Consider the following 112,144-nt stretch of genomic DNA (forward strand, 5'->3'; position numbering starts at 1 on the left):
GCACGGGATCAACATGCCCGGCACTTCATGGAGGTGTTCGGACAGGTGGCCGGCCGAGGCGTACATCTTCTCGTTGGTGGCTTCCAGCTGGGCGGGGTCGGGCACATCCAGCCGGGGGAGCACGCCCAGGTAGTCCCCTGCCACCTCGCCGGCTCGGCGGTACAGGTCGGCCAAGGCGGCAATGAGGTCAGGGTCGGTGACCACCATGAACCGCCAGTTCTGCCGGTTCGAGCCGGTGGGGGCCTGCACGGCGATCTCCAGGCACTCGGTGATCAACTCCGGCGCCACCGGCCGGGAAGTATCCAGCCTCCGACGCACCGCTCGGGTAGTGGTGAGCACCTCATCAGCGCTCAAGTTCAGATGGGCCATGCCCCTGTTCTAGTGGGTCACAAGGTTGGACCACTCACAATGCCGGGCATCTCCGGGTCGTACAGCCACGACTCGACGAGTGAGACGGCGCTAGTGCCGGCAAGGTCGTCGACAATTTCGAGGAAGAGGTCGGTGTTGGTGTTGCCTCCGGCAGATTGGTCGTAATGGGTGCGCAGGGTGTGGAAGAAGATGTCGTCACCTACGTGATTGCGCAGGGAATGGAGCGCTAGCGCCCCACGGCGGTACACGGTGTCGGGGTCAAAAAGCTCGTGGACTTCGATGTCGCCAGGTGGCGAGGTTCCGGCCAGGGTGAGATCGCGGTATTCCCTGGCCATGATGGACTCGATGTCCTGGCCGTAGAAATCGGCCACAAACAGAAGACCCAGGTAGTGGGCGAAGCCTTCGTGTGTCCAGATCTGGCTCCAGTCGTCGACTGTTGCCGAGTTGCCTATCCACTGATGAGCCACCTCGTGGGCGATGACGTAGGGGTCGATGGCGTATAGGCCGTGGATCGACAGCGTCTGGTTCTCCAAGGCGAAGTGCAGAGCAAACGGCATGACGATGGTGCCGTAGACGTCGAACGGATATGGCCCCAGGATTTCCTCGAAGAAACCGATGGCCTCGGGGGCAGCCGCCAGATTCTCGAGGACTGAAGGGTCGGAGTTGCGGGGGACATAGTCGCGGATCAGCAGGCCGTTGGCCATCTGCTGCTCGTGGCGTTCGAAGTCGCCGATGTACACCGCAGCCAGATACGTGGCCATGGGGTCGTCCATCTGCCATGTGGTCGTGGTCTGGCCGTCGACCGAGCTCTCATCGATGAGAAGCCCGGTGGCCGCGGCCTCCACGCCGTCGGGAACGGTTATTCGAAACGTGAAGGTGGCTTTATCGGTTGGATGGTTGTTGCTGGGGTACCACGTCATCGCACCAGAGGGCTGGCTGACGGTGAAAAGGACCTCGTTCATCGAATGCCATCCCATTGGGAAGAAGGGAACACCGACTTCGTCGAAGGGCTGGGGCATTCCCGAATAGGAGACAGCCACCGTGAACTGTGCTTCTGCTGATAGCGGATCGACTGGCTGGATCGTCATCTCCTGGCCATCGCGGGAGAACTCTGCTTCCACACCGTCAACCGAAACGGCGTTCACCTCCAGCCCGAGAAAGTCGAGGTTGAACTCCTCTAGGTCTTCAGTGGCGACCGCAGTGAGGGTGGTCACCGCGTCGATGGTGTTGGTGGAGGGCTCCACGTCGAGATCGATGTCGTAGTGAAGGACGTCGTAGCCCCCGTTTCCCAGCAAGGGATAGAAGCTGTCGCCCACTCCGGCGGATGGATCAAGCGGGACGGGCGCAGCCGTCGGTACAGGGGAGGTTGTGGGAGTAGGTACAGGGGTTGCCGGTGCTGATGGAGGTGTGGGATTAGGCGTAGGTACGGGGATGTCATCGGGGAAGGGGTTCGGGATTGGTGTGGGAGAAATTGCGGGCGTAGGGGTAGTAGAGGGGATGGGTGAGGCTGCGGGTGTCGAGCTGGAGAGTGGCGCGGGGCTGTCGCTGCATCCAGCCGCAATTGCGGCCAATATTGCCAAGCAGACGAGCAGCTTTCTGGCGATCACTCAGTCAGCCTACGAGTATCATTCTCTAATGGCGTTGGAGCTCGACCGCTATCCGGGCGTCACCTACGACGCCACTCCCCCTGAAGTCGGCGATCTCGAGGAACTGCGCCTGCTGCGCAAGTGGGAGGCGGCCATCGGCTACCGCATTTTTGCCGCTATGGATTGGGGCCAGATCGGCGACGGGCATGTCACCGCCCGCGACCCAATCCTCACCGACCACTTCTGGGTGCTGGGCTACGGCATCAGATTCGGTGATGCCACTGTCGACAACCTCACCCTGGTGGGCCCCGAGGGCCAAGGGGTGGCCGGGCCGCTGGATCAGGGTGTGAATTTCGCGGCTTACTACATCCACTGGCCTGTTCTCGACGCCCGTCCCGACCTTGCTTCTGCCGCCCACACCCACACCCCCTACGGCACGCCGTGGTCGGCCAACGTCGAGCCGTTTCGGGCCATCAGCCAGGAGTCATGCGGCTTCGTGTTCGACCAGTCGCTCTACGATGGCGACAACCTCGAGGTGAACGACGTCGCCGGGGGCAAGGCGATTGCCCAGGCCATGGGCAGCAGCCGGGTGTGCATCCTTCGCAACCATGGACTGCTCACCGGCGGGCGCTCGCCCGGAGAGGCCGTGGGGTGGTTTGTGGCCGCTGAGCGGGTGGCCGAAGTGCATGTGAAGGCCCCCGATGCCAAGCCCATCAGCGACGAGGCGGCCAAGGAGGTGGAGGCGTCGCTGTTCTCGCCGGACAACGGCTGGCGCATGTTCCAATGGCTGGCCCGAGACCTGGTGCCCGACCCTTCTGTCGTGTTGGGCTGAGCATCAACCGGCTTCCCGGTCGGGGTCGGAGCGGTCTGCGAAGGCGTTCTCCAGAGCCAACATGGCGGCCTGCTGTCCGGCGCCGAGCCGGTCGGCTTCGGCGGCGAACACCTCGGCGGCATCGGCCAGTTGGCGTTCCACTACCGAGAACGCCACCGGAGGTTCGCTGACCACGAACGTGCCCGCCCGGCCCCGGCCTTCCACGATGCCCTCCCATTCCAGCTCCCGGTAGGCCCGGGCCACGGTACCCGGCGCCAGCCCCAACTCTGCGGCCAGCGACCGGATGGGCGACAGCCGCTCGCGGGGCTTGAGCTGGCCGGATGAGACCATCAGGCGGAGCTGGGCCCGCAGCTGCTCGTAGGGCGGGATACGAGCGTTCTCGTCAATCCAAATCCGCACAGCTAGATTGTACCAATGTACTAACTCATAAAACACAAAATTGCCTCAAAAGACCCAATATCTTGTGGTTGTTGCCAGTTTTGTATTGACCTGATAGCGTCCCTCTCGGCGACCAGAAAGGACGGGATCAATGAAGCTCATCACTGCGGTGGTAAAGCCCCATCAGGTTGAAGACATCAAAGAGGCGTTGGCCGAGGTTGGCGTCCAAGGCATGACCGTGAGCGAGGCCCAAGGGTTCGGTCGCCAAGGCGGCCACACCGAGACCTACCGGGGCACCGAGTACAAGGTCTCGTTCACACCTAAGTCCCGCATAGAGGTCGTGGTGGACGATTCCTCTTTGGCCGCAGCCACCGAGGCCATCGCTGGTGCCGCCCGCACCGGGAAGATTGGTGACGGCAAGATTTGGACTTCCTCGGTGGAGGGGTTGACCCGCATCCGCACTGGCGAGCAGGGCGCTGACGCACTCTAGAAATCCCATTCACTCTGAAGATTGACCGGCGTCGTATTGATAGCGTCCCGGCCCGGTGTACCTCGACTACACAGATGAGCAGCACGCGCTGCGCGATGACCTGAGGAGCTACTTCGCCGCCCTCATGACCGATGAGGTCTGCGAAGCGCTCATGGGGGCCCATGAGACCAGCCCGGTCCGACGGGAGATCTTCCGCCAACTGGGGCGCGACGGCATGCTGGGCATCGGCTGGCCCAAGGCCTATGGCGGCCAAGGACGATCAGCCATCGACCAGTTCATCTTCTTCGACGAAGCTCAGCGGTCGGGCTGCCCCATGCCGTTTGTCACCCTCAACACTGTGGGGCCCACGCTCATGGCCCACGGCTCCGAAGAGCACAAAGCGGCCTACCTGCCAGGCATTCTGACCGGCGATGTCCTATTCGCCATCGGCTACAGCGAGGCGGGCGCGGGCACCGACCTGGCCTCGCTCACTACACGGGCCGTTCGAGATGGTGACGAGTGGGTAATCAATGGCCAGAAGATGTGGACCTCCGGCGCCAACGAGGCCGATTACATTTGGCTGGCCTGTCGGACCAATCCCGAGGCCGCAAACCACAAGGGCATCTCCATCATCATCGTGCCCACTGACAGCCCCGGCTTCTCCCATACCCCCATTGTGACGGTCGGCAACGCCACCACCACCGCTACCTACTACGACGAGGTGCGAGTTCCCGCCGCCAATCTGGTGGGGGCAGAAAACGAGGGGTGGAAACTCATCACCAGCCAGCTCAACCACGAGAGGGTGGGGCTGGCAGCAGTGGGGGCCTTGTCGTTCCAGCTTTACGAGGAAGTGGTGGCTTGGGCAGCCGAAACCCCGGCCGCCGACGGAGAGGTGTCGGCGGTGCTGGACCAGGGTTGGGTGCAGATGGATTTGGCCCGGTGCCACGCCAAGTTGGAGGCCATGAAGCTGCTGAACTGGCAGATGGCCGCGGCAGTGGCTGCCGACTCGCTGGCGCCGGCGCGGGCGTCGGCGGTGAAGGTGTATGGCACTGAGGCGGTGAGCGACATCTACCACTTGCTGCTCGGGGTGTTGGGCGCGGGCGCCCATCTCCGGGAGGGCAGCCCGGGGGCGCTGTTGGCCGGTCGGGTGGAGGCCGCGGCCCGCACCGCTCAGATCAACACTTTCGGGGGCGGGGTCAACGAGGTCCAGCGGGAGATCGTGGCCTGGACCGGGCTGAATATGACCAGGGGCGGTCGGCGATGAACTTCGATTTCAGCGAGTCGCAGGAGGCGGTGGCCAAACTGGCCGAACAAGTCTTCTCCGGCTCGGCAGGGGCCGACCGAGTGGCTGAGGTGGAGCGCACTTCTGAGCGGTTCGACCGGGAACTGTGGGCCGTACTGGCCGCCTCCGATTTGCTGGGGGTGGCCATTGGAGAAGAGCACGGCGGGCTGGGACTCGGCATGATCGAAACCGCTCTGGTGTTGCGGGAACAGGGCCGTCGAGTGGCGCTGACGCCCCTTTGGCCCACATTGGTGCTGGGGGCCATGCCCATTGCCGAGTTCGGCGACCAGATGCTGCGGGACCGCTGGTTGGGGGCGGTGGTGGCGGGCCAGGCGGTGCTTACTGGGGCGTTCTCGGAGTGGGGGGCCGATGACGCGCTATCTCCCTCGGTAACCGCGGCTCGCCTTCCCAATGGAAGCTGGGAACTGAACGGGTCAAAGCCCGCGGTGCCCGCCGCGGGAGTGGCAGACGCCGCGTTGGTGCCTGCCCGCATCGCTGGCGATGGCGACGACCTGGCCGTGTTTGTGGTGGACCTTGACGCCGATGGGGTGAAAGTGGATCTGAGCGAGACCACCAGTCGGGAATTCCATGGCGAAATGGCCTTGAGGTCGGTGGTCGTCGGCGAAGACGCGAGGCTCCACGGCGCCGACGGCCGGTCGATCGTGGAGTGGATTCTGATTCGGGCCCAGGTGGCGGTGGCCGCGGTGGCGCTGGGGTGCTGCGAGGAGGCCACAGCTATGGCCGCGGCCTACACGTCGCAGCGTGAGCAATTCGGCCGCCCCCTGTCCACCAACCAAGGGGTGGCCATGCGGGCGGCAGACTGCTACATCGACACCGACTGCATGAGGGCAACCCTGCTCCAGGCCGCTTGGCTCATCGACGAAGGGCGCTCTGCGGCCGAGGTTGCCGATGCCGCCGCGGTGGCCAAATGGTGGTCGGCCGATGCCGGCCAGCGGGTGGTGCACGCCACTCAGCATCTGCACGGGGGGATGGGGGCCGACGTCGACTACCCCGTGCACCGCTACTTCTTGTGGGTCAAACAGCTCGAAAACATCTTTGGCGGCGGCAGTCGCCAACTGGCCGCAATCGGCCGAACTCTGGCCAAGGACCGGTAGCTACCAGCCCTTCCAGTTGGGGTCGCGCCGCTCTTTGAAAGCGTCTACTCCCTCCATGGCGTCCTCGCCGGCCATCAGCAGGTCTTGGGCCCAGGACTCCATCTCGAACATGGTCTGGCGGCTGGTCTCGAAGCTGCGGTTCACCAGCAGCTTGCTCATCGTGAGGCTCTTGGTGGGCTGGGCCGCCAGGCGCTCGGCCCAGGCTTGGGCCGTGGGCATCAGCTGGTCGGGAGGCACGACCCGATTCACCAGCCCCATGGCGTGGGCATCGGCTGCGCTTACGTCGTCGCCGAAGAACATCAGTTCCTTGGCCTTCTGGGGGCCGATCAGACGGGGCAGCAAGTACACGCCGCCGGCGTCGGGCACCAGGCCCCGGCGCACGAACACCTCGATGAACCGCACTCCTTCGGCGGCGATCACCAGATCGCAGGCCACCGCCATGTGCACGCCCATGCCCGCGGCGGTGCCGTTGACCGCGGCGATCACCGGCTTCTCGCAGTCCAAGATGGCTGCGACCAGCTTCTGAGCCCCGGTCTTGATGCCCCGAGCGCCATCCAGGATGGCTCGGGCGGGGGCCCCTTCAGGCCGCACCGGGTCGGGCCGGGACATGCGCAAATCGGCGCCGGTGCAGAATCCCTTGCCTACCGCGGTGAAGATCACCGCTCGAACGGCAAGGTCTTCGCTGGCCCGGGCGAACTCGTCGGCCAAGAAGTTCCGCTGGTCGGGGGTAATGGCGTTGTGGGCGTCAGGCCGGTTCAAGGTGAGGGTGAGCACGCCGCCGTCTTGAGCCACCAGGATGTCGCCGCCGAGGACCTCGGCGACGGTGCCTTCTGTACTCTCGCTGCTCATGTTGCTGGTACCTCGTCTAGCGTGGCCACTTGTGTCGGGGAACTCCGCCAACCTCTGGTTGAAAACTAGGTGACCGCAGCGGCCGCCCCCCAACCAGTCACCGGACATCCGGCTATCGGGTTGACAGTGCTGGTCATCGCGGCCTCCCTGACCGGCATCGGCCTGTCAATCATGACGGTGGGCTACCCGGCGCTCGGGGAGGCATTCCCCGGCGTCTCCGACCCAACCCTGTCGTGGGTCACCAACATCTTCACCATCGTCGGAGCGGCCACCTTGGTACCTGCCGGTGTGCTGGCCGACAAGCTGGGGCGGCGGCGGATGCTGCTCATCGGCACGCTGCTTTTCTTGGCCGGCTCGGTGGTGGGCGGGCTGGCTCCCTCGGTGGGTGTGCTGATCGGCGCCCGGGCGGTGCTGGCACTGGGCGCCTCCGCCGTGAACACGGCCGCAGTGGCCCTGCTGCTGGCCACAATGCCCGCCAACCGGCTGCCGCTGGCCATCGGAATCTGGGCGGTGGCCGGTGGGACGTCGTCAGCCATCGGCCCGCCGGTGGGCGGATTGGCTATCGAGTGGCTGGGGTGGGAGTGGATGTTCTGGCTGAACGTCCCGTTCTGCCTCTTCGTCCTAGTCGTGGTTCCGTTGGTGTATAGGGAGTCCCGCAGCGCCGACATTCGGGCGCTGCCCGATCCCCTTGGTGGGCTGATGGTGGCCGCGGCCACCGCGCTGGTCACCTTGGGCATCGTGCAGAGCGATCCGTGGGGCTGGGCTGACTGGAAGGTAGGGGGCAGCATTGTGGGGGGTTTGGCCGTTTTCGGGCTGTTCGTTCAGCGGACATGGAATCACCCGAACCCGTTGGTGGAGCTGCGGCTTTTCCGCTTTCCCAATGTTCGCCGGAGCAACCTGTCCATGCTGATATTCGCGTCGTCGTGGTTCGCCATGTTCTTCGGATTCACCGTGATCATCATCCGGTCTTGGGGGTGGACTCCCATCGAGGGCGGGTTCGCAGTGGCACCGCTGGCACTGTTTGCCGGAGTGGTCGGCGTGCTCATCGGTCGGATCGCCCACCGCACCGGCCATCGCATGTTCATCCTCCCCGGCACCGCCATCTACGTCGGAGGCACCATCATGCTGTGGGTGGTGTTGGGCGATGAACCCAACGCCGCGGTGTTCGTGACCGGTATGACCATTATCGGGGTGGCAACAGGCATGGTCTTCCCGTCATTGATGGCCGCATCGGTCACCGATGTGCCTGCCGACCAGCATTCTTTGGCCACCGGCATCAACTTCACCGCCCAGCGGGTGGCGACCACCATCGGCGTGGCCCTCGGGCTTACCTTTGCCACCACTGCCGCCTCGGCATCGGAGGCCATCGACCTGCTCATGGCCATGGTGGTCGTCACCGCCGCCCTGTCTCTGCCCTTCTCCCTCCGGATCGACACCCGCCCTCCACAAGCGCAAGGCTGAGGGCATGTTCATCGCCATTGCCGACATGATCACCCTCGAGGACAAGAGCAACTTCCGGGAGTTCCATGTGGTGGTTGACGGCGACGTGGCCGCCGCGGTGGCGGCCTTCGGAGGACGGGCCTCAGCGTCTGAGCGCGAAAACCACCTGTGGATCGACATCGCCTTCGTGCAAGAGCTGGCCGGCGACACAGCCGACGCTGAATGGCAAGCCCAATTCGACGCAATGCTGGCCTACGCCAACTCCAAAGGCTGGATCGACGAGCCCGCCAACCGAGTAGAAGCCCACATCCAGCCTCTGGGCTAGGCAGCGGCCTCCCTCGTTGAGAGGGGCCGTCTGTTGACCCTCAGTCCTTCAAGTTGGCGAATAGCTCGGCGACGAGGGGCTGGGGGGCGCCGTGGAGGGAGAGGTGGATGCGGTCGGCCAGGGCGCCGAAGCGGTTGCGGATCTCAGCGGCAGCCTCGGCGGGGGTGCCCTGGATGCTGAGGGTGTGGACCATCTCGTCGTCCCACACGTCGCCGATGTCGCCCCAGCGGCCCTGTTTGGTGAGGCGGTTTAGCTCGTCTTGGAGCTCGCCCCAGCCATGGGCGTCGAGCACCACTCGGTAGGCCGGAGTGGAGCCGTAGAACCCCAGGTTGGAACGGCAGAGCTGCTCCACCCGCCAAGCCTCCGACTCATCGGCGTCGTCGCCGTACAGCCCTACGATCACCCCCACTCCGAAGGTGAAATCATCTCGGCGGCGCCCGGCGGCGGACAGGCCCGCTTCCACCGCGGGGAGCGTTTTGGTCCGCAGGAAGCGCTCGGAGCAGAACGGGTGGATCAGGATGCCGTCGGCGGTCTCGGCCACCATCTTGGTCATCTTCGGCCCTAGCGCGCCGGCCCAAATGGGCGGCGTCCCCCACTCCAGCGGTTCGGGCTCGAAGATCGGGGTGGAGAGCGTGAAGGTGTAGTAGTCGCCCCGGAAGTCGAGGGGATCGCCGTCCTGCCACCGGGCGAAGATGGCCTTGGTGGCTGCCATCAGCTCCCGCATCTGGGCCACCGGGCGGTCCCACACCGCGCTGTAGCGCTTGGTTATGTGGGGCTTGATCTGCGACCCCAGGCCCAGGGCGAACTTGCCATCCGACAGCCGGTGCAGGTCGAACGACTGGTAGGCCAGGTGCATCGGGCTGCGGGGCAAGGCGATGGCCACGTTGGTGTATAGGTCGAGTCCGGTGTCTTGGGCCGCGGACAGCAGGGGGAAGAACACGTCGCGCTGGCCCTCGAAGGTGAACACCCCGTCGACCCCCATGTCCTGGTAGGCCCGGGCCTGGTCCCGAACCCCGGCCAGATCAGCCGATAGCGGCATGTCGATTTTCATGGGGTCACCCTGATTGGGCTGCTCGCAATGTCAATTTTCACAGTCAGGAGCCTTTCAAGCGGGGGAACATCGGGAATGGAACCTGCTCGGCGTCCTCCTGTTCGGGTAGGCCGCCGGCAAAGACGGGCCACACCGTCTCGGCGGTGTGGGGGTGGGGAATCGACCAGTCGAACTCGTCGTCGATGCCCAGCATGTTGGTGAACGGCCACATCAAGCCCCGGAAGTACACGTAGGTGCCGTTGCGGACCTTCTCCTCAAAGGTCCAGGTGTTCATCAGCCGGTAGGCGTCGCCCTGGGCTTTCTTGATTGCGGCCAGGATCTCGGGCATCTCCTCACGGTCCACCGGCACCAGCTCTCCGTTGGGGCGGGGTTCGAACACCGACATGGACTCCAGCCAGGCCAGGTTGTCGGCTGGCACTGAGAACGTGGTGGACAGATCGTTCACCCGGTTGTGGATGCCGGGCCGGAAAACCAAGCCCACCACCAGGTTCTGATAGGGCACGTCGGCGGCCACATGGCTCCAGGGGATCCAGCTCTGGGCCAGCGACGAGAACTCCCGCACGATCATGTGCCGGCCGTTGGGCAGCGGGTAGGGGCCGGTGTCCCCGGTGCCCAGCCGGGTGTCGAGGTACAACAAGAAGAGGTATTGCTGGAGTCCGGCCACGAATCGGCGGGCGGTGCGGTTATCGCCGTCGCACTCCACCGGCCAGGCCGCCTCATACAGGGTGTCGATGATCTCGGGGTCGCAGGTCCGCAGCGTGTCGGCCGCATCCCAGCACGAGCGGAAGCCGTCGCCCCGCCACGGCTCTACCCAGCGAATCCAGTAGTCCATGAGGAAGCGCACCCGATCCTCCACGTCGTCCACCTGGGTGGTGAGCCCCATGGCCGAAAGCTCCTCAAGCGCTCTCCAGCCGCCGAACGGGATGCAGACGAGGGCGAAGGGGTGTGCATTGGTGGTCTGCGTGCCCGGCCCCCGCATCTTGGCCCCCAACTCGGACGCCTCCATCACCTCGTCGCAGCGGGCCAAGATGTCGGGCCAGCGCAGCCAGGCCTCCATGCCCGAGTAGCCGGTGTACTCCCTCACCGGGATCAACCCCGAGGTGAGACCGGTGCGCTTCTTGGAGTTCTCCGACACCAGGATGTCCCAGAACTCCACCAGTCGGTTCAGCTCCTCCATGTCCAGCGGAATGGTCTGCGGCATGGCTGATGAGACTAGCCATCGGTTTGGTGGCTAGGTGTGTCGTAGAACGCAGGCGCGGCCTACGATCCTGAAATGCTTGCGGCGATAATGCGAGAAGTGGGCGGGGTCAACCTGGACGTGTGCGACGACGTCGAGATGTTGGATCTGGGCCCTGATGATGTAGCCATCAAGATCACTCATACCGGGGTGTGCCACTCGGATGTGTCGGCCATGAACGGGACCATTCCCCAGGCGCCTCCCGCGGTTCTCGGCCACGAGGGTGCGGGGATCATCGAGGAGGTGGGTTCCAATGTGGACGACCTGGCTCCTGGCGACCATGTGATCGTGGTGTGGTCCCCGCCGTGCGGGACCTGCGTCTATTGCACCGGCCGCAACCAGCCCAACTTGTGCTCCAACATCACCTTCGGCTCCATGGCCCGGATGAAGTTCACCCAGGGCGGCCAGGAGATCGGCGGTATGGCTGGAGCGGGCACGTTTGCCGAGAAGATGCTCATGCCCCGCCAGGGCGTGGTGAAGATCGATGATGACATCCCATTGGACGTGGCCTCCCTCATCGGCTGCGGGGTCATGACCGGGGCAGGCGCGGCCATGAACACCGCCAAGGTCAGCCCGGGTTCGTCGGTTGTGGTGATCGGCGCCGGAGGCGTGGGCGTGGCCGCCATCCAGGGCGCGAGGATCGCCGGGGCCGCTGAGATCGTGGCCGTGGACAAGAACCCGGCCAAACTGGACGAGGCCATCTCCTTCGGGGCCACCCACGCGGTGCTGCCCGAAGACCTGGAGGGGGCCAGGAACGAGATCACCGGCGGCGACGGATTCGACTATGCCCTGGAGTGCGTCGGCGTTCCCGCCTTGATGCGCACCGCCTACGACATGACACGGCGGGGCGGTACCTGCTGCATCGTGGGCGTGGGCCGCATGGAGGAGATGGTGTCGTTCAGCGCCTTCGAGTTGTTCTACAACGAGAAGACCCTGGTGGGGTCGTATTACGGCGGCACCGACGTGCGCACTGACTTCCACCGGCTGCTGCGGTTGTGGAAGAACGGCCGGCTGGACTTGGAGAGCATGATCTCTCGGCGCATCACCATTGACGAGATCAACCCGGCGTTGGAAGCGGTGCGCAACGGCGAGGTCGTGCGCCAGGTCATCGAGTTTTGACGAGCGATGCCTGCTGAGAAGAAAGTCATCGAGTTTTGATGGGCGAGGTCGTTGGCCGGGGCAGCCCGGTGTTCTCGGGCATCTCCGGCCAGGGCTGGCTGATGCGTTTCGACACCCCTGATGACGTCATCGCGGTGCTCGACGCCGGCGACGACGTCGCCTCCGAGACGGTGGCGCTGGTGAAAGACGCCGGGGCCACGTTCTTGGCTCCCATAGAGGCCGACCTGGCTGGAATCCTGTGCCGGTCGGGCGACATCGAGAGCCACCTGGCCATCATCAGCCGGGACTTCCAGATCCCCTGCCTGATGGGGGTGGTTTTCCACGGGGAAGAGCCGGCCAACGGAACCACGGTGGTCATCGACACCGACGCTGGCACTATCTCTGTGGACGGCCAGAGATAGTCAAATGCCGGAGCGATTGCGGGCCGACTTGGTGCTGGAGTACCCGTTTACCCGCACAACTGGGCCGGTGATCGGCGGCTTTCTCACTGGTCTGCGTGAGGGAATGATCCTGGGCATCCGCAGATCAGACGGCACGGTGCTGTGTCCCCCCACCGAATACGACCCTGAGTCCTCTGAGCCGCTGACCGAATTCGCGGAGGTTGGTCCCGGTGGCGAGGTGGTGAGCTGGACCTGGGTGGATCCGCCCCGATCCCAGTCCCCGTGGGATCACCCCCACGGCTTGGGCTTGATCCAATTGGACGGGGCCGACACTCCCATGGTCCACGGGCTGCTGGTGGATGGCCCCGACGAGTTGTCAGTCGGGATGCGGGTGACGGCCAGATGGCGGCCTGAGAGAGAAGGCCATATCGCCGACCTCGAGGGCTTTGTGCCCGAGGGAGCAGACCGATGAGCGCCGACCCGAGCACTCCCCCGGCTGCGCTGTCGGGCGAGGTTCGCCTGCCCGAGAGGCTGGCCGACGTGGAGCTGGTGCGGTCGGTGCGAACCCCCATTCGCCTGGAATACGACTTCATACCCGGCTCGGCGTCATCGGGCTATCTGAACGCCTTTGCCGACCGCAAAGTCCTCGGCCAGCGATCCCCGGTGGACGGCGCGGTGTTCGTGCCCCCGCGGGGGGTGGATCCCCGTCACGGTGCGGCCACCCCGGAGTATGTGGAGCTTCCTGACACCGGCCATGTGGGGGGCTTCTGCGTGACTCGGCTGCCCATTCCCGGCCGAGATGACCTGGAGATCCCCTATGTAAGCGCCTGGATCCATCTCGACGGCGCCGACATCGGCTTTTTGGGTTTGGTGGCCGGGATCGATACCTCAGAGGCGCGGATGGGGATGCGGGTGCGGGCGGTGTGGAAGCCCGACGACCAACTGGGCCGCACCGCGGAGAACATCTTGTACTGGGAGCCCACCGGCGAGCCCGACATCCCGGTGACCGCCGCCGGCACCAACGCCTGGCACGCCAAGCAGGCCGAGGAAGACCAGGGCTGATGCGCGACGTAGCCGTGGTATCGGTGGCCCAGCACCAGCAGAAGGCCCTCACCGATACCACCGAGGTGGAGTTGATGGTGCCGCTGATCAACGAGGCCCGCGGCGGTGTGGGCCTCACCCAGGACGACATCGGCTTCACGTGCTCGGGCAGCAGCGACTTTCTGGCCGGACAGGCGTTCTCGTTCGTCCACACCCTGGACGCGGTGGGCGCGGTGCCGCCCATCAGCGAGAGCCATGTGGAAATGGACGGGGCCTGGGCCCTGTACGAGGCGTGGGTGAAGCTCCAGATCGGCGGAGTGGACACCGCGCTGGTGTACAGCTACGGCAAGTCGTCGCCCGGATCGCTGCGCGACGTGCTGTCCACCCAGCTCGACCCCTATTACCTGGGGCCGCTGTGGCCCGATGCCTTTGCCCTGGCTGCTCTCCAGGCTCGGATCATGCTGGAGTCGGGCGCGGTAAGCGAGCAGCGCCTGGCCGAGATCGCCGTGCGCAGCCTCAACGGAGCGGCCGACAACCCCCTGGCGGTGCGGTCCTCCGCCGAGGCCACCATCGACGGCGTTCTAGCCGAAGAGTTCATCGCCAACCCGCTGCGGCCCAGCGACTGCGCCGCCTCCGCCGACGGAGGCGTGGCCGTGGTGCTGGCCGCTGGCGACCGGGCCCGGGAACTTTGCGAACGCCCGGCGTGGATCACCGGATTCGACCACCGTATCGACCCCCACCAGCCTGGAGTGCGCGACCTGACCCGGGCGCCCAGCGCGCAGAAGGCCGCGGCCCAAGCTGGAGCGGGTTCCGACCACCTGGACGCCGCCGAGCTGGCCGCTCCATTCACAACCCAAGAGCACATATTGGAGCTAGAGCTGGGGCTGGGAGCCGACACTGCCGTCAACGCCAGCGGCGGGGCATTGGCCGGCCACACCATGATGGCCGCCGGCCTGATGCGCATCGCCGATGCCGCGGCCCAGATCCACGACGGGAGGGCCGACCGGGTGCTGGGTCACGCCGCCTCGGGCCTTTACCTCCAGCAGAACCTGGTGTGCGTGATGGAGGGGGAGTGATGGCCGAACGCACCGCAGTACTGGGGGTCGGCCAGACCAAGTACCAGACCACCCGAGGCGACGTGTCGCTGCCCGGACTGGTGCGAGAGGCCGCCTACCGGGCCCTGGAGGACGCCGAGCTGGGCTGGGACGACATCGACGCGGTGGTGGTGGGCAAGGCCCCCGATTTCTTCGAGGGGGTCATGCAGCCCGAGCTATTCCTGGCCGAGGCGCTGGGGGCAGTGGGCAAGCCGCTGTTGCGGGTCCACACCGCAGGCTCGGTGGGAGGCTCTACCGCCGTGGTGGCCGCCTCGCTGGTGCAAGCGGGCATCCACCGCCGGGTGCTAACGCTGGGGTTTGAGAAGCAGTCGGAGTCCAATGCCACCTGGGCGCTGTCTTTGCCCCAGCCGTTCTCGGTGTCGATCAACGCCGGGGCCGGCGGCTACTTCTCGCCCATCATCCGCCAGTACATGGCCCGCACCAACGCCCCTGAGCTGATCGGCTGCATGGTGGCGTTCAAAGACCGCCAGCATGCGTTGCGCAACCCCTATGCCCACCTGCAACAGAAGGATCTGACCTTCGACCAGGTTGTGGAGTCGCCCATGCTGTGGGAACCGATCCGGTTTTCTGAGACTTGCCCGTCGTCGGACGGGGCCTGTGCTCTGGTGCTGGGCGACGAGGCTGCCGGTGATGCCTCGACCAAACCGGTGGCTTGGATCCATGGCACGGCCCTGCGCAGCGAGGCCAACAACTTCCCCGGGCGCGACGAGGTCAACCCCCAGGCCAGCCGGGACTGCGCCGACGACGTGTTCGCCCAGGCGGGCATAACCGACCGCCGGGCTGATATCGACGCGGTGGAGATCTACGTGCCGTTCTCGTGGTACGAGCCCATGTGGCTGGAGAGCCTGGGTTTCTGCGAGATCGGCGACGGCTGGAAGCTGGTGGAGGAAGGCGCCACCCACCTCGACGGCGGCGATCTGCCGGTGAACTGCTCGGGAGGGGTGCTGTCGTCCAACCCCATCGGGGCGTCGGGCATGATCCGCTTCGCCGAGGCCGCCCTCCAGGTCCGGGGCATGGCCGGCGACCACCAGGTGGACGGCGCCCGCAAAGCCTTCGGCCACGCCTACGGCGGCGGCGCCCAGTATTACGCCATGTGGATCGTGGGCGCCGACAAGCCCACTTCCTGAGCGGGCAAGCTATTGGGGTGAGGCGCTTTACACGGGGTGGCGGATCTTCCGGCGAGCCGGCGGGTCCTGTCGCTCTACGGCGGCCTGGCGTGCTTCGCGTGCGCCAGGTCCGCCTCCGGCGCCACCCCCCGGCCCGCCTGGTTTCGCGGCTTTGGCCGCGTCAGGTCACTTCCTGGCCAGTTTGGGCGGCAGTGGTCTTATCGTTCTTTGTCTTGTTGGGGGCGTGTGGCAGCGACGACGAGGGCGACCTGGTGGCGTTCTGCGAGCTGGCTGAAGACAGGGTGGGGATGCAACCGGCCGAAGGCGAGGAAGACTTGGCCCAGCTAGACGCCCTTGAGGCAGCCGCCCCGCCCGACATCCGAGCCGCAGCCACCACCGTGGCCAACGCCTCCCGGGAGATCGACGAGATCGAAGACCTCCAAGAGCTGTTCCGCCGAGCCTTCGCCCTAGAAGAAGCCGTCACCCAAGCCCGCCAACAAATCCGCACCTACACCCAACACCACTGCTTGTAGGGTGCCTCAGTCGGCGGGTGGCGGGTTGGTTTGGGTTAGCAGGCCAGGGCGGTTCGCAGGGCGGTGCAGGCTTGGGCGAGGCGGTCTGGTCCGAGGGTGCAGATGCGTTCGAATTCTCCCCACCAGACTTCGCCGCGGCCGGGGGCGCTCACCAGGGTTCTTCTTCAATAGCCTGGCGTAGCGAAGCGAGTGCGGCTTGCGCTTCTGCCTCAGTCGGCGGGTGGCGGGTGTACCCGTCGACGATTTCCTGGTCGATCCGGCGCTGCTGCTCCGCGTGGGCGACCGCCTCGATGCCGGCCCGGATAGCTGCGGCCCGAGATTTATAGGCGCCGCCCGAAACGAGGGCGTCGAGATCAGCGAGCAGGGCCTCGGACAGTCGTACTGGTATCTGCCTAGTCTGCATCCCAAAAGTTATATCTATTTTGAGATGCATCAGTTCGAGCATCCCCCCTTTGGCCGGTCACCTCGATTAGGAGGTAATCATGTCACTGATGGAAAAGGAGAGGCCGCCGGGCAGGGCTAGGCGGCGGAGACATCTCCTTGTACCACTTGCCGAGAGGGGAGAGCGGCTGGGAAGCGCTGAGCGCCACTGTGGTCGACGCTTTCGAGGGGCTGTCAAACAGCCCCGGCCACTACGCCAACATGGTCAACCCCGACATCACGAGCATTGGCGTGGGCATCGCCATCTACGACCGCAAGGTCTACATAACCCAGAACTTCGCCGCCTACCGGTGAGCAGGCCTCTGCACCAGGGCTAGCAGGAACCTTGACAGACCGGCGGGCCCCGAGGTGTTCAGCGGCTTGATGGCGACAGGGCGGGGTTGGTTGGGTAGGGTCGGGGTGTCTTTTTGGGAGATGGGAGGAACCAATGGGATACCGGGTGGTCGTGGACTACGACCTGTGCGAGAGCAACGCCATTTGCATGCAGGTCGCTCCTGATGTTTTCGAGGTGCGCGACGACGACTTTTTGTACCTGTTGAACGAGACCCCGGGGGATGAGGCCCGCGAGCGAGTGAACGAATCGGTTCAGCGCTGCCCCAAGCAGGCCATCTCCGTCGCCGAGGAGTAATCCCCCGCTGCGCTCTCTAGCCATCGTCGGAGCCTCGCTGGCCGGAACCCGGGCCGCGGAGTCGCTACGGCGAGACGGATTCGACGGGGCCATCACCATCGTCGGCGATGAGCCCCACCAGCCCTACGACCGGCCTCCCCTGTCCAAACAGCTCCTCGCCGGAGAGTGGGAGCTCGACCGCATCGCGCTGTCTGACGATGAATCGCTCCAGGAGCTGGGCGCTGACTGGAGACTGGGTCGCCGGGCCGTGAGCCTCGATGTCGCCCGCCGGACTGTGACGCTGGACGACGGCTCAGCAGTCGCCGCCGACGGCATCCTCATCGCCACTGGGGCCCGTTGCCGAGAGCTGCCCACCAACGGCCTCGACGGCATCTACACCCTGCGGGGCCTCGACGATTGCCTGGCCATCCGCGCCGAGCTGGAGGCTACTCCCCAGCGAGTAGTGGTTGTCGGGGCCGGTTTCATCGGCGCCGAGGTGGCGGCCACCGCCCGGCAGCGGGGCCTGGAGGTAACCGTGATCGAGGCCCTGCCCGTGCCGCTGGGCCGGATCTTGGGCACCGAAGTGGGCACGGTCTGCGCCGAGGTCCACCGGGATCACGGAGTGGACTTGCGCTTGGGGGTGGGGGTCGACGGCTTCGACGGCCATGGCCGGGTGGAGCGGGTGAACCTCAGCGATGGCACATCGGTCGAAGCCGACGTGGTGGTGGTGGGTATCGGTGTGATTCCCAACACCGAGTGGTTGGAGGGTTCTGGGCTGACGCTCGACAACGGGGTGGTGTGCGATGAGACCAGCCTGGCTGCCCCGGGCATTGCCGCGGCCGGCGACGTGGCCCGCTGGCCCAACCGCATGTTCGGCGAGACCATGCGGGTAGAGCACTGGGACAACGCCATCGACCAAGGCCAGCACGCCGCCCGCCGACTATTGGCCTCCGACAACGAGGCCCAGCCCTACACCCCGGTGCCGTGGTTCTGGAGCGACCAGTACGACCGCAAGATCCAGTTGGCCGGGCGGGCCCGGCCCGACGACGAAGTGCGCATCATCACCGGTTCGACCGAAGAGCGGCGCTTTGCCGCTCTCTACGGCCGAGCCGGCCGCCTAGTGGGCGTGCTCGGATTCAACCGTCCCCGCCACGTAATGAAGTACCGCAACCTCATCGAGCAAGGCACGAGTTTCGATGAGGCAATCAAGATCGCCGAGCAGGAATAGCCATTCGCGGCCACGAGTTTCGAAGACGCGCTGGCGGTGGCAGAGCAAAGCGAATAAGAGTGGAGGCATGGGTACTCCCGGCGAGTTCCCCATCAGCGAGCTTGTAGCCCGCACCGGAGTCCCGGCTGCCTCCATCCACCACTACCGGCGGCTGGGTCTATTGCCCGCGCCCCGCCAGGCCGCCGCCAACCGCTTCCTCTACAGCCAGCGCCACGCCGACGCAGTCGAGCAGATCAGGGAACTGAGAGAGCGCCACCGCTTGCCGTTGCGCCATATCGCCCAGATCATGAACGCGGAGAACCCCGATCACGCTGAAGTGGCCAACTTGGCTGACAGCGGCGAGCAGCTTCGGGAAGTGGCCATCCAGGAGTTCGCCCTCAGGGGCTACACAGAGGTGAGCGTGGCCGACATCTGCACTCAAGCCGGTGTGGCCAAGGGGACCTTCTACCGCTACTACCGTTCCAAGCAGGACCTGTTCTTCCGAGCGGTGGAAGTTGTGGTGGACAACACCGCGGAAGAATTCGCCGCTTCGATCCACGGCGAGACCGGGTTGAGCCGCCAAGAGCTCACCCGCCGTCTGGCAGAATCGCTCCTGCCTGGCCTGCCCATCATGCTGGAGGTGGCCAAGCGATCGGTGCAAGGCCAGGTGGAGCATGCCGCCGCCGCCCAGCGGGTGTTCTGGCGGCTGGCCGAGCGACTTGGCGAGGCGCTGTCCGACGATCCCCGGGGGCACCGGCTCGCGGGCGCCCTCATTATGGACGCCATCGCCCACATTTTCGCCGAGGGCCTCATGGGTCGATTCGCTGATCGTCCCACCTTTGACGACTCCGGGGCTGTCAATGCCTTGACAGCCCCGGATTGAGCGCGTACAAAAAGGTGACCTGATGGTCACTCTTTTGTTTGCAATTGGGTAACAATTGTCAGAACATTGTCAAAAATGGCCCGGCTAGCTCGTTGACCAGCGGGTTAGCCCAGAAAGCAGCGGGGGCGTTGTGCAGACAGAAGTCGAGTTCGATCTGAACTCGATCATGACCCAGATGGGAAGCGAAAACTTCCCGGTTGTGCTGCGAGCTGTCCCGGCGCGCCCTCGGGCCCATCTGCTGGCCGTCTACGGATTCGCCCGATTGGTGGACGACATCGGAGACGAATACGACGGCGACCGTTTGGCCGCGCTGGACTGGGTAGAAGAGGAGCTCCATCGAGCCCGCAGCGGCGGTGCCACCCACCCGGTGATGGCCCGGCTCACCCCTCTCCTCACCAAATTGGACATCGACGACGAGCCGTTCCTAGCGCTCATCGAAGCCAACCGGCTGGATCAGCGCAAGCACCGCTACCAGACCCAGGCCGAATTGGCCGAGTACTGCACGTTGTCGGCCAACCCCGTGGGGCGACTGGTGCTGGCGGTTTTCGAATCGGCAACTTCCGAGCGCATCGCCCTCAGCGATGCGGTGTGCACCGGCCTGCAATTGATAGAGCACCTTCAAGACATCCGGGAGGACTACGTCGAAAAGGGCCGCATCTACTTCCCTGCCGACGAAATGGCCCGTTTCGCCGTGGACGAGGACGATCTTGTCGCGGCCCGGGCGCCGGAGCATCTCCGCCGTTTGGTGGCCCACCAGTGCGACACCGCCCGCGGGCTGCTCAGCCGAGGCGACCCGCTGGTGGCCTCCCTCAGCGGGTGGGCCAAGGTGACGGTGGCTGGTTATGCCGCAGGTGGATTTGCCACTTTGGATGCCATAGCCGGGGCCGACTACGAGGTGCTGAGAAAGCTGCGGACCCCTACAAAGGTCCGCACCGCGGCTCATGCGATTCGACTGGTTGCCCCCCGCAAAGTGGCTGATGCCCAACCGGTTCGCGCCGCGCGCAACGCCGTGGCCCGCTGGATGCGAAAGTGAAAACAGCCGACGCCTATCGGCGATGCGAGGAGATCACTCGGACCGAGGCCCGCAACTTCTCCTACGGCATCCGGCTGTTGCCCAAGCCGAAGCGCCTGGCCATGTCTGCCCTTTATGCCATGGCCCGGCGCATCGACGACGTGGGCGACGGTCCGCTCCCCCAATACGAAAAGCTGGCTCGGCTGGCCGAGCTGCGGGCCGACATTGACACGCTGGCCGACGGCGGCCTCAGTGACCCTGAAGATCCGGTGCTGGTGGGACTCGCCCACGCCACCGACCGGTTTCCCATCCCGGTGGCCGCCTTGAATGAGATCGTCGACGGGTGCGAACAGGACGCCGTGGGGAAGGTGTACACCTCCATCGAGGAGACAGAGCACTATTGCCGGCTGGTGGCCGGATCAGTGGGCCGCCTATCGCTGGGGGTGTTCGGCACTACCGGTGATCCCGATGAGGCCAGCGAGTTGGCCGATGTGCTGGGTGTAGGCCTCCAGCTCACCAACATCCTGCGCGACATCGTGGAAGACCGGGGCATGGGCCGGGTCTATCTGCCATCGGCTGACATTGATGAGTTCGGCTGCGCTCCGGATCTGACCGGGCCGACCGAAGCGGTGGGTGCACTGGTGTCGTTCGAGGCCGAGCGGGCTGAGCGGCGGTTCGCCGAGGGTCTGAAGCTGCTCAAGATGCTGGACCATCGCAGCCGGGCCTGTACCGGAGCGATGGCTGGGATCTACCACCGGCTGCTGGCCCGTATCGCGGCGGCTCCCACGGCCGTGTTGGAGGGTCGTATGTCCCTGCCCACCAGGGAAAAAGCCTGGGTGGCTGTCCGCAGCTTGGCCGGAGCATCCGTATGAGTTCTGCCGTTTCCCGCCGCCCGGGCGATCCGGACGCGGCGCCGCAGATTTCGGTGGTCGGAGGAGGATTGGCCGGCTTGGCCGCGGCAATTGCCTCGGCCGACGGCGGAGCCCGGGTGACGCTGTATGAGCGGGCTCCTCGGTTGGGCGGGGCCACCTGGTCGTTTCAGCGCAACGGCCGATGGTTCGACAATGGCCAGCACGTGTTCATGCGGTGCTGCACCGAGTACCGGTCGTTCTTGGATCGCTTGGGAGTCGCCGACCAAGTGACCGAGCAATCCCGGCTGTCGGTTCCCGTGACCCGCCCTGGTCGCCGTTTGGCGCGCATCTCTCGTTCCGGCGCTCCGGCCCCCCTGCATTTGGCCCGGTCGCTCCTGCGCTATGGCCCGCTGTCGGTTGCCGACCGACTCCGGGCGGTTCGCACCGCGCTGGCCCTGCGCCGCCTTGATCCCGACAATCCGGAAACCGATGAGATGAGTTTTGGGGGATGGCTGCGATTTCGAGGGGAGTCCGATCGAACCATTGCTGGTCTGTGGGACCTGATCTGCTTGCCCACCGTGAATCTGAGGGCCGACGATGCCTCGCTGAGCCTGGCGGTCAAGGTCTTTCGCACCGGGCTCTTGGACGATGCCGATTCCGCCGACTTGGGCTGGACTCGCGTGCCGTTATCGGCCCTCCACGGCGATGCCGCCGCCCAGGTGATCACCGCCCAAGGGGGGAGCATCCAGCTCCAAGCCCAGGTGGAAGCCGTGGGCCACGGCCCTTCGGTGACGGCGGACGGGCAACGGATCGACGCTGAAGCGGTGATCCTCGCTGTCCCCCACGACACGTTGGACAGCTTGCTGCCTCCCGAAACCGTCGCTGGGCAAGCCGACCTGGCCGACCTCGGGATCTCTCCCATCGTCAACGTGCATTTTGTGTTCGACCGCCAGATCATGGACGTGCCGTTCACCGCGGCCCTTGACTCCCCGGTGCAGTTCGTGTTCGACCGCACCGAGGCCGCCAACTGGGCCGAGGATGAGCAGGGGGAGGCCACTGGTGCCCATAGCCGCGGCGAGCAAGTCGTGGCCGTATCGCAGTCGGCGGCCTTCGATGAGATCGGCGACCGGCCCGCCGAGATGATCGAGCGCTATCAGTTGGCGCTCGCCGATCTCTTCCCGCTCTCGGCCGAGGCCGAGGTGTTGGATGCAGTGGTGACCCGAGAACATCGGGCTACCTTCGCCGGTCGTCCCGGTACCCGTCGGCTTCGTCCCGGCACGACCACGGCCATCGACGGTCTGTTTTTGGCTGGAGCGTGGACCGATACCGGCTGGCCGGCCACCATGGAAGGTGCGGTCCGCTCCGGCAACCAAGCGGCCCTCATGGCGCTCAATTACTGCCGTGGCACTGACGCGTCGACGCCGGTCTGGCAAGACCAACGAGAAAGGACGATTGCATGAGCGGTGGATCACCGACCCCGGCCATTCTTGATCGGGCCAAGAATCTGGTCGACCCCGCCATCGCCGCGGCTTTGGGCGGTTTGTGCGACGAGCTGAGGGTGCCCGCCGAATACCACTTTCAAGGGCGGGGCAAGGGAACCCGCCCGGCCCTGGCTATTTTGTCGGCCGAGGCTGTCGGGGCACCCTCGGATACCGGGGTTCCCGGAGCAGTGGCCATCGAGCTGATCCACGACTTTTCGCTGATCCACGATGACATCATCGACAACGATGCCGAGCGCCGGCACCGGGCCACGGTATGGGCCAAGTTCGGCATCGGCGTTGGTGTTGTTGTGGGAGATGCCCTCCACGCATTGGCCTTCGAGGTGTTGATGTCCGACCCCACCCCTCCTCGGGTCAAAGCAACCAAGCACTTGGCTAACGCGGTCTCGGGCATGATCACGGGCCAGAGCATGGACATGGCCTTTGAGGAGAGGTCCAACATCACCCTGGAGCAGTGCCTGGCCATGGAACAGGGCAAGACTGGGGCGCTTTTGTCATACGCCTCGTCAGTGGGGGCAATCTTGGCTGGGGCCGACGACGAAGTGGTCGAGGGATTGGCCGCCTACGGTTCCCACATGGGGATTGCCTTTCAGGCGGTGGACGACCTGCTGGGGATATGGGGCGACCCTGAGCGCACCGGGAAGCCCGCAGGGGCTGACCTGCGGGAGCGCAAGAAGTCGCTGCCGGTGGTTATCGCCCTCAACAGCGGCACGTCGGTAGCCGGTGAGTTGGCTGATCTCTATGGCCGTCCTCATTTGGAAGCCGAAGACATAGAGGCGGCCCGAGCCTTAGTGGATGTGGGGGGCGGACGGGAGGGCGCCCAGGCGCTGGCCCGGACCCACCTCGACTTGGCGATGTCGGCTCTCGACTCCGTTACCCAAAACGAGTCGGTAGTTGCCGAGGTGGTGGAGGAGATGTGCTCTCTGGCCCAGTTCATCGTAGGGAGGGATTTTTGATGGGAGCCGAGCAGTCTCTGACCAGGGCCCGCGACCGGCTCCTGAGTCTCCAAGACTCCGATGGGTGGTGGAAGGACGAACTGGAGACCAACGTGTCCATAGAGGCCGAGGATTTGTTCCTCCGTGAGTTCTTGGACATCTCCGACCCGGAGATCACCCGGCAGACCGCGAACTGGATCCGCCACAGCCAGCGGGCCGACGGCACCTGGTCCACCTACTTCCAAGGCCCGGCTGATCTGTCGGTCACTGTGGAGGCCTACTGGGCGCTCCGCTACGCCGGTGATCCGGTCGACGCCGACCACATGGCGAAAGCGGCCGCGTACATTCGCTGCGAGGGTGGCCTGGAGCGCAGCCGGGTGTTCACCCGAATCTGGATGGCGCTGTTCGGCCTGTGGCGGTGGGAGGATCTGCCCGCGCTGCCGCCTGAGGTGGTCCTTTTGCCCAAGAAGGTTCCGCTGAACATCTACGACTTCGCCTGCTGGGCCCGCCAGACCGTGGTGGCGTTGACCGTGGTGGGGGCTCACCGTCCGGTGCGGTCGATGGGGATCAGCTTGGACGAGATCCGCACCGGGGCCACTCCCCCGGAAAGAGAGCTCGCCCCGATCGGGTCTGTGGCCCGGCGGTTCCAGCGCCTCGATCAGGTGCTACATCATTACGAGAACCGTCCGCATCGGCGGTTGCGGGAGTGGGCACTCAGTCGAGCCGAGCAGTGGATCATCGCTCGACAAGAGTCCGATGGCTGCTGGGGAGGCATACAGCCTCCGTGGGTTTACTCGCTGTTGGCCCTGTACCTGCGGGGCTACTCCCTGAAGCATCCGATCTTGGCCCAAGGACTCGAAGGGTTCGACGCCTGGACCATTGTCGAAGACGACATGCGCCGACTGGAGTGCTGCCAGTCGCCGGTGTGGGATACCTGCCTGGCACTGGTGGCGCTGGCCGATGCCGGTGTTGCACCTGACGACCCCCAGATGGAAGCCGGGGCCCTTTGGCTGCTGGAACAGGAGGTCCATGTGGTGGGCGACTGGGCTGAACGGCGTCCCCATTTGGCCCCCGGCGGGTGGGCGTTTGAGTTCGAGAACAGCTTCTACCCTGATCTGGATGACACCGCCGAGGTAGCCCTGGCCTTGCGCCGCATCCACCATCCCGACGCTAAGCCGGTGCAAAAGGCGCTGGAGCGAGCGGTGGTGTGGACCCAGGGAATGCAGTGCTCCGACGGGGGCTGGGCGGCCTTCGACGCCGACAATTGCTCCCCGCTGGTGGCCGAGCTGCCCTTCTGCGACTTCGGAGAGGTCATCGACCCGCCGTCGTCGGATGTGACCGCTCACGTGGTGGAGATGCTGTGCGAGTTGGACGCCGACGGGCTGGGCCTGCCGGTGGACCGTCAGGCAGTGGACCGCGGGGTTGAGTGGCTGAGCGCCGAACAGGAGGCCGACGGATCCTGGTACGGGCGATGGGGGGCCAACCACATCTATGGCACTGGCGCGGCCGTTCCGGCACTCATCAGCGCAGGGGTGCCGACTGACGACGACCGGGTGGCGCGGGCCTGCCGGTGGCTGGAGTCGGTGCAGAACCACGATGGCGGCTGGGGTGAGGACATGCGCTCGTATGTCGACCACAACTGGCGGGGTCGCGGGGAATCCACCCCGTCGCAGACCGCGTGGGCGCTTTTGGCGTTGATCGCGGCAGGTCGAGCTGACGGGGAGCCAGCTCGGGCCGGGGTGGCTTGGCTGGTGGACAACCAGCGCCCTGACGGCGACTGGGACGAGCCCTGGTACACCGGGACCGGCTTCTCCGGGGACTTCTATATCCGGTACCACCTGTACCGCCTGGTTTTCCCCGTGATGGCCTTGGGCCGCTGGGTGCGGGCAACGAGCGGTGGAGAGTGACCCTGATGGTGCTTTGTCCACTGGCCATGGAGGCCCGAGCCGCACGAAGGGGCCTCCGCCGGGATGGCGGTGGGGCGACCGTGGTGTGCACGGGCATGGGCCCCAAGCCGAGCCGCCGAGTCGAGCAGCATAGCGGGCCGGTGGCGGTGGTCGGCATGGGCGGGGCGGTGGTTGAGGGCATCGCGCCCGGCGATGTGGTGGTTGCCACCGAGGTGTCGGCCGCCGATGTCGTCGCGATCGGACTGCCCGAGGCCGAAGCAGTGGCCAGGTGCCTGGAAGAAGCCGGGTTCACCGTGCACACCGGTCCCGTCGCCAGTGTGTCCAAGCTAGCCGTCGGCCCACGCCGACAGGAGCTGGCCGAGCAGGGCGCGGTGGCGGTCGATATGGAGTCGGCCTGGCTTTTGGAGCATCATCGCGGTCCAGCGGCGGTGGTTCGGGTAGTTACCGACACCCCCAGCCGGGAACTGCGGTCTCTGACTGCCCCGGTAAGGATCAACCGAGCGCTGCGCACCATTCGACGATTGACGCCAGTGCTGACCAAGGAGGTTTGCTGACATGCCCATCCCGATGAGACAAGCGGCCAAGGTTGGCGCCTATGTGTTCAAGAACAAGCTGCGCCGCCGGGAGAAGTTCCCACTCATCGTGGAGTTGGAGCCGCTGTTCGCCTGCAACCTGGAGTGTCCCGGCTGCGGCAAGATCCAGTATCCCACCGAGGTGCTGCGCAAGCGGGTCAGCGTGGACGAGGCAGTGGCAGCCATGGAGGAGTGCGGCGCCCCGATGGTGTCCATCGCCGGGGGCGAGCCGCTGCTGCACCCCCACATCGACGAGATGGTTGACGAGCTAATCAAGCGCAAGAAGTTCGTGTACCTGTGTACCAACGCGGTGCTGCTACGGCGCAAGATCGACAAGTTCAAGCCGTCGCCCTACTTCTCGTTCGTGGTCCACGTGGACGGGCTGAAGGAGCGCCACGACCTGGCCGTGGCCCGCGAAGGGGTGTTCGACGAGGTCGTGGAGGCAGTCAACGAGGCCAAGGCCAAGGGATTCCGGGTCACCACCAACAGCACGTTCTTCAGCACCGACAGCCCCGAAGACGTGCGCAGCGTGCTCGACTTCTTGAACGACGACCTCGAAGTCGACTCCATGATGATCTCGCCGGGGTACGCCTATGAGAAGGCCCCCGACCAAGAGCACTTCTTGCCGGTGGAGCAGACCAAGCGCTTGTTCCGGGACGCCTTCTCCGAGGGCAAGCGCAAGAAGTGGCGGCTGAACCACACGCCGCTGTTCTTGGACTTCCTCGAGGGCAAGGTGGAGTACGAGTGCACCGCCTGGGGGATCCCCAGCTACTCGGTGTTCGGCTGGCAGCGGCCCTGCTATCTGATGTCCGACGGCTACACCGAGACCTACCAGGAGCTGATCGAGACCACCGACTGGGACAGCTACGGCCGTGGCAGAGATCCCCGCTGCGACAACTGCATGGCCCACTGCGGATACGAGCCCACTGCGGTCTTCGCCACCATCAAGTCGGTGAAGGAGTCGGTCAGGGCCGCGGTCGGGACCAACTAGCCTAGGCCTTGTTGGACTCGACTTCGCAGATGGACGTTTATCTGTTGGCGTTCAAGATGCTGGGCGACGATCAGGGGGCCTTGGGCAACAGGGTGGCCACCTAGGAAGTCTTGGACTTCGGCGGCTAACTCGGGGGTGGAAAGTGCGCTGATGCCGCCGAGCATTCGGGGGATGATGGCTGAGGGGAGGCGTTGGTTGATGCCGTCCCAGTGCTCGGCGATGAACGCCCAGGCTTGGGGGCCGAGGCCGCGGTTTTCCAGACAGCCCCGCAGCACGAAACCGGCGTCCTGGCTGCGTACCGTGCCGTCGAGGGTGGCGGCCAGGGTGCGGTCCATGAGCCTGGGGGCGTCGAAGCTGGTGAGCGCCATCAGATAGCGCAGCTCAAGCTGCGGGGTGGGGGCGCTCTTGTAGCGTCGGCGGATCTCCTCGTAGTCGGCCTCGTCTCCGGTGGCGGCGACCACGGCGATGGCGGCCGCAGCCAGGGCGGGGTCGATGCCCTCGTCGGCCATAAGCGCCCGGCATCGGGCGATGGCCTCGGCGTCGTTGCCCTCCACGGCCCGGGTGCGGGCTAGCACGCCCCGCAATTCGCCGATGCGGTCGTTCTCACCGGTGGCGGGCTCCCAGCCCACCCCGCCCCACGCCGGGCCGACCATGGCCCTCACTCGAGCCTGGAGTCCAGCCCGCCCGTCGTTTGGAGCCATGTGGTCGAGAGTGCCCAGCGTGCCGGCCAGCCGGCGCCATACGGCCAAGTCGTCCTCGGTGGCGGCAATGCGCTCGGCGAACTCCATGTAATCGGCCACGCCCATCCGGTTGGCCACCGTCAGTGCCCATTGGTCGTCCACCAGCACGTATCGCTGGAGCGGGTCCAGCTCGGGGCCGCCCTCTAGCAGCCGGTCGAGCAGGTCGCCTTGGTAGGCCACCCGGTAGAAGCCATCAGCCGTTGGATTTACCATGACCCAAGAAGGCTTGTCGGCGTTCAGTGCGACCGGATTATCCAGCACCAGCCGTTCGCGGTGTTCTCCGTTGTCGGTGCCCACCGCGGCCACCACCGGCACTTGCCAGCGGGTATCGTCGGGCTGGCCGTCGTAGCGGAATCTGCTTTGGCTGAGCGTGATGATGCCGCTGTCGTCGGCTGAGGCGGTCACCACTGGGTGGCCGCCCTGGAAGATCCATGAGTCCATCACGTCTCGGGCTGGCTCGCCGGTGGACTCGGAAAGGGCATCCCACAAGTCGTGGGTCTCGGTGTTGGCGTAGGAGTGGCGCTGGAGATAGTGGCGGACCCCGTCGCGGAACTCGTCGGCCCCTAGGTACTGCTCCAGCATCCGCACCGCGGCGGCGCCCTTCTCGTAGGTGAGCAGATCGTACATGCCCTCGGCATCAGCGGGGGAGACCACCGGGTACTCGATAGTCCGGGTGGCGGCGAGGGCGTCCACGTCGAAGGCCGCCGCCCTCGACAGTCCGAATGCCAGCCACCGCTTCCAGTCGGGGCGGTAGGCGTCCACCGCCAGCATCTCGCAGAACGTGGCAAATGCCTCCTTCAGCCAGATGCCGTTCCACCATTTCATGGTCACCAGGTTCCCGAACCACATGTGGGCCAGCTCGTGGGCGATCACGTCCACCGCGGTCTGCCGTTCCTGCTGGGTGGAGCTGTCGGGGTCTATGAGCAGCAGGATCTCTCGGAAGGTGACGCAGCCCATGTTCTCCATGGCCCCGAAGGCGAAGTCGGGGATGGCCACCAAGTCGAGCTTGTCGCCGGGGTAGTCGATGGCGAAGTAGTCCTCGAAGAAGTCGAGGCAAAACGCTCCGGCGTCCAGGGCGAACTCGGTGAGGTGGCCCTTGCCCACGGGGTGCAGGACCCGCAGCGGCGTGCCGTTCACGTCCACCGGTTCGGTGGCTTCCAGCGGGCCGACAATGAATGCCAACAGATAGGTGGACATCTCCATGGTGGGGGCGAACTTCACCGCCCGGCGCCCGTCGTCTGTGGGCTCAGAATCGACCTCCGCCCCTGAAGACACCGCCATCAGGTCGTCGGGCACCACCAGGGTCACCTCGAAAGTCGCCTTGAGATCGGGCTCGTCCCAGCACGGAAACGCCCGCCGGGCATTGGTGGATTCGAACTGCGTGGTGGCGATCACCCGCTCATCGCCGTCGTCGTCGGTGAACGTGGATCGATAGAACCCCCTTAGCTGGTCATTCAGCGTCCCGGTGAACGTCAGGCTCAGCCGGGCCGGCCCGGGCGAAACCGGCTCACCCAGCCGCAGCACCGCCCGCTCATGCTCTTCGTCGTAATCGATGCCGGCCAGCGCCACTTCGTTGAGGTCCCCGCCGGCAATCTCCAACTCAGCCGCATTGAGCACAATCTCGCCCACCGGCTCCAGCACCTCAAGATCCACCGACACCGCCCCCGCAAACGAAAACTCCTCCAGATCCGGCTCCAACCGCAACTCATACCGCCGCGGCACCACCGTCCGAGGCAGCCGGTAAGGGTTGGATGCGTCCTCGGCCATCGGCTGAGACTAGATGACGTGGTTTCGCAATTCTGCGCGGAAATCAACGCGGCAGACAATCACTCCTGTTTCCGCTGTCGAGCGTTATTCCCCTAGGGAGGCTGAATACTCGAAGTCGATGTCGTTTGTTTCCTTTGCGATAGCTAGTTGCTAGCATAATGCAACATGAGAACTCTGTACTTGCGTAATGTGCCTGATGAAGTTGTGCATCGCCTTGAAACTCTGGCGGGTCGTGAGGGGTTGTCGGTGTCGGCGATGGCGGTGCGGGAGTTGGCCGGTTCTACTCGGCGGGCTGCCAACCCGCTGCTGCTTGGCGACTTGCCCAGTCTGGGTATCTCGACTGCTGAGATTTTGGAGGCGCTCGACGAGGGCCGCGCCGACCGGTGATCGTGGTCGATGCGTCGGCCGCCGTGTCGGCGCTGCTGAGCGATGGCGATGGTCGGCGGATGGTGAGCGAGAGCCGCTTGGCCGCACCGCACTTAGTGGATGCTGAGGTGGTTCAGACCCTCCGCAAACTGCTGATTCGCGGGTCATTGACCACCCGAGAAGCAGAGCGAGCGGTGCAGCGGTGGAGTCGGCTGGGGGTGGAGCGCTTCCCGCTGGTAGGGCTGGTGGCCAGGATGTGGGCCCTTCGGGACAATGTGTCGGCCTATGACGCGGCCTATGTTGCTCTTGCCGAGGCACTGGACTGCACCCTGCTGACTGCCGATGCCCGACTAGCCGCCGCCCCCGGCACCAGCTGTCCAATCACTGTTGTGCCGAGCTGACGTAGGACCGAAAGGTGCTGAAGCCGTCTCAGTCGGGGGTTGCGTCGCTGCGGTGGATGGCGCGGGTGTCTAAGCCTAGGTAGCTGGTGATGACGGCGGGGTTGGCTCGGACTTCGGCGGGTGTTCCTTGGGCGATGATGGTGCCGGCTTCTAGGCAGTAGACGCGGTCGCTGATCGACATGATGAGCGGCATGTCATGCTCGACGATGAGCATGGCGGCGTTGAGATGGCGGCGGATTTCCACGACGAGGGGTCCGAAAGCCTCGGCCTCTCGCTGCGCCACTCCGGCAGTGGGCTCATCGAGGCACAGCATCTGGGCGTTGAGGGCTAAGAGTCCGGCGAGTTCGACGATTCGGCGGGTGCCGGTGGAAAGGTCGGCGATTTGGCGGTCGGCGTAGCGGCCCAAACCGAGAAAGTCGATCAGGTCGTCGGCTCGGGCCTGTGAGGAGCGGTTGCCCTGCTTGGTGCGGGCCGCGGTCAAGAGTCGTCTTGGATTGGTGGACAGCGCAGAGGAGGCGGCCACCAGGACGGTTTCTCGGACGGTGAGCTCGGGAAACAGGGTTGCGGCTTGGAATGTCCGGCCCAGTCTTTTTCGGGACCGTTCGGCGGGCTTGAGGCGGTGAATCGGCCAGCCGTAGAGCTCGACGCGGCCCCTGGACGGGACGAAACCCCCGATGGCGTTAATCAGAGTCGACTTGCCGGCGCCGTTGGTGCCGATGAGCCCCACAACCTCACTGGGGGCCACTTCGATGTGGGCGTTGTCGACCGCCAATCGGCCGCCGAAGCGCACGGAAATCCCGGTTGCCCGCAGCGCCGGTTCAGAGGTGTCGGGCAGCGCGGCCGGAACCGCTAGCGCGGTGGGCACGGAGTGGATTTGCTTGGTCGGGGGTGGTGGTCGGCGGACTTCCAGCCAGGCCACGATCCGGTCGCGGGCGGAATAGGCGATTTGAGCGAGTCCGCCGGGGAAATACAGAAGAAGGATCAGCAGGCCGACGCCTGAAGTGAACAGGGGGATCAAGCGGTTGGTGGGAGCGAAGGCGGGAAGTCCGATCACCCATAGCGCGCCGAGCACCGGTCCGATGGCGGCGCCGATGCCGCCGATGATGGCCATGGAGATGAGCCGCAAGGATTCCCCGGTTCCGAAGAAGCGGCCGGTAAGGGGGACCTCGTGTATCACTCCGGCCAAGAGGCCGCCGCCAAGGCCGGCAACCGCGCCGGCTAAGACGAAAGCTCCCAGCTTGGTCCGCGCCGGGCGAACCCCGTAGGCGGCCGCGGCATCGGCATTGTCCCGCAGGGCCCGGATGGCCCGGCCAAAGCGGCTGCGGTGAATGCGGGCTACCGCTACCAGCACCACCACCAAGACCCCGAACAGCAGCCAGTAGTAGGTGCGCTGGCTGTCGAGGTCGAGCCCGAAAACCTGGCCCCGGCGAAAGGAGACTGAGTTGGTGTTTCCATCGCTGAAGATGGGCCGGCGGAAGAGATACTCCTCGGTGGCCAGGGCGAGAACAAACGTGGCCACGGCGAGCAGAAGGCCGCGCACCCGCAGTGCGCCCACGCCCACCAGCCCGGCAAACCCGGCAGCAATAACCGCTCCTAGGGCAACCGCGGCCGCGAAGGGGATGCCACCGGCCTCGAAATCGATCAGCCGGTTGTCGCCCCAGCCGATGTCCATTTGGATGCCCCGCTGGAACGAAGCCGCGGCCACAGCGCCGATTCCGGCAAAGGCCATCTGGCCCAGCGATAGCTGTCCTGCCCATCCGGTGATGATGGCCACCGACACCGCGCAGATCCCGAAGGCGAGGATGGTGGCATAGGTGATCTGCCGTGACGGGGTGGTAACGACCATGGGCAACAGCACTGCGGCCACGCCAGCCAGACCTAGGGCGATCTTGCCCAAATGTCGGACCCACCAGATTGACATCAGGTGCTGGGGAATGGGGCGGACCTTGGGAGCGAACGAGTACCGCCCTGGAGCGTCGTCGTCCCGGCGGCCCTGGACTGCAACCGCCACCAGCACCCCGATGAGCAGGACGAACTCAAAGAGCCCGCCCTCAACCGGATAGTTGAACTTGACCAGCGAGAACGTCACGCCGACCACCACTCCTCCGGCCAGGGCGAGCGGGAACGATCGCATGCGTGCGATCACTGCGGCGGCCAGTGAGTTGGCCATGGTGGTGAGCCCCACCGTCTCCAGCCCGCTCACGCTGCGGTCCGCGGAGAGCAGGATCACCGCGATGGTGGACACCACCCCGGCGATCACCCAGATGGTGAGCGATACCGGTTTCGGGTTGATGCCCGAGACTCGCGACAAATCGGGGTTGGCCGCGGTGGCCTGCACCGTTCGGCCGTAGGGGGTGCGGTCCAGCAGCACGCCGAGCGCAATCGCCACCAGGGGGGCGACGATCAGCGCGCTGAGCTGTGGACCGGTGACGAAGAGCCCGGCCACATCGGTCAAGGTTGTGTCGACGATGACGGGATAGCGGGTGCCGATGCCGCCGCCGACGTCGGGGTAGGCCAGCAGGATGCCCTGAGCAAGCTGGGCGATCCCAATGGTGGCCACCAACAAGATCACCCTCGGCGCGGTGAACAGCCGGCGCACCACCCCGACCTCCACCACGGCGGCGAAGAGTGCCCCCACCGCGACAGCAGCGAGTGCCGCTAGCCAGAAGGGAACGTTCCAGCGCAGTGCCAGCAGTGCCAACAGACCGGCACCGGGCAGGCCCATGTTTCCGGCCGCGAAATTGATGACCCGGGACGAGCGGAATATCAGGACGATGCCCATAGCCAGCATCCCGTACACCAGTCCGTTCACCGCCCCGTCGAAAATGAGCTGGCGGTTGGCTTCGAGGAAACCCAGCGCCATCAGCCCCCCTCGTCTCCCAAGAAAACGGCTCTGACCAGGTCGTCGCGCTCAGCCAGTTCAGAGGCCGGGCCTTCGAACCTCACCTGGCCCTTCTCGATGAACACGGCCCGGTCGGCCAATTCCAGGGCGATGTTGAGCGACTGTTCTACGATGACGATGGTCTGCCCGGTCGATTGGAGCCGCTCGATGTGGCCCATGAGCTCGGCCACCGCAGTAGGAGCGAGGCCGAGGGACAGTTCGTCGATCAGGAGGACTTCGGGCTGGCACAACAGTGTCCGGGCCAAGGCGAGCATCTGTTGTTGGCCGCCCGACAGGGCGTCGGCCCGGTCGTCGAGGCGGGAGCGGAGTTCGGGAAACAACTTAAGGGCGTGCTCGATTCGACGCTGCCGTTCGGCCTTGTCGTCTCGGAGCTGATAGGTCCCCATCTCCAGGTTGTGGAGCACGCTGAGCGGCGCCCATACGCCGCTTCCCCCCAAGAGGGTCTGGATTCCCATCTCGGTTCGCTGTTCGGGGGTGGAGAAGGTGATGGTGCGGCCATTCAGGCGCACCACTCCCCGTTCCGGAGTGCCGAGGCCAGCGATGATCCGCAGAATGGTCGACTTGCCGGCGCCGTTGGTGCCCAGCAGGGCCAGGGTCTCGCCCTTGCGGACTTCGAAGCCGACATCGAAGAGCACTTGGACGTTGCCATAGCTGAAGTCGACGTCAGCCAATTGCAGGGCAGGGATGTGTTCGGGGTCTTCTCGTTGGCGGTCGTGTTCGGCCTGCTCTTCGAGTATCTCCGCCACATTGCGCGACAAGTCGCGCCGAATGTGGCGGGCGCCGTTCAACATGAAGGCGCCGCCGACGATGGTGGAGGGCAGGCCGAGCACCAGGATGGTGGTCTTCGGGCCGCTGGCATCGATCACCATGGCCGACAGCAGGCCGCCGCCGGCCGCGCCGATGAAGAAGATGTACAGCGTGGAAAGCGCCGAGCCGATGCCCCGAAGCCGGTAGGGCACCACGGCTTGCATGAGAGGCCCGACCATGGCGAACGCCGCGAACATCATCAGCGAGCCGGGAACGTCCAACACGGCGAAGAGCCACGGGTTGGGCATGTTGAACTGGACGGGCAGCAACAGCGCCGAGGGCAAGACGAGCGCACCGATCAACCCCATCGCCCGGGTGGGGTTCTCGCGGTAGAGGCGATCGAAACGCCGCCCGACCAGCGGCATGATGGCGATGACCCCGACTCCCGACGCCGTGGTTAGGGTGCCTCGGCCCAACGGGCCCAGTCCGTACTCGTCCTCGAGAAACAAGGAGGTGAGCACTGGTCGGCTGAAGAGTCCGAAGCCCAGCGCGGCGAAGCCGAGTAGCACGGTGCGCAGGGTGGCGACCTTGTTCAGCCGGGCGAACGCGGCCTCAAGCGAGATGGGGGCAGAGTCGCCATCGCCACCCGTCTTGCCCAATACGTCGGTCTTCTCCCACTGGCCTCGCACCGGCTCAGGGAGCCTGAACGCCAACACGGCCACCACGGCCACCGGTATCCACAGGGTGTAGTAGGTCCACCGCCAGCTGACGAGGGTTGCGATGCCGCCGACAAGCACCGGGCTGATGATGCTCACCGTGCGCCCGGACATGATGGAGAGCGACGCGATGCGGCCTCGTACGCCGATCGGGTACTGGTCGGCTATCAGAGAGTTGTGGACGGGGAGGGTGTTGGACTTGGAGATTCCGGTTCCGAGCCGGGCGAAGAAGAACACCGCCACATGGCGGGCGAGGCCGGAAAGCAGCGAGAAGAGGCCGAACGCGAGGCTGGCCACTCCGATGATCGGTCCCCGGCGGAATCGGTCGGCGAGCCAGCCCATGGGCAATGCGCCGAGGAACACGAACGACACCGAGGCGGCGCCCAAGAAAACGATGACCCCGTCGCCTACGCCGAAGCTGTCGCGGATTTCGGGAGCGAGAACCGACAGCGCCGCCGATTCGAGCTCATCGAGGCTGTTGAGGATCAACAGGACGAGGAAGGTGGCTATTCCGCCTTTGGCCAGCCCTTCCCGCAGCGACATTTGCTCGCCGCCCACACCGGGAAGGACGTGGTCGGGAAATATCACCTCATCGTCGGCGCCGGTCTGATCTGTCTGGCTGTCAAGCACCCGGCGAGACAGGGCGCCGGCGTCGTCGCTGGCGGCGTCGGTCATCTACCCCCCCTCCCGGTGGTTTGCTTATCGGTGCTCGAACAGATCTTGGGACTCCTGTCGGTGCATGAAGCGCGGGTCGGACAACGCGGCGGCATAGCGTTCGGCCAAGCCATCCCAAGAGCCGATTCTGGTATCGCCGTAGAACGGGAACATGCCGTCTCGCCAGTCGGTGGCGATCACTGTGAGGGCTTTGATCTCGGGCCGACGCCGAACCAGTTCGAACATGGCCTCGTACCAGGCCCATTGGTCTTCGAAGTCGCCGATCTCGAGCAGCCCGTCGCGAAACGACTCGGGACGGTCGGGATCGACCAGATTCCAATCGAAGAAGAAGGGACACGACTCGGGAATCATCACCGGCTTCCTCTCTTCCCGGCACCGGTCGAGATAGGCGGATGTCTCGGAGCGCTCGAAGCCAATCGGGGCGAACACGTCCATGGCAGCCCAGTCGACGTACTCGTTTCCAGGCCACCAGTCGAACGGGTCTCGGAACTGGAACGATCCCGCCGCTGAGCACCACGTGGCGGCCACGTTGTGAGCTTCCTCGCGGCGGAACAGCTCGACGATGTGGGGGAACAGGTCCTTGTAAGCCTCGGTGTCGTGAGGGTCGAAGCTGAGGTTGAACTCATAGCCGATCCGCAGCCACACGGGCATGTCCAGATCCCGCAGACACCGAGCCATTCGGCGAAGCGATTCGTCGCATGTTCCTTTGGCCACCACATGTTCGACCGGGCGGACATGGAGGCCGACGATCAACCCAAATCCTGGGCGTTTCCCCATGAGGTTGCCGATCCCCTGGCAGAAGGCGTCGAGAATTCCGTCGCTGGTGTCATGGACGTGGGCATAGGTGCTCACCACCCCCGGTTTCGGTTCGATGGTCGCCTCGTATTCGGCGAGCTCGCTGTCTTCGACGAGGTGGGGTCGATCCTCGACGCCGAGCTGGCCCCAGCAGTGCAGTACCCGACCGGCAGGAGGCTCGAACGGAGCGCCGAAGTCAACTGGCTCGCTAGAGCGATCCGGGGTCTGGACGGTGATCTGCATCCTGCCCGAGTCTTGTCGCATGGCCACAACCTAATGTGGAACCGTAAAGGGCTAGATCTTTGCGGAGGGATTCAGCCATGCGCTTACGACTCATAGGAATTATCACCGTTCTGCTCGTCTTGGCATCGGCGTGCGGGGGCGGAGATTCAGAGCCTGCCTCGGACGGCGGTGCTCAGGAACCTGAGACCCAGCCGGAAGAAGCTGCGCCTGAGACCGCGCCCCCACCAACAGAAGCTCCTGAGCCCGCAGACGAGCCGGAAGAGGCTGACGCGGAGGCCACGGCGCCGGAACCGGAGACACCTGAGCCCGCAGACGAGCAGGCTGAGGCGCCGGAGACCGAGGAAGAGCCAGCCGAGCCTGAGCCGATTGTGCTGACCGACTCGTTCCGGGGCGTGACCTCTGAGGCGATCAAGATCGGCATCGTGATCATCGATCTCTCCGTCATCGGCCGCAGCAACGGCGACGTGGAAGCCAAGTGGCAGGCCGTCATCGACGAGGTCAACGCCAACGGTGGGGTTCTCGGTCGCCGACTTGAGCCGGTCATGGTGGGGTATTCGCCCCTAGGGAATGTCGAGTCAGAAGCGGCCTGCGTGCAGTTGACGCAAGATGAGGAAGTGTTTGCGGCCATGGGTCCGCTGCTCACCAATCTGACCTGTTTCACCGACGTGAACGAAACGATCTTTATCAACACCTTCGGGGTCAGCCAAGAGGATTTCGACCGGTCCAAGGCTGTGGCCATCGGCCCAGGCGCGCTCCCTGCCCGCGGCGCGGCAATCAGCGTCCAGTTGCTGATCGATGCCGGGATCCTGGATGGTCCGGTGGCGGTGCATGCCGCCGCGGACACGGGAAGTGAGCGGGATCACTACGTCAACGCCCTGGTGGCCGCCGGAGTCGATGTGGTGTCAGAAACCGAATCCACCAGCAGTGGGGGTGACATTGCCGCCTCAGAAGCTGAGATGCAGGCCTTTGCCCAGCGGTGGCAGGCCGACGGGGCCGAGGTAATCCTCGCGGTGGGAATCGGTTCGGCTCTCAACGTGGTCTCTGGCATTGATCGGAGTCCATATCGCCCCAGGTTGGTAGCAACCAGAGGAAGCGGCATCGACCCCGAGCTTTATCGCGACCTCGGCTACACGACCGATGCCCTAGAAGGTGCCTATGCGCTCGGTTCAGTGGGATTCGAAGATCTCGCCAAGGCGGGGGATCCAAGCGTTGTTTCCTGCATCGACCGCTTCGAAGCGGCGTCGGGCGAAATTGTCATTGTCGACCCCGAGGGTGATGAGCCGGTGAATCTGAACACCACCATTTGGGCGTGCCAAGCTGTGGAGATATTCACGCAGATTGCTACGGCTGCCGGGCCAGATCTCACCAACGATTCGTTTAGGGCGGCCGCCGAAGGTGGTCTCAGTCTCGACGTGACGGCCAATTCATCGGCATCAATAGAGGCTGGCAAGTTCGACATCGGCGACGGCGCTCCAATTCTACTTGCCTTTGACGCCGCCGCCGACGACTTCTTACCCGTCAACTAAGCGGTGCTCGGCTTGCGAATGCGCGGCTCCGACGAGGTGCGATGACAGAGGCAGCCCCTCCGCATCTCGTCTCCAGCCTGCCCATCTCCGAGCGGGTGGCTGATCTGCTGTCGCGCATGACGTTGGAGGAAAAGGCCGCCCAAGTAGTGGGCGTTTTCCCGGCAATGTTCATGGGCCAATACGGTCCCGATCCCGACAAGATGAGCCAGGTGATTCCCCACGGGGTGGGCCACATCTGCATGGGCGGGGGTCTCGCCCGACAGCCCCGGGAATTGGCCGCAGCCATCAACGCAATCCAAGAGTGGTTGCGGGACCACACCCGGTTGGGGATTCCGGCCATGGTCCACAATGAGGCCCTGTGCGGCCTAGCCCATGACTGCGCCACTGCCTTCCCCACCGCTATCGGCCTGGCGGCCACCTTTCAGCCGCAGCTCATCGAGCAGATGGCCGGGGTGGCCAGCAGTGAGGCTCGGGCGGTCGGAATCAATCACGTGCTCTCGCCCGTGCTGGATGTGAACCGGGACGCCCGTTGGGGCCGAGTCCACGAGACCTACGGGGAAGACCCGTTCTTGTGCGCCGCGATGGGCATCGCCTTCGTCCGCGGCATGCAGACCGACGATCTGGGTAAAGGCACGATCGCCACCGGCAAGCACTTCCTTGGCTACTCCTACACTGAAGGGGCCCTCAACCAGACGGCCAGCCCCATTGGGCCGCGTGCGGTGTACGAGGTGTACGCCCTGCCTTTCGAGGGCGCCATCCGTGAGGCAGGGCTGGCGTCGGTGATGAACTCGTATTCCGAGATCGACGGGGTGCCGGTGGCCGCATCTCCCGAGATCCTCACCGACCTGCTTCGCCACCAACTCGGATTCCAGGGATGCGTGGTGGCCGACTACTCGGCGGTGGCCCGAATCCACCAGCCCCATGCGGTGGCCGCCAACAATGCCGAGGCCGGAGTAATGGCCCTGTCGGCGGGACTCGACATCGAGTTGCCCACGGGAATCTGCTACTCCTCGCTGCCCGATGCGATCCGAAACGGCGAACTCGAAGAATCGGTTCTCGATCTTGCCGTTGAGCGGGCACTCACCCAGCGATTCCAGGTCGGCCTCATGGACTCTCCCACCATGAATGCCAACCGGGCTGCTGAGGCCTTCAACCAACCAGCGGCGCTGGAGCTGTCTCGAACCATCACCGACGCGTCGCTGGTGTTGCTGGAGAATGACGGCACCCTTCCGCTTCGCGCCGATGCCGGGTCGGTGGCGGTAATCGGCCCGATGGCCGACACGTTGCGGGGCCTATTCGCGGCGTACACCCCGCCTGCGGCTGTCGAACTCGGCCTGGCGCTGTCTCAGGGTCTCGGGGGGTCAATGGCCGGTGTCTTCGGGGGTGGCGATGATGCCGACGGACCGGCCAATGAGTCCTCTCCCGATCCAACTCTGGACGCGGTGGCCAAGGTCTTCCATAGCACCGGCGCCATCATCGACCCGGTCGAACTGGATCAGGCGATTAGAGGTCTATACCCAGACATAAGCACCATTGCCGACGCCATTGCCCGATACACCCCGGTCACGAGCGTGAAGGGCTGTGACTGGACCCGGCTTGATGAAGACGGCATCGACGAAGCGGTGGAGGCAGCCCGAGGTGCCGACGTTGTGGTGTTGGCCATAGGCGAGAAGACCGGCTGGGTGGGCGACGCCACCGGAGGAGAAGGCCGTGACCGCAAGACGCTCGAGCTTGCCGGCGCGCAGCCCCAGCTCGTGCGGCGGGTGATCGCGGCCGGGGTGCCCACCGTTGCGGTAGTGGTCAGCGGCCGGCCTCTCGATATCGCTGGAGACCTCGCCGGTGCCAGAGCCATCCTCCAGGTTTGGCATCCCGGCCCTGAGGGACCCGAATCGATTGCCTCGACTTTGTTCGGCGAGCTGAACCCCGGGGGCAAGCTTCCCGTGTCGTTTCCTGCTGGTGTGGGCGCGTCGCCGACTTACCACGGGCACAAGCACGGCAGCGGCTCATCGTCCGACCGGGCCTACGTGGACGGGCCAAGCGCTCCGGTCTGGGCATTCGGCCACGGCCGCTCCTACACCACATTCGAGATCAGCAATCTCACACTGTCTGCCACAGTCCCCCAGGCCGGAGAGGCGGTTGTGATCGGCTGTGAAGTGAAGAACACCGGTGATCGTGCCGGAGACGAGGTGGTGCAGCTCTACGTGAGAGACGTGGTGGGCTCGGTAACCCGCCCTGTCCGCCAACTGGCGGGCTTTCACCGGGTGTCGCTGGAGCCCGGAGAGAGCAGTCGGGTGGAGTTCGACTTCGCCGCCAGCCAGCTCGCCTTTCTAAACCGCAACTTCGAGTTAGTGGTCGAAGAGGGCGACGTCGAAGTGATGGTGGGGCGGTCGTCTACAGATCTCCCCCTCAAGGCCAGTCTCCATCTGACCAACAGCCTTCGGCTCGACCACCGAACCTCCTTCACCACCCCGTCACGAGCGGTCTAGCGAAAATAGCCAGCTTGGGGCGGGATGGCCCTGTTCAGCGGGTTTGGCCTTCAACGCCTACTTGGTTGAGGACGTCGCCGCTGTCGTTGTGGCTGTGGGTGAAGCCGAGTTGGCGCTCGATGGCCACGGTGTCCTCGGAGCGAAAGGCGATGACGTAGGCCCGGCGGAAACCGGCGGTGGAGTTGCCGCCGGAGCCGTGCATGACCCGCTCGTTGTGCACGGTCACATCCCCTCGGCTGATGGGCACGGGGACCGGCTCGTCGCTCTCCATCAAGTCGGTGCCTAGGGCGTGGGAGTCGCCCCGGTCGCCGAACTGGGGGGTGTGGGGGCGCAGCTCCCGTTCCCGGTTGGTGGCGGGCACGAAGCGCATGCAGCCGTTGGCGATGGTGGAGTCGTCTATAGCCAGCCAGAAAGTGGCTGTGCGGGTGTCGGGGGTGTCGGGCCAGTAGGCCATGTCCTGGTGCCAGGCGAACACGGCGTCTTCCTTGTACGGCTGCTTGGCCAAGAGCTGGTCGTAGTCGATGGCCATCCCGTCGCCGCAGAGTTGCCGGGCCGCCGAAGCCGCCCGGCGCTCGAAGATGTTGCCCTGCCACTGGGGGTAGTAACGCCGGGGGAGCATGACGTTGATGATCGAGAAATCCTCAGGTTCACGGCCGTAATCGCCCGCCATGTCGCAGTAATCCTTGCCCGGCACCTCGATCTCCCGGCGCAGAAACCGGTCGTAAGTGCCTTCGAGCTCGCTGACATCCTCGGCGGTAAGCAGCCCTCGCAGGTGTACGTAGCCACACTCCGCGAAATGATCCTTGTCCTCCTCGGATATCCGGTACTCGTCACCGTCGATTTGATTGCTCATAGGCCAGTTCCCTGATGCGGATTCGACACGGGCACAGTAGCGGAGGGCGGTCTGGCTCCGTAATGCCTACGCAGGAAGGGCCAAGTAGCCTCGGGCCGCGCCAAGTCGCAGGAGGCAAGATTGCACGACACAGACGACATTCGGTTCGGAATGGTCGGACACGGAGGCATCTCTGGGCAGTTTCTTGGCGCCATGGACGTTGTGGAGGATGCCCACGTCGCTGCGGTGGCCGGAAGGAACGCGGACCGGGCTCACGCCTTTGCCGAGTCGAGGGGCATTGCGTCGTCCTACGGGTCGGTGGGCGAGATGCTGTCTGCCGAACGGCTCGACGCGGTGTATATCTGCACGCCGCACCCGTTTCATGAGGAGGCGGCCATAGCCTGCATTGATGCGGGAGTGGCGGTGTTGGTGGAAAAGCCCATCGCTCCCAATCTGGCCGGCGCGACCCGCATGGGGGAAGCGGCACGGGATGCCGGGGTCTTTGCCATGGAGGCGATGTGGACCCGGTTTTTGCCCATCTATGAGGTAGTGCGCCGGTGGATCGACGAGGGTCTCATCGGCGATGTGCGGCTAGTCACGGCCGCGTTCGGATTCTCCGTCCCGGTAATGCCGGAGCACCGGCTGTTCAACCCGAGCCTTGCGGGGGGAAGCCTGCTTGATGTGGGGGTTTACCCGTTGACAATTGCCCATTGGCTCTACGGTTCCCATCCTGTCGAATACGGGGCTCTTGCCCGAGTGGGGGAGGCAAACGTAGATGAGATCGTGTCCATTGCTGCGTCATATCCGGGTGGCGGACTGGCCCAGCTCGGCTGCGCCACGGTGGCCAACCTTGAGAGCAGCGCAATGATTGCCGGCACTGCCGGGTCGATCGAGATCCCCGTGTTTTGGGCGGCAGATCGGGCCATTTTGCGAGCCGGAGGCGAAGAGGAGGTCGAGACGATGCCGCATCGAGCCAACGGATTCGAATATGAGATCGAAGAGGTAGTGGACTGCGTCCGCCGCGGGCGCACCGAGAGCGATCGCATGCCGCTGAGCCTGTCGCTGGAGATGGCCGGACTGTGCGATGAGATCCGGGGCCGCCTTGGAGTGGTATACCCCTTTGAACAAGGCAGCGACTGATGAAGTACATCGAAATTCCCGGGGTGCAAACTCCCATGAGCCGGGTAGTCCAGGGGGCCATCAGCCTGTTCGCCCTTGACGACCCGTCCCGCTTCGCCTTGCTCGACGCCGCGGTTGACACAGGGATCAATGCGTTCGACACCGCGGTCAACTACGCCACTCCCGACGACGGTGTGGACGCCATTTTGGGCCGATGGATCCGCCATCGGGGGGGCCGAGAGGGCATCGTCATCTCGGCCAAGGGCTGCCATCCTGCACTCCCCGATTGGGTCCCTCGGGTGAATCCCGACGCCATAAATGAGGACATCAACAGGTCGCGACAGCAGATTGGCGTCGACCATCTCGACCTGTGGCTGTTCCACCGCGACGACCCTTCTGTTGACGTCGGCGGTCTGGTTGAAGCGGTCAACGCCGCCATCGACCGGGGCCATATCGGGGCGTGGGGGGTGTCGAACTGGTCGACACTCAGGATCGAGTCGGCCGTTGACTATGCCGACGCCCATGACCTGAAGGGGCCGGTGGCCAACAGCGCCCACTTCAGCCTCGTCGACCAACTCGACGAGCCTTGGGACGATGTGGTTACCCTCACTGGCCCCGACCGGGCCGCCGACAGGGCGTGGCATCGAGAGCAAGAGGTGGCGGTGGTGGCCTGGTCGCCGCTGGCCGGAGGATTTCTCAGCGAGCGAATCGCCCACCAGCAGCTTGAAGACGCCACCGAGGGCCACTTGGCCGACACCGCCCGCTGCTATCTCAGCGACGACAACTGGGCTCGTCGGGAGCGGGCCGCCGAGGTGGGCCGCCGGCTCGGCCTAAGCCTCAGCCAGGTGGCGCTGGCCTGGGCCTTGCACGCCGACTTCAACCCTCTGGTCATCGTGGCCAACGCGACGACTAGCGAAGTGGCGGAGAACGTGGCCGCGGAAGGCACGGTCTTGACCGAATCCGATTGCCAATACATTTTCTCCGGCTAGCCGGACTTGAGGAGGGCTGAGTGGGCCAAATGGATGTAGTGGGGATCGGCAACGCCATCGTCGATGTGATCACCACAGAGGAACACGACTTCATCGACGCCCACGGGCTGGTCAAGGGGGCAATGACGCTGATAGACGCCGACCGGGCCGAGGAGCTGTATGCCGCTATGGCGCCGGCCATAGAGACATCCGGGGGCTCGGCGGCCAACACCGTGGCCGGGGTGGCCTCTTTCGGCGGGCAGGTGGGGTACATCGGCAAGGTGCGTGACGACCAGCTCGGGGAGGTGTTCGCCCACGACATCGGGACGCTGGGGGTGCGCTTCGAGGTGGCGCCGGCCTCCGCCGGGCCGCCCACCGCGCGGTGTCTCATCATCGTGACCCCCGACGCGGCCCGCACCATGAACACCTATCTGGGGGCCAGCACCGAGCTGCACCCCGACGACATCGACCCCGACCTGGTTGGTGATGCCCAGGTTCTGTATTGCGAGGGCTACATCTGGGATGTGGACATCACCAAAGAGGCCATCCGCAAGGCCATCTCGATCTGCTCGGGTGCAGGGGGAACGATCTCGTTCACCTTGTCGGACAGCTTCTGCGTGGAGCGCCACCATCAGGAGTGGCTCGACTTGGTGGACGGTCCTATCGACCTGCTGTTCGGCAACGAGCACGAGATCTGCACTCTGTATGAGACCGGCGACGACTTCGGGGCTGCGGTGGCCGCCGTGCAGGGACGGTGCCAGGTGGCCGCTCTGACCCGGGGGGAGAGGGGATCGGTGCTGGTCACCCCCACCGAAGTCGTCGAGGTGCCCGTTGCACCCGTGACCAAGGTGGTGGACACCACCGGTGCGGGGGACCTGTACGCCTCGGGGTTCCTCTATGGCTGGACCCGGGGAATGGATCTGGCCCACTGCGGATGGCTGGGCTCTCTGGCCGCTACCGAGGCCATCAGCCAGTTCGGTGCCCGCCCCTCGGGGTCGCTGGCCCATTTGATTCCCTAACCCCCTCGATGCCGGTGCGGGAAGTGTCACCGTCGCCTTCTACCATCGGGTCATGAACCCATTCGAGCGGGCTGAACAGGCCGGAGTCGAGCTGGTAGAGCGCTTAGGCGGTCGCTTCGACGCCGCGGTGGTGCTGGGCTCGGGCTGGGCCGAGGTAGCCCAAGGCTTGGGCTCACTAGAGGCCGCAGTGGCAGCTGAGACCGTCACCGGTTTCCATCCACCGTCGGTGCCCGGCCATGGCGGGACGCTCCGGGCGCTAGAAGTTGAAGGCCGGCGGGTGTTGGTTATGTCTGGCCGGGTCCACCTTTATGAGGGTCATCCTCCGGCCGACGTAGTCCACGGTGTGCGGGCCGCGGTGGCCGCGGGCTGCGCCACGGTGGTGCTCACCAACGCAGCCGGTGGCATGAATCCGGCCTTCGGAGTGGGCCAGCCGGTGCTCATCAGCGATCACATCAACCTCACCGGGCAATCCCCGCTGTTCGGCCCAGCACCGCCAGAGGGTTACGCCATCCGATTCACCGACCTGACCGATCTGTATTCGTCCCGCATCCGAGAGGCGGTGCGTCACATCGACCCATCGGTGGGCGAGGGGGTGTACGCCGGGCTGGTAGGGCCGCACTTCGAGACCCCGGCGGAGATCACCATGCTGACCCGAATGGGGGCCGACTTGGTAGGTATGTCCACCGTGTTGGAGGCCATTGCCGTCCGCCATTTGGGGGCTGAAGTGGCTGGCGTGTCGCTGGTAACCAACGCGGCCGCGGGAATGGGCGCCGCGCTCGACCACCAAGAAGTGCTGGACGCCGGCCAAGCCGCCCAGAGCCGGGTCACCGACGTGCTAAGCACTGTCATCCAAGTGCTGTGAGCGCCCAGGCCCCCACGCCGCAGGAGTGGCTGGCTGCTGATCCCGACCCGGTTACCCGAGCTGAGTTGCAGCAGTTGATCGACACGGGCGACCAAGCGGGGATCGGCGACCGGTTCGGCGACCGGCTCCGCTTCGGCACCGCAGGTATCCGGGGCCCCATGGGGGCGGGCCCGAACCGCATGAACCGGGTGGTGGTCCGCCAGTTCGCCGCCGCATTGGCCGAATGGCTCAATTTTCGCGGCGGGGTGGTGATTGCCCACGACGCCCGGAAGAACTCCGACGTGTTTGCCGCCGACGTCGCGGAGGTGCTGGCCGGGGCCGGGTGCTGGCCGGTGATGCTGCCGCCCCAGTCGCCCACACCCATGCTGGCCTTCGCAGTCACCCGCCTCATCTGCAAAGCCGGAGTCATGGTCACCGCCAGCCACAATCCTGTGGGCGACAACGGCCTCAAGCTCTACCTGGCAGACGGCGCCCAGATCATCCCCCCCTACGACCAAGCCATCGAAGCGGCCATGGTTGCCCAGCCGCTGCCCCTCCGGGATTTGCCTGATCGGGGTCCCGACCCGGAGTGGCCGCAGAACGCCACGGTGGAGATTCCGTACTTGGCCGCCATCTTGTCCAATGTGGCCATCCGCGGCCCCTTCCACCCGGTGGCCTATACGCCGCTCCAAGGCGTCGGTCTTCCAATGCTCAGCTTCGCCCTCTCCGAGATCGACAATGGCGAGCCCTTCGTGGTGAATGACGAGGCCGAGCCGGATCCGCTGTTTAGCAACGTGGTCTCGCCCAACCCCGAGAATCACGACACCCTGGCCAAGGTCATCCGCCGAGCTGAGCAGATCGACACCCCGCTGGCGCTGGCCACCGACCCCGACGCCGACCGGCTGGCGGCTGCGGTGTGGGCTTACGGCAACGAATGGCGCATCCTGACCGGCGACGAGATCGGTGCCCTGTTGTGCGACTGGATGCTGCGGACAACTTCCGGCAGCAGCGAGAGAGTGGTGGCCAGCAGCATCGTGTCGGGCCGTTTGGTAGGCCGCATCGCCGCGGCCCGTGGCGCCACCCACGTTGAGACGCTGACCGGGTTCAAGTGGATCGCCCGGGCCGCCGACAACCTCGATCCCCGAGACGATGGCCTGGATTGGAGGCTGGTGTTCGGCTACGAGGAAGCACTGGGTTTTGCCTGCAACGATCAGGTGAGGGACAAAGACGGCATCGGCGCCGCGGTGCAGTTCGTGGCGCTGTGCCGAGCTTTGGCCATGGAGGACGGCCGTACCCCCATCGAACGCTTAGGAGAGTTGATGGAAGAGTTCGGGCTGCATCGCACCGACCAGGTGAGCGTAGATTTGGACGGGCGGGCTGGCCCAGAGGTGATGAGCGCGATCCGGGAGAGGCAGCCCCGGCGGTTCGGCCGCGTCGAAGTCATGGACACAACCGACTATCGAGACGGAGTAGGCGGGCTATATCCCGCCGATGTGCTCCGGTTCGATCTGGCCGACGGCAGCCGGGTGTCGCTGCGCCCGAGCGGCACGGAGCCCTTGATCAAGGGCTACATCGAGGTCGTTGGGGATATCGCATTCCCCGACCCTCTCTTCGAGTTGACCGAGGCGGTTAGGGAGATGGTTTTCGAACTATGAGGCCAACGCGGCGACTTCGGCCCGCTGGTCGGAGGTCATAGTCCAAGAGGCCGCTGCCACGTTGGAGGCCACTTGGGAGGGCTTGGTGGCACCGCAGATGACGGTGGCCACTGCCGGGTTGGACACCAGCCACCCGATGGCCAGTTCCAAGATGCTGTGGCCCCGGCTGTTGGCGTAATCGGTGAGGCGGTCCACCGCGGCCAGGTTGTCCTCGCTAAGAAACATGTCCCGCATCTCGCCCTTCCACATGGATAGGCGCGTCCCGTCGGGAGGCGTCAGCCCGGAGTATTTGCCGGTGAGCAGCCCGGACTCCAGGGGGAAGTAGGGCACAACCGTCATGTTGGTGCGCGCACAGGCGTCGATCACGCCCTCGTCCTCCACGCTCCGGGTCAGCACCGAATAGTGGTTTTGCACGCTGGAGTAGTTGCCCGCCCCAGTTTCCGCGGCGGCGCCGGCCGCTTCGTCGATCTGCTCCGCACTGAAATTGGAGCAGCCGGTCTCCAACACCTTGCCCTCGTCTACCAGCTCCTGAAGCGCTCCAAGGGTCTCGGCCTGGGGCGTGTCGGAGTCGGGCATGTGCAGTTGGTAATGGTCGATGCGGTCGGTGTTCAGCCGGGACAGGCTGGCCTCGACGGCTTGGCGAATCCAGGCCGGGTCGCCGCCCCGCTGTCCTTCGGGCAGTGCGCCGGGGTGGCCGAATTTGGTGCCTATGACCACTTGGTCTCTGCGGCCGCCCAGCGCCGCGCCGAGGAATTCCTCGGATTTCCCCCGGCCATACAGGTCGGCAGTGTCGAAGTAGTTGATCCCGGCGTCGATTGCGGCGTCCACCACTGTCTGGGTGGCGTCGGCGTCGATGGTCATGCCGAAGTTGTTGCACCCCAGTCCGATAGCCGAAACCGACAAGCTTCCAATGCTGCGCATCTCCATGCGCTTGGACACTACAAGGGATGTCGATGGGCGGCCTGCTCGTAGACGTCGGGAGCGAGGTCGCCCTGGGGTTGGCCAGAGCGGACAGCAGCCACCTCGTCTACTGCCACCGTGGCATTCCTCAAGCAGCAGGCGATGCCGACGGTGGGGTAGTCACCGGTGGCGATCACCACATGGCCGTAGCGGTCGGCAACTCCAAGGGAATCGGCCAGTCCCGGTTCGAACAGGGCCGGAGGCCGGGGGCCGTCGATCCACAGCAGGCCGATCTCCACCGCATCAAGGCGGTAGACGGCCGGGTTTCCGATGGCGGACAGATGGGCTCGGATGGCATCGGTCTCGCTCGTGGGTCCTTCGATGCTCACCAACCGCCCACCCTCAAAGGTCAGCGCCACTGACGAACGGGCATACCAGCCCATCGGCAGCCAGATATCGCCGGGCGACATCACTACGGTCCCATTGGCGGATCCCACAGCCGGAGCCGAGCCGATCATCCCCCGGGGCCACTCGGCAACCTTGCCCGGAACGGTGGCCAGCCCGTCGTGCATCCACCGGCGGGCGCCCTTCAAGCCCATCCGCAAGTTTGTGCCCTGGTCGTCGCTCACTTGCAGTTCCTGTCCGGCTTCCAGCAGGTCCAGGCCCCGTTTCACCCTGCGGCTCAGGCCGACGTGCGGAACTACGGGGCGCAGCTCGCCGGTGCATTGGGCGACCACCGACAAGATCCGGGCACTCGGGGAGACGATGGATTCCACCGCATCCGAGTAGCCGTTGAGGATGTCAACGACGATGTCGGGCATTGTGAGCCCAGCGCTCATGTCATCAGCCGACTGGTCATCGACAAACACCGAGTCGGCCAGGGCGCCGATCGCCTCTAGCGCATGGACTGCGGTGTCGACCAGTGCCAGGTCGGTGCCCCCGTCAAATAGCACAATGCCCGGGCGCCCTGGCGCAACCCGGCATAACTCCAGCTGGCGGGCTAGGACATCTACTGCCCGACGGTCGACTGATTCTGATCTCATCTTCTCACCTATCTACCGTCGCCTTGACAGACGGTGCAACCGGGGTATCCGTTAATTCTGGTGTTGGCGGGAGTATTTTCTGAGTATGTCGGAAAAGTTCTGCTCGCGTGCGACTTGCGGCGAGCGTGCTTCGGCAAGCTTGTTGATAAATGCCCGGGATCTGTCGGCGCAGGTGGTCGACATCCAAGAGGACACCGGCATCGCCGGTGTGTCGCTTTGCCGCTCCCATGCCGATGGGATTGTGGTGCCGTTGGGCTGGACCCAGGCGGATTCGCGGACCCCATTCGAGGAGTCGGAATTCGAGCCCGAGTTGGTGCTGGTCGACGACGCCTCCTCCGAATCTCCGGAGTCCTTACGGCTTCACGATATGGAGGTGGCGGATTTGGAGGACATGGAGGTCGCCGGGGTAGGCGAGGTCCCCCCTCTGCTCAGCCGGGCATTCCGGGCCGCCGGGTTGGACTGATCCCGCTAGTCAGCACGAAATCCGAGTTTGAAGTAGCTGGCTTATAGCGCCGGTCGCTCTAAGCGCCGTAGGCTTCGGCCATGACCATCGTCGATATCCACGAGAAGCCCAGCGATCTGCTGCTTCCCGACCCCGAGCCCCAGCAGATCCGCTACACGCTCATCTCGGTAGACGACCATCTAGTTGAGCCTCCTTGGCTGTTCGAGGGCCGGTTGCCGGCCCGCTTCGCCGACCGAGCCCCGAAGGTGGTCGAGCGCGACGACGGCGGCCAGCACTGGGAGTTTGATGGCGAGGTCTATGCTCAGCTGGGCCTGAACGCCCTGGTGGGACGGGCCGACCGCAACGACTTCACCATGGAGCCCGCCCGCTTCTCCGACATGCGCCGGGGATCCTGGGACATTAAGGCCCGCATCCAAGACATGGATTTGGGCGGCATCTGGGCGTCGATCTGCTTTCCCAGCATGATTACCGGCTTCTGCGGCCGGGTTTATTCCGACTGCTCCGATCCCGAACTGGGCTTGGCCGTGACCCGGGCGTTCAACGACTGGATATACGAGGAGTGGTGGGGCTCCTACCCCGAGCGCATCATCCCCATGGGAATCACCTGGCTCAAAGACGCCGATCTGGCCGCGGCCGAGATCCGCCGCAATGCGGAGCGGGGCTTTGTGGCGGTCACCTTGCCCGAGATCCCCCACAACCTCGGCTTGCCTTCGATCCACAGCGATTGGTGGGAGCCAGTGTGGCAGGCGTGCGAGGAGACCGACACCGTGATCTGCCTGCACGTGGCGTCGGCGGGCCACATAATCCCCAAAGACCCCGGCGGCCCACCGACAGCAGTGGGGGCCACCATGTTCCAGATGCACGCCTATCTGGCGGCGGCCGACTGGGTGTGGTCGGGCATCCCGGTGCGCTATCCCAACATCAAGATCGCCATGTCGGAGGGGGGTTGCGGCTGGTTGCCCATCATGTACGACCGGCTTAAGCACCAGATCGAGATCTCCGGTCACGGACGGGACATGTGGCCTGCCGACGCCAAGATCGGGCCCCATGAAGTGCTCCTGAGGAACTTCTACTACTGCACCATCAACGATCCTTCCTCCATCGACGCAGTGATCGCGTTAAGTCTCGACAACACCATGGTGGAAACCGACTACCCCCACGCCGACTCGACCTGGCCTGAGTGCCAAGACACCCTTGAGTCCAAACTGGGCCACCTGAGCGATGACGTGATCCGCAAGCTCACCCACGAGAACGCCGCTCGACTGTTCCGTCACCCCCTTCCCGACGTCTGCCTGCCGTAGCTCAGATTCTCTACCGGCTCGCTGCTTGACGTGACGGGGAAACTGCCGTGAGCCGGTTCGGCCACCCGGTTATCGACGCCGATGGCCATGTGCTGGAGATCACCGCGGCCCAACAGCCCCACCTAGAGCGGGTGCTGGGCGCCGACCTCTATGGGAGGTATCTGTCAGAGGGCCTGCCCATGCGCAACGCGCAAAAGGCCAGGAGCCTCGACGAGCGTCGTCGGACCCGCTCGCCTCAGGGGGCTTGGTGGGGGACCCACACCGCCAACGTGCTGGATCGGGCCACCGCCATGCTCCCTGCCCTGCTCTTTGAGCGGTTGCCCGAAGTGGGCATCGACTACACGGTGCTGTACCCCACCAACACTCTCACCAGCTGCGCGGTGGACGACGCTGAATACCGAACCGGCCTGTGCCGGGCGTTCAATGAGTTCTACGCCGACGTCTACAATCCCTATGCCGAGCGCATGGCCATGGCAGGGATCATCCCGGCCCACACGCCAGATGAGGCCATCGCCGAGTTGGAGCACTGTGCTGCCTTGGGCTTGAAAGTGGTGGTGTTTGCCGAGGGGGTCATGCGGCCCATCGAAGATCCCGACCACCAAACTCGCTCAGGCTGGCTGTGGCCCGGCCAGCACCACTGGTTCGACTGCTACGGCCTCGACTCAGCCTACGACTACGACCCGGTGTGGCGCCGCTGCACAGAGCTCGGCTTTGCCGCCACTTTCCACGGCGGTCTGGCCTTTCGCCCCGGAATCCACAATTACGTGTCCAGCTACACCGCCAACCACATCGGCCAGTTCCAAGCCCTCATGTACGAGCTGTGTAAGGCCCTGTTCTTGGGCGGGGCTACCCGCCGCATCCCCGAGCTGCCGTTCGTGTTCTTGGAGTGCGGCGTGTCGTGGGGCACCCAGCTGCTGTGCGACGTCATCGAGCACTGGGAGAAGCGCAGCTGGGACGCCATCCAGCGCGACTTCGACCCCGCGCTGCTGGATCTTGACGAGCTGGGCGAGTACTTCGAACGCTACGGCGGGGACTTTCGGGCTACCCTCGGAGACGACCTGGCCTCCTACGCCCACGGGATGCCCATCCACGGGGGTACTCCCGAAGAGCCCGACGAATGGACATCGCTAGGGGTGGAATCAGACGAGGAGATCGCCAAGTCGTTCGCGTCGTCGCTCTACTTCGGCTGTGAGGCCGACGACCGGGGCGTGCATGTGGCCTTCGGTCCGGCCAACCCCTGCGGAGTAAAGCTCAATGCCGTGTTTTCCTCTGACATCGGCCACTGGGACGTGACCGAAATCGGATTGATCATGGATGAGGCCCATGGTTTGGTGGAGGAAGGCCTAATCACCGCGGACGACTTTCGGGCCTTTGTCTTTGAAAATCCATTTCGGATGTATACGGCTATCAATCCCGATTTTTTTGCCGATACCGTGATAGCCAGTTATGGCGTTTGAGCTTCCCCCCCTTCCATACAGCCAGAGCGCACTCGAACCCTATGTGAGCGCCGAGACCATGAGCTACCACTATGGGCGCCACCACGCCGGGTATGTGGCCAACCTGAACCGCCTGACCTCGGGTACCCAATGGGAAGGTGCCGAGCTGGAAAAGGTGGTCTTGGGCGGTGAGGGTCCGATTTTCAACAATGCGGCCCAGATCTGGAACCACACCTTCTACTGGCAGTCGATGAGTCCCGATGGGGGCGGTGCCCCATCCGGCCCTGTGCGGGCAGCCATAGACCAGTCATTCGGCTCGATCGACGAGTTCCGACGCCAGTTCGCCGACGCGGCCGTGGGGCTGTTCGGCTCGGGCTGGACTTGGTTGGTGGCCGACGACCGCGGACTCGACATCGTGCAGACGGCCAATGCCGATCTGCCCTTGCTTCACGAGCGCCAGGCCCTGCTGGTGGTGGACGTGTGGGAGCACGCCTACTACCTCGACTATCAGAATGCCCGGGCCGCCTACGTGGAGGCGTTCTTGGACCACCTCATCAACTGGGAGTTCGCGGCCGACAACCTCGCCGCCGGCTGAGGGGACTAAGCCGAGCACGTCCCACTAGCATCGCCGCTTATGGCGACTGCTGAGGTGACCCAACCCGTTGATCTATTGGACGGGTACATGTACGCCCACGATCCGTATCCGGCCTATGCCTGGTTGCGGGAGAACGACCCGGTTTATTGGGACGCCAAGAACGAAATCTGGGGGATATCCCGCCACGCCGACTTGTTGGCGGTGGAGAAGAATACCGGCCTGTACAGCTCGGCTTCCGGCAGCCGCCCCAAGATCGAGATGTCGGATTCCATGATCAACATGGACGACCCCGACCACCAGCGCCAGCGGATGCTGGTGGCCCGGGAGTTTACCCCCCGAGCAGTGCGCAAGCAGGAGGACAAGATTCGGGCGGTGGTCACCGAGCTGATCGACCGGGTGGCACCCCGCGGCTGGTGCGATGTGGTGTACGACCTGGCTGCGCCGCTGCCGGCTTACATGATCGGCGAGAGGCTGGGCTACCCCTCAGAGTTGTGGCCCAGGGTGATGCACTGGTCGGAGGCCACCATGCAGGGCGGCGGAGGCCCGGGCTACCACACCGTGCAGGGAGAACGGGCCATTGAAGAGTGGGGGATGATCACCTACGAGCTGATCCAGAAGCGCAGGGCCGACCCCCAAGACGACCTCATCTCCATGTGGGCCCACAAAGAGCTGGACGGCAAGCCGCTGAGCGACGAAGACATCATGCACGAGGTGCTCTTGGTGCTCGACGGCGGGGCTGAGACCACCCGCACGGTGATCGGAACCACCTGCCTGGCGCTGATGGAGAATCCTGACCAGCGCCAGATCCTCATCGACGAGCCCGAGGTGGTCGGCGACACCGCGGTGGAGGAGTTCATCCGCTATGTGTCTCCCATCTTGAACATGCGCCGCACGGTGACAACGGCCCACGAGCTGAAGGGCAAGACCCTCAACGAGGGCGATCAGGTGCTGTTGATGTACGCCTCGGCCAATCGCGACCCCGACGCCTTCGAGAATCCTGACGAGTTGAATGTGCGCCGCGACGCCCGCCACCACGTGTCGTTTGGATTCGGCACCCACTTCTGCTTGGGGGCGTCTCTGGCCCGACTGGAGCTGAAGGTGATGTTCGAAGAGCTGACCCGCCGGATTCCCGGCATGAGGATGGAGCCTTTCTATGAGCCCAGCTTCCGTCCCGGTGCCTTCACCCGGGGTCTGGAGCGCTTGTTTGTGGAGTTCACCCCCAGCGAGCCCGAGGGTGACGGCGCATTGGGCATGTTCCCGATCACGGTGCAGTGATGGCTGCGTCGGCGTCGGCAATTGAGATCCCGCCGATCATCTCGGTAGACGACCACGTCATCGAGCCGCCCCACGTTTGGCAGTCGCGGCTGCCCTCTCGCTACGCCGACGTCGGCCCCCGAGTGGTGACCGCCCCGTGCGAGATCTCCTACACCGGCGGCGTGCTCTCTTGGGCTGAGGGTGAGGGCCGGCCCACCTCGTTTTGGTACTACGAGGATCTCCACTATCCGATGGTCCGCACCCACTCCGCGGTGGCCTTTCCCCGCGACCAGCTCCAGATGGTGGGCATCACCTTCGAGGAGATGCAGCCCGGCGCCTGGCAGGTGGAGCCCCGGATATCCGACATGGACATCGGCCACGTGGATGCCTCGCTGTGCTTCCCGTCGTTCCCCCGGTTCTGCGGGCAGGCCTTCGCCGAGGCCTCCGACATGGACCTGGCCCTTTTGTGCGTGCAGGCCTATAACGACTGGATGGTGGAGGAGTGGTGCGGCACCTCTGGGGGTCGGCTGATCCCGCTGTGCCTCATCCCTCTGTGGGATGTGCAACTGGCAGCGGCCGAGGTCCGGCGCAACGCCGAGCGGGGGGTGCGGGCGGTGTGCTTCTCGGAGATCCCGCCCAATCTGGGCCTGCCGTCGATCCACTCCGGCTATTGGGACCCGTTCTTCGCCGCCTGCGAGGAGACGGCCACCGTGGTGTGCATGCATATCGGATCGTCTTCGAAGATGGTGTCCACTTCGGCCGATGCCCCTGGCGCGGTGGGCTCCGCGCTGGTCCACTCCAACGCCACCTACTCGTTGGTGGACTTCTTGATGTCGGGGGTGTTCGTCCGGTTTCCCGGCCTCAAAGTGGCCTACTCAGAGGGCCAGATGGGCTGGCTGCCCTACATCTTGGATCGGGTAGATGTGGTGTGGAAGGAGAACGCCGCCTGGGGAGGGGTGGCCGACAAGGTGCCCGAGCCGCCCTCCACCTACTACAGGGACCACGTGTTTGTGTGCTTCTTCGACGACAAGGTGGGGCTGGCCAACATCGACGCCATCGGCTTGGAGACCATCACCACCGAGACCGACTACCCCCACTCCGACTCCACCTGGCCGCACTCCAAAGAGCTGCTGGCCTCGCAGACGGCCCATCTGACCCAGCTCGAAGTGGATGCCATCTGCCGGGACAACGCCATCCGGATGCTGGGGCTGGATCTGCCCACCGCCGCTGAGCTGCGGGCCTGAGCAAAGCAGGCGGCGGTTTGTCGGCCACAGTGAGCCCCGAGTTCGAGGAACTGGCCGCTGACCTGGGCCGGCGCATCATCGACGCAGGGCTGCGGGGTCTGGTGCTGCGGTTCGGCGACGAGACCCGAATCGTCGGGGTGGCCGACCGGATGCCCCCGGCCGCCACGCTCGAGGCGCCATTCGACGAACTTCGTGCCGTGCTGTCGGGCCTGCGGAGTGCCGATGAGCTGCGGGCCCTGCGCTGGATAGGCGATCCCGGGCCCTATATCACCCTGATTGCGTCGAGCTGAGTTCAGCCCTTCCCAGACAGCTCTCCCAGCAGGGCCTCGGTACGGGCTCTCGATCGGTCATCGGAGTCGTAGATGAAGGCCACCAGGTCGGTGACACCCGCGTCGCGGATTCGCTCCAGCTGGGCAGTGACCGCAGCCTCGTCGCCGGTGATGGCCAGGTCTTCCACCCCGCGCTTGCCCTCCCGGTCGAGCATGCCTCGATAGGAGGGGATGTCCTTGTAGTGGGCGAAGGTGCGGGACGCGGCCTCGTAGCCAGCTTGGGCGTCGTCGGTCACCGAGATCGGGAATCCAGCGGCCACTCGCGGCTGTGGAAGTCCGGCGTCTTCGGCTGCGGCGCCGATGGTGGGCACCACGTAGTCGGTCAGAGTGTTTAGGCCGGTGGCCCACACGAAGGTGCCCGATGCCAGCCGTCCGGCGTGGCCCAGCATGATCGGCCCCATGGCGGCCACGATGATGTTGGTAGGAGGCGCGTGCGACAGTCCTCTCCACCGGGTGGTGTAGATGTCGCCCTGATAGTTCATGTCCTGGCCTTGCAGCATGGGACCGGCGATTTCTAGGTACTCCTTCATCTGGCGGGCCGGGCGGGCGTAGGACAAACCCATAAGGTTTTCCACCATGCCCTGATGGCACAGGCCGATGCCCAGGGTGAAGCGACCGCCGCAGGCAGCTTGGGCGGTGGCGGCTTGCTGGGCTAGGGCGAAGGGATGGCGCATGGGGGTGGGGGTCACCCCGGTGGCGATCTCGATGCGGCTGGTTGCGGAGCCCGCTATCGCCGACGCGGTGACCGCGTCGATCTCGATGTTGGCGATCCACGCCGTGTCCAGACCCAGAGCCTCGAACCGTTGGACGTTCTCCACGATCTCGTCCAACCCCGGCGGTCCGCTCATCCCCGGCACCGGCGGGTCGCCCGTGCCTTCAGCCGCCATCGCCCCAATCCTCATGCCCTGCATCTCTGCTCTCCTGTCTCTGCCTGCCGGTTTACGGGAACGTGTCTATCGGCCTGCCGCCGCTACCTGAAAGCCGTAGTGCAGGCTGGCCACGGTCCCCATCCTTGCGATATGCCCCAGGACCAATTTGGGAGTTGCGGGGGGGGGGGTACTGTGCGCTCCTATGTCTGAGGTGTTTGTGAAGCGTGGTATTCCGGTGAGTGGCCGTGCAGGCAGTCGCGGTGTTGCGGCCGTGTTTGTAGCGGTGTGTTTGCTGGTGCCGGTGCTTGCGGCGCCGGCTGTGGGGGCGCAGGCTGTTTCTGAGAGCGGTCCTTCGGTTGGGGATGTGGAGTTGCGCGACGGGTTGATTGCCGAGCAGGAGGCCCTGCTCAATGTCTATCGCTGCATGTTCGACACTGACACCGAGGTGGTGCCCGGCGGCTGCGATGGCGGTGCCCCAGCGCAGGACGCCCAGACGCCGCCGCCGTTTGAGGGTGATCCCACCGCGGCCGCTGTGGAGCTGCGTGACGGCTTGATCACGCAACAGGAGGCTCTGCTCAACGTGTATCGCTGTTTGTTCGACATCGATACCGAGCTTGTGCCCGGCGGCTGCGCCGACACCGCCCAAGCGCCCGAATCTGACCAATACTCTGCCGTCTCTCTGAACATTTCGGGATATTTTGCTGGCGGTGCTTACCATTGTGCCACTAACTCCCAAGACACAATCGAATGCTCGATCGATGGGGTCCAGGTCGATTCCCCCAGTGAACCGCTTACCGATCTAACGGTGCATGAATATTTTCAAAGCGACCATGTGGGAACCATTGCCGTGCTTGTTTGCGGGAATCGGGCAAACCAGACCTTTGCCTGCTGGACCTGGGATTGGGGGCGCGACGATGAAGGCAACCAGCTTTGGCCCTTGATCGAGTTGGACGCGCCATTCACCGGTACCGATGTTGCCATTGTTACGGTAGGGATGCTTGCAGGCGACGGTACTGCATATGAGACTGTCTTTTGCGGGTGGCGGGCCGATCAGTCCATCGATTGCTGGACCTTGAACACGCGATGGGAATATATCGCCTGGAATATGGGCGGGTCCCTGGTCGATGACGGGGAGATAACCTGGTCCCCGGTCGATTTGGATATGCCAGACGAGTCTTTCGACAACATGAGCTACGCCGATAATCGATTTTGCGGGTGGCAGGATGATCTGCCAGCAGACCGCACCTGCTGGTCGTGGGGCTTGGAGCGGGATGACGACCACAGCTTGGTGTGGTCTATGGAACCGATATTTGTTGACCCCTAGACGCTTCACTAGTTGGCGGCGTCAGCGGAAAGCCGCGGTGCAGGCGGGCCATGGGCGCCACCCTGATTCCTCGTAGAGGGCGTGGGCCATGCGGTGTTGGTCGGCGGGGGCGGCGTCGCGGGGGTCTATTCCCGACAGGCGGGGGTAGTTGCGTGCGGCCACTGCGTTCCAGGTGCTCTGGAGGAACTGGAAGGCGCCGAGATAGGGCCCGGCGGGGTTGTAAGCCCGGTAGTTGCCTTGCGACTCGCATTGGATGAGTTGTTCCCACTGCGCCTGGGTGGTGCCCGCCGGGATTGGCGGGAGCTCGGTCGGGTTGGTCGAAGCGGCATCTTCTGGTGTGAGCAGCGACAGCGCTGTGGCGCACACCGGCCATGGTCGCCATCCCCGCTCTTCATATAGGGCATAAGCCATGCGGTCTTGGTCGGCTCGGGCCGCGTCGCTGGGAACGACGCCCACTAGGCGGGGGTAGTGGCGGCGGGCGAGGTCGTCCCAGGTGGTTTGCCTGAACTCATACGCCCCGAAGTTGACCTCGTTGGGATGGGTGAATCGGTAGTCGCCGTTGGTCGAGCACTGGCGGAGTTGCTCCCATTGCTCTTCGGTTGTGCCCTCAGGTGGCTCGGGTTGAGGGAGCGTTTGCTCGGGGTCAGGGTCTGGGGTGGGCTGAACCGGTTCCCCACAGCCCCCGGGGACTAGTTGGGTATCGACTTTGAACATGCACCGGTAGTCGTTCAACAGCGACTCTTGGGCCGCGATCAGCGTGTCTCTATCGGCGATCAGCGTTTCCAGCTCAGCGATCTTCGCTTCCTGGCGGTCAATCTGCGCATCTCCATTGTTGGATGCGATATTGGCGGCTTGCCCTCCGGCCGGAGAAGCACTCACCCCCACCGCAAGCAAAACGGCAACCGCCAGCGCGGCGAATCGATACCAACGCAGATGATTGATCATGGTCCACTTCTCCCTGTTTCGGCTGCGATCAGCTAACGCCCCCATTACATGGTATGAGTCAAGGTCAGCCCGTCCGATGACCCCCCTGGCCCGGAAACCTGCTTGGTCCTTGGTCGAGGAGGGGGGGGGCGGAGCTCGCTAGCGACTAGACCGCTCGCAAACCCGACGAGGGGAGTCGCGGCGAGTCAGGCGGGTGGTGCGGCCCAGAGCAGAGACATGGGGGCGATCCAGAGGCGGTCGCCGATGCTGCGTATGGGCGCCTCCCCGCAGACCAGCACTATCCCGCATGTGAATCGCATGGGCGGGACCGGGCTTGTTGGCGGATGTTGACGAGCCTTGTCGTCCATGGCGTCCCGCAGGGCGGCCATTCGCCGGGCGTGGCGGGGATCGGCTCGGTTGCCGGTCTTCACTTCCACAGCCGCGACGGCTGAGCCGTCGGACGACTCCAGCAAGAAGTCGATCTCCCCCTCTGGGTACCTGAAGTCCTGCTTGGACCTGGGGTGGTGGTTGTAGGCGAGCAGCGAGTGGTTGGTGGACGCGGCAGACTGCTGCGCCCGGATCTGTGCCGCTACGAACGTCTCCATCAACCCGCCGAGCAGCACTGGCTCAGCCAGCAGGCGCTGGCGCTCCAACCCGGCCATTACCGCCATCATCCCCGGATCACACACCATCCGCTTCGGGTGCTTGGCCGGCGAGGAGTCTGCCGAAGGGCGCCACACCTCCACGTCTTCGATGAGGTGGCACGCAGAGAACACAGCCTGGTAGCCCGCTGCGGCCCTGTCGGAGATGCGGGCATGATCGGCTATGGCCCGAAGTGACGTGATCCGCCCGGAGTGCAGCGCGAACGATCGCAGGAATCCCAGCATCGCCTGTCTGAACCGCTCGCCTCCGCGCTGGCGGCCTGCCGCGGCGATATCGTGCTGCAACGCCGTCCCAACCACGCCTTGCATATAGCGGTCCTCTTCGGAGGGGTCCATGCCTACGCAAGCGGGATAGCCGCTTTCGGCGGCGATGGCCACATAGTCCCGTTGGGACAGCCGCTCGGGAACCGGCCAGTCGGGTTGCTCCGACAGCAACAGGTCCGCCACCGGAACCGCCTCGGCGCCGGAGCGTTCGGCTTTGCACATGGCCCGCAGATCGCGCACCACCGCCCGTCCGGTGAGCGGGAACTGCCCCAGCCGACGGTCGTCGGGAGGCGGAGATGCCGACCCTGCGACGATAAAGCCGTTGGCCTCCTCGTCGTCGATGAGCGACTTGACGGCCCAGAGGCAGTCGGGCATCACCTGCCACTCATCCAGCAGTACCGGCTTCGCGGCCTCGCGCAGCGCCGCGGCGGGGTCGGCCGTGAAGAAGCTGCGCTGCGCGCTGTCGGACAGGTTGATCTCAGCGGCAGCGAGCGAGCGGGCCAACGTCGTCTTGCCGATGGCACGCGCTCCTTGCAGGACGACCGCAGGGAACTCCTGGAGGTCGCGTGCCAATTTGGGGGCCAGCATCCGCGGAAGCAGCCGCTTCGGGGACACCTCGCCAATGCTCATGCCAATAGCTTAGCTGTTGCTTGCGAAGAGCCTTATATGTATCTTGCGAAGAATACTAAGTGCTGCTTGCGAAGATGCTTATATGTAGCTTGCGAACCCCATGGCCTGCTGCTACCGCCGGAAAGCCGCAGTGCAGGCGGGCCGTGGGCACCACCCGGATTCCTCGTAGTGAGCTTCCCCCTGTTGGTAGGTCTTCGGGGTTCTCGTTAGCGAATGCGATCAGATGTTTATTCAAAGGCCTCGACGGCGGCTTCCCAGCGGGTTAGGAAGGCAGCAGCCTGTTGGGCGGCGGCTTCGTGAGCGTTGGCCAAGGCTTTGACTTCTTCGGGGCGGTTGTAGATGTCGGGGTCGCCTAGTCGCCGCAACAGGTCATTTGCCTCGGCGTTGGCCGCCTCGTATTCCCGTTCCAGCTGGGCCAACTGCCTCTTTTGCCTGCTCGTCGTCTGCCGCTGCTGGGCACTGGCTCGACGGCGCTTGACGCGGGCATTTCCGCCGCGCTTTTGGGAGTCTGTCAGGGCTGATCCTGGTGGCCCTAGCAGAGGCGCGGCCAAGATCGCCTCGTCCACGCCGTAGTGCCATACCGCCCGTCCGTTGCGGACCTCGATAATCGCGTCGGCCACCGAGCGGATCAGGTGGCGGTCGTGGGTAACCAGCAGCACGGTGCCGGGATAGGCCAACAGCGCGTCTTCAAGCACATCGCAGCTGGGCAGGTCGAGGTGATTGGTGGGCTCGTCAAGCACGATGAGGTTGACCGGCTCGATCATGGTCCGGGCCAGCGCCAGGCGGGTGCGCTCGCCCCCGGAAAGCTCCGAAACTCGCCGGTCGGCCGCATCACCGGCGAAGCCAAAGGCTCCCAGCACCGTTCGCAAGTTCCGCCGGCCGGGGTCTATGCCAGCCGAGAACACCTCGATGGCCCGCTTCGATCCGTCCAGCTCGTCGGCCTGGTGTTGGTGGAAGGCAGCCACCTTCACATTGGAGCCTAGCTGGGCTGTTCCCTGGTCGGGGTCCAGCTCGCCGAGGATTAAACGCAGCAGCGTGGTCTTGCCAGCGCCGTTCGGCCCGACCAGGGCGACTGTCTGGCCCCGCTCCACCGCCAATGTCGCCCCCCTGACCACCGGGTCGGCATCGGGGTCGTAGCCGATGGTCGCGTCGGTCAATTCAACTACCACCCGGCTGGACCGGGGCGGCTCGGCAAAAGCGAAGCGAGTGTTCAGCTCAGCCTTGGAGGGGGTGGCGATACGGTCCAATTTCTCCAAAGTCTTCACCCTGCTCTGCACCTGCCGGGCCTTGGTGGCCTTATACCGAAAGCGCTCGACGAACCGCTCAACTCGGGCTACCTCGCGGGCTTGGCGGGCCGCGGCGGCCTCGATGCGGGCCAGGCGCTCCTCTCGGGCCACCACGAACTCGGCAAACCCGCCGGTGTAAGACAAAGCCGTTCCCTCAGCCAGTTCCATAACCCGATTGGCCACTGAGTCGATGAAGTCCCGGTCGTGGCTTACGAACAAGAGAGCTCCTGGCCAAGTGGCCAGCCGCTGTTCCAGCCAGGCCACCGAGTCGACGTCGAGGTGGTTGGTCGGCTCGTCGAGGATCAGCACATCGGGTTGGGCCACCATCAGCCGGGCAAGGGCCACCCGCATCCGCCAGCCCCCCGACATTTCTCCCACCGGTCGTTGGGTATCGGCGGGGGAGAAGCCCAGCCCGGCCAGCACTTTGGCGGCTTCGGCTTCCAGGGCGTAGCCGCCGAGCTGCTCGAATCGGGCCTGTGTCTCCCCATACTCGGCCAGCACGGAGTCGTGGTCTTGGCCCAGACCGCCGAGCTGCCGCTCAAGGCTGGCGAGCTGTTCGGCCAGCCGGAATACTACCCCTGCTCCGGCCATTACCTGTTCGATGACGGTGCCCCCAGCCGAGTCAACTAGATCTTGGGGCAGATAACCGATCTCGGCGTGGTGAGGGCGTACGACTGTGCCGTCATCGGGTTCGGTGATGCCCACCAGAATCTCCAACAGCGTGGTCTTGCCGGTCCCGTTCCCGCCAACCAGCGCCACCCGAAGCCCGGGGGAGAGCTGCACCGCGACATCCGCGAAGAGCCGCTGGTCTCCGAAGGACTTGGCCAGTCCCGATGCAGTGAGCGCGGTCAAACCAGGCGGGCTAGGCGGCTATGGACAGCGAAACCCAGCCGAATCGGGACGTATGCCGCCACGAGCGGATAAGAGATGAACAATTAAGCAAGCTGTCGGGGGTCGGTGTGGCCGAGGATGTTGACGTGGCGGAGTTCTCGAATCTGGTCGGGGGGGAAGGCCTCGCGCTGGTGCATGGTCTGGGTGTTGAGCCAGAAGACGGACTCGCCGACGGTCCAGTGGTGCTCGTAGACGTAGCGGTCTTGGGTGCAGTGGGCGAACAGCTCGGCCAAGAGCTCGGCGCCCTCGTCGGGACTGTGGCCCTCCACGTCGGCGGCGAAGTCGGGGCCGGTGTTGGGCCACACGCTGCGGCGGCCGTTGCGGGGGTTGGTCTGCACTAGGGAGATGCAGGTGCGGTCGGCCAGCAGCGCCTCACCGTCGGTTGCTTTGAAGTATCCGCCAAAATCCAGCCCGTCTCGCAGGCGGTAGACCACGCTGATGTCGTTGACGCGTGCCTTGGTGTTGTCGTCTAGGTCTTGGTAGGCGGCTACCAGGTTCAGCCATTTGGTGGCCCCGCCCGTTGACGGCAGCTTCACCGCGTCCAGATAAAGGAACTCGATAAGCGGCGGGTTGAAGCTGAGGTCGGAGTGGTAGGTGACAACATCGGTGCCCCCGGTGCCGACCACCCCTTCCACGTCCACGTTGGACACCCGGTTGATGCCGGGGAAGCCGGGCAGGCGGGACTTGTCGGCCAGCGTGGGCCGCAAGGGGCCAAACGACTCGCAGAACCCAGTCACCTGGGCGGGCGTGGGCGGGTCTGGGTTGCGAAAAAGCAGCAGCAGGTGTTCGTCGAGCGCAGCCAGCAATTCGCTGGCGGTTTCCGGTTCGGGAGGAGCGGCGAAGTCGTATCCGGCTACCTCTGCGCCCAGTGGGGCGTCCAGCGGGGTGATGGTCAGGCTCATCTGGGGCTGCCGATCATCTTGGCCCGCTCCACCTGGGGATAGCCCTCCACCCAAGTGGACGGGTCGTCCCAGCGGCCCAGCGGGGGCGGGTGCTCATCGGGGTCGAGCTTGTCGTAGGGGCCGAGGCTGAAGAACAGGTACTCGCAGCCGTCAGGGCCCGACCGCTCCGGTCCGTAGGCGAACCCGCCCCGCACCCAGCGCAGGTCGCCCTCCCGGTAGGGCTCCTCGCCCTCTACGATGAACTCTCCCTTAGTCACCAGATACACCGTGTCGGACAGATGCCAGTGGGCCGCGGCGTTGCGCCCCGCCCAAGACTTCACGTGCATGACCCGGTTTCCCGATGCCGGATCAACCAGCCAGCGCACGAACGGTCCCGGCTCCCGGTCGGGCTCGTCGGGGTCAGTGAAGTCCTCCCATTCGATGTCGGCAATGCGGATCGGCCGCCGCTCGCCAATGGGATTGTCGCTCACAGACCCAACGTTAGTGTTCGGCTTCATTCGGCTTTGTGGCGGAGGAAATGAACTGGAGCACCCGGCTGGGAGGGAGGTACTGCTCGGTGATTTTGGCGCCCCAAGGGGAGAGGGCGTCTTCGATGGCGTTGCACACCGCGGCGGGAGAACCGATTGCTCCGCCCTCGCCCACCCCCCGCCAGGGGACGTCGCCCTGAGAGGGCCCCTCGAGGTGCTCGATGTCGATGCGGGGGATCTCGGCGGCGGTGGGAAGCAGGTAGTCCATGAAGGTGGACGTGGTGCACTGCCCGTTGTCGTCGTAGACGATGCGCTCCAGCAGCACGCTGCCGATGCCCTGGGCCACCCCGCCCCGGATCTGGCCCTCCACCACTGCCGGGTTGATCATCTCTCCGCAGTCCTCCACCACCAGGTAGCGGGGCACAGTCACCAGTCCGGTGCCGGGGTCCAGTTCCACCCAGCAGACGTGGGTCGACTGAGTCCATCCCCCGGCGGGGGTCTCGAAGTCGAACGATGCGTCGAACCCGTCGCCCAGTTCCTCACCCAGGGTGAATGGGGCCATGTAGGACAGACGGGCCACCTCGGCCACCGTCTTGTGCCGGTCGGGCGAACCCCGCACGGCCACCACCCCGTCGGCGATCTCCAGATCATCGGGATTGGCCTCCAGCATGGCGGCCACTACCGCAAGCAGCTTGTGGCGCACGACGCGGGCCGCGCCCTGGGCCGCACCGGCCCCTAGGGTGGCCGCCCGGCTCCCGCCGGTGCCGACCATGTTGAACGGCACCTGGTCGGTGTCGCCGCACACCACCCGCACATCGTCGATGGCCACCCCCAGCTCGTCGGCCACCACTTGGGACAGGGTGGTCTCGTGGCTCTGGCCGTGGGGCTGTTGGCTGGTGAACACCGTCACCGAGCCGTCGGGCTCCAACTTCACCCGGGCCCGTTGCATCGAGCGCTGCTCGTAGGTGAAGCCCAGCGCCTGGCCGTAGTCGGTGGGGCCGGGGCCGGGCTCCAAGTAGGTGCAAAGGCCGATGCCCAGATGCCGCCCCTTGGCTCGGGCCTCGGCCTGGGCGGTTCGAAAGCCCTGGTAATCGGCCAACTCCACCGCCCGGTCGAGGGTCTGGTTGATGGTCATGAAATCCAGGGTGGGGCCGGTGAGCATGGCGCCGGGGAACTGGTCGTCGCCCATGTAGTTGCGGCGGCGCACCTCCAGGGGGTCGAGGCCGAGCCGGAGGGCGATCAGGTCCATGAGCCGCTCCCGCACCCAGCACTCGATCTCCCACGGCCCCCGATAGGCCACGAACGAGGCCTTGTTGGTGGCCACCACCGAACCCCGGAACTGGTAGTGGCGCACCCGCAAGGTACCGGGCAGCAGCACCTTGATGATGTTGGCGAACAGCGAAAGGGGGAGGTTCAAGAACGGGTAGGCCCCGTGGTCCATCACCAGTTCGGCTCGCAGCCCGATCACCACACCGTTGTCGTCGAGCGCGGCTTCCACCCTCACTTGCTCCTCGCGGGCATGGCCCCCGGCCACCAAATTCTCGGCCCGATCCTCCACCCAGCGCACCGGGCGGCCCAGCAGCCGGGCCGCCGCGCACACTGCCACGTCCTCCCGGGTGGGATTGGACTTCAGCCCGAACGATCCGCCGATGCTGTCGCAGGTCACCCGAATTCGGGCGGCGGGCATTCCCAGAATGGCGGCCAAGTGCACCCGCAACGCGTGGGGGTTCTGATGGGATACCTCGTAGTGAAGGCTGCCGGGGGACGGGTCGTATGCGGCCACTCCGCCCCGGGTCTCCAAAGGAGCGCAGGTGTGGCGGTGCTGGGTGAGCGTCTCGGAGATGACATGGGCGGCGGAGGCAAACGCGGTGTCGGGGTCGCCCCACACCTCCTCGCCGGACCAAAGCACGTTGTCGGGGGCTTCATCCCACACGGCGGCGCCATCGCCCATCGCGGCGGCACTAATCACCGGGGGGAGCGGGTCGATGTCGACTTCCACCGCATCGGCGCCGTCCTCGGCAGCGGCCCGGCTGGTGGCGATTACCACGGCAATGGGATCGCCGGCGAAACGAACCCGGTCGTTGGCCAGGGGGAGATGGGAGGGCACAATCAGCGGACCAGCCGCTCCCCAGCCCATGGGCGAGCAGCATTGGGCGAGATCCTCAGCGGTCACCACTGCCACCACCCCGTCTGTGGCTACTGCGTAGTCGGTATCGACGGAAACCAGCCGCCCGTGGGCCACCGGACTGCGGACGAACACGGCTTCCAGCAGGCCAGGGCGTTCAACGTCGTCCACAAATCGCCCCGCACCGGCCAACAGGCGCGGGTCCTCCCGCCGGGGGACGCTGGCGCCGGTGAACCGCATGGCCGCTGAGCGTACATATTCTCGGCCGCGTAAGGGCAATGTTCACCCGGTTGCCACCCGGGCGAAATGTCGGGTAACTCGTGTGTTTCCCAAGGCCACCTAACTTTTGGGCGGTGGTGAATGCCCCAACAACACGACGCCGGTGCTAGATCCCTCCGGCACGGCGTCAAACTGAACCTTGGCGGGGTGCATGTGCAACCCCTCCATCTGCACCCTGCCGAGGTTTCCAGTTTCTCTGTGACAGTTCCGCCGACCATTCTGTAGTCATGAGGTTCCAGGCATGCTGACGCGAAAATTGGTGGCTGAAGCCGTTGGCACGGCGCTGCTGCTGATCGGCGTGGTGGGGTCGGGGATCATGGCCGAGCGGCTGTCGCCCACCGATGTGGGATTGCAGCTGTTCCAGAATGCGGCGGCCACCGCCGCGGTGCTGTTCACCATCATCTTGATGTTCGGCCCGGTGTCAGGGGCCCATTTCAATCCGGCGGTGACGCTGGCCGACTGGGCGCTGGGGGGCTTTCCCCGCCGCCACATCGCGCCCTACATCGCCGCCCAGGTTGCCGGCGCGGTGGCCGGTACGGTGCTGGCCAACCTGATGTTCGACCTAGACGCAGTGGACTGGTCGACTAAGGACCGCTCGGCCGGCCACCTGTGGCTGGGCGAGGTGATCGCTACCGCTGGACTGGTGGCGCTGATCTTCGCATTGGTGCGAACCGACCGCATCCGGTTTGTGGCTGGCGCAGTGGCGGCCTATATCGGCGGGGCCTACTACTTCACATCGTCCACCAGCTTCGCCAACCCGGCGGTCACCGTGGGGCGAATGTTCTCTGACACCTTCGCTGGCATCGAGCCGTCGTCGGCGCCCATGTTCATCGTGATGCAGATCGTCGGTCTGGCGGCTGCGGTGGCATTGATCCGCTTCGTGTACCCCCGAACAAACCAGTAGGACAGCCCGTCTCCTAGTGGTGCGTCGCCGAAATAGCGCCATGGAATGCGACGGCAGCGGCGTCTCTCGCAAGGCGCACCGACGCAGCCATACCCGGAGCGTACGGCAAGGAGGCGCAACGCCGCGAGGGGCGTCGATGCCTAGCAGGACATGCGCGATTATTTCGGCGACGCACCACTAGTCTCAGCTCGTGGAGATAGTGCTAGGCGGCCCGGTGCTGGCCGTGGACATCGGTGGTACCAAGGTGGCGGTTGGCGTAGTCAGCCCCGATGGCAAGGTGTTGTGCCAACAGCGGGGGCCCACGGAGGCGTCCGACGAAGAGGCGCTGTTCGCCATGGTGTTGGGGTTGGCCCGAGCAGTCCTCCAAGAGCACGGGGCGCCGGTGAGCGTCTGCGGCGTGGGCAGCGGTGGGCCGTCCCGGGACAACCACCGGCTGCTGTCGCCCCTCAACATTGCGGTTTGGAGGGACTTTCCCTTGAGAGACCGGCTGTCGGAGGCGCTCGGTCTGCCGGTGGCGGTGGACAACGATGCCAAAGCCCTGGCCTTGGCGGAAGGGTGGGTAGGAGGGGCTGTCGGGGTGGACAACTACCTGGCCATGGTGGTGTCCACCGGGATCGGAGGCGGCATCGTGCTGAACGGTCGCCTGCTCGACGGCGCCGACGGCAACGCCGGGCACATCGGCCATATTTTCGTGGCCGAAGGCGGAAGGGCCGACGCCGCCGGGGCGGTGGGCCTATTGGAGGGCCAGGCCTCGGGCACCGCCATCGCTGATCTCTTGGATGGCATCGCCCCCGCCGATGCTCCCAAGGAGATGCGCCGTCGGGTAGGGACCCTCGTGGGCCGAGGAGTGGGCTCGGTGGCCAACCTGTTGGACCTGCGCCTGGCCGTGGCCGGCGGATCGGTGGCCCTGGGCTACGGCGACGACTTCTTCGACGCGGCCCAGGCCGAGATCGACCGCATTTGCCGCCTAGTCCACTCCCAGGGCACCCGCATCGCTCCCAGCCCCTTGGGTGCCGACGGCGGCCTCATCGGCGCGGCCGCGGTTGCAGCTCGCGCGCACCACTAGCCGTTAGTCCCGGAAGGTCTGGATGCGCAGGTGGCGGGCCATGGCTGAGCCGGCGGGGCCGAGGAGCATCTGGGCTCGCAGGTTGCGCTTGTGGAATAGCGCAACCAGGGCCTCGTCGTAGCGGGAGGTGTTGCCATGGGCCAGTACGAACTGCTCGAGCTCGGCCTCGCCCTCCAGCCACGACGCCGGGCGATGGCCCAGCAGCTCGTGGAGGTCGTCTAAGTCGGCCGCAGAGACGGCGTCGCCGATCTCGTCGATCCGGGAGGCGTGGCGGGCCATGCGGAACATGGTGCGCAGCTTGTAGCGCAGGTATTCGTCGTCGATCTGCAAAGTGCGCAGGTTGCGCACTAGGTGGTTGAGCACCACTTCGGCTCGGGACTCTCGGGGTTCGGGCATCTCCACGGAGGGCAGTTCCACGTCGAGGATCTCGGCTAGGGCCTCGGTGGCAAACAGGTTGGTCTCGTAGCACCACTGGAGGTTGGTCATCAGATCGGAGTCGGGGGCCGGCTCCCGCAGTGCCGCGCTGAAGGGGAGCTGGTTGGAGAGGGTGAACATGAAGTGGTGGCGCTGGATGGCGTCCAAGTCCACCGGCTCGCCCGCTAATTCGCCGTAGCGGTCGTACAGCTTGGCGAAGTTGCCGAACCCGAGCACCGTGTCCCGCTGCCGCCACGCGGCCAAGTCCATCATCGGGTCGCCGATGTGGCCGATCTCCACGTCCAATACGGCCAACACCCGTCCGTCTTGATGGTGGAACTGCCCGGTGTCCCACACGATGGCCGACTCCCGACCTCGGGAAAACGGGGGGTTGCGCCGCAGCCAGCCTAAGCTGAACTCCAGGAACGGGTCGGGGAGCGTCTTCACACTGCGGTACAGGGCCTCGTAGCGCCTCAACCCCAACAGTCCGGATTCCTCGGGTCGGTCGGCCCGCATGATTCCCGCATCGACGAACGGTCCGATGTCCAGGGCGTGCATGCGGGCCAGGATGTGCAGATAGTCGTCTACAACTGCGTCCCGCTCGGCATCGGTGCAGTTCTCGAAGTGGTTCTCGCCCGGCACCCGGTCCATGACGTACGCCGTGGGGTCGTCTATCCATCCGTGTACCTTTGCCACGGGAATGCCGTTATCGCCGAGCACCTTTTGCAGACGCATCTCGTGGTCGAGCGGGAATACCAAGGGCATGTCGGTGCGGTCCCCCCGCACGCACAACTCGAGCCGCTCGCTGTCGCGCTCCACATCGGCGAACCACACCGGCCGCCAGCGGGCTTGACGGGCGATGTGGGTGACCGTGCCCCCCAAATTGTCCTCGAGCCAGGCCACCACCTTCTCGGTGGCGGCATCATCGTCGATGGGGTCTTTGGTTACGGTCATATTGGACTACTCCCTGGCTAGCTTGAGTCGGTTGGAGATGTTGTTTCGCTGGATGGCGGAAGAGCCGCCGATGATGGGCATGACCAGCACGTCGCGTACATACCGCTCCATGTCGAAGTCTTCCACGTAGCCGTAGGCACCCATCACCTGCTGCATCGACAGCACGATGTCTTTGGCGGTGTCGCACACGAACAGCTTGGCCATCGAAGTCTCCACCGACGCCGGTTTGCCCTCATCCAGCAATTTGGCCGCGTGGTAGGTCATCAGCCGGGATGCCAGCAGGCGAGTGCGGGCCTCGGAGAGCATGTGGCGGATGGACTGGTGGCTGCTTATCGGCTTGCCGAACTGAACCCGCTCTTGGGCGTAGCTCCAGGCGTCTTCGACTGCTCCGGTGGCGATGCCCAGAGCCATGGCGGCTACTTCGATCTTCTCTACGTCCAATCCAGGGCCAGCCAGCTTGGCCCAACCCTGGTTCCATCCCTCGTCGCCGCCCACGATGTTGTCGGCGGGCACTTCCACGTCGCTGAAAGTGACATCGGTGGTCATCGACCCCTTGAGGCCCATGGCGTGCTGGGGCTCGATGGTCACCCCCGGCGATGAGGGCGGAATCAGCACAAACGACAGGTTGCGGTAGCGCTCGCCGCTGGGATTGCTGTTGACCAGGGCGTAGATGTAGTCGGAGTAGGTGGTGCCCGAGCAGAACCGCTTGGCCCCGTTGATCCGCACCACATCACCATCGCGCACAGCGGTGGTGGTCACGCTGGCCAGGTCGGAGCCCACGTCGGGCTCGGTCAGCCCATAGGAGAACAGCATCTCGCCGCGGGCCACCTGGGGCAGCCATTCTTGGCGCTGGGCTTCGCTGGCCGTCTCCACCAGGTTCATACCCGCATAGCAGGCACCGTATATATAGCCGCTGCCCACCGCGGTGCTGCGGCGGCACAGCTCCTCGATCACGATCATTGTGGCGGTTATGTCCCGTCCCGACCCTCCGTATTGCTCGGGGATGGTGATGCCGAACAAACCCAGGTCGGCCAGCTTGTAAAGCACGCCCCGGTCGAATTGGTTCTCGCGGTCCCACTGGCGGACCAGCTCCCGGGGCATCTCCGCCTCGACGAAGCGCCGAACGGTCTCCCGCAGCAGGGCGTGGTGCTCGGCCTCAGTGGGGTAGTCCACAGCGGTGCCTATCGTCCGGTGAACTTCGGGGGCTCTTTGGCCAGAAAGGCGTCGAGGGCGATCTTGAAGTCCTCGGTCATCATGGTGAGACCCTCGGTAGACGCCGCCCGGTCCACCACTGCATTGGCCACCTGGCGCAGCCCGGCGTTGATGGATGCCTTGGTGAACTTGATGGCCAGACGGGCGCCGTCGCGCATCCGCTCGGCCATGGCCTGCACGGAGTCGTCTAGCTCGTCGCCGGGAACGCACTCGGTGATGAGGCCGATGTCAACCGCCTCTGGGGCCTTGATCAGATCGCCGGTCAGCAAGTAGCGCCGGGCCCGGGCGTAGCCCACCAACTGGGGCCACAGCAGAGCGCCCCCGTCGCCGGCCACGAGGCCCACCGACACATGGGGGTCGCCGAACACCGAACGCTCAGCGGCGTAGACGAAATCGCAGTACAGCGCCAGCGAGCAGCCCAGCCCCACCGCCGGGCCGTCCACCTTGGCCAAGATGGGCTTCTCCAGGGTGAGCGCCGTTTCGGTGATGCGCCGGTCGGCCCGGATCACCCGCTCCACCTCGGCTACATCCCCGGCCATGCTGCGTAGCCAGGGAATGTCGCCGCCGGCGCAGAACGCCCCTCCCGCCCCGGTGAGGATGGCCACGTCGGTGTCGGGGTCTTGGTCCAAGTCGGTGAACACCCTGGTGAGGTCGTCGTGGAGGACCGAATTGATGGCGTTTCGTGCCTCGGGTCGGTTGAGCACCACCGTGGTGATGCGATCGACGGTGGACACTTCCAAAGCGCCATAGTCGTCGGGATTCATGGTTTTCTCCTGGCCTGGTCGGAGCAGCGGATGGATTTTTGCCCTTCAAGATGAATCTGCCCGGCAATAGTGCCAGACTTCGCTAGAAGTCGACGTTTTCAAGGAGGAGAGGCGAATGGCGACCTGCCAGCCGGCAATTTTCAACGATATGGGCAAGTACCAGTGGTACGTCCACCTGAGCCGCGGCGACGGGGCTGACTTGGGGGCTATCAAGTCGGCGATCTCCGATTGCCGCAGCAACTGCGACGCACTGGGGATCAACCTGGTAATCGGGCTCGGCCCCACCCTGTTGTCCGACTTGACCGATGACATCCCCGGTGACTTCCAGCCGTACCACACGGTGGAGTCCGTCGACGGCAGCGGCCGCGAGGCCAAGGGCACCCAGGAAGAACTGCTGTTGTGGATGACCCACGACGAGAAGGACCTGGTGTGGAAGGCCCAGTGGGATGCCCGCATGGCCCTGATCGCCGCGGGCATGAGCGTAGCTCGGGAGACCCCCACCTTCATCTACGGCGAGAGCCTGGACATGACTGGTTTCATCGACGGCACCGGCAACCCCGAGGACGAGGATCAGCCCGCCGTGGCCATCATTCCCGACGGCGAGGCCGGTGCGGGCGGCAGCTTCATCATCGCCCAGCGCTGGGTCCACGATCTGGTGGCCTGGGAGAAGCTGGACGTGCCCACCCAAGAGGTGAACTTCGGTCGGACCAAGGCCGATTCCACTCGCCTTGACGAGCAGGCCCCGCACTCGCACCTCTCCCACGTGGAGCTGCGCGACGGCGACACCGCCGATGCGTCCAAGCCCAAGCGGGACGAGATCGCCCGTCGGTCCACTCCTTACGCCTTCCACGATGGCACCGTGGGCCTGTACTTCATGGCCTTCTGCAAGACCCAGGCCCCGTTCCGGGAGCGCATGGATGCGATGTATGGCCGCAACGGCCAGGTGCGCGATATGCTGACCGACTTCTCGAATCCGGCCTCGGGCAGCTACTACTTCGCTCCCTCCGTGGAGTGCCTCGACGCCAGCCTGGCCTAGCGATTGCTCCATCCGGCGTGGCGTTGGGTCCTGTCCGGGCCCAGCCCGCCGTCCTCGACGAGCTCCGGGCGGCGGGCGCCCTGAGCCCGGCCACCCCCCGCCACGCCTACCGTTTGTGGGGCTATTGAGGGGGTATTTTGTTAGTGGTTGACGCCATGAACGTGATCGGGTGTCGGCCCGACGGCTGGTGGGCTGATCGCGACGGCGCGCTGATTCGGCTGGTTGAAGACATCAGTGATGCCGGTGTGCCGGCCTTGGTGGTCGCTGATGGTCGTCCGGTACCCAGTCTGCCTGCTGGCCAACACGGACCCGTGGAGTTGGCCTACGCCTCCCGCCGCGGCCCCAACGCTGCTGATGACCGTATTGCCCAAGAAGTAGCCGACATGGACGATCCTTCGTCGGCCACCGTAATCACCTCCGACCGCGACTTGGCCCGCCAAATCCGCCGTCACGGGGCAGTGGTTGTGGGTGCCCGGGCCTTCCGCGACCGGTTAGATCGCCGGTTGGGGTAGGAATTTCGCTGTCGTCCGGCCAAAGTGTCGCACCAAGTGTTACACTTGGGACGATGCCGACAACCCGTCCTCGTCATCCGGTAACGGAAACCGATGAGATTGCCGAGATCCTCGATGAAGCATCGCGAAGGTGGACTGACGTTCCCCGTTCCAAGCTCATTCGCTTGGTCATGAAGGACTGGGCGCAGGGGGGACAGTCACCGTCGGCGCGTGCTCTTGCTCGCGAGAGCCTCATCGGCTCTCTGCCCGCTTCCTCAGAACTCTACGACCGTGACGAGGATTGGCCCGAGTGATTGTGGCTGATGCCAGCTGGGTTGTTGCCCTGCGCGACCCCGGCGACGACCATCACCGCGAAGCAGTAGCCAATAACGATGGGATCGCCGGAGAGGTGGCGCTCCTCCACCCGGTCACATTGGCGGAGTGCTTGGTGGCGCCGGCCAAACTCGGCGTGCTCGACGAGGCAGCCTCGCAGCTTCGCGCCGCATTTGACGTGGTTGATGTCGACCCCGACGCGCCGATTCGCTGGGCCTTGCTGCGTGCAGAGACCGGTCTCAGGCTTCCCGATGCCATAGTGCTCGACACCGCCCTCCACCACCGGGCAAGGGCAGTAGCCACATTTGACGAGCGTCTGGCCGCCCGAACAGTCGACCGCGGCTTCGAAGTCCTGGGCTCCCGGATCGCCTAGGCTGCCAACCCATTTCTAGCGGGGTGTTCGGGTTGGGGGATAGGGTGACGGGAGCATTTGAAGTCCAGGGGAGGATTGCTGGTGTTCCCTTCACGATTCGACTTAGTCGTGGCCCAGACCGTTGGGGAAGCGGTGGAGGCCAAGGCAGCCGCGGGGGAGGGGGGCCGGTTCCTTGCCGGGGGCCAGAGCCTCATCCCCATGATGAAGATGCGGGTGGCGTTCCCCGACACGCTGATTGACATCAACCGCATCGCCGATTTGGACGCCATCGAGCGGGACAACGGGTACCTCCACGTTGGGGCGCTGGTCCGCCATGCCGATGTGGTGGCTTCTGGTGTCACGTTCGGGGCCATTGCCTCCGCTGCCCCGTGGGTGGCTGATCCCCTAGTGCGCAACCGGGGGACGATGTGCGGTTCGGTAGCCCACTGCGATCCGGAGGGCGATTGGAATTCGGTGCTGTTGGCCACCGGGGCCGATGTGGTGGTCCAGGGGCCCAACGGCGAGCGGTCCGTCCCCATTGCCGACTTCATCGACGGGGCGTTCACTTCCACGCTGAGCGAAGACGAGCTAGTGGTGGGGCTCCGCATCCCGGTTCCCGCGGGCCGCTGCGGTGGGGCCTATCTCAAGTTGGAGCGCAAGATCGGCGACTACGCCACGGTGGCGGTGGCCTCCCATCTGGAGCTCGACGACTCCGGGGCCATCACCGCTGCCGGGGTGGCCCTCACCTCGGTCAACCCCATCAACACCAAGGCGGCCGACGCCGAGGCCTTGCTGGTGGGCCATCAGCCCTCAGCTGAGCTTTTCGCCGAGGCCGCCGAGCTGGCCGCGGTGGCCGCTGAACCCCGAGACGACGTCCGGGGCACCGCCGCCTGGAAGCGCCAGGTGGTCCGTATCTATACCAAGCGGGGGCTGGCTGCCGCCGCCCAACAGGCCGAAGGGAGCTGACCATGGAGATCACAGTCACCATCAACGGATCCGACCACGCCAGCGATGTGGAGCCCCGCACTCTGCTGGTGGACCACATCCGCCGCACGGTCGGGCTCACCGGCACCCATGTGGGCTGCGACACCACAAGCTGCGGGGCGTGTACCGTGCTCATGGACGGCAAGCCGGTCAAGGCCTGCACCGTGCTGGCCGCCCAGGCCGACGGGGCCGAGGTCACCACCGTGGAGGGTCTCAAGACCCCCGACGGGCTGCACCCCATCCAGTCGGCGTTCACCGACGACCACGGCCTCCAGTGCGGGTTCTGCACACCGGGAATGATGCTGGTGGGCGCCTCGTTCATCGCCGAGAACCCCGACCCTTCCGACGACGAGGTGCGTTGGGCCATCTCGGGGAACCTGTGCCGGTGCACCGGCTACATCAACATCGTAAAGGCCATACGAACGGCGGCGGCCCGAGTGGCCGAGTCGTCCAACGGAAGCTGAGGAGCCAACATGTCTGCACCCACAACGCCAGCTGAGATCGGCGGCATCGGCCACAGCGTCCAGCGCAAAGAGGACGCCCGGTTGATCGAGGGCCAGGGCAACTTCCTCGACGACATCGAGCTGCCCAACACCCTGCATATGGCCATCCTGCGCTCCCCGCTGGCCCACGCCCGCATCAACGGCATCGACTCCTCGGCGGCCACCGACCTCGAAGGCGTGGTGGCCGTGGTCACCGGCGATCTGATGGACCAGCACGGGCTGGCGTGGATGCCCACCCTGTCGGGCGACACCCAGGCCGTTCTGGCCACGGACAAGGTGCGCTACCAGGGCCAAGAGGTGGCCGCGGTGATAGCCACCGATCCCTACATCGCCACCGACGCCCTCGAGCTCATTGAGGTGGATTACGAGGATCTGCCTCCTATCACCACGCCTCAGCAGTCCCTGGAGGAGGGGGCGGCGCTGATCCGGGACGAGAAGGAGGGCCAGAGCGACAACCTGGCCTACACCTGGGAAACGGGTGACAAAGTCGCCACCGAAGAGGCCTTCGCCCAGGCCGACCGGGTGGTCACCTTGGAGACCCACTACCCCCGGTCGCATCCCGCCCCGCTGGAGACGTGCGGCATCTTGGCCGACGTGAACTCGGTGACCGGCCAGGCCACCATCTACATGACCTCGCAGGCCCCCCACGCCCACCGGACCCTGTTCGCCATGGTGGCCGGGCTGCCCGAGCAGAACATCCGCATCGTGAGCCCCGACATCGGCGGCGGGTTCGGCAACAAGGTGCCCATCTACCCGGGCTATGTGGTGGCCACCGCGGCGTCGCTGCTCATCGGCCAACCGGTCAAGTGGGTGGAGAGCCGCACCGAGAACCTCATCTCAACCGGTTTCGCCCGCGACTACTACATGAAGGGCGAGCTGGCCGTCACCGATGAGGGCCGCATTCTGGGGCTGCGGGTGAACATGCTGTCGGACCAGGGGGCGTTCTACTCCGACGCTCAGCCCACTCAGTTCCGGGCCGGGCTGTTCCACGTGGTGACCGGTAGCTACGACTTCGGCGCTGCCCACATCGACTGCCGAGGCGCGTTCACCAACAAGGCGCCCGGCGGGGTGGCCTACCGGTGCTCGTTCCGCATCACCGAGGCCTCTTATCTCATCGAGCGCCTGGTGCAGAACGCGGCCTACGAGGTGGGCATCGACCCGGCCGAGATGCGGTTGCGCAACTTCATCCAGCCCGAGCAGTTCCCCTATGAGACGGCCACCGGGTTCGTCTACGACTCCGGCGACTATCCCACCGCGCTGCGCACCGCCCTCGACGAGGTGGGCTATGAGGACCTGCGCCGGGAACAGGCCGAGGCCCGGGCCGAGGGGCGGCTCATGGGCATCGGCATCGCCCACTTCACCGAGGCGGTGGGGGCCGGGCCGTCGCGCACCTATGACATCGCCGGGCTGAAGATGATCGACTCGGCGGAGTTGCGGGTGCATCCCACGGGCAAGGCCATCTTGAAGCTGGGGGTCAAGACCCAGGGCCAGGGCCATGAGACCACCTTCGCCCAGATCGTGGCCGAGGTGCTGGGCATTCCGGCCAACGACATCAAGGTGGAGCACGGCGACACCGACCACACTCCCTACGGGCTGGGCACCTATGCGTCGCGCTCCACCCCGGTGGGCGGGGCGGCCACTGCAGTGGTGGCCCGCAAGCTGGCCGACAAGTCCAAGAAAATCGCCGCCCACCTGCTGGAGGCGGCCGACGAGGACATTGAGTTGGCTTCCGGGGTGTTCTCGGTGGCGGGCAGCCCCGACCGGTCGGTCACCATCCAAGACGTGGCCCTGGCCGCCTACACCAATCTGCCCGAGGGCATGGAGTACGGCTTGGAGGATGTGACCTATTACGACCCGCCCAACCTCACCTACCCCTACGGCAGCTACATCGTGGTGGTGGAGGTGGATCCCGACACCGGAGTGTGGGAGGTGCAGCGCATGGTGGCCCTGGACGACTGCGGGGTGCGGATCAACCCGATGATCGTGGAAGGGCAGATCTGCGGCGGCCTCACCGAGGGATTCGCCATGTCGTCGATGCAGTGGATCACCTTCGACGACGACGGCAACTGCATCGGGGCCAACTTCATGGACTATCTGGTGCCCACCGCCTGGGAGACTCCCCGGTTCGAGCTGCTGGCCACCGAAGTACCCTCGCCCCATCACCCCATCGGGGCCAAGGGCGTGGGCGAGTCGGCCACCGTTGGGTCGCCCGCTGCGTTCGTGAACGCGGTGATCGACGCGGTGGCCCATCTTGGCGTCCGCAACATCGATATGCCGGTGCTTCCCGACCGGGTGTGGGCCGCCATCGACCAAGCCGGCTGATTTGGTGCCCTTGCTGTGAACGTAGACCAGGCTGGCTAGAGGCGTGAACGTCGACGTCGTGGCCCGGGCGGTTGAGCTGCGCCAACAGCGCCAGCCGTTCGTGCTGGCGTCGGTGATCTGGCGGCGGGCGCCGTCGTCGGGCCAGCAGGGATCGCAGGCGGTGATCCTGCCCGATGGCTCGATGCGGGGCTGGCTGGGCGGGGCATGTGCCGAGCCCACCGTGATTGTGGAGGCGCTGGCCTGCTTGGACCACGGCGAGTCCCGGCTGCTGTGCTTGGGGCCAATGGACGGCCGAGACCGAAGTCGCAGTCCTGCCTCCGGCCAGGCCGATGGCCACAGCGACGGGCTGCGGTCGATTGCCATGGCCTGCGATTCGGAGGGAGCGATGGAGATCTACCTAGAGCCGAGCCTGCCTGCGCCGCAGGTGGTGGTGATCGGCCGCACGCCGGCAGTGGACGCCATCGCCTCGGTGGCCGCAGCCATTGGCTGGGACGCGGCGATCGTCGACGACGGCGGCCAGCCCGACCACCACGCGAACCCCGAGTTGGTGTGCACCAGCTTGGATTTGAGCAGCCTGGCCATCGACCAGGCCACTGCTGTGGTGGTGGCCACGCAAGGCCACTACGACGATGTGGCGCTGGCGGTTGCCCTGGGCACCGACGCTGGCTACATCGGCCTGGTGGCCTCGGCCAAGCGGGCCGAAGCGATGCGCGACTACCTACGCAGCCAAGGGTTTGGCGACAACGACCTGGCCCGCATGCACGCCCCCGCTGGCATGGACCTGGGGCGAATTCCCAACCGGGAGATCGCCGCAGCGGTCATGGCCGACCTAGTGGCCCGCCGGGCTGAGGGACAGCTCGCTGCCGAGACCGCTTCTGGCCGCGGAGACCGTCTTGAAGATGCCATCGACCCGTATGCGGCATGACCGTGCTGGTGGCCGACGCCCGCTACCACACAGTCCACGACGGCACCGACTACTACTTCTGCGCCGCCGGCTGCCAGGAGCGCTTTGTGTCTGAGCCGGAGGTGTTCGCCTCCTAGACCGCCCAGGCTTGCCGGTCAGGTGGCGGCGTGGAGGACTACGTCGAGGCTGGTGGGGGAGCGGAGCACGATGCCGGTGTCGGGAGGAACATCGCCGGCGAACTCGAATCGGTCGAACCGGTCGAGCAGGTACTCCAGGGTGCGCTCCATCTCCAGTTTGGCCAAGAGTGAGCCGGTGCAGGTGTGTGGGCCGCCGCCGAACGCCCGGACCGGGCCTATGGGCGTGTAGTTGGGGCGCTCCTCGCCTTGGAATCGGCCCACGTCGAACATATCGGGGTCGTCGAACCGGGCAGTGTCGTGGTTGGCGCTGGACACGAACGACATCACCTTGCTGCCCTCGGGAATGGTGGTGCCGTCTACTGCCAGGTCGTGCTTGGCCATGCGGATGGTTACGTGGACCGGGGGCCGGTACCGCAGGATCTCGGTGACCGCGGAGCTGACCAGCTCGGGGTCGTCCTTCAGGCGTTCCCACTGCTCGGGCTGCAAGATGAGGTGCTTGACCAGGTTGGCCAGCGCCCGGTCGGTGGTCTCGATCCCGGCTGAGAGCAAGAACGCGGTGAAGCTGCGGACTTCGTCGTCGGACAGCCGCTCGCCCTCGTACTCCATCGAGCACAAGTCCGACAGCAGCTCGTCGCCGGGGCAGGTGCGGCGCTCTTCGATGCTCGGGGTGACGAAGTCGAACAGCTCGTCTCGGGCGGCCTCCCCCCGGGCGTGGACCTGCGGGTCGCGGGTCACGTTCGAGGTCCCGGCGGCGACGATGTCGTTGTACCAGTTGCGGAAGTTGCTGGCCTCGCCCATGTCCATCAGCTCGGCAATGGCGCCCAGCGGCACCGGCTCGGTCAGCCCGGTGCGCAGGTCGGCGGCCTCGGGGGCCACCGGGAGCTGCTCGCCGTACTCGTGGACCAGCCCGGAGACGATCTCTTCGATGGTCGAGCCCAGATAGCGGGGACCCCGCAGGCGTTTGGCCAAAATGGCGTCTTTGCGGCGGTGCTCGTCGCCCGACATCTGCAAGATGGCCCGACCGAAGATACTGGACGTGCCCGGCTGGTTCATCAGCGGACCGAAGCTGTCACCGTCCTCCAGCATCGAGGTGATGTCGTCCCACCGGGTCAGCACCCACGCCTGGAGCGGCTCAACCCACAAAGCGGGGGCTTCCTCCCGCATCCGGCGGAAGATGGGAAAGGGGTCGGCCCCCACGTCGTCGGCCAGGTAGGCCGCAAACTCTTCAGCGACCGCACTGGAGTCCGACAACGTGGGGGCCTTTCGATTAGGCGATTCGGCTAGCCGATCTCGATTCCGTATTCGCCGTCGAAATTGTCGGCGTAGAAGGCGAACGGGTTGGCTGGAACCATGCCGCCGGTGCTGGGGTCGAGCGAGAACGCCGCTCCACACTGGCTGTGGTTGCTGGAACTCCAGTCGATCGGGCAGGTGATGCCCATGGTGTCGAAGCTTCCCTTGAGGGCCTCGGTCAGGCTCTCGCGGCTCAGCTCGCCGGTCTCTGCGGCCCGCTCAATGGCCTGGTGGAACACGTAGCCGTTGAGGAAGCCGTGGGAGAAGTTCAGGTTCAGGTGCTCGCCGTCGTAGCCGGCCAGCGTTGCGCACCGCTCCATGTCAGCGGAGGCTTCGATGTCGTTGTTGGCGGTCAAGAACGAGTGAATGCCGAAGGTGTGGTCGCTGACCTCTTCGGGGCCCTCGGTCCAGATGGAGTTGGCCGCGATGCCGTGGATGCCGATGATGGGGATATCGGTGATGCCGGCATCCGCCATGCCCTGCATGACCACCAGCCCGGCGCCGGGCGACCCGTGCAGAGTCACGTAGTTCACGCCGTCGTTGTCGATGCCCTCTTGGAGAGCCGTCATCTGGGCGACCACCTCGGTCGCGCCCGGGGCAACGTACTGGGTGCCCACATAGGTGCCGCCAGCTCTGTTCACCGACTGCTCCACGTAGGCGGCGAACTCGGTGCCGGAGGGCACCTCGAGGCTGATGCCCATGACCACCGCGTTCTCGATGCCGCCCACATCGGCGGCGATCTGGCCGGCGGCCAGGTCGGCCTGGTCGCCGTAGTGGGCCAGGTTGTTGAAGTACTGGTCGCCCTCGAGCTGGATGTCGATGGTCTGGGGCGGGCCTATCACCGGCAGGTTCAAGGCCTCCACGTCGGGCTGGAGCTGGGTGCTGATGTGCGAGCCCCCCAAGCCGAGCAGGGCGATCACCTTGTCGTCCTCGGTGAGCTTGGTGAAGTTGATGGCCGCGGTCTCAGCGCCGAACTGGTCGTCTTCGGGCAGGTAGTCGATCATCCGCCCGAGGATGCCGCCATCCTCGTTGACGCACTCGAAGTAGGCCTCGATGCCGTGGCTGTTGAACGACTGGGACGATGCGGTGGGCCCGGTCAGGTCGCCCATCCAACCCACCTTGATGGAGTCGGAGGTCACACCGTTGTCCGGGTTGTCGGGAACTGTCATCGGTGCGGGTTCCTCAGGGGCTGGCGCCTCCGTAGGGGCCTCGGTGGGCGCCGGCGCCGGCGCTTCGGTTGCAGCAGCCGTTGGCGCGGGAGCGGCAGCGCCGCCGTCATCGTCGTCGTTGCCGCAGGCTGCCGCGATCAGTGCGAACGCGAACAATGCTGCAAGAACCTTCAGCCAGCGTGAAGTCATAGGTTTTCCCCTCTTGTCTTTTTTGCCGCCATTAGGCGACCTCATCTGACAGCCCAACAATCGAATGTTCAATAGTTGGCCCTCCAACAGATCACCCTAATTCACATTGGGCGTCAGACACGAAATCTGCGTCGCTCTCAGCTCTCGGCCATCTCGGTGCCGAGGTATGCGGCGATGACCCGCTCGTCCTTTTGCATCTCCGCAGGGGTCCCCTCGGCGATCTTCTGGCCGAAGTCGAGCACCATCACATGATCGGCGATCGACATGACCACGCCCATGTCGTGCTCGATGAGGAACACCGTCATGTCGAGCTCGTCTTGGGCGGTGTAGATGTAGCGGATCATGTCCTGCTTCTCGTCCACGCTCATTCCAGCCATCGGCTCGTCCAGCATCAACAGCTCGGGTTCCATGGCCAGCACTCGGCCGAATTCGATTCGCTTTTGCACCCCGTAGGGCAAGTCGCCCACCGGCTCTCGCTTGAACGCGCCCAAGTCGAGCAAGTCCACCACCCGCTCGATGGCCTGGCGGGCTGCCAGCTCCCGTTTGACTGCTCGCCGGGTGAACAGGCCCCCTTCGATGAGCCGGGTGTGCTCGTGGATGTAGCGGCCGAGCAGCAGGTTCGTGAGCACGTTCTCGCCCATGAACAACCCGAGATTCTGAAAGGTCCTCGCTACCCCCAGGCGGGCTATTTGGAAGGGTCGGTACGACAGCAGGTCTTCGGTGGGCTTGTTGTTGGGGTGGAACTGGACTTTGGCGCCAGCCAGCGGCTTGTAGACGCCGGAGATGGCGTTTACCAAGGTGGTTTTGCCGGCGCCGTTGGGGCCGATGAGCGCGAAAAGGGCGCCTCGCTCAACGCTGCCGCTGATCGAGTCGCACGCCCTGACGCCCCCGAACTGCACGGTCAAGTCGTCGAAGCTCAAAATGGGATCGCTCATGATTCTGCCACCGGCGGCCTCTGGCCATGTTCCAGGGGCCTGCTTCGACCGGGCCGCTCGATAGCCGCATAAGACGTGTGGGCCTCGCCGCCGCCGCCCAAGTACAGCTCCTGCACCATTGGATTGCCTCGAAGCTCGGCCGCGCTGCCCTCCAAGAGCACCCGGCCCAACTCCAGCACGTAGGCCTCGGCGGCGTGCTCGAGGGCCAAGCTGGCGTTCTGCTCGATGACCAGTATCGAGGTGCCCCGGGTGTCGTTTATCTCGGTGAGCAGCTCGAACAATCGGTGGACGATCTTGGGGGCCAAGCCCAGCGACAGCTCGTCGCAGATCAAAAGCGACGGCTGCGACATGAGCGCCCGGCCCACCGCCACCATTTGCTGCTCACCCCCCGACAGCAGCCCGGCGGTCTGGTTGAGTAGCGGGCGAAGCTGGGAGAACAGCTCCAAGTTCTGCTCCAGCGACTCGTCGATGCCGGAGACGTCGCTGCGGCTGGCCGCACCGCACAGCAGGTTCTCCTTCACCGTGAGGTTGGGGAAGAGCTTTCGCCCTTCGGGCACCTGGGCCACGCCGGCGGCCACGATGTCAGGGCTTTTCTTGCCCAAGATCGAGTTGCCGCCCAGCTCTATGCTGCCCCGGCGCACTCGGCCTTTGTGGAGGTAGAGCAGGCTGGTGACCGATCGGACCAGGGTGGTCTTGCCCGCACCGTTGGCGCCCAGAACCGACACGAAACCGCCGGAGGGCACGGCGATGCTCACGTCGCTCAGAGCGGTTACGCCCCCGTACACCACCGTCAGGTCTTTGATCCTCAGGTCGAGCCCGCCGTTGCTCATGGGTTGCTCCTCGTCAGGGACCGGCTCAGCCAGCCCTTGAAGTCCTTCCACATGCCAGCCAGGCCATCGGGCTTGAACATCAAGATGATCACCACCAAGAACCCCTTGATGGCCAAGTCGATCTCGCTGGGATAGTCGCTGAGGAAGTCGATGTCGCGCACGAACCAGAGCTCTTCTCGGGCCCACTTGAACCACTCGGGCAGGAACCAGAAGAACGCGGAGCCGAAGATGGCCCCCTGGATGCTGGAGAAGCCGCCGACCACGATGATGATGGCGTAGTTCAACACCGTCTGGACGTTGAAGCTGTCCTCGCCCCGAGAGCCGATGTAGAACGAGGCCAGCGTGCCCGACATGGCCACCACCGCGGACGAGACCGCGAAGGCCATGAGCTTGGACCGGGCCACGTTGATGCCCAGCAGCGAGGCTGAGACGTCGCGGTCGCGCACCGCGGCGAAGGCTCTTCCCTCCCGGGTCCGAACCACGTTCACCATGAACAAGATCGACAGCACCGTGATGGGCATGATCACCCAGTACCACCGGAACTGGCCGTTGATGATGAACTCGCCGTTGTCGTCGGGGTCGATGCCGGGCAGCCAGTGCAGCCATGAGGCGATCCGCGGCGAGTTCTCACCTTTGAAGCGGATGCCCACGAAACCGAAATACTCCTGGAGGTACTCCCGCCACACCAGCATCATCACGAAGTGGAATCCGAAGGTGGCCAGCAGCAGGTACAGGTGCTTGAGCCGCAGCGCGGGCAAGCCAGAGATGGCACCAACCACCGCTCCGGCAACGGCCGCAGCCGGCAGGGCCAGCCACATGTTCCCCCCGCTCCACTGCACTCCTACGATGCCGCCCACGATGGTGCCCAAGGCCAAAAAGGCCACATGGGCCAAGCTGATCTGGCCCGAGTAGCCCACCAGCAGGTTGAATGCCGCCGCCCCCATGGCGTAGATGAGCACCAGGTTGACCACCGAGAACCATGTTGCCCAGGGGAACTCCATGGGCGGGTTGAAGTCGGAGGCCAATATGAAAGGCAGCACCAGCAGCCCGAAGGCGGTCGCGGCGGCCCAGGATCGGCTGCTGGGGGTGCGCCACAGCCGCATGTCCTCGCGGTGGGTGAGCTCGCCCCGCGGCGTCCACTTCCACGCCAGCCGGGCCACCACGGCCAGCACCGCCACGGTGATCACCGCCTTCCACCAGAAGTTCAAGTCGCCGGTGGTCGATCCCAGTACGAAGGGGACAACTGCGGCGATCATGAAGGGAAGAGCCCGTTGGAGGCCCGAGGGCCGGTAGGTCTGGGGCTCTTGGCGGGCGGCCGGGTTTTCTGTGGCGGTCATCGGCAGTCGCACCATTGTGAGTGTTTTGCCATTCGGGTCATACCCGCTCCAAGTCCTTGCGGCCCCATAGGCCGGTCGGCCGCACCAGCAGCACTAGGAACATCACCGAGAAGGCCACCGGCTCACGCCACTTGGTGCCCAGATGGCCGTTGGCGAACTGCTCGATCACCCCAACCACTAGGCCGCCCACGATGGAGCCCCCCAGCGAGGTGAGACCGCCTACCACCGCGGCCGGGAAGGCTCGCAGGCCGATGGCTTCGATGCTCCGGTCGATGGCGCCGGTTACGTGGCCGAACAGCAGCCCGCCGATACCGGCCATGACCATGGCCGCGGCCCAGGTCATGGCGTATACCTTGTCGGGGTCGATGCCCATGGCCGCGGCCGCCTCGATGTCGTCGGCCACCGCCCGCATGTGCAATCCCAGGCGGGTGTATTTGAAGAATAAGAAGAACAACAGCACGCACGCCGCCACCACGGCGAAGATGACGAGATCCACATGCCTCACCGTGGCCCCGCCGACCTCGAAGCTGCCCTGGGGCAGCAAGTCGAGGCGGCCTCGCTCGGTCGGGCCGTAGAAGATTAGCAAAAGGGCGCGGATGATCGTGGCAATGCCCAGCGTGATCAGCACAATGGCGAAAAACCCCTGCCCCACCATTCTTCGCATGATCCCGTAATGAACCAAGAGGCCGAACACCAGCATGACCAGCAGCAACACGAAGACGCCCAAGAAGAAGTTGAGGTTCTCCGAAATCAAGAACGTCAGCGCGAAATAGGCCCCGAGCATCAGGAACTCCCCGTGGGCCAGGTTCAAAACGTCGGTGCTCTTGTAGACAAGCACGAAGCCGAGAGCCACCACGGCATAGATGGCCCCGAGCGCCAAACCGCCGATCAACAGCTGCAAGTTGATGCTGGGATCAGCCGTGAAGTTGCCGAAAGCTAGAAGCATGGCCCCCCTCAGGTCGACCGGGTGTTGCCGCTCGACAGGCAGTGACGGTAGTTTTCGCTCGCTGAAGCCGACAAATCCCGATGGTCCCGCCCTGGGCGTCGGAGGCTTGAGAACAGGGAGGCAAGCGGAATGACCAGTGAGACCGGTGGCCTGTCAGAGCGCATCGCCCGCCTAGAGGCTCTCGGGGAAATCCGCGACCTGGTGGCCCGCTACGGGATGGTGGTGGACGACCGGGATATCGAGAGTTTGGCCGACATGTTCACCTCTGATGCCAAGTTCGGCTTGGCCGATGGCATGGTGGCAAACCAGGGACGTCAGGCGGTCATCGACTTTTACACCGAGCGCATGGCCGCGTTCGGCGCCACCTACCACTACCCCCACAGCCACGTTATCGAGCTGGATCCCGACCGCCCCGGCCATGCCACGGGCCAAGTCAACGCCCACGCCGAGCTGGCCCTCGACGGGCGAACGCTGGTGACCGCCCTGCGCTACTTCGACGAGTACCAGGTGGAAGACGGACGTTGGTGTTTCGTGGAGCGGAAGGTGGCCATGATCTACTACATGGACATGGCCGATTTGGCCGACGGGGGGCTTTGCGACGACGACCGCAAGCGCTATTTCGGCACCGTCGGCCCCGCAGAGATTCCCGAGAGCCTCGATACCTGGAAGAAGTTCTTCGCCGCCGTCGGCTGATCGGTTGGCGGCTGAGCTCCCCGAATAATCAGGCGGCCGACATGCCTCCATCGATGACGATGGCGGTGCCGGTGGTCCACGACGATTCGTCGGAGGCCAGATGGAGGGCCAACTGCGCGATGTCGGTGGTGGTGCCCAGGCGTCCGATGGGGTGACGGATCACGGCGGCTTCGATCATCTCGTCGACGGTGGCGTCCGCGGCGACGTTGGCCGTGGCCGAGAACCCGCCCCGCTTCTCGTAGGTGGCCCGCACCAGGGGGGTGGGCACGGTGCCCGGGCAGATGGCGTTGACCCTTATGTTGTCGGGGCCGTAGTCCACCGCCATCTGCCGGGTGAGGCCGATCACCCCGGCCTTGGCCGCGGCGTAAGCGGCTATGCCTGGGACCCCGATCACCCCGCCGACGCTGGCTTGGAGCACCAGCGAACCGCCGCCGGCTTCGATGAGGTGGGGTAGGGCGAACTTGACCGACAGCCATTTGCCGGTGAGGTTCACCCCGATGACCCGGTTCCATTCCTCGAGGCTGAGGTCGCCGGCCCGGCCCGGACCGTCAACACCGGCGTTGGCGTAGACCGCGTCGAGGCCTCCGAAGGCGGACACGGCCTGCTCGGTCATGGCCCGGCAGTCGCTGGGCTGGGTCACGTCCACCCGTAGGCTTATGGCCGAATCGCCAATCTCGGCCGCGGTGGCCGCGGCGGCGTCGGCGTTGATGTCGGCGCACATCACCTGTGCGCCCTCGGCGGCGTACAGCTGGGCCGCGGCCTTGCCAATACCAGAGCCCGCCCCAGTCACAATGCTTCTTTTGCCTGCCAGTCTTCCGGTCATGGCGGCGGACCCTACTAGTTTCGCCGTATGGCTCAGGAGTTGGTGCTTGATGAGGTGGAAGTCCAGGAGGAGTATTTCGAGCGGGGGTGGACCGACGGGCTCCCGGTGGTGCCGCCCACCCCGGAGCGGGTTCAGGCCATGCTCGACTACGCCGGTGTGGGGGCGGGCGACATTGTCGGCAACGTGCCGGAGCGATCCCGGGAGGTGACCGCGGAGAAGGCGGCGGTCAACGCGGTGATGGCCGGATGTCGCCCCGAGTACTTCCCGGTGGTACTGGCCGGGCTGTCGGCCATGCTCGACCCCCGGTTCGGGTGCCATACCGTGGTGACCTCCACCGGCGGCGCGGCGCTGTGTGCGGTGGTGAGCGGGCCGCTGGTGGCCGATCTGGGCTTCAACTCCTTCCGCAACGCGCTGGGGCCGGGCTACCGGGCCAACGCCACTGTGGGCCGAACCCTGCGTCTGGTGGCCATGAACGTGCTGGGGGCCCGGTCCGACAGCCTCGATGGCTCGTCGCTGGGCCATCCCGGCAAGTTCACCATGCTGGTGGCCGAGGAGCCCCCGCCGGAGGGGTGGCCGCCGCTGCGGGTGGAGTTGGGCTACGGCGAGGGCGACACCACGGTGACGATGTTCCCATCGGAGGGCCCGCACCAGGTGGCCAACCATCTCAACGGCGACCCAGAGGGGATCCTGCTGACCTTTGCCGCGGCCATGACCAACCCGGCCACCTACGCAGTGGCAAAAAAGCACCAGGTGCTGCTGGTGATCGGCCACGAGCACCGTCAGATCCTGGCCGAAGCCGGATGGACCAAGCAGATGGTGCGAGAGTTCCTGGCCACCCACAGCAGGGTGACCCCCGAGCACTTGATGGATAGCGGTGTGCTGTTGGAGTACACCGCCCAGAACGACATGACTCCCGACGCCGACGGCAAGCTCAACACGGTGCGGGGGCCCCACGACATCTTTCTGGTAACCGCGGGCAGTCCGGGGGCCGGTTGGTCGGCCTACATCCCCAACTGGGCCCCGACGGTGCACTCGGAGGCCACCACCCGCAAGGTGGCCGCTCCGGGTGATGGACTACCCTTAGCGTAAGGGAGGAGATCGCATGTCGTCTGTAACCGTTCTGTCACCGGTGTACGAGCAAGCCCAGGTAGATGAGGTGGCGATGGCCCCCCGTCGCACTCCCAGTGAACCGGTAGTGATCGGTGTAATCGAAAACGCCAAGAACAACGCCAAGGAGCTGCTCACCTATGTGGCCGAGGGCCTGCGGGATCGCCTCCCGGTGGCCGACATCATGGTCCACTCCAAATCAGCCGCCGGCAAGCCCATCGACGCCGACGCTGCCGAGATGCTGGCCGCCCGCTCCCACCTCATCATCTCCGGCCTGGGCGATTGAGGGGCCTGCACCGCGTGCAGTCTGCACGATGCCGTTCACATGGAGTCCCGAGGCATTCCCTCGATGCTTCTGATCACCGAGCCGTTTGAGCCGGTGGTCGAGTCCTTCGCCCCCACCGTGGGCATGGCCTCCTACCCCGCGGTCACCGTCCCCCATCCCGTCTCCACCCTCGACGACGAGTCCCTCCAAAAACTGGCCACCACCATCATCGACGAAGCCCTCGCCCGCCTGACGGTGAACTAGAGGGGGCTCTCGGCCCCTATTTCCAGGGGTCGCGGAGGAAGGCTTCGAATTGGGTGGCTAGGTCGTCGCCGGTGGGGAGGAGGTCGTCGGCCTCGTCGATCTGGCGCTCGAGTTGGGCGACGTAGTTCCTGAGGTCATCGTCGCCGGCTACGGCGGTGTCGACCCGCTCTCGCCAGGCGGCGGCGGCCTCATCGAGCTCGTCATGGTCGGTGATGATGCCGGTAATCAGCTCGAACCGCTTGAGCAGCGAGCGGGTCGCTTCGGGGTTGGGCGGTCCGGGCACGTAATGGGGTACCGATACTCGCAGAGAGATGACCGGGATGCCGGCTTGGTCTAGAGCGTCGTGAAGTGCGCCCACCAGGCCGGTGGGGCCCTCATAGGTGGGGCGGCCCAAGCCGAACATGCGAGCCAGCTCGGCGTTGGTGGAGCTGCCCACCACTCCCAGCGGTCGAGTGTGAGGGGCGAGGCCGACCATGGCCCCCAACGTGACCACCAGTCCGGCCCGGCACTCGGTGGCCACTTCCACCAGATAATCGGCGAAGGTGCGCCACCTCAGGTGGGGCTCCACGCCGTCGACAACCACTAGGGAGTGCTTGGCGCCGTAGCGCTCAACCCCGGCCACCTCGGTGGTCGGCCAGTCGATGACTCTTTTTCCTTCGTCGTTCAGACGGACTTCGGGTCGGCGATCCTGGAAGTTGAAGAACCTCTCGGGGTCGATGCGGGCCAGGGGTTCGACGCCGTTGGCGCTTTCCTTCATCAGCTGCACCGCAGTGGTGGCCGCGTCAGCCGCGTCGAACAGACCCTCCAAAGCCACCACCATGACCGGGTTGGATTGGGAAGGTTGGTCGATCAACCATTCCAGCTCCTCCGCCATGGCCCAAGACTCGCACCGGCACGGCGGTGGGGCAAGCCAGATAGCGGTGAGACAAACTGGATTGATGAAGGGGCTCGGAGTCTTCGACCTCAGCGGAAGGGTGGCCTGCGTCACCGGTGGGGCCAGCGGTATCGGCGAGGCTGCGGTAGAGACGCTGGCGGCGGCCGGTGCCGCCGTGGTCTTGGGCGACATCGACGGCAACGGTGCGGCACGCGTCTGCGACCACATCATTTCCGAAGGCGGACGGGCGATGGCTCTATCGGTGGACACCACTCGGGCCGACCAGGTGAGCTCCCTGGTACAGGCCGCAGTAGACGAGTTCGGGCGGCTGGACGTGATGGCCAACGTGGCGGGCGTGGGCAGCTACGGCGATGTGGTGGACGTGACCGAGGCCGAGCTGGACCGGGTGCTGGCCATCAACTTCAAGGGGGTGTTCTTCGGGTGCCAGGCAGCGATGCGGGTAATGGCCCCTCGGGGATCGGGCTCCATCGTGAACGTGTCGGCCACCGCCATCAACACTCCGGTGGGGGGACTATCGGTGTATGCGGCCACCAAGGCAGCGGTGGCCATGCTCACCCAGTCGTTGGCGGTGGAGGCCGGGCCCGACGGGGTGCGGGTCAACACCATCGCACCCGGTTTCACCCTGACGAACTTTGTGGGAGGGCATCTTCGCGACGACCAGGGCCAGGTGGACTCCGCCGAGATGGACAGCTATCTCAAGCTGATGCGGGACCGCTCCCCGCTGGGCGAGGTGTGCGAGGCGGCTGATCAGGCCAACCTGATCTGGTTTTTGGCCTCTGATGCCTCCCGCTATGTGACAGGCCAGATCCTGCGGGCCAACGCCGGCCAGAGCATCACCTGGTAGCACCCCGATGAGCCCGAAGCGCATGGTCCAGTTGCAGGCCAACGGCACCGAGTACTCCACCGAGGCCGAGACCCGCACCACTTTGGCCGACTTCTTGCGCCGCCAGTGCGGGCTCACCGGCACCCACCTGGGGTGCGAGCACGGGGTGTGCGGCACCTGCACGGTGCTGGTGGACGGTGCCGCGGTGCGCTCGTGCCTCATCCTGGCCGTGCAGGCCGACGGCTGTGAGGTGTCCACCATCGAGGGCCTGGTGGACACCACCGACCCAGCCAACCCGGTGCTGGGACCGGTTCAGCAGGCGTTTGCCGACGCCATGAGCTTCCAGTGCGGCTTCTGCACACCGGGAATCATCATGTCCACCGTGGCCTGGCTGGCCGACCGCCCGGCCGAAGCTGATGCGCCGTCCGACCATGAGATCCGGGAGCTTTTGGCCGGCACCCTGTGCCGCTGCACCGGCTACACCAGCATCGTCGAAGGTGTCCGCCTAGCCGCTCAACGCTCCTGTGGCGGGCCGTAGCCGCCTCCGCCGGGGGTGGAGACCTCGAAGCGGTCGCCGGGCTGTACCTCGGTGCGGAACACGCCGGGATAGGTCTCGACGGTGCCGTCTGTTCGCAGGACGCGGTTGACTCCCACGGCGCCGGGTGAGCCTCCCTCGATGCCGTAGGGGGCCACTTTCCGCCGAGACGACAGCACGTTGAGGCTCATGGGCTCCTCGAATCGGGTACGGCGCACCACCCCGTCGCCACCCTGGTGGAGGCCCGCGCCGCCGCTGCCCCGGCGGATGGAGAAGTCCTCCACCACCACGGGGTGGCGCTGCTCCAGCACCTCGGGGTCGGTGAGCCGGGCGTTGGTCATGCCGGTGTGCACGGCGTCGCAGCCGTCTCGCTGGGCGGTGGCCCCCGCGCCCCCGCACACCGTCTCGTAGTACTGGTGGCGATCATTGCCCCACACCACGTTGTTCATGGTCCCCTGGGAGGCGGCCACCGTGCCCACCGCACCGAACAGGGTGTCCACGATGTGCTGGGAGGTCTCCACATTTCCGGCGAAGACCGCGGCGGGCTCGACGGGGCTGATCATGCTGGGCGACGGGATGATCAACTCAACCGGATCCAGGCAGCCGCTGTTGAGCGGGATGTTGTCATCCACCAGGCAGCGCAACACGTACAGCACCGCGGCCCGGCACACCGGTTGGGGGGCGTTGAAATTCCCGGGATGCTGGTCGCTAGTTCCGGTGAAGTCGACAGTGAGCGTCCGTCGGCCGCGATCTATGCGCAAGGCCACCGACACTTGGGAGCCGTCGTCGAACGCAACGGTGAACGAGGCGTCTTCCAGGCGATCAATCAGGCGTCGGACCGACTCGGCGGCGTTGGCCCGGACATGGTCCATGTACGCATGCACTGTCTCCAAGCTGTAATAGTCGATCACTCCGGCCAGCGAGACTGCCCCCTTCTGACAGGCGGCCAGCTGGGCCTTGATATCAGCGATATTGACGTCGGGGTTGCGGGCCGGCCATTCGGCGCCGTTGAGCAAGGCCCGGATCTCTGCCTCCTGGAACCGCCCGCCCCGGGTTAGAACCTCGCCATCGAACAGCACCCCCTCCTCCGAGATGCGCGACGCGTCCGCAGGCGCTGAGCCGGGGACTGTGCCGCCTATGTCGGCGTGGTGGCCGCGGGACGCGGTGAAGAACAGGATCTCATCGCCGTCGGCATCGAATATCGGCATGACCACGGTCACATCGGGCAAATGCGTGCCTCCGTTGTAGGGGGCGTTGGTGATGAAAGCGTCGCCTGGCGTCATGTCGGGATGGCGGGCGATGATCGCCTTGACCGCCATATCCATCGAGCCCAGGTGTACCGGCATGTGAGGAGCGTTGGCGATTAGCTCGCCGTCGGGGTCGAACACCGCACAGGAGAAATCCAGTCGCTCTTTGATGTTCACCGAGGCGGCGGTATTTTCCAGCGCCACCCCCATCTGCTCGGCCACGTTCATGAAGAGGTTGTTGAAGATCTCCAGCATCACCGGGTCGGCCTCGGTGCCCACCGCCGCGTCCGGGCGGGCCACCACTCGGCTCAACACCAGCTCGCCGCTTGGGGCTGCCGCGGCGGCCCAGCCTGGTTCAACCACTGTGGTGGAGAGGGGGTCCACGATGACCGAGGGGCCGTCCACGGCTGCCCCTGGGCCCAGATCTGCCCGGTCGAAGAAGGAGATGTGGTGGGCTTGCCCCTCGAAGCTGGCCTGGTGGAGGGCCAGGGGGCTGGGTTGGGGCAATGAGATGGCGGAAGGTTGTTCGGCCAGGGTCTCGGTGAGGCTGCTGCGTCCGATGGCTTCTGCTTGGATCGACTCCAGCACAATCGGTGTCTCGGGGGAGGCGAATCCGAAGCGAGTCCGGTGGAGGTCTTCAAAGGCCGCTACGACCGGTAGGTAGTCGTCGGCCGCCACCTCGAGTGCGGTGTCGGACCCCTCGTATCGCAGGAAGTAGCTGGCCTCGATGTGGATGTGGGAGTGGGGCAGGTCGGCGGCCACCTCTGTGTAGGCCGCTGCGGCCAGCTCCCCGATGTCGGTGGCGATGGCGCCCAGCAGTTCCTCGGTGAGGGTTTGGCCCACCGCCCGCTCAGTTACCGAGCGCACGTCGGCTAGGCCGATGCCCAGCGCCGAGAGCACCCCGGCGTGGGGATGGATCAACACGGTGGACATGCCCAGCTCGTCGGCCACCCGGCAGGCGTGCTGGCCGCCGGCGCCGCCGAAGCAGGCCAGGGTGTAGGCGCTCACGTCATGGCCCTGCTGCACCGAGATGGTTTTGATGGCGTTGGCCATGTTCTGGACCGCCACATCCAAGAACCCCCCAGCGGCCCGCTCTGGGGTCCACGGCTGGTTGGTGGCCTCGGTGATGGCGGCAGCCAGATCGGCGAAGGCGGTCCGGGCCGCGGCGGCATCGAGAGGCTGGTTGCCTTCGGGGCCGAACACCGCCGGAAAGTGGTTGGGGTGCAGGCGGCCCAGCACCACATTGGCATCGGTCACGGTTAGCGGCCCGCCGTTGCCGTAGCACGCCGGGCCGGGTTCGGCGCCGGCGGAGTCGGGGCCCACTCGGAAGCGGCTGCCGTCGAAAGACAGGATCGAGCCTCCCCCGGCGGCCACGGTGTGGATCAAGATCATCGGCGCCCGCACCCGGACCCCGGCGACCACCGCGTCGGTGGTGCGCTCGAACCGGCCGTCGTAGTGGGAAACATCGGTGGAGGTGCCGCCCATGTCGAACCCGATCAAGCGGTGGTGGCCGGCGGCCTCACCGGTGCGGGCCATACCCACCACCCCGCCGGCCGGGCCGGACAGCAGCGCGTCCTTGCCCCTGAAGTGGTCGGGATGGGCCAGGCCGCCGTTGGACTGCATGAAGAACAGCGAGGTATCGATCTGGTCCTCGACGGACTGGATGTGGCGGCGCAGCACGGGAGTGAGATAGGCGTCGGCCACGGTGGTGTCTCCCCGGGGTACCAAGCGGATGAGCGGGTTCACCTGATGGCTGGCCGAGACATGCTCAAACCCCACCTCGGCGGCGATCTTGGCCAGACGGGCTTCGTGATCGGGGTAGCGATAGCCGTGTACCAGCATGATGGCCGCTGACCGCAATCCAGCCTGGTGGGCTGCGGCCAGCTGCTGCCGGGCATCTTCCTCATTCAGTGATCGCTCAACGGTGCCGTCGGCCCGCACTCGCTCGTCCACGGTGACCACTTCGCTGTACACCATGTCGGGCAGCACGATGTCGAGGGCGAACAGGTCGGGCCGGGTCTGGTAGCCGATGCGTAAGGCATCCGCGAACCCCTTGGTGGTGACCAGCACAGTAGGCTCGCCCTGACGTTCCAGCAGGGCATTGGTGGCCACGGTGGTGCCCATCTTCACCTCGGCCACCTGGTCCGATGGGATCGGCTCATTGGCACTCAGTCCCAACAGGGTCCGGATGGCTTCGACGGCGGCGTCGCGGTATCGAGGGCTCTCCGACAGCAGCTTGACGGTAACGACGTCCCCATCGGGCTTTCGGGCCACCACGTCGGTGAACGTGCCGCCCCGGTCGATCCAGAAACTCCATCCTTGTGACATCGCCTCGGCCATGACCGGCTATCCGCCCAGGTCAGCAGCCACTCGGTTGGCCACCGCCATGGCATCGGCGATGGCCTCGTCCTGGTTGATGTAGCGGTAGGTGGCCAGCCGCCCGGCGAAGTAAACCGGGATGTCGAATTGCTCGGCAATCTCTTTGGCCAGCTCGGCGTTGCGACGCTCGTTGGCTCCGTCGGCGGTCAGCACTGGATAGTGGCGGCGAGGGGCGCCCGGCATCTCCTCGCTGACCACCGTGCCCCCGATCTGCTGTCCGGTGGCGTGCTTGGTCTCCACCGTTCGGGTGTAGGGCACTCGGGCCGACGGGCGGTTGGTGACATAGGCCGGGGTCAAAACGCCGCCGGGATCATCGGTGGGGGAGTATCTGGAGCGCATCTCGATTCCCCGCCACTCCAGCTCGCCGGGGCAGCCGGCGAAGTCGTCCAGCGCGGCGGTGATGATCACCGCGTCGTGGTCCTGACCGAGGCGATCGGCGTCGTCAACGGTGATCTCGGTGTCCAAGGTGACCGCCACGGTGGACAGCACTGACTCGATCACCTCGTTGATGCCCTTGGGGGGAAAGTACTGCCAGCGGTCCCGGAACAGTCCCCGGTGGCCATCGCGGCGCAGCTCCACCCGCTTGGGCGCGAAACGGGCCGACAGCTCAGTGGCCGGGCGGCCCCACTGTTTGGCCGTGTAGTCCCGTATGAACAGGTCATACAGGGTGCGGCCCATCATCGACACCACGTAGTCCTCGAAGTTGTCGCCGACGGGCTCAGGCGGCAGGGAGGCCAGCTCCCGCTCCACGGTCGGCCACACTGGCAGCTCCTTCAGCTCGTCCACCTGTGGAGGCCACGACAGCAGGAGGCCCTCGTGGTCGTCATCATCGGGCGACAGGAACACCTCGGTGAGCACCTCGTGGTCGTAGGGCCGGGTGAGCCCGTGGGTGGTCACGAACTGGTTCACCGCTTCGTTGGAGGTGTGAAAGATGTGGGCCCCGTTGGGCTCGTACACCACCCCGTTCATGGTCTCGGCCCGTGAGTGACCGCCCACCACGTTGGTCCTCTCCATCACCTCCACCGCGAATCCGGACTCGGTCAACAACCGCCCGGCCACCGCTCCCGTCCACCCGGCCCCGACAATGCCGATGCGTCGCCTCACAGGGTAAGCCTCGAGGGCCGTGACGGCATCGGGAACTCCAGTCGAACGTCTCGGGTACGGTAGGGGGGTTGAGCCTAAAGGCCCAGAAAACGACGATAGCGCAGGGGTAGGACGATGTTGGACTGTGTAATTCGGGGCGGGTTGGTGGTCGACGGCACCGGAGCGCCGGGTCGGGTGGCTGATGTCGGGGTGCACGACGGACGCATCGTTTCCCTTGGCCGGTCGCACGAGCCGGCCAGTCAAGAAATCGACGCCGATGGGCTGGCCGTGGCCCCGGGGTTCATCGACGTCCACACCCACTACGACGCCCAAGTGCTGTGGGATCCCCATCTCACTCCCACGTCTTTGCACGGAATCACCACCGCTATCGGCGGGAACTGCGGCTTCACCATCGCCCCGATGGTGCCCGATGAGGCCGATTACGTGATGCGGATGCTGGCCCGGGTGGAGGGCATGCCCACCGTGTCGTTGGAGGCCGGGCTGGACTTCGGCTGGTCTTCATTCGGATCGTGGCTGGATCGCCTGGAGGGAAATGGACTGGGCATAAACGCCGGGTTCTTGGTGGGCCACAGCACGATTCGCCGGCTGGCCATGGGGTCGGCCGCGGTGGGCGAGACTGCTTCTGAGCAACAGCTTGAGTCCATGAAGGCGCTGCTGGCCCAGAGCTTGGCCGAAGGGGGCCTGGGTTTCTCCTCCACCAAGGCCACCGCCCACAACGACCACCACGGCGACCCCGTGCCGTCTCGGGCCGCCACCGATGCCGAGCTGGTGGCATTGGCCGGCGTGTGCCGGGACTATCCGGGCACCACCCTGGAGATCATTCCCAGCATCGACCCCATCTGGTCGCCGGAGACGTACGAGCTGATGACGGCCATGGTGCTGTCCGCCGATCGCCCCCTGAACTGGAATCTGTTCAACGTACGGCCCGGCGAGGACGCCTATCTGGAGAATCGTCTGGGTTCTGCCGACCACGCGCGGCAGCGGGGGGCCACCGTGGTGGGGCTCATGCTGCCCGACGTCATGCAGATGCGGCTCAACTTCGCTACCGGGGTGCTGTTCGACACCCTGCCCGACTGGGCCGAGATCATGCACTTGGACCCGGCAGCCAAAGCTGAGGCTCTGGCCCGCCCAGAGGTGCGCCAGCGGCTGCTCAGTGGTGCGGCCCAGGCGTCCCATCGCACTTGGGTGCGGTGGGCCGAGACCACAGTGGTGGACGTGTCTTCGCCAGCGCCCCATTTGCAGGCATTGGTGGGCCGCAACGTCGGCGAGCTGGCGGCAGAGCGGGGCCAGCATCCGTTTGACGTGATGTGCGACATCGCCTTGGAAGACGACCTGATGACCGGGTTCGGGCCACCGGTGGTGGGCGACGACGACGAGTCGTGGAAAAGGCGAGCCGAGATGCTGGGCGATCCCCGGGTGCTGGCCGGCGGCTCCGACGCCGGAGCCCATCTGGACATGATGATGACCTGGGGTTGCACCTCAGCGCTGGTGGGCGACACCGTGCGCGATCGGGGGCTGTTGAGCCTGGAGCAGGCGGTGAACCTGGTAACCGACCGCCCGGCCCGCCACTACGGCCTGCGGGGCCGAGGGCGGCTGGCCGAGGGCTGGTGCGCCGACATCGCGGTGTTCGACCCGGACCGCCTCACCAAGGCCCCGGTGACCACCGCATGGGACATGCCCGGCGGGGGATGGCGCCTGACCGGCGGTGCCGAGGGCATCGAGCACGTGCTGGTAAACGGGGTCGAGACCCAGCGATCCGGCCAACTGATCGAATCCCGCCCCGGCCAGGTCATCCGCTCCGGCCGCGACACCGACACGGTCACCGCTGCCGGCCCCTGATAGCTCCAGATTGCGGGGACCAGAGTAGAAAGAGCGGGTGATCGAGGGTCCTGATCGGCGGGTGCCGCGCTCGGTGCATGCCCTGGGCTATCGGGACTATCGGCTCTATTGGACCACCAGCGTGGTGTCCAACATCGGGTCGATGATGTATCTGGCCGCCATCGGCTGGCTGGTGGAGGACATCACCGACGATCCTTGGAAGGTTACGGTGGCGGCTACCGCCGGATTGATTCCTCTGTTGGTGATGAGCCCGTTTGGGGGATCGCTGGCCGACCGCTACAGCCGAACCCGCCTTTTCTTGGCCACGGTGGTGGGCCAGATGGTCGTGGCGGTGGCGTTGGCCTGGGTGGTCCAGATCGACGCTGAGACGTTCTGGGTGCTGGTGGCCTTCTCCATCGGCGGGGGCGCCACCGCGTCGGTGGGTGCGCCGGTGCAGCAGGCCATCGTGGTGGAGTTGGTGCCGAGCGGGGCCATGCGCAACGCCATCTTCTTGAACTCCACCCAGTGGAACATCTCCCGAGCGGTGGGCCCCATGCTGGGCGGATGGCTCATCCAGTTCTGGGGCCCGGCCGCGGCCTTCTGGTTCAACGCAGCCAGCTTCACCGTGCTCGTCGCCGGGCTGAGCCTGCTGCCGCCTCGGCCACCGCCGGGGGCATCGTCAGGCCGGGGCTTTGTGGCCGACTTCCTCTCGGGACTCCACTACGCCCGGGGCATCGAGGGCATCCGAGTAGTGATGCTGGCCAGCTTCATGCTGGCCGCGGCCATCTCCCCAACCCAGTGGCTCGCCCCGGTGATCGCCGACGACGCCTTCGGTGTGGACGCCGCCGGCTTCGGTGTGCTGTTGGGCGCCTTCGGGGTGGGGTCTCTGGTCGGCGCGGTGCTGCTGCTCCAGTTCGACCGGGGGACCGCCTATAGCCGTCTTGTCACCATTGGCTTCGCCACCGTGGCGCTGTTCACCCTGGTTCTGGCGGTGGTCCCCACTTTCGGGTTGGGAGTGATGGCCATGGGCGCGGTGGGCATGGCCTTCATGGTGACCATGCCCACCCTCACCAGCGCGCTGCAAACCCTGTGCGACGACGTCTACCGAGGGCGGGTCATGAGCCTGTGGATGATGCTGTTCGGGTTGGCCGCACCGGCGAGCATCTTGGTGCAGGGCTCGATAGCCAGTGCCATCGGCATCCGCTGGGTTCTGGCCATCACCGCCTTCATGGTGGCCGCTTACCTGGTTAGCCAGCTCGCCCTTGGTCGCCTCCGCCACCTGGACACCGCGGGCTGAGCGACCGCTACAGAAGGATGCCGTTGGGGCGGGGGACGCCCTGTTCTTCGCAGTAGCGGTAGTACATCTCCAGGTTGGACTGGGCGTTGGATATGTACTCCACGTTGCCGTCGGGGTCGAGGTACTCCACATCGCCGTAGATTGCCGACACCAGTTCGGTGGGCTCGGTGTTGTCCTCGGGCACGAACAAGGTGTGGATAGAGCCCGCCGGCTCATAGAGGTAGCTGCGGCCCCGGTTCATGAAGTCGTTCTCCCGATAGCCCCAGGCCCCGCTCAAGGTGAAGGCCAGCACCGGCCCTTGGTGTCGGTGGGTCTGCACCGTCAGGCCCGCTGGCATGAAGCCGTGCAGCACATACAGGCCGTCGTCGGCGTTGACCTGGAGAAGTCGCATCCGAGCCCCCACCGCGGTGTTGTCCACGAACGGCACGTCGTCGACCCCCACATGACGGGCCGATGGGATCACCTGGTCCAAGAGGCTCATGGTCTCAGGCTAGCTGTCGGCGCTCTCCAAGATTTGGGCCAGCCAGGTGTCGGTCCTGTCGTTGGCGGCTTGGGTCATCTTGGTGGGGAACACCGAGAACCCGTGGGGTGAGGCTGGGTAGATGGCCAGTTCGGCGGGGTTGTCTGCCGCTCGCCACCGGGCGGCCATGAACAGAGAGTCGTCGTAGAGGTAGTCGAAGGTGCCGACGGTGAACAGCGCAGGGCACAGGTGGTTGAGTTCGGCATAGAGCGGGGAGATGTCGGGGTGCTTGCGGGCCTCGGTGTCGTGGTCGCCCACATAGAGGTCCCGGAATCCGGTGTTGCCCAGCTTGATCTGCGATGGGGTGCCGCTCAGGTCGTACACCCCGAATACCAGGTTGGCTCCGATGAATTCCCCAGCGGCGTCGTGGCGATCGCGCAGGCGCACCAGCGTGGTGGCCGCCAGGTTGGCCCCGGCTGAGCCGCCGCCGATGAGCAGGGGTACCGAGCCGAACTCGTCGCGGCCCGGCCCCAAGGCCCACAGCGCGGCGGCCTCGCAGTCGTCGGGACCTGCGGGCCAGGGATGCTCGGGGGCCAGCCGGTACTGGGCGCTGACCACCGCGATCTGGTGGGTGTCGGCCATGGCCCGGTTGCTGCGATCACCCATCTTGGGGTGGCCCATAAAGAACCCGCCGCCGTGGATGTCGAGGTACACCGCCCGGGCCGGGCCGTCGGAGGCGAATACCCGCAGCTCCAACTCGTCGCCCGCCGCGCCGGCATACGTGCGGATGTCCACGTCATCGAGTACCGCAGAGGCGAGGATGCCGCCGCCCAGCGAGTCGAGGTCGCGGGCTTGGGCCAGTCCCTCGGGGCTCGATAAGTCGGTTACCGCCGAGTCCAACGAGAACTTCGACAGAAAGTCCAGGGCTTCCGGCACATATTCGTCGAGGGCTGGGTCGTAAAGCTGGCTCAAATCCACGGGCTAGTTCTAACATCTGCTGGTCTCCCATCGACAAAAAGGGGAAAGCCGTGTCGAGTTCTGGTTCGATTCTGGGAAATTCTGTCGTCCGCCTTGAGGATCCGGGGCTGTTGACCGGCGCGGAGCGCTACTACGACGACTTCACCCCCGAGGGCACGGCCTACGTCACGTTCGTGCGCTCGCCGGTGGCCCATGCCGCCATCACGGAGGTCGATGCCCTCGAGGCCCAGGCCATGGACGGTGTGCTGGCGGTGTACACCGGCGACAACATCGGCTTGCCGGCAACCGCCGGGTTCCCCATGCTCCCGGTGTTCGAGCGCCCGCAGATCGCCGCCGACCGGGTGCTGTTCGTGGGCGACATCGTGGCCGCCGTGGTGACCGAGACCCGCGAGCAGGGTATGGACGCGGCTGAGGCGGTGTTTGTGGACTACGACCCGCTGCCGGCGAACGCCGACCCCCACAAGGCTCTGGCCGAGGGCGCTGAGGTGCTGTGGCCCCAGAACGAGGGCGGCAACCTGGCCTTCCACACCGAGCTGGGCGAAGACGACGGTTTGGCCGAGGCGGCCCACGTGGCCGAGGTGAAGATGGAGAGCCAGCGGCTGGCCGCGGTGCCCATGGAGCCCAACGGGATCCTGGTGGAGCCCGGCACCCCCGACGGCGGCATGACAGTGACCTTCCCCAGCCAGGCCCCCATCGGCCTCAAGGACGGGTTCGCCGGCCTGTTCGGCCTCGACGGCGACAGTGTGCGGCTGATCGCCCCCGCGGTGGGCGGCGGTTTCGGGGCCAAGACCGGCCTGTATCCCGAATATCTGGTGGCGGCCAAAGCCGCCCTGGAGCTGGGCCGCCCGGTGAAGTGGACCGAGTCGCGCTCCGAAGACATGGTGTCGCTGGTGCAGGGCCGGGGCCACACCCTCACCGCCAAGATGGGGTTCGACGGCGACGGCCGCATCACCGGGATGAACCTGCACTGCCTGGCCGACTCCGGTGCCTATCCGGCTATCGGCAGCTTCTTGCCCATCCTCACCCAGACCATGTCCCAGGGGGTCTACCAGATTCCCAAGATCAAGTTCTCCGGCGATTCGGTGGTGACCAACACCACCCAGATCGCCGCCTATCGGGGCGCGGGCCGTCCCGAGGCCACCCAGATTCTGGAGCGGGTGCTGGACGTGGGGGCCGACGAGCTGGGCATCGACCCCGCAGAGATCCGGCGGCGCAACTTCATCGCCGCCGACCAGTTCCCCTACGCCACTATCACTGGGGCGAACTACGACTCCGGCGAGTACGAGAAGGCGCTGGACGCCGCTCTCGAAGCCTCGGGCTACGCCGACCTGCGGGCCGAACAGGCCTCCCGACGGGACTCAGGCGACTCCAAGCTGTTGGGCATCGGCGTTTCTGCCTACGTGGAGATCACCGCTCCTCTGGGCCTGCACACCGAATACGGCCGGGTGGACGTGCTGGGCGACGGAACCGCGGAGATCCGGGTGGGCACCAGCGCCCACGGCCAGGGCCACGAGACCTCGTTCGCGATGATCGTCAGCGACCTGTTGGGCGTGCCAATGGAGAGCATCAAGCTGATCCAGTCGGACACCGCCGAGATTCCCCGGGGCTCGGGCACGCTCGGCTCCCGCTCGCTTCAGACCGCGGGCAGCGCGGTGTACAAGGCCAGCGAAGAGGTGCTAGCCCAGGCCAAGGAGCTGGCCGCGCAGCAGCTTGAGGCCAGCGCGGATGACATCGTGGTGGGCGAAGGCGGGCTGCACGTAGCCGGCGTTCCCGCCCAGGCGGCATCTTGGGCGGATCTGGCCTCCGCCGCCGAGGGCGGGTCTATCACCCACGAGCTCGACTTCGACCAGGGCGGGTCCAGCTTCCCGTTCGGGGCCCACGTGGCCGTGGTCGAGGTGGACACCGAGACCGGCGGGGTGGAGCTGCTGCGCCATGTGGCGGTGGACGACTGTGGCACCATCTTGAACCCGCTGCTGGTGGCCGGCCAGCAGCACGGGGGCGTGGCCCAGGGAGCGGCCCAGGCGCTGTTCGAGTGGGTGCAGTACGACGAGGACGCCAACCCCCGCACCTCCAACCTCACCGACTACCTCATGCCCTCGGCGGCTGAACTGCCCTCATTCGAGGTGAGCAACACTGAGACGGCCAGCCCGCTGAACCCTCTGGGGGCCAAGGGCATCGGTGAGTCGGGCACCATCGGATCAACCCCCGCCATCCACAACGCGGTGGTCGACGCGGTGTCGCATTTGGGTGTGGCCCACATCGACATGCCCACCACCCCCGAGCGCATCTGGCAGGCCCTGGCCGCCAGCTAGCCCGCTCCGGCCTCAGGCCCGGGCTATTCGAAGTCGAGGCCCAGAAGCTTGATGGCGTTACCGCGAGCGATCTTGTAGACCGACTCGGGGTCGAGGTGGCCGAACAGGCCGGTGGCCACCTCTTGGGTGTTGGGCCAGGTGCCATCCGCGTGGGGGTAGTCGGTCTCGAAGGTGATGTTGTCCACGCCGACCCGGTCGAGCAGGTCGATGCCCACGCTGTCTTTGAAGAAGCAGCCGTACACCTGGCGGTAGTAGTAGAACGACGGCGGCTCGGGAATATTGCGCCGGGCCTGGCTCCAGCCCTGGTGGGTCACCCACACGTCGTCGGCCCGCTCTAGGGCGTAGGGGATCCACCCGATTTGGGCCTCGGCGTACATGAGCTTGAGGTCGGGGTAGCGGTGCAGCACCCCGGAGAACAAGAAATCGACCATAGAGGCCGCGCTGTTGCAGAAGATGAGCGAGGCGGTCACCGCGTCAGGGGCATCATCGGCGGTGGAAACGGTGCGGGTGCCCGAGCCGATGTGCATGCACACCACCGTGGCGGTTTCGGCGCAGGCCGAGAAGAACGGGTCCCAGTAGCCGGAGTGGATGCTGGGCAGCCCAAGCCAGGTGGGCAGCTCGCTGAACGCCACCGCCCGCACTCCCCGCTCGGCGTTGCGGCGGATCTCGGCGGCGGCTAACTCGGCGTCCCACAATGGCACCAGGCACAGGGGGATCAGCCGCCCTCCAGAGTCGCCGCACCACTCCTCGACCATCCAGTCGTTGTAGGCCTGCACGCACAGAAGCGACAGCTGCTTGTCCTGGCGTTCGTTGAAGAGCTGCCCGCAGAACCGGGGGTAGTTGGGGAAGCATAGCGAGGCGTCGGTGTGGTTGGCCTCCATGTCGGCGATGCGAGCCTCGGGCTGCCAGCAGCCGGGGCGCATCTCGTCGTAGGTGATGCCGTCGGTGGACAGCTCGTCGTAGGGATAGCCAGCCGCCGCGATCAGCCGCTTCACCGAGTAGGTGTGGTCTTCATACAGCCACCAGGCCACGTTGCGGCCTGCGGTGCCGGGGCGCTCCCGGTAGGTGCCCCCGTCGAGCACCACCTCGCCCTGGGGCAGGTACTCGATGCGGGGCCCGATGTCTCGGTACTTGGCCGGTAGCCGGCTGGACCACAGGTGAGGCGGCTCCACTACGTGGTCGTCCACGCTGATGATGCGGGGCACCTCGGTTGTGGTGGTCACGTAGCTGCCTTGGACATCTCGGGGGCACCCACGGCGGCTAGCACCCGGTCGACGAATTCGGGCACCAGCTCGTCGAGCTGCGCTTTGTTGAACGCCTGGCGGTGGATCACCTCAGCGCCCTTGTAGGCCAACAGGTCGGCGATCTGGTCGATGCAGTTGCCCGGATACCACTTGTAGGTCGCGAAGGGGGCCACCTGCTTGTGGTGCAGCGACGGTAGCGTCATCAGCTTGGCCGTGCCCCCCGGCCGGTGGCCGAACAGAACCAGCCCGTCCACCCAGGTCCCCACGGCCAGCAGATCGGCCTCGGCGATCTCGGTGAGCTTCAGCCCGTGTACCGGCCGCACCGCCACCTCGTAGCCAGCCCGCCGCAGCTCCCCGCCGATCATCTCGGCGGCTCTCTGGGTGTTCCCAGTGCGGCTCTCGAAAATAACCACTGCCTTCATCGTTCGAACCTCACGGCTTGACTTCTAGCATTTACGCTGTCCAAGTGCCACGATAGTGGGATGGTCGAGGCTGCAAATCGCCAGTATGACATGGATTCTCTTGCTTCAGAGGTGAGAGCATTGGAGGCTGACCTTGTGGACCGGCCCGAGATGCTAGCTGTCGAGGAGTTGATGGAGAGCCTGCGGATACCGGCTTAGCCCAAGAAGTCTGATCCAGTAGAGACCCCTGCTTGAGGTCTAGCGATTCAGCCAGTCCTCCAGCGTATAACCAGCCTGATTGAGCAGTCGCAGCAGAAAAGGGCCAGCGATCTCACTGTCACTGGGGATGACCTGCCTATGGGATCCCTTGATCATGAACTCGTGGTTGCCTCCAGGCCGAGGACCGATCCAGCCTCGTTGTGCGAAGAACTTGATGAGTTCGCGGCGGGTGGCTGGAGGGACCCGCTGGCTCATGCAGGGGCAGCGACGATGCCGTTATGAAATGAGGGGATGGGCTGCCCGAGTTGCTGGCCGAGTTCAACCCATCCGACGAGTACCTGTCGGAGTTCGCTGCGGGCTTCGTCAGGTGTGGCACCAAAGGCGGACGCGCCCTTGCATTCTGGGTTTTCGGCCCACCATCCGACGAGGACTCCGTTTTCATCTCGGACTTCTTCGGTGGACGCCCCTGCAAGTGCAGCATCCAACCAGCACTCAATAGGAAGCTGAGCCGGAGGCTGTCCCATGTCCACACTATAACGCTGGCAGTCGGCCTTCGGCCTTCCCTGAACGGTTCGAAAGTGCCACGATAGTGGGATGGGCAAGTACGGGTATTACGTGATCGACTCCGATGGGCACGGGGGGGAGCCGCCCCAGTGGCGCCACGGGATCAGTACTGAGTGGCGGCCGAAGATGGTGGAGTACGTGGCCAAGATGAAGGAGATCTACGGCGACCTGCCGGGGGCCGGATCGCCGGTGCACACTGAGGACGAGCAGAACTACGGCGAGTACGCCGCTGGCGAACTGGACTTCGAGACCCCGCTTCAGCGGGAGGGCATGGCCGTTCCCGGCCCGCGGATGACCGACATGGATCTCGAGGGCATCGACGTGACCGTCATGTTCCCGCCAGGATCAGGGGAAGAGTGGGCGCTGGGCGACCCTGGCTTTTCCGCCGAGCTGTGCCGGCTGCTGAACGACGCCCGGGCTACCTACGCGGCTTACGACCCCACCCGCCTGAAGCTGGTGGCCAAGCTGCCCCTGATCGACCCCGAGCGGGCCGCTGCCGAGCTGGATCGGTGCTTCACCCAGCACCCCGACCTGTTCGTGGGCATGGTGACCGCCCAGCACGTGTTGGACCGCAACCTGAACCACCCGGCTCTCGACGTGGTGTGGGAGGTGGCCGACCACCACGGGGCCGCGGTGTGCGTGCACGGCGGGGGCCAGGCGCCCGACCAGGTGCCCATCGTGTTGGACCGCTACAACACCCGGCTGGAAAAGCACGCCGTCACCCACCCGTTCGGGGCCATGCTGGCCACGATGAACTTCACCGTGGGGGGCCTCCTGCACAAGTTCCCCAACTTGCGGCTGGGAATCATGGAGGCCGGGTGCGGCTGGCTGCCGTTCTGGCTGGAGCGCCTGGACGAGGAGTATGAGCTGATGCCGGACCAGGCCCCCATCTTGGACCGCAAGCCTTCGGAGTACTTCCTGTCGGGGCGGTGTTTCGTGGGCGTGGAGTCCACCGAGTCGGCTCTGCCGTATGTGATGGACCAGGTGGGCGAAGACATCCTGTGCTACTCCTCGGACTACTGCCACTGGGACTGCGACTTCCCCCACTCGGTGAAACTTCTGGTGGAGCGCGACGACCTCAGCGACGAGCACAAGCGCAAGATCCTGACCGACAACCCCGCCAAACTGTTCGGGATCCCGGTTCCGGCTTAGTCGGTCCTGGGGCCGAACCAGTCGGGGAGGTCCAATGGGGGGTGGGGGAGTTCGGTGATGCCGCGCTCTTTGAGGATGGAGGCGTACTCGCCTTTGTCGGCGGGGGCGGGGCGGGAGTCGCCGAAGTAGATCTCCAGGATCTCGGCGCCCTCATCGCCCACCTTGATGGGGCCGAAGGTAGCCAGGTGGGGGAGCTTGATGAGGGATCCGGCCCGGCACAGCTCCTCGTCGAAGGTGACTTCTCCGTCGATGACGAAGATGAAGTGGTCGCTGTTGTGGCCGTGGCGCTCGAGCACCAGGCCGGGGTCGTAGCGGGTGTGGTACACCGCCCGCTCTTGGGTTAGCTCCATCAGCTTCAGCCAAACCGAAACCCGGCGTCCGTCGGCGTGCTGCTGGCTCTTCACCTCGGCGAAGTCCATGTCGTCGGCATGGATGTAGGACACCTGGGGTTGTGGTTCGGTCATCGCTGGGCTCCTTTGTGGGCTGTCACCGGAACATTTTCAGCGCCCGGCTGTCCGAGGTGTCCTCGGGGCGCTCGTCGGCCGCTTCCTCAATGGGGTTCAGCTCGTCGGGCGGGGTGAGGGCCAGGCTCACCGGGGTTTCCAGCTCGAAGGGGTCGTGCAGGCCCAATTCGTCGCCCATGTCCCGCAGCGCGGGCAGCACCTCGGTGCCCATCAGCTCGATGCAGCGCAGGGAGTCGTCGTGGTTGACGCCGCCGTCGTTGCCCCACAGCATGAGGATCGACGGGCGGCAGGTCTCCAACACCACCCTCAGCTCGGCGATCACCTCGTCGGGGGTGCCGGCCACGATCTCCCGGGCGGCCAGCTGCTGCTCGAACGGGGCGGCCCTAGAGCCTTGCACCTCGGCGTTGGCCATCTTGGCGTAGTCCAGGCGGCGGGCCGACGACCCGTAGCCCGAAGGGCTCACCCAATAGGGATGGCCGATGCCGGTGAACTCGCCCTGCATCCACATGAATTCCCGGGCGTTCTCCCGGGCCTTGTCGCCGTCGGCTTGCACATGGACTCGCAGCAGGTAGCCCCGGTTCTCCGGTCCGGGCTCGTAGCCCACGGCCCGAGCAGCCTGGTCGTAGATCTGCCACAGGTCGCCGGTGAGGTGCAGAGGGGTGTTGAGCGAGATGTAGGGATAGCGGTGCTGGGCCGCCCAGCGGATGGTCTCGGCGCTGAACACGCCGGGCACCCAGATGCGGGGGTGGGGCTTTTGCAGCACCCGGGCCCAGGGGTTGACCACCCGGTACTGGAAGTGCTCGCCCTCCCAGGAGAACGGCCCGTCATCGGTCATGGTCTTGACCAGCAGGTCGTGGGCCTCGTTGAACCGCTCCCGGTTGTAGGCCGGGTTGGCGTTGAGGCACACCGACTCTTGCCCCGCGCCCCGCACGATGCCCGATATGAGCCGGCCCTTGGAGATCATGTCGATCATGGCAATCTCCTCGGCGAACATCAGCGGGCTGTCGTAGGTGGGCAGCGGGTTGCCGAGCTGCACGATCTTGGCCCGGTCGGTGATGGCGGCCAGGATGCTCGACATCACGGTGATGCGGGCCTGCATGCAGAACGGGGCGTTGTGGTGCTCGTTAACCATGATCCCGTCGAAGCCCACCTGCTCGGCCAGCTTGTACTCTTCGATGCGCTCGTTGAACAGGCGGCTGCCCTCCACCGGGTCGTAGTACTTGTTGGAGAACATCACCGAGGTGAAGCCCTCCTTCAAGCCCTCATCGGCCGGGTAGGCGCTCATGGGCTGCTCGGTGAAATACGACAGGAACATCAGCTATTTCCTCCGGTGATTAGCGCGGCGAGCGCTTCGGGGGCTTCTAGGTCGACGGCATGGCCGCAGTTGGGGACGATCTCCAAGCGGGCGTCGGGCAGGGCCTCGGCGTAGGCGTGAGCGCACTCCAGGGGCACCACAGCGTCGCTGTCGCCCCACACAACCACAGCGGGCACGGTGACCCCACTCAGCAGGGGGCGGAGCCGCCGGTTGTACATGTAGGGCTTCCATCCAACCCGGGTGGTCATCTCCCGGTTCATATCCCACACCACCAGGGTGTCGTCGCCAAGAGGGTGCTCGTCGGGGTTGTCGCCGTTGCTTTGGAAGATCGCCTCGAAGGACTCAGTTCGGGAGAACGCAGCTTCCACGTAGGCCGAGTGCGACACCAAGAACTGGTCATAGATGCGCCCCTGCTCAGGCAGCAGCCCGGCCGCCCCCACCAGCACGAGCTGCTTGAGCACCTCCGGGGCCATGGTGGCCAGCTCAGCCGCCACCCAGCCGCCGAACCCGCATCCCACCAGCTCAACGGGGCCGAAGCCTTTGGCCCGCAGCCACTGGCCCACAATGAGGGCCAAGTCCCGAGGGTGTCGAGCCCAGTCGGGCCGCTCCGACCCCTCCGGTCCGCCATAACCCGGCAAATCGAGCGCATGGACGGTGTAGTGCTCAGCCAGGGCCTCGTGTATCGGCATCCATCCTGGGTTCCCGAACGAGTGGTGCAGAACCACCAGCGGATCCCCCGACCCCCCGGTGAATTCCCGCATCCCCAACCCAGCCACAGTGGTCGTCACGGTTTGCATCGCCAAGACGCTATACCGCTCGCGCTGTCAGCCGCCGGGGTTGGCCGGGAGGTGGTCGAATTTCCCAGCCGGGCGGGTGCGTGCGTATTCGGTGACAATGGGGTGGAGTTGGGCGGGGCTGGCGCCGTGGAGGATGACGCCGTCGCAGCCTAAGTCGAACTGGCCCCGGATTTTCTCTACGCATTGGGAGGGGGTGCCGGTGGCAGCGGGGGCGAGCCATGCTTCGGGGATCAGGGTGGCGATGTGCTCGAGCTGCTCAGTGGTGGCCACTTGGTCGATGGCGCCTTGGAAGTTGGCCACCAGATCGTCGGCTAGGAACCGCTCCAGAGCGGCAGGGTCCCAGGTGTTGGTGAGGGCCATGAGCTCGGGGTAGCCCTGGAGGTAGGTGGCCATGCGGCCGACCGTCTTTTTGAGCCTCACTTCTTCGGGGAGGTGATCGCCGATGGTGGCGAAGCAACTCCACACCTTCACCGAGGCCGGGTCGCGACCGGCTTCCTCGGCGGCCCGCTTGACGTCGCCGACTACTCGGGCGGTGGTTTCGTCGGTGAAAAAGGTGTGCAGCACCACGGCGTCGAAACAACGTCCGCCCAGGGCCAGGGAGTTGGGGCCGAAGGCGGTGAGCGCCATGGGGATGTGCGCGCTGCTGGCGCCCATAAGGGTGAGCACCGGGTAGCTGCCGATAGGGCCTTCGTGGTTGAAGATGGCCTCGCCCTGCCACAGCCGGCGCATGATGCCCACGAAGTCCTCCATTTGGGCGGTGGTGATGGGGGGCAGGCCGAACGCCTGCGACAGGCGGTCGACCCCTCGGCCGAGGCCGAGGCAGAATCGTCCGCCGGTGAGCTTGTGCATGGTCATGGCGTAGGCCGCGGTCACCACGGGATGGCGGGTGTGGTGGTTGGTGGCCGCGGTGGCGATGCCCATGCGCTCGGCCGCCACGCCGACCGCGCCTGAAAGAGTGGCGGCCTCTTTGATGTTGAACCGCTCGCTGATGAACACGTTGCCGATGCCCAGCTCCTCAGCCTGGCGGACCTCGTCGATCAGCTCCCGAGGCGATTCCGGTGCCCCGGCCAAGGTGTAGAAGCCGAGCTCGTTCATCTGGGGCATGGGGTCTCCTCGTCGTTCTGCGGGCGGGTTGGAGGTTAGGTCAAGGCGCGGCCTGAAGGCGTTGCCGGAATCTGTCACCGGGGGTTCATAGGATGGCGGGCCTATGGAGATTGTTCTTCTCATTGTTGTGGCGGTCTTGGTGGTCGCCCTGGCCGTTGTCGTGCAGCGGTGGCGCCTTGGCGGGGGTGGCGCTGGGACCGACGACACAAGTGAGATCAGGACTAGGGCGGCCCAACTGGAGGTTCAGCTTGCCGAGCGCGATCAGCAACTCGGCGAGGCGCGGGGCGAGCGCGATGCGGCCCGGGCGGAACGGGATGAAGTGCGGGAGGAGAGGGAGGCTGCTTTGCGTGAGCTGGCCGAGGTTAAAGCCGATCACCAGGCTCGCAGTGAGGAGTTGGCCAAGGCCCGAAAGGAGTTGGAGACCCAGTTCAAGGGCATAGCCGACGACGTGACCAAGGCCAACAGCGAGGCGTTCCTCAAGCAGGCCAAGGAGCAGTTCGAGAATCAGAAGAAGCTCGGCGAGGCCGACCTGAAGCAGCGCCAGCAGGCCATCGACGAATTGGTCAAGCCGGTTAGGGAGAACTTGGAGACGTTCGCGAAGCGGGTCAGCGAGATCGAGGAGAAGCGGGAAGGGGCTTATGAGGGGTTGAATACCCAGGTCAAACAACTGCTGGAGACAACCGGCGGTTTGAAGGAAGCACTTCGGTCGCCACAGGTCAGGGGACTGTGGGGAGAGCAGACCTTGCGCAACATCCTCGAAGTGTCAGGCATGAGGGAGCACATTGATTTCTTCGAGCAGCGCAGCGTTGACACCGACGACGGCAAATTGCGGCCCGACGCAGTGGTCCGGGTGCCCGGCGGGGTTCAGGTGGTTATAGACGCCAAGACCCCGTTGGACTCATACCTGGAAGCTCACAGCGAAAAGGACGAACAGCGCCAAGGCGAACTGCTCCACAACCACGCCAGGTCGCTTATGGGCCATGCGAAGGTGCTGGGAGACAAGGATTACGCCGCGGCGGTCGACGGTTCACCCGATTTCACGGTCATGTTCGTTCCCGCTGATCCCATTTTGGATGCCGCAGTAGACGTGCAGCCCACGCTGTGGGACGAGGCATGGCAGAGGCACCGTGTGCTCATTGCCACACCCGGTCTCTTGTTGGCGTTTCTGCGGACGGTTGCCCTGGCGTGGCAGCAGCAGGACCTTCAAAGGAACGCTCAGGAGATTGCCGATGGCGCAACCGCTTTGTATGACAGCTTGCGGGTGTACGCCGGCCATGTCGACAACGTGGGAAAGGGATTGCAGCGGGCGGTCAAGGCCTACAACGACAGCATCGGCTCCCTGGAGGGCCGGGTGCTTCCCCGCGCTCGCAGATTTGAGGAGTTGGGCCCGGTTAGCGGAGTCAGAAGGATCGAAGACGTCTCACCGGTGGAGGCGTATCCTCGAGCAGTGGCCGCGGCCGAGTTGGTAGAGGCCGAGGCGGTGTCGGAGTTGACCGAAGTGAGTGATCCCGAGGACGACTAGCGGTCAGTCAGCAGTCGAGGGGGGAAGAGCCATTCCAGCAGGCCGGAGTTGTCCGGGTTGAGGCTTATCCGAGCCAAGGCCCCGGTGGGCATGCGCAGTTCGGCCCCTGTCAAATACTCCAGGGTGCTGGACATCGTTGGCTCGTGCCCGACGATCATGAGCAGCGGAACCAGCCGCTTGCAGGCCAGGGTGACCATGTCGTCAACCGTGCCGTAGTACAGCTCGTCGACCGTCTCAGTCGGACAAGTCCAATCCCCGGCGGCAATGGCGATTTCTACGGTTTGGCGAGCTCTAGTGGCCGGTGAGCACAACACCAGATTCGGAACATGGCCGGTCTCCGCGAGGAGGCTGCCGACGGCAGCGGCGGATCGCCGCCCCCGCTTGTTCAGCGGCCGCTCGAGGTCGTTGGAAATTCCCGCGTACCAGTCAGATTTGGCGTGCCTCAGGAATATGACTGCGGACATGTTGCAATACGCTAGGCCGGTGGATCAGTCGGTGTACGACGTGGTGGGCGGACTGGCGTTCTTCGACCAACTGGTCGACCGCTTCTACGACGGCGTGGCCGACGATCCGGTGCTGCGCCCCCTGTATCCCGAGGATTTGGGACCGTCTCGAAGCCGGCTGGCCGGGTTCTTGGCCCAGTACTGGGGCGGGCCGCCGCACTACAGCGCCGAGCGGGGCCACCCTCGGTTGCGGATGCGACACGCCCCCTTCGAGATCGGGGCCCCCGAGCGTGATGCCTGGATGGGTCACATGCGCGCGGCGGTAGGCGAAGCTGAGATGCCCGACGATGTCCGCACCGCCATGCTGGAGTACTTCGAGTCGGCGGCCACCCACCTGATCAACAAGCAACCGCCCGCGGCCCCGCCTGATTCCCGGCAAGTGCCGATCAGCTGACTGACGTCGTCGTTTTGTCGGCGATGACCGGCGACGGCTGGCTCACGGTGTCCAGATCGATGCTGTAGAGCTCGGCCACATTGGTGAGGGTGAGCTTGCGGCGGTCAGCTTCGCTCACATCGGCCTCGTCGAACTCCAAAGCGGTGAACTCCTGAGACCTGGGCCAGGTGGCTGCACCATGGGGGTAGTCGCTGGACCACATGAAATGGTCGCTGCCGGTGAACCGCAGGTTGTTCAGGCCGATCGGGTCTTCGATGTAGGTGAGGTACACGTTG

Annotated in this window: 108 protein-coding genes (2 of these 108 only partly in view); 63 read left to right on the forward strand and 45 right to left on the reverse strand. The window is 65.5% G+C overall.

Translation table 11 applies throughout. The features are described from left to right. Both ACOOGG_RS03345 and ACOOGG_RS03350 read right to left on the reverse strand, forming a co-directional pair. Positions 1 to 369: the 5' portion of a nitroreductase family protein gene (locus tag ACOOGG_RS03345; RefSeq protein WP_420432272.1), read on the reverse strand. Its footprint begins 288 nt before the window's first position; only the first 369 of its 657 coding nucleotides appear in the window; it begins with the start codon at positions 367 to 369; the stop codon falls past the left edge of the window. Between the two features lie 17 nt (positions 370 to 386). Beyond that, a complete protein-coding gene (locus ACOOGG_RS03350; RefSeq protein ID WP_420432274.1) occupies positions 387 to 1,685 on the reverse strand; it encodes a M1 family metallopeptidase in 1,299 nt (432 codons plus the stop codon). A gap of 319 nt (positions 1,686 to 2,004) precedes the next feature. On the opposite strand from ACOOGG_RS03350, the gene ACOOGG_RS03355 reads away from it, so the two are divergent. Then, positions 2,005 to 2,787, forward strand: a complete 783-nt coding sequence (locus ACOOGG_RS03355; RefSeq protein WP_420432276.1) for a class II aldolase/adducin family protein — start codon at positions 2,005 to 2,007, stop codon at positions 2,785 to 2,787. Positions 2,788 to 2,790: 3 nt separating this feature from the next. On the opposite strand, the gene ACOOGG_RS03360 is transcribed toward ACOOGG_RS03355, so the two are convergent. Further along, positions 2,791 to 3,186 carry a GntR family transcriptional regulator gene (locus tag ACOOGG_RS03360; RefSeq protein WP_420432278.1) on the reverse strand — a complete coding sequence of 132 codons (396 nt, stop codon included), beginning with the start codon at positions 3,184 to 3,186 and terminating at the stop codon, positions 2,791 to 2,793. 130 nt (positions 3,187 to 3,316) lie between these two features. Here ACOOGG_RS03360 and ACOOGG_RS03365 point away from each other — a divergent pair, with 130 nt between their 5' ends. The 3 genes from ACOOGG_RS03365 to ACOOGG_RS03375 are packed head-to-tail and all read left to right on the forward strand — an operon-like array spanning position 3,317 to position 6,031. Next, entirely contained in the window at positions 3,317 to 3,655 is a 339-nt protein-coding gene (locus ACOOGG_RS03365) for a P-II family nitrogen regulator (RefSeq protein ID WP_419850021.1), read from the forward strand. Between the two features lie 55 nt (positions 3,656 to 3,710). Continuing rightward, complete coding sequence (locus ACOOGG_RS03370; RefSeq protein WP_420432281.1) at positions 3,711 to 4,898, forward strand: acyl-CoA dehydrogenase family protein; 1,188 nt, start codon at positions 3,711 to 3,713, stop codon at positions 4,896 to 4,898. Next, the gene (locus ACOOGG_RS03375; RefSeq protein ID WP_420432283.1) at positions 4,895 to 6,031 is read left to right on the forward strand and encodes an acyl-CoA dehydrogenase family protein; all 1,137 of its coding nucleotides are present in this window, start codon (positions 4,895 to 4,897) and stop codon (positions 6,029 to 6,031) included. The genes ACOOGG_RS03370 and ACOOGG_RS03375 overlap by 4 nt, the downstream gene beginning before the upstream one ends. Here ACOOGG_RS03375 and ACOOGG_RS03380 read toward each other — a convergent pair whose 3' ends face one another. Then, on the reverse strand, positions 6,032 to 6,880 hold the full coding sequence (locus ACOOGG_RS03380; RefSeq protein WP_420432285.1) for an enoyl-CoA hydratase/isomerase family protein: 849 nt from the start codon (positions 6,878 to 6,880) through the stop codon (positions 6,032 to 6,034). Positions 6,881 to 6,949: 69 nt separating this feature from the next. On the opposite strand from ACOOGG_RS03380, the gene ACOOGG_RS03385 reads away from it, so the two are divergent. Both ACOOGG_RS03385 and ACOOGG_RS03390 read left to right on the forward strand, forming a co-directional pair. Further along, positions 6,950 to 8,341 carry an MFS transporter gene (locus ACOOGG_RS03385; RefSeq protein WP_420432287.1) on the forward strand — a complete coding sequence of 464 codons (1,392 nt, stop codon included), beginning with the start codon at positions 6,950 to 6,952 and terminating at the stop codon, positions 8,339 to 8,341. Positions 8,342 to 8,345: 4 nt separating this feature from the next. Then, positions 8,346 to 8,645 carry a hypothetical protein gene (locus ACOOGG_RS03390; protein WP_420432289.1) on the forward strand — a complete coding sequence of 100 codons (300 nt, stop codon included), beginning with the start codon at positions 8,346 to 8,348 and terminating at the stop codon, positions 8,643 to 8,645. A 40-nt stretch (positions 8,646 to 8,685) separates the two neighbouring features. Here the strand turns inward: ACOOGG_RS03390 and ACOOGG_RS03395 are convergent, their stop codons facing one another. Together ACOOGG_RS03395 and ACOOGG_RS03400 are read right to left on the reverse strand one after the other, a co-directional pair. Then, positions 8,686 to 9,696 (reverse strand): TIGR03617 family F420-dependent LLM class oxidoreductase, encoded by a 1,011-nt coding sequence (locus ACOOGG_RS03395; RefSeq protein WP_420432291.1) that lies wholly within the window; start codon positions 9,694 to 9,696, stop codon positions 8,686 to 8,688. Positions 9,697 to 9,739: 43 nt separating this feature from the next. After that, positions 9,740 to 10,897, reverse strand: a complete 1,158-nt coding sequence (locus tag ACOOGG_RS03400) for a hypothetical protein (protein ID WP_420432293.1) — start codon at positions 10,895 to 10,897, stop codon at positions 9,740 to 9,742. A gap of 72 nt (positions 10,898 to 10,969) precedes the next feature. On the opposite strand from ACOOGG_RS03400, the gene ACOOGG_RS03405 reads away from it, so the two are divergent. From ACOOGG_RS03405 to ACOOGG_RS03435, 7 genes are all read left to right on the forward strand, one after another. Continuing rightward, a complete protein-coding gene (locus tag ACOOGG_RS03405) occupies positions 10,970 to 12,052 on the forward strand; it encodes a Zn-dependent alcohol dehydrogenase (protein WP_420432295.1) in 1,083 nt (360 codons plus the stop codon). Between the two features lie 38 nt (positions 12,053 to 12,090). Further along, the gene (locus ACOOGG_RS03410; protein ID WP_420432297.1) at positions 12,091 to 12,453 is read left to right on the forward strand and encodes a PEP-utilizing enzyme; all 363 of its coding nucleotides are present in this window, start codon (positions 12,091 to 12,093) and stop codon (positions 12,451 to 12,453) included. A gap of 4 nt (positions 12,454 to 12,457) precedes the next feature. Beyond that, positions 12,458 to 12,904 carry a Zn-ribbon domain-containing OB-fold protein gene (locus tag ACOOGG_RS03415; protein ID WP_420432299.1) on the forward strand — a complete coding sequence of 149 codons (447 nt, stop codon included), beginning with the start codon at positions 12,458 to 12,460 and terminating at the stop codon, positions 12,902 to 12,904. Then, on the forward strand, positions 12,901 to 13,494 hold the full coding sequence (locus tag ACOOGG_RS03420; RefSeq protein WP_420432301.1) for a Zn-ribbon domain-containing OB-fold protein: 594 nt from the start codon (positions 12,901 to 12,903) through the stop codon (positions 13,492 to 13,494). The genes ACOOGG_RS03415 and ACOOGG_RS03420 overlap by 4 nt, the downstream gene beginning before the upstream one ends. Continuing rightward, positions 13,494 to 14,549, forward strand: a complete 1,056-nt coding sequence (locus ACOOGG_RS03425) for a lipid-transfer protein (RefSeq protein ID WP_420432303.1) — start codon at positions 13,494 to 13,496, stop codon at positions 14,547 to 14,549. The genes ACOOGG_RS03420 and ACOOGG_RS03425 overlap by 1 nt, the downstream gene beginning before the upstream one ends. After that, entirely contained in the window at positions 14,549 to 15,715 is a 1,167-nt protein-coding gene (locus ACOOGG_RS03430) for a thiolase domain-containing protein (RefSeq protein ID WP_420432305.1), read from the forward strand. Before ACOOGG_RS03425 ends, ACOOGG_RS03430 begins: the two co-directional genes overlap by 1 nt. 191 nt (positions 15,716 to 15,906) lie before the next feature. Further along, the gene (locus ACOOGG_RS03435; protein WP_420432307.1) at positions 15,907 to 16,227 is read left to right on the forward strand and encodes a hypothetical protein; all 321 of its coding nucleotides are present in this window, start codon (positions 15,907 to 15,909) and stop codon (positions 16,225 to 16,227) included. A 148-nt stretch (positions 16,228 to 16,375) separates the two neighbouring features. Here ACOOGG_RS03435 and ACOOGG_RS03440 read toward each other — a convergent pair whose 3' ends face one another. Then, positions 16,376 to 16,630, reverse strand: coding sequence for a hypothetical protein (locus ACOOGG_RS03440; RefSeq protein ID WP_420432309.1), 255 nt, complete (start codon positions 16,628 to 16,630; stop codon positions 16,376 to 16,378). Positions 16,631 to 16,776: 146 nt separating this feature from the next. On the opposite strand from ACOOGG_RS03440, the gene ACOOGG_RS03445 reads away from it, so the two are divergent. The 11 genes from ACOOGG_RS03445 (at position 16,777) to hpnH (ending at position 27,132) form a co-directional block, all read left to right on the forward strand. Further along, entirely contained in the window at positions 16,777 to 16,962 is a 186-nt protein-coding gene (locus ACOOGG_RS03445) for a CAP domain-containing protein (protein WP_420432311.1), read from the forward strand. A gap of 133 nt (positions 16,963 to 17,095) precedes the next feature. Then, positions 17,096 to 17,296, forward strand: a complete 201-nt coding sequence (locus tag ACOOGG_RS03450) for a ferredoxin (protein WP_420432313.1) — start codon at positions 17,096 to 17,098, stop codon at positions 17,294 to 17,296. Positions 17,297 to 17,318: 22 nt separating this feature from the next. Next, positions 17,319 to 18,503: an NAD(P)/FAD-dependent oxidoreductase gene (locus ACOOGG_RS03455; RefSeq protein ID WP_420432608.1), complete on the forward strand. Its 1,185-nt coding sequence runs from the start codon at positions 17,319 to 17,321 to the stop codon at positions 18,501 to 18,503. A 67-nt stretch (positions 18,504 to 18,570) separates the two neighbouring features. Further along, positions 18,571 to 19,365 carry a TetR family transcriptional regulator gene (locus ACOOGG_RS03460; protein WP_420432315.1) on the forward strand — a complete coding sequence of 265 codons (795 nt, stop codon included), beginning with the start codon at positions 18,571 to 18,573 and terminating at the stop codon, positions 19,363 to 19,365. Positions 19,366 to 19,495: 130 nt separating this feature from the next. Next, positions 19,496 to 20,398 carry a squalene synthase HpnC gene (gene hpnC, locus ACOOGG_RS03465; RefSeq protein WP_420432317.1) on the forward strand — a complete coding sequence of 301 codons (903 nt, stop codon included), beginning with the start codon at positions 19,496 to 19,498 and terminating at the stop codon, positions 20,396 to 20,398. Then, the gene (locus ACOOGG_RS03470; RefSeq protein WP_420432319.1) at positions 20,395 to 21,249 is read left to right on the forward strand and encodes a phytoene/squalene synthase family protein; all 855 of its coding nucleotides are present in this window, start codon (positions 20,395 to 20,397) and stop codon (positions 21,247 to 21,249) included. The genes hpnC and ACOOGG_RS03470 overlap by 4 nt, the downstream gene beginning before the upstream one ends. Continuing rightward, on the forward strand, positions 21,246 to 22,688 hold the full coding sequence (gene hpnE, locus ACOOGG_RS03475; protein ID WP_420432321.1) for a hydroxysqualene dehydroxylase HpnE: 1,443 nt from the start codon (positions 21,246 to 21,248) through the stop codon (positions 22,686 to 22,688). The genes ACOOGG_RS03470 and hpnE overlap by 4 nt, the downstream gene beginning before the upstream one ends. Further along, positions 22,685 to 23,683, forward strand: coding sequence for a polyprenyl synthetase family protein (locus tag ACOOGG_RS03480; RefSeq protein ID WP_420432323.1), 999 nt, complete (start codon positions 22,685 to 22,687; stop codon positions 23,681 to 23,683). The genes hpnE and ACOOGG_RS03480 overlap by 4 nt, the downstream gene beginning before the upstream one ends. Continuing rightward, on the forward strand, positions 23,683 to 25,569 hold the full coding sequence (gene shc / locus ACOOGG_RS03485; protein WP_420432325.1) for a squalene--hopene cyclase: 1,887 nt from the start codon (positions 23,683 to 23,685) through the stop codon (positions 25,567 to 25,569). Before ACOOGG_RS03480 ends, shc begins: the two co-directional genes overlap by 1 nt. 5 nt (positions 25,570 to 25,574) lie before the next feature. Further along, positions 25,575 to 26,123 (forward strand): hypothetical protein, encoded by a 549-nt coding sequence (locus ACOOGG_RS03490; protein ID WP_420432610.1) that lies wholly within the window; start codon positions 25,575 to 25,577, stop codon positions 26,121 to 26,123. A 1-nt stretch (position 26,124) separates the two neighbouring features. Further along, positions 26,125 to 27,132, forward strand: a complete 1,008-nt coding sequence (hpnH, locus tag ACOOGG_RS03495; RefSeq protein WP_420432327.1) for an adenosyl-hopene transferase HpnH — start codon at positions 26,125 to 26,127, stop codon at positions 27,130 to 27,132. Here the strand turns inward: hpnH and ACOOGG_RS03500 are convergent. Further along, a complete protein-coding gene (locus ACOOGG_RS03500) occupies positions 27,129 to 29,639 on the reverse strand; it encodes a M1 family metallopeptidase (RefSeq protein ID WP_420432329.1) in 2,511 nt (836 codons plus the stop codon). The two genes, hpnH and ACOOGG_RS03500, sit on opposite strands and share 4 nt — an antisense overlap. Before the next feature lie 165 nt (positions 29,640 to 29,804). Here ACOOGG_RS03500 and ACOOGG_RS03505 point away from each other — a divergent pair, with 165 nt between their 5' ends. Next, positions 29,805 to 30,026, forward strand: coding sequence for an antitoxin (locus tag ACOOGG_RS03505; RefSeq protein ID WP_420432331.1), 222 nt, complete (start codon positions 29,805 to 29,807; stop codon positions 30,024 to 30,026). Then, on the forward strand, positions 30,023 to 30,406 hold the full coding sequence (locus ACOOGG_RS03510; RefSeq protein WP_420432333.1) for a type II toxin-antitoxin system VapC family toxin: 384 nt from the start codon (positions 30,023 to 30,025) through the stop codon (positions 30,404 to 30,406). The genes ACOOGG_RS03505 and ACOOGG_RS03510 overlap by 4 nt, the downstream gene beginning before the upstream one ends. A 28-nt stretch (positions 30,407 to 30,434) precedes the next feature. On the opposite strand, the gene ACOOGG_RS03515 is transcribed toward ACOOGG_RS03510, so the two are convergent. From ACOOGG_RS03515 to ACOOGG_RS03525, 3 genes are read right to left on the reverse strand one after another with little or no spacing between them, the layout of a single operon-like run. Then, complete coding sequence (locus ACOOGG_RS03515; protein WP_420432335.1) at positions 30,435 to 33,269, reverse strand: ABC transporter permease subunit; 2,835 nt, start codon at positions 33,267 to 33,269, stop codon at positions 30,435 to 30,437. Next, on the reverse strand, positions 33,269 to 35,446 hold the full coding sequence (locus ACOOGG_RS03520; RefSeq protein WP_420432337.1) for an MFS transporter: 2,178 nt from the start codon (positions 35,444 to 35,446) through the stop codon (positions 33,269 to 33,271). The genes ACOOGG_RS03515 and ACOOGG_RS03520 overlap by 1 nt, the downstream gene beginning before the upstream one ends. Positions 35,447 to 35,470: 24 nt before the next feature. Continuing rightward, complete coding sequence (locus ACOOGG_RS03525; RefSeq protein ID WP_420432339.1) at positions 35,471 to 36,505, reverse strand: hypothetical protein; 1,035 nt, start codon at positions 36,503 to 36,505, stop codon at positions 35,471 to 35,473. A gap of 56 nt (positions 36,506 to 36,561) precedes the next feature. On the opposite strand from ACOOGG_RS03525, the gene ACOOGG_RS03530 reads away from it, so the two are divergent. After that, positions 36,562 to 38,010, forward strand: a complete 1,449-nt coding sequence (locus ACOOGG_RS03530; RefSeq protein ID WP_420432341.1) for a hypothetical protein — start codon at positions 36,562 to 36,564, stop codon at positions 38,008 to 38,010. Between the two features lie 41 nt (positions 38,011 to 38,051). Next, positions 38,052 to 40,496 carry a glycoside hydrolase family 3 N-terminal domain-containing protein gene (locus ACOOGG_RS03535; protein WP_420432343.1) on the forward strand — a complete coding sequence of 815 codons (2,445 nt, stop codon included), beginning with the start codon at positions 38,052 to 38,054 and terminating at the stop codon, positions 40,494 to 40,496. A gap of 34 nt (positions 40,497 to 40,530) precedes the next feature. Here the strand turns inward: ACOOGG_RS03535 and ACOOGG_RS03540 are convergent, their stop codons facing one another. Next, entirely contained in the window at positions 40,531 to 41,349 is an 819-nt protein-coding gene (locus ACOOGG_RS03540; protein ID WP_420432345.1) for a phytanoyl-CoA dioxygenase family protein, read from the reverse strand. A 120-nt stretch (positions 41,350 to 41,469) separates the two neighbouring features. Here ACOOGG_RS03540 and ACOOGG_RS03545 point away from each other — a divergent pair, with 120 nt between their 5' ends. The 5 genes from ACOOGG_RS03545 to ACOOGG_RS03565 are packed head-to-tail and all read left to right on the forward strand — an operon-like array spanning position 41,470 to position 46,930. Continuing rightward, a complete protein-coding gene (locus ACOOGG_RS03545) occupies positions 41,470 to 42,468 on the forward strand; it encodes a Gfo/Idh/MocA family protein (RefSeq protein WP_420432347.1) in 999 nt (332 codons plus the stop codon). Beyond that, a complete protein-coding gene (locus ACOOGG_RS03550) occupies positions 42,468 to 43,436 on the forward strand; it encodes an aldo/keto reductase (RefSeq protein WP_420432349.1) in 969 nt (322 codons plus the stop codon). Before ACOOGG_RS03545 ends, ACOOGG_RS03550 begins: the two co-directional genes overlap by 1 nt. 29 nt (positions 43,437 to 43,465) lie before the next feature. Beyond that, a complete protein-coding gene (locus ACOOGG_RS03555; protein ID WP_420432612.1) occupies positions 43,466 to 44,434 on the forward strand; it encodes an adenosine kinase in 969 nt (322 codons plus the stop codon). A 52-nt stretch (positions 44,435 to 44,486) separates the two neighbouring features. Beyond that, positions 44,487 to 45,296, forward strand: coding sequence for a purine-nucleoside phosphorylase (locus ACOOGG_RS03560; protein WP_420432351.1), 810 nt, complete (start codon positions 44,487 to 44,489; stop codon positions 45,294 to 45,296). Beyond that, positions 45,293 to 46,930 (forward strand): phospho-sugar mutase, encoded by a 1,638-nt coding sequence (locus ACOOGG_RS03565; protein ID WP_420432353.1) that lies wholly within the window; start codon positions 45,293 to 45,295, stop codon positions 46,928 to 46,930. The genes ACOOGG_RS03560 and ACOOGG_RS03565 overlap by 4 nt, the downstream gene beginning before the upstream one ends. Here ACOOGG_RS03565 and ACOOGG_RS03570 read toward each other — a convergent pair. Then, on the reverse strand, positions 46,925 to 47,857 hold the full coding sequence (locus ACOOGG_RS03570; protein WP_420432355.1) for an aldo/keto reductase: 933 nt from the start codon (positions 47,855 to 47,857) through the stop codon (positions 46,925 to 46,927). The two genes, ACOOGG_RS03565 and ACOOGG_RS03570, sit on opposite strands and share 6 nt — an antisense overlap. An 11-nt stretch (positions 47,858 to 47,868) precedes the next feature. Then, positions 47,869 to 48,873 carry a hypothetical protein gene (locus ACOOGG_RS03575; RefSeq protein WP_420432357.1) on the reverse strand — a complete coding sequence of 335 codons (1,005 nt, stop codon included), beginning with the start codon at positions 48,871 to 48,873 and terminating at the stop codon, positions 47,869 to 47,871. A gap of 85 nt (positions 48,874 to 48,958) precedes the next feature. Between ACOOGG_RS03575 and ACOOGG_RS03580 the strand changes: the two genes are divergently transcribed. From ACOOGG_RS03580 to ACOOGG_RS03610, 7 genes are all read left to right on the forward strand, one after another. Continuing rightward, positions 48,959 to 49,336: a DUF3499 family protein gene (locus tag ACOOGG_RS03580; RefSeq protein WP_420432359.1), complete on the forward strand. Its 378-nt coding sequence runs from the start codon at positions 48,959 to 48,961 to the stop codon at positions 49,334 to 49,336. An 80-nt stretch (positions 49,337 to 49,416) separates the two neighbouring features. After that, positions 49,417 to 50,637 (forward strand): amidohydrolase family protein, encoded by a 1,221-nt coding sequence (locus ACOOGG_RS03585; protein WP_420432361.1) that lies wholly within the window; start codon positions 49,417 to 49,419, stop codon positions 50,635 to 50,637. A gap of 47 nt (positions 50,638 to 50,684) precedes the next feature. Continuing rightward, positions 50,685 to 52,094 carry an amidohydrolase family protein gene (locus ACOOGG_RS03590; RefSeq protein ID WP_420432363.1) on the forward strand — a complete coding sequence of 470 codons (1,410 nt, stop codon included), beginning with the start codon at positions 50,685 to 50,687 and terminating at the stop codon, positions 52,092 to 52,094. Then, positions 52,084 to 52,668, forward strand: a complete 585-nt coding sequence (locus tag ACOOGG_RS03595; RefSeq protein WP_420432365.1) for a superoxide dismutase — start codon at positions 52,084 to 52,086, stop codon at positions 52,666 to 52,668. Before ACOOGG_RS03590 ends, ACOOGG_RS03595 begins: the two co-directional genes overlap by 11 nt. A 39-nt stretch (positions 52,669 to 52,707) precedes the next feature. After that, positions 52,708 to 53,943: a cytochrome P450 gene (locus ACOOGG_RS03600; protein ID WP_420432367.1), complete on the forward strand. Its 1,236-nt coding sequence runs from the start codon at positions 52,708 to 52,710 to the stop codon at positions 53,941 to 53,943. Next, positions 53,943 to 55,166, forward strand: coding sequence for an amidohydrolase family protein (locus ACOOGG_RS03605; RefSeq protein ID WP_420432369.1), 1,224 nt, complete (start codon positions 53,943 to 53,945; stop codon positions 55,164 to 55,166). The genes ACOOGG_RS03600 and ACOOGG_RS03605 overlap by 1 nt, the downstream gene beginning before the upstream one ends. Positions 55,167 to 55,195: 29 nt before the next feature. Then, complete coding sequence (locus tag ACOOGG_RS03610; protein ID WP_420432371.1) at positions 55,196 to 55,456, forward strand: hypothetical protein; 261 nt, start codon at positions 55,196 to 55,198, stop codon at positions 55,454 to 55,456. A gap of 2 nt (positions 55,457 to 55,458) precedes the next feature. Here the strand turns inward: ACOOGG_RS03610 and ACOOGG_RS03615 are convergent, their stop codons facing one another. After that, positions 55,459 to 56,382 (reverse strand): TIGR03564 family F420-dependent LLM class oxidoreductase, encoded by a 924-nt coding sequence (locus ACOOGG_RS03615; RefSeq protein WP_420432373.1) that lies wholly within the window; start codon positions 56,380 to 56,382, stop codon positions 55,459 to 55,461. A gap of 184 nt (positions 56,383 to 56,566) precedes the next feature. Here ACOOGG_RS03615 and ACOOGG_RS03620 point away from each other — a divergent pair, with 184 nt between their 5' ends. Beyond that, complete coding sequence (locus ACOOGG_RS03620) at positions 56,567 to 57,688, forward strand: hypothetical protein (RefSeq protein WP_420432375.1); 1,122 nt, start codon at positions 56,567 to 56,569, stop codon at positions 57,686 to 57,688. 21 nt (positions 57,689 to 57,709) lie between these two features. On the opposite strand, the gene ACOOGG_RS03625 is transcribed toward ACOOGG_RS03620, so the two are convergent. The 6 genes from ACOOGG_RS03625 to ACOOGG_RS03650 all read right to left on the reverse strand — a co-directional run bounded on the left by ACOOGG_RS03625 (position 57,710) and on the right by ACOOGG_RS03650 (position 66,079). Further along, positions 57,710 to 58,633 (reverse strand): transglycosylase family protein, encoded by a 924-nt coding sequence (locus tag ACOOGG_RS03625; protein ID WP_420432377.1) that lies wholly within the window; start codon positions 58,631 to 58,633, stop codon positions 57,710 to 57,712. Between the two features lie 185 nt (positions 58,634 to 58,818). Continuing rightward, positions 58,819 to 60,168, reverse strand: a complete 1,350-nt coding sequence (locus ACOOGG_RS03630) for an ATP-binding protein (RefSeq protein WP_420432379.1) — start codon at positions 60,166 to 60,168, stop codon at positions 58,819 to 58,821. A 227-nt stretch (positions 60,169 to 60,395) separates the two neighbouring features. Beyond that, positions 60,396 to 62,306 carry an ABC-F family ATP-binding cassette domain-containing protein gene (locus ACOOGG_RS03635; RefSeq protein WP_420432381.1) on the reverse strand — a complete coding sequence of 637 codons (1,911 nt, stop codon included), beginning with the start codon at positions 62,304 to 62,306 and terminating at the stop codon, positions 60,396 to 60,398. A gap of 83 nt (positions 62,307 to 62,389) precedes the next feature. Further along, on the reverse strand, positions 62,390 to 63,247 hold the full coding sequence (locus tag ACOOGG_RS03640; protein WP_420432383.1) for a TauD/TfdA dioxygenase family protein: 858 nt from the start codon (positions 63,245 to 63,247) through the stop codon (positions 62,390 to 62,392). Continuing rightward, positions 63,244 to 63,717: a cupin domain-containing protein gene (locus ACOOGG_RS03645; protein ID WP_420432385.1), complete on the reverse strand. Its 474-nt coding sequence runs from the start codon at positions 63,715 to 63,717 to the stop codon at positions 63,244 to 63,246. Before ACOOGG_RS03645 ends, ACOOGG_RS03640 begins: the two co-directional genes overlap by 4 nt. 10 nt (positions 63,718 to 63,727) lie before the next feature. Beyond that, a complete protein-coding gene (locus ACOOGG_RS03650; protein ID WP_420432386.1) occupies positions 63,728 to 66,079 on the reverse strand; it encodes a xanthine dehydrogenase family protein molybdopterin-binding subunit in 2,352 nt (783 codons plus the stop codon). Positions 66,080 to 66,359: 280 nt separating this feature from the next. On the opposite strand from ACOOGG_RS03650, the gene ACOOGG_RS03655 reads away from it, so the two are divergent. Beyond that, a complete protein-coding gene (locus ACOOGG_RS03655; protein ID WP_420432387.1) occupies positions 66,360 to 67,022 on the forward strand; it encodes an aquaporin in 663 nt (220 codons plus the stop codon). 190 nt (positions 67,023 to 67,212) lie between these two features. Continuing rightward, the gene (locus ACOOGG_RS03660) at positions 67,213 to 68,088 is read left to right on the forward strand and encodes an ROK family protein (protein WP_420432389.1); all 876 of its coding nucleotides are present in this window, start codon (positions 67,213 to 67,215) and stop codon (positions 68,086 to 68,088) included. 3 nt (positions 68,089 to 68,091) lie between these two features. On the opposite strand, the gene ACOOGG_RS03665 is transcribed toward ACOOGG_RS03660, so the two are convergent. Genes ACOOGG_RS03665 through ACOOGG_RS03675 form a run of 3 tightly spaced genes read right to left on the reverse strand, consistent with a single transcriptional unit; the run spans position 68,092 to position 71,432 of the window. After that, entirely contained in the window at positions 68,092 to 69,456 is a 1,365-nt protein-coding gene (locus ACOOGG_RS03665) for a phosphotransferase family protein (RefSeq protein ID WP_420432391.1), read from the reverse strand. 6 nt (positions 69,457 to 69,462) lie between these two features. Continuing rightward, positions 69,463 to 70,629: an acyl-CoA dehydrogenase family protein gene (locus tag ACOOGG_RS03670; RefSeq protein ID WP_420432393.1), complete on the reverse strand. Its 1,167-nt coding sequence runs from the start codon at positions 70,627 to 70,629 to the stop codon at positions 69,463 to 69,465. An 8-nt stretch (positions 70,630 to 70,637) separates the two neighbouring features. After that, complete coding sequence (locus tag ACOOGG_RS03675; protein WP_420432395.1) at positions 70,638 to 71,432, reverse strand: enoyl-CoA hydratase/isomerase family protein; 795 nt, start codon at positions 71,430 to 71,432, stop codon at positions 70,638 to 70,640. Between the two features lie 115 nt (positions 71,433 to 71,547). On the opposite strand from ACOOGG_RS03675, the gene ACOOGG_RS03680 reads away from it, so the two are divergent. The 9 genes from ACOOGG_RS03680 to ACOOGG_RS03720 all read left to right on the forward strand — a co-directional run bounded on the left by ACOOGG_RS03680 (position 71,548) and on the right by ACOOGG_RS03720 (position 78,494). Beyond that, positions 71,548 to 72,468: a Dyp-type peroxidase gene (locus ACOOGG_RS03680; protein ID WP_420432397.1), complete on the forward strand. Its 921-nt coding sequence runs from the start codon at positions 71,548 to 71,550 to the stop codon at positions 72,466 to 72,468. A gap of 155 nt (positions 72,469 to 72,623) precedes the next feature. Continuing rightward, positions 72,624 to 72,980 (forward strand): NYN domain-containing protein, encoded by a 357-nt coding sequence (locus tag ACOOGG_RS03685; protein WP_420432399.1) that lies wholly within the window; start codon positions 72,624 to 72,626, stop codon positions 72,978 to 72,980. 53 nt (positions 72,981 to 73,033) lie between these two features. Then, a complete protein-coding gene (locus tag ACOOGG_RS03690; RefSeq protein ID WP_420432401.1) occupies positions 73,034 to 73,273 on the forward strand; it encodes a hypothetical protein in 240 nt (79 codons plus the stop codon). Beyond that, positions 73,270 to 73,665, forward strand: coding sequence for a type II toxin-antitoxin system VapC family toxin (locus ACOOGG_RS03695; protein ID WP_420432403.1), 396 nt, complete (start codon positions 73,270 to 73,272; stop codon positions 73,663 to 73,665). The genes ACOOGG_RS03690 and ACOOGG_RS03695 overlap by 4 nt, the downstream gene beginning before the upstream one ends. Positions 73,666 to 73,746: 81 nt before the next feature. After that, on the forward strand, positions 73,747 to 74,610 hold the full coding sequence (locus tag ACOOGG_RS03700; RefSeq protein WP_420432405.1) for an FAD binding domain-containing protein: 864 nt from the start codon (positions 73,747 to 73,749) through the stop codon (positions 74,608 to 74,610). A 2-nt stretch (positions 74,611 to 74,612) separates the two neighbouring features. Beyond that, positions 74,613 to 75,092: a (2Fe-2S)-binding protein gene (locus ACOOGG_RS03705; protein WP_420432407.1), complete on the forward strand. Its 480-nt coding sequence runs from the start codon at positions 74,613 to 74,615 to the stop codon at positions 75,090 to 75,092. A 9-nt stretch (positions 75,093 to 75,101) separates the two neighbouring features. Beyond that, positions 75,102 to 77,453, forward strand: a complete 2,352-nt coding sequence (locus ACOOGG_RS03710; protein WP_420432409.1) for an aerobic carbon-monoxide dehydrogenase large subunit — start codon at positions 75,102 to 75,104, stop codon at positions 77,451 to 77,453. Positions 77,454 to 77,496: 43 nt separating this feature from the next. Beyond that, positions 77,497 to 78,378 carry an XdhC family protein gene (locus tag ACOOGG_RS03715; protein ID WP_420432411.1) on the forward strand — a complete coding sequence of 294 codons (882 nt, stop codon included), beginning with the start codon at positions 77,497 to 77,499 and terminating at the stop codon, positions 78,376 to 78,378. Further along, positions 78,375 to 78,494: a YHS domain-containing protein gene (locus tag ACOOGG_RS03720; protein WP_420432413.1), complete on the forward strand. Its 120-nt coding sequence runs from the start codon at positions 78,375 to 78,377 to the stop codon at positions 78,492 to 78,494. The genes ACOOGG_RS03715 and ACOOGG_RS03720 overlap by 4 nt, the downstream gene beginning before the upstream one ends. 18 nt (positions 78,495 to 78,512) lie before the next feature. On the opposite strand, the gene ACOOGG_RS03725 is transcribed toward ACOOGG_RS03720, so the two are convergent. The 6 genes from ACOOGG_RS03725 to ACOOGG_RS03750 form a co-directional block, all read right to left on the reverse strand. After that, positions 78,513 to 79,745 carry a cytochrome P450 gene (locus ACOOGG_RS03725; RefSeq protein WP_420432415.1) on the reverse strand — a complete coding sequence of 411 codons (1,233 nt, stop codon included), beginning with the start codon at positions 79,743 to 79,745 and terminating at the stop codon, positions 78,513 to 78,515. A 29-nt stretch (positions 79,746 to 79,774) separates the two neighbouring features. After that, positions 79,775 to 81,142: an ABC transporter substrate-binding protein gene (locus ACOOGG_RS03730; protein WP_420432417.1), complete on the reverse strand. Its 1,368-nt coding sequence runs from the start codon at positions 81,140 to 81,142 to the stop codon at positions 79,775 to 79,777. A 137-nt stretch (positions 81,143 to 81,279) separates the two neighbouring features. Continuing rightward, positions 81,280 to 82,077 carry an ABC transporter ATP-binding protein gene (locus ACOOGG_RS03735; protein ID WP_420432419.1) on the reverse strand — a complete coding sequence of 266 codons (798 nt, stop codon included), beginning with the start codon at positions 82,075 to 82,077 and terminating at the stop codon, positions 81,280 to 81,282. Next, on the reverse strand, positions 82,074 to 82,907 hold the full coding sequence (locus ACOOGG_RS03740) for an ABC transporter ATP-binding protein (RefSeq protein ID WP_420432421.1): 834 nt from the start codon (positions 82,905 to 82,907) through the stop codon (positions 82,074 to 82,076). Before ACOOGG_RS03740 ends, ACOOGG_RS03735 begins: the two co-directional genes overlap by 4 nt. Then, positions 82,904 to 84,244: a branched-chain amino acid ABC transporter permease gene (locus tag ACOOGG_RS03745; RefSeq protein ID WP_420432423.1), complete on the reverse strand. Its 1,341-nt coding sequence runs from the start codon at positions 84,242 to 84,244 to the stop codon at positions 82,904 to 82,906. Before ACOOGG_RS03745 ends, ACOOGG_RS03740 begins: the two co-directional genes overlap by 4 nt. 37 nt (positions 84,245 to 84,281) lie before the next feature. Then, the gene (locus ACOOGG_RS03750; RefSeq protein ID WP_420432425.1) at positions 84,282 to 85,190 is read right to left on the reverse strand and encodes a branched-chain amino acid ABC transporter permease; all 909 of its coding nucleotides are present in this window, start codon (positions 85,188 to 85,190) and stop codon (positions 84,282 to 84,284) included. A 129-nt stretch (positions 85,191 to 85,319) separates the two neighbouring features. On the opposite strand from ACOOGG_RS03750, the gene ACOOGG_RS03755 reads away from it, so the two are divergent. Then, positions 85,320 to 85,883: a nuclear transport factor 2 family protein gene (locus ACOOGG_RS03755; protein WP_420432427.1), complete on the forward strand. Its 564-nt coding sequence runs from the start codon at positions 85,320 to 85,322 to the stop codon at positions 85,881 to 85,883. 28 nt (positions 85,884 to 85,911) lie between these two features. On the opposite strand, the gene ACOOGG_RS03760 is transcribed toward ACOOGG_RS03755, so the two are convergent. Further along, entirely contained in the window at positions 85,912 to 86,706 is a 795-nt protein-coding gene (locus tag ACOOGG_RS03760; RefSeq protein WP_420432429.1) for an SDR family NAD(P)-dependent oxidoreductase, read from the reverse strand. 27 nt (positions 86,707 to 86,733) lie between these two features. Between ACOOGG_RS03760 and ACOOGG_RS03765 the strand changes: the two genes are divergently transcribed. Both ACOOGG_RS03765 and ACOOGG_RS03770 read left to right on the forward strand, forming a co-directional pair. Beyond that, on the forward strand, positions 86,734 to 87,795 hold the full coding sequence (locus ACOOGG_RS03765; RefSeq protein WP_420432431.1) for a hypothetical protein: 1,062 nt from the start codon (positions 86,734 to 86,736) through the stop codon (positions 87,793 to 87,795). A gap of 13 nt (positions 87,796 to 87,808) precedes the next feature. Then, positions 87,809 to 88,342, forward strand: coding sequence for a UGSC family (seleno)protein (locus ACOOGG_RS03770; protein ID WP_420432433.1), 534 nt, complete (start codon positions 87,809 to 87,811; stop codon positions 88,340 to 88,342). 16 nt (positions 88,343 to 88,358) lie between these two features. Here the strand turns inward: ACOOGG_RS03770 and ACOOGG_RS03775 are convergent, their stop codons facing one another. Further along, positions 88,359 to 89,216: a PAC2 family protein gene (locus tag ACOOGG_RS03775; protein WP_420432435.1), complete on the reverse strand. Its 858-nt coding sequence runs from the start codon at positions 89,214 to 89,216 to the stop codon at positions 88,359 to 88,361. A 64-nt stretch (positions 89,217 to 89,280) separates the two neighbouring features. Between ACOOGG_RS03775 and ACOOGG_RS03780 the strand changes: the two genes are divergently transcribed. Together ACOOGG_RS03780 and ACOOGG_RS03785 are read left to right on the forward strand one after the other, a co-directional pair. Next, positions 89,281 to 90,081, forward strand: a complete 801-nt coding sequence (locus ACOOGG_RS03780; protein WP_420432437.1) for an SDR family NAD(P)-dependent oxidoreductase — start codon at positions 89,281 to 89,283, stop codon at positions 90,079 to 90,081. 7 nt (positions 90,082 to 90,088) lie between these two features. Next, positions 90,089 to 90,598, forward strand: coding sequence for a (2Fe-2S)-binding protein (locus tag ACOOGG_RS03785; RefSeq protein WP_420432439.1), 510 nt, complete (start codon positions 90,089 to 90,091; stop codon positions 90,596 to 90,598). On the opposite strand, the gene ACOOGG_RS03790 is transcribed toward ACOOGG_RS03785, so the two are convergent. Both ACOOGG_RS03790 and ACOOGG_RS03795 read right to left on the reverse strand, forming a co-directional pair. Next, the gene (locus ACOOGG_RS03790; RefSeq protein WP_420432441.1) at positions 90,574 to 94,182 is read right to left on the reverse strand and encodes a hydantoinase B/oxoprolinase family protein; all 3,609 of its coding nucleotides are present in this window, start codon (positions 94,180 to 94,182) and stop codon (positions 90,574 to 90,576) included. The two genes, ACOOGG_RS03785 and ACOOGG_RS03790, sit on opposite strands and share 25 nt — an antisense overlap. 6 nt (positions 94,183 to 94,188) lie before the next feature. Further along, on the reverse strand, positions 94,189 to 95,325 hold the full coding sequence (locus ACOOGG_RS03795) for a UDP-galactopyranose mutase (RefSeq protein ID WP_420432443.1): 1,137 nt from the start codon (positions 95,323 to 95,325) through the stop codon (positions 94,189 to 94,191). Positions 95,326 to 95,439: 114 nt separating this feature from the next. Here ACOOGG_RS03795 and ACOOGG_RS03800 point away from each other — a divergent pair, with 114 nt between their 5' ends. Next, positions 95,440 to 97,164, forward strand: coding sequence for an N-acyl-D-amino-acid deacylase family protein (locus ACOOGG_RS03800; protein WP_420432445.1), 1,725 nt, complete (start codon positions 95,440 to 95,442; stop codon positions 97,162 to 97,164). A gap of 37 nt (positions 97,165 to 97,201) precedes the next feature. After that, positions 97,202 to 98,440 carry an MFS transporter gene (locus ACOOGG_RS03805; RefSeq protein ID WP_420432447.1) on the forward strand — a complete coding sequence of 413 codons (1,239 nt, stop codon included), beginning with the start codon at positions 97,202 to 97,204 and terminating at the stop codon, positions 98,438 to 98,440. 7 nt (positions 98,441 to 98,447) lie between these two features. Here ACOOGG_RS03805 and ACOOGG_RS03810 read toward each other — a convergent pair whose 3' ends face one another. Beyond that, entirely contained in the window at positions 98,448 to 98,921 is a 474-nt protein-coding gene (locus tag ACOOGG_RS03810; RefSeq protein ID WP_420432449.1) for a 2,4'-dihydroxyacetophenone dioxygenase family protein, read from the reverse strand. A 9-nt stretch (positions 98,922 to 98,930) separates the two neighbouring features. Continuing rightward, the gene (locus ACOOGG_RS03815; protein WP_420432451.1) at positions 98,931 to 99,878 is read right to left on the reverse strand and encodes an alpha/beta hydrolase; all 948 of its coding nucleotides are present in this window, start codon (positions 99,876 to 99,878) and stop codon (positions 98,931 to 98,933) included. A 50-nt stretch (positions 99,879 to 99,928) separates the two neighbouring features. Here ACOOGG_RS03815 and ACOOGG_RS03820 point away from each other — a divergent pair, with 50 nt between their 5' ends. After that, the gene (locus ACOOGG_RS03820) at positions 99,929 to 102,190 is read left to right on the forward strand and encodes a xanthine dehydrogenase family protein molybdopterin-binding subunit (RefSeq protein ID WP_420432453.1); all 2,262 of its coding nucleotides are present in this window, start codon (positions 99,929 to 99,931) and stop codon (positions 102,188 to 102,190) included. A gap of 23 nt (positions 102,191 to 102,213) precedes the next feature. Here the strand turns inward: ACOOGG_RS03820 and ACOOGG_RS03825 are convergent, their stop codons facing one another. The 3 genes from ACOOGG_RS03825 to ACOOGG_RS03835 all read right to left on the reverse strand — a co-directional run bounded on the left by ACOOGG_RS03825 (position 102,214) and on the right by ACOOGG_RS03835 (position 104,578). Next, positions 102,214 to 103,413: an amidohydrolase family protein gene (locus ACOOGG_RS03825; RefSeq protein ID WP_420432455.1), complete on the reverse strand. Its 1,200-nt coding sequence runs from the start codon at positions 103,411 to 103,413 to the stop codon at positions 102,214 to 102,216. Next, positions 103,410 to 103,856, reverse strand: coding sequence for a flavodoxin family protein (locus ACOOGG_RS03830; RefSeq protein ID WP_420432457.1), 447 nt, complete (start codon positions 103,854 to 103,856; stop codon positions 103,410 to 103,412). The genes ACOOGG_RS03825 and ACOOGG_RS03830 overlap by 4 nt, the downstream gene beginning before the upstream one ends. A 449-nt stretch (positions 103,857 to 104,305) precedes the next feature. Beyond that, positions 104,306 to 104,578, reverse strand: coding sequence for a type II toxin-antitoxin system HicB family antitoxin (locus ACOOGG_RS03835; protein ID WP_420432459.1), 273 nt, complete (start codon positions 104,576 to 104,578; stop codon positions 104,306 to 104,308). A gap of 70 nt (positions 104,579 to 104,648) precedes the next feature. Between ACOOGG_RS03835 and ACOOGG_RS03840 the strand changes: the two genes are divergently transcribed. Further along, the gene (locus ACOOGG_RS03840; protein WP_420432461.1) at positions 104,649 to 105,770 is read left to right on the forward strand and encodes an amidohydrolase family protein; all 1,122 of its coding nucleotides are present in this window, start codon (positions 104,649 to 104,651) and stop codon (positions 105,768 to 105,770) included. Here ACOOGG_RS03840 and ACOOGG_RS03845 read toward each other — a convergent pair. From ACOOGG_RS03845 to ACOOGG_RS03860, 4 genes are read right to left on the reverse strand one after another with little or no spacing between them, the layout of a single operon-like run. Continuing rightward, positions 105,767 to 106,234 carry a cupin domain-containing protein gene (locus ACOOGG_RS03845; RefSeq protein ID WP_420432463.1) on the reverse strand — a complete coding sequence of 156 codons (468 nt, stop codon included), beginning with the start codon at positions 106,232 to 106,234 and terminating at the stop codon, positions 105,767 to 105,769. The genes ACOOGG_RS03840 and ACOOGG_RS03845 overlap by 4 nt on opposite strands. A gap of 22 nt (positions 106,235 to 106,256) precedes the next feature. After that, entirely contained in the window at positions 106,257 to 107,549 is a 1,293-nt protein-coding gene (locus ACOOGG_RS03850; RefSeq protein ID WP_420432465.1) for an LLM class flavin-dependent oxidoreductase, read from the reverse strand. Next, positions 107,549 to 108,346 (reverse strand): alpha/beta fold hydrolase, encoded by a 798-nt coding sequence (locus ACOOGG_RS03855; RefSeq protein ID WP_420432467.1) that lies wholly within the window; start codon positions 108,344 to 108,346, stop codon positions 107,549 to 107,551. Before ACOOGG_RS03855 ends, ACOOGG_RS03850 begins: the two co-directional genes overlap by 1 nt. A 27-nt stretch (positions 108,347 to 108,373) precedes the next feature. Further along, positions 108,374 to 109,450, reverse strand: coding sequence for a TIGR03857 family LLM class F420-dependent oxidoreductase (locus tag ACOOGG_RS03860; protein WP_420432469.1), 1,077 nt, complete (start codon positions 109,448 to 109,450; stop codon positions 108,374 to 108,376). A gap of 103 nt (positions 109,451 to 109,553) precedes the next feature. Between ACOOGG_RS03860 and rmuC the strand changes: the two genes are divergently transcribed. Next, positions 109,554 to 110,972: a DNA recombination protein RmuC gene (rmuC, locus tag ACOOGG_RS03865; protein ID WP_420432471.1), complete on the forward strand. Its 1,419-nt coding sequence runs from the start codon at positions 109,554 to 109,556 to the stop codon at positions 110,970 to 110,972. Here rmuC and ACOOGG_RS03870 read toward each other — a convergent pair. Continuing rightward, a complete protein-coding gene (locus ACOOGG_RS03870; RefSeq protein ID WP_420432473.1) occupies positions 110,969 to 111,436 on the reverse strand; it encodes a SixA phosphatase family protein in 468 nt (155 codons plus the stop codon). The two genes, rmuC and ACOOGG_RS03870, sit on opposite strands and share 4 nt — an antisense overlap. A gap of 19 nt (positions 111,437 to 111,455) precedes the next feature. Here ACOOGG_RS03870 and ACOOGG_RS03875 point away from each other — a divergent pair, with 19 nt between their 5' ends. Continuing rightward, positions 111,456 to 111,869, forward strand: a complete 414-nt coding sequence (locus tag ACOOGG_RS03875) for a globin (RefSeq protein ID WP_420432475.1) — start codon at positions 111,456 to 111,458, stop codon at positions 111,867 to 111,869. On the opposite strand, the gene ACOOGG_RS03880 is transcribed toward ACOOGG_RS03875, so the two are convergent. Then, positions 111,862 to 112,144, reverse strand: partial view of an amidohydrolase family protein gene (locus tag ACOOGG_RS03880; protein WP_420432477.1) — the end only. It continues 902 nt past the right edge of the window; 283 of the gene's 1,185 nt are visible here — the last part of the coding sequence; the start codon falls outside the window, past its right edge — the gene reads right to left on this strand; its stop codon occupies positions 111,862 to 111,864. The two genes, ACOOGG_RS03875 and ACOOGG_RS03880, sit on opposite strands and share 8 nt — an antisense overlap.

It is taken from the genome of Candidatus Poriferisocius sp. (assembly GCF_965214065.1).
Lineage (GTDB): Bacteria > Actinomycetota > Acidimicrobiia > Acidimicrobiales > Bin134 > Poriferisocius.

Excerpts from the sequence above, each read along its gene's own strand:
- ACOOGG_RS03355 (WP_420432276.1), top strand. The coding sequence starts at position 2,005 with ATGGCGTTGGAGCTCGACCGCTATCCGGGCGTCACCTACGACGCCACT.
- ACOOGG_RS03680 (WP_420432397.1), top strand. The coding sequence starts at position 71,548 with ATGGCGACCTGCCAGCCGGCAATTTTCAACGATATGGGCAAGTACCAG.
- ACOOGG_RS03650 (WP_420432386.1), bottom strand. The coding sequence starts at position 66,079 with ATGCGGTTCACCGGCGCCAGCGTCCCCCGGCGGGAGGACCCGCGCCTG.
- ACOOGG_RS03830 (WP_420432457.1), bottom strand. The coding sequence starts at position 103,856 with ATGAAGGCAGTGGTTATTTTCGAGAGCCGCACTGGGAACACCCAGAGA.
- ACOOGG_RS03640 (WP_420432383.1), bottom strand. The coding sequence starts at position 63,247 with ATGAGCCTGACCATCACCCCGCTGGACGCCCCACTGGGCGCAGAGGTA.
- ACOOGG_RS03540 (WP_420432345.1), bottom strand. The coding sequence starts at position 41,349 with ATGAGCAATCAAATCGACGGTGACGAGTACCGGATATCCGAGGAGGAC.
- ACOOGG_RS03845 (WP_420432463.1), bottom strand. The coding sequence starts at position 106,234 with ATGACCGAACCACAACCCCAGGTGTCCTACATCCATGCCGACGACATG.
- ACOOGG_RS03560 (WP_420432351.1), top strand. The coding sequence starts at position 44,487 with ATGAACCCATTCGAGCGGGCTGAACAGGCCGGAGTCGAGCTGGTAGAG.
- ACOOGG_RS03555 (WP_420432612.1), top strand. The coding sequence starts at position 43,466 with ATGGATGTAGTGGGGATCGGCAACGCCATCGTCGATGTGATCACCACA.
- ACOOGG_RS03870 (WP_420432473.1), bottom strand. The coding sequence starts at position 111,436 with ATGTCCGCAGTCATATTCCTGAGGCACGCCAAATCTGACTGGTACGCG.
- ACOOGG_RS03420 (WP_420432301.1), top strand. The coding sequence starts at position 12,901 with ATGAGCGCCGACCCGAGCACTCCCCCGGCTGCGCTGTCGGGCGAGGTT.
- ACOOGG_RS03430 (WP_420432305.1), top strand. The coding sequence starts at position 14,549 with ATGGCCGAACGCACCGCAGTACTGGGGGTCGGCCAGACCAAGTACCAG.
- ACOOGG_RS03520 (WP_420432337.1), bottom strand. The coding sequence starts at position 35,446 with ATGACCGACGCCGCCAGCGACGACGCCGGCGCCCTGTCTCGCCGGGTG.
- ACOOGG_RS03625 (WP_420432377.1), bottom strand. The coding sequence starts at position 58,633 with ATGATCAATCATCTGCGTTGGTATCGATTCGCCGCGCTGGCGGTTGCC.
- rmuC (WP_420432471.1), top strand. The coding sequence starts at position 109,554 with ATGGAGATTGTTCTTCTCATTGTTGTGGCGGTCTTGGTGGTCGCCCTG.
- ACOOGG_RS03685 (WP_420432399.1), top strand. The coding sequence starts at position 72,624 with ATGAACGTGATCGGGTGTCGGCCCGACGGCTGGTGGGCTGATCGCGAC.
- ACOOGG_RS03860 (WP_420432469.1), bottom strand. The coding sequence starts at position 109,450 with ATGCCCCAGATGAACGAGCTCGGCTTCTACACCTTGGCCGGGGCACCG.
- ACOOGG_RS03410 (WP_420432297.1), top strand. The coding sequence starts at position 12,091 with ATGGGCGAGGTCGTTGGCCGGGGCAGCCCGGTGTTCTCGGGCATCTCC.
- ACOOGG_RS03740 (WP_420432421.1), bottom strand. The coding sequence starts at position 82,907 with ATGAGCAACGGCGGGCTCGACCTGAGGATCAAAGACCTGACGGTGGTG.
- ACOOGG_RS03705 (WP_420432407.1), top strand. The coding sequence starts at position 74,613 with ATGGAGATCACAGTCACCATCAACGGATCCGACCACGCCAGCGATGTG.
- ACOOGG_RS03415 (WP_420432299.1), top strand. The coding sequence starts at position 12,458 with ATGCCGGAGCGATTGCGGGCCGACTTGGTGCTGGAGTACCCGTTTACC.
- ACOOGG_RS03655 (WP_420432387.1), top strand. The coding sequence starts at position 66,360 with ATGCTGACGCGAAAATTGGTGGCTGAAGCCGTTGGCACGGCGCTGCTG.
- shc (WP_420432325.1), top strand. The coding sequence starts at position 23,683 with ATGGGAGCCGAGCAGTCTCTGACCAGGGCCCGCGACCGGCTCCTGAGT.
- ACOOGG_RS03375 (WP_420432283.1), top strand. The coding sequence starts at position 4,895 with ATGAACTTCGATTTCAGCGAGTCGCAGGAGGCGGTGGCCAAACTGGCC.
- ACOOGG_RS03765 (WP_420432431.1), top strand. The coding sequence starts at position 86,734 with ATGGCTCAGGAGTTGGTGCTTGATGAGGTGGAAGTCCAGGAGGAGTAT.
- ACOOGG_RS03750 (WP_420432425.1), bottom strand. The coding sequence starts at position 85,190 with ATGCTTCTAGCTTTCGGCAACTTCACGGCTGATCCCAGCATCAACTTG.
- ACOOGG_RS03675 (WP_420432395.1), bottom strand. The coding sequence starts at position 71,432 with ATGAATCCCGACGACTATGGCGCTTTGGAAGTGTCCACCGTCGATCGC.
- ACOOGG_RS03780 (WP_420432437.1), top strand. The coding sequence starts at position 89,281 with ATGAAGGGGCTCGGAGTCTTCGACCTCAGCGGAAGGGTGGCCTGCGTC.
- ACOOGG_RS03600 (WP_420432367.1), top strand. The coding sequence starts at position 52,708 with ATGGCGACTGCTGAGGTGACCCAACCCGTTGATCTATTGGACGGGTAC.
- ACOOGG_RS03775 (WP_420432435.1), bottom strand. The coding sequence starts at position 89,216 with ATGGCGGAGGAGCTGGAATGGTTGATCGACCAACCTTCCCAATCCAAC.
- ACOOGG_RS03605 (WP_420432369.1), top strand. The coding sequence starts at position 53,943 with ATGGCTGCGTCGGCGTCGGCAATTGAGATCCCGCCGATCATCTCGGTA.
- ACOOGG_RS03380 (WP_420432285.1), bottom strand. The coding sequence starts at position 6,880 with ATGAGCAGCGAGAGTACAGAAGGCACCGTCGCCGAGGTCCTCGGCGGC.
- ACOOGG_RS03595 (WP_420432365.1), top strand. The coding sequence starts at position 52,084 with ATGGCGTTTGAGCTTCCCCCCCTTCCATACAGCCAGAGCGCACTCGAA.
- ACOOGG_RS03855 (WP_420432467.1), bottom strand. The coding sequence starts at position 108,346 with ATGCAAACCGTGACGACCACTGTGGCTGGGTTGGGGATGCGGGAATTC.
- ACOOGG_RS03710 (WP_420432409.1), top strand. The coding sequence starts at position 75,102 with ATGTCTGCACCCACAACGCCAGCTGAGATCGGCGGCATCGGCCACAGC.
- ACOOGG_RS03760 (WP_420432429.1), bottom strand. The coding sequence starts at position 86,706 with ATGACCGGAAGACTGGCAGGCAAAAGAAGCATTGTGACTGGGGCGGGC.
- ACOOGG_RS03790 (WP_420432441.1), bottom strand. The coding sequence starts at position 94,182 with ATGGCCGAGGCGATGTCACAAGGATGGAGTTTCTGGATCGACCGGGGC.
- ACOOGG_RS03730 (WP_420432417.1), bottom strand. The coding sequence starts at position 81,142 with ATGACTTCACGCTGGCTGAAGGTTCTTGCAGCATTGTTCGCGTTCGCA.
- ACOOGG_RS03530 (WP_420432341.1), top strand. The coding sequence starts at position 36,562 with ATGCGCTTACGACTCATAGGAATTATCACCGTTCTGCTCGTCTTGGCA.
- ACOOGG_RS03690 (WP_420432401.1), top strand. The coding sequence starts at position 73,034 with ATGCCGACAACCCGTCCTCGTCATCCGGTAACGGAAACCGATGAGATT.
- ACOOGG_RS03755 (WP_420432427.1), top strand. The coding sequence starts at position 85,320 with ATGACCAGTGAGACCGGTGGCCTGTCAGAGCGCATCGCCCGCCTAGAG.
- ACOOGG_RS03850 (WP_420432465.1), bottom strand. The coding sequence starts at position 107,549 with ATGTTCCTGTCGTATTTCACCGAGCAGCCCATGAGCGCCTACCCGGCC.
- ACOOGG_RS03395 (WP_420432291.1), bottom strand. The coding sequence starts at position 9,696 with ATGAAAATCGACATGCCGCTATCGGCTGATCTGGCCGGGGTTCGGGAC.
- ACOOGG_RS03525 (WP_420432339.1), bottom strand. The coding sequence starts at position 36,505 with ATGCGACAAGACTCGGGCAGGATGCAGATCACCGTCCAGACCCCGGAT.
- ACOOGG_RS03535 (WP_420432343.1), top strand. The coding sequence starts at position 38,052 with ATGACAGAGGCAGCCCCTCCGCATCTCGTCTCCAGCCTGCCCATCTCC.
- ACOOGG_RS03440 (WP_420432309.1), bottom strand. The coding sequence starts at position 16,630 with ATGCAGACTAGGCAGATACCAGTACGACTGTCCGAGGCCCTGCTCGCT.
- ACOOGG_RS03365 (WP_419850021.1), top strand. The coding sequence starts at position 3,317 with ATGAAGCTCATCACTGCGGTGGTAAAGCCCCATCAGGTTGAAGACATC.
- ACOOGG_RS03400 (WP_420432293.1), bottom strand. The coding sequence starts at position 10,897 with ATGCCGCAGACCATTCCGCTGGACATGGAGGAGCTGAACCGACTGGTG.
- ACOOGG_RS03720 (WP_420432413.1), top strand. The coding sequence starts at position 78,375 with ATGACCGTGCTGGTGGCCGACGCCCGCTACCACACAGTCCACGACGGC.
- ACOOGG_RS03580 (WP_420432359.1), top strand. The coding sequence starts at position 48,959 with ATGTCGGAAAAGTTCTGCTCGCGTGCGACTTGCGGCGAGCGTGCTTCG.
- ACOOGG_RS03835 (WP_420432459.1), bottom strand. The coding sequence starts at position 104,578 with ATGGGACAGCCTCCGGCTCAGCTTCCTATTGAGTGCTGGTTGGATGCT.
- ACOOGG_RS03615 (WP_420432373.1), bottom strand. The coding sequence starts at position 56,382 with ATGGCGGCTGAAGGCACGGGCGACCCGCCGGTGCCGGGGATGAGCGGA.
- hpnH (WP_420432327.1), top strand. The coding sequence starts at position 26,125 with ATGCCCATCCCGATGAGACAAGCGGCCAAGGTTGGCGCCTATGTGTTC.
- ACOOGG_RS03550 (WP_420432349.1), top strand. The coding sequence starts at position 42,468 with ATGAAGTACATCGAAATTCCCGGGGTGCAAACTCCCATGAGCCGGGTA.
- ACOOGG_RS03585 (WP_420432361.1), top strand. The coding sequence starts at position 49,417 with ATGACCATCGTCGATATCCACGAGAAGCCCAGCGATCTGCTGCTTCCC.
- ACOOGG_RS03490 (WP_420432610.1), top strand. The coding sequence starts at position 25,575 with ATGGTGCTTTGTCCACTGGCCATGGAGGCCCGAGCCGCACGAAGGGGC.
- ACOOGG_RS03450 (WP_420432313.1), top strand. The coding sequence starts at position 17,096 with ATGGGATACCGGGTGGTCGTGGACTACGACCTGTGCGAGAGCAACGCC.
- ACOOGG_RS03460 (WP_420432315.1), top strand. The coding sequence starts at position 18,571 with ATGGGTACTCCCGGCGAGTTCCCCATCAGCGAGCTTGTAGCCCGCACC.
- ACOOGG_RS03515 (WP_420432335.1), bottom strand. The coding sequence starts at position 33,269 with ATGGCGCTGGGTTTCCTCGAAGCCAACCGCCAGCTCATTTTCGACGGG.
- ACOOGG_RS03810 (WP_420432449.1), bottom strand. The coding sequence starts at position 98,921 with ATGAGCCTCTTGGACCAGGTGATCCCATCGGCCCGTCATGTGGGGGTC.
- ACOOGG_RS03840 (WP_420432461.1), top strand. The coding sequence starts at position 104,649 with ATGGGCAAGTACGGGTATTACGTGATCGACTCCGATGGGCACGGGGGG.
- ACOOGG_RS03735 (WP_420432419.1), bottom strand. The coding sequence starts at position 82,077 with ATGAGCGATCCCATTTTGAGCTTCGACGACTTGACCGTGCAGTTCGGG.
- ACOOGG_RS03570 (WP_420432355.1), bottom strand. The coding sequence starts at position 47,857 with ATGGAGATGCGCAGCATTGGAAGCTTGTCGGTTTCGGCTATCGGACTG.
- ACOOGG_RS03405 (WP_420432295.1), top strand. The coding sequence starts at position 10,970 with ATGCTTGCGGCGATAATGCGAGAAGTGGGCGGGGTCAACCTGGACGTG.
- hpnE (WP_420432321.1), top strand. The coding sequence starts at position 21,246 with ATGAGTTCTGCCGTTTCCCGCCGCCCGGGCGATCCGGACGCGGCGCCG.
- ACOOGG_RS03575 (WP_420432357.1), bottom strand. The coding sequence starts at position 48,873 with ATGAGATCAGAATCAGTCGACCGTCGGGCAGTAGATGTCCTAGCCCGC.
- ACOOGG_RS03505 (WP_420432331.1), top strand. The coding sequence starts at position 29,805 with ATGAGAACTCTGTACTTGCGTAATGTGCCTGATGAAGTTGTGCATCGC.
- ACOOGG_RS03480 (WP_420432323.1), top strand. The coding sequence starts at position 22,685 with ATGAGCGGTGGATCACCGACCCCGGCCATTCTTGATCGGGCCAAGAAT.
- ACOOGG_RS03745 (WP_420432423.1), bottom strand. The coding sequence starts at position 84,244 with ATGACCGCCACAGAAAACCCGGCCGCCCGCCAAGAGCCCCAGACCTAC.
- ACOOGG_RS03390 (WP_420432289.1), top strand. The coding sequence starts at position 8,346 with ATGTTCATCGCCATTGCCGACATGATCACCCTCGAGGACAAGAGCAAC.
- ACOOGG_RS03630 (WP_420432379.1), bottom strand. The coding sequence starts at position 60,168 with ATGAGCATTGGCGAGGTGTCCCCGAAGCGGCTGCTTCCGCGGATGCTG.
- ACOOGG_RS03800 (WP_420432445.1), top strand. The coding sequence starts at position 95,440 with ATGTTGGACTGTGTAATTCGGGGCGGGTTGGTGGTCGACGGCACCGGA.
- ACOOGG_RS03785 (WP_420432439.1), top strand. The coding sequence starts at position 90,089 with ATGAGCCCGAAGCGCATGGTCCAGTTGCAGGCCAACGGCACCGAGTAC.
- ACOOGG_RS03425 (WP_420432303.1), top strand. The coding sequence starts at position 13,494 with ATGCGCGACGTAGCCGTGGTATCGGTGGCCCAGCACCAGCAGAAGGCC.
- ACOOGG_RS03665 (WP_420432391.1), bottom strand. The coding sequence starts at position 69,456 with ATGACCGTAACCAAAGACCCCATCGACGATGATGCCGCCACCGAGAAG.
- ACOOGG_RS03620 (WP_420432375.1), top strand. The coding sequence starts at position 56,567 with ATGTCTGAGGTGTTTGTGAAGCGTGGTATTCCGGTGAGTGGCCGTGCA.
- ACOOGG_RS03500 (WP_420432329.1), bottom strand. The coding sequence starts at position 29,639 with ATGGCCGAGGACGCATCCAACCCTTACCGGCTGCCTCGGACGGTGGTG.